The organism is Novosphingobium sp. Sphag1I (genome assembly GCF_056279125.1).
Genome location: NZ_JBWBQS010000004.1, coordinates 223,033 through 312,004 on the forward strand (window position 1 = coordinate 223,033; position 88,972 = coordinate 312,004).

80 protein-coding genes, 5 tRNA genes and 2 other RNA genes (1 of these 87 cut by a window edge) are annotated in these 88,972 nt (G+C 61.3%); 50 read left to right on the forward strand and 37 right to left on the reverse strand.

The window, feature by feature from the left end:
• A protein-coding gene (locus ACZ9HU_RS06250; RefSeq protein ID WP_476103514.1) for a DEAD/DEAH box helicase crosses the window boundary here: on the forward strand, nucleotides 1–664 show its final stretch. The gene continues 773 nt to the left of window position 1, outside the view; only the last 664 of its 1,437 coding nucleotides appear in the window; its start codon lies beyond the left edge, outside the window; the stop codon is at nucleotides 662–664.
• A 5-nt stretch (nucleotides 665–669) separates the two neighbouring features.
• On the opposite strand, the gene ACZ9HU_RS06255 is transcribed toward ACZ9HU_RS06250, so the two are convergent.
• From ACZ9HU_RS06255 to ACZ9HU_RS06265, 3 genes are all read right to left on the reverse strand, one after another.
• Nucleotides 670–981: a hypothetical protein gene (locus ACZ9HU_RS06255; protein ID WP_476103515.1), complete on the reverse strand. Its 312-nt coding sequence runs from the start codon at nucleotides 979–981 to the stop codon at nucleotides 670–672.
• On the reverse strand, nucleotides 978–2,078 hold the full coding sequence (locus ACZ9HU_RS06260) for a LacI family DNA-binding transcriptional regulator (protein ID WP_476103517.1): 1,101 nt from the start codon (nucleotides 2,076–2,078) through the stop codon (nucleotides 978–980). The genes ACZ9HU_RS06255 and ACZ9HU_RS06260 overlap by 4 nt, the downstream gene beginning before the upstream one ends.
• Before the next feature lie 74 nt (nucleotides 2,079–2,152).
• Nucleotides 2,153–2,713: an NUDIX hydrolase gene (locus ACZ9HU_RS06265; RefSeq protein WP_476103519.1), complete on the reverse strand. Its 561-nt coding sequence runs from the start codon at nucleotides 2,711–2,713 to the stop codon at nucleotides 2,153–2,155.
• Between the two features lie 130 nt (nucleotides 2,714–2,843).
• Here ACZ9HU_RS06265 and mscL point away from each other — a divergent pair, with 130 nt between their 5' ends.
• Nucleotides 2,844–3,281: a large conductance mechanosensitive channel protein MscL gene (gene mscL, locus ACZ9HU_RS06270; RefSeq protein WP_476103521.1), complete on the forward strand. Its 438-nt coding sequence runs from the start codon at nucleotides 2,844–2,846 to the stop codon at nucleotides 3,279–3,281.
• Nucleotides 3,282–3,335: 54 nt separating this feature from the next.
• Nucleotides 3,336–3,700: a transfer-messenger RNA gene (gene ssrA, locus ACZ9HU_RS06275) on the forward strand.
• A gap of 97 nt (nucleotides 3,701–3,797) precedes the next feature.
• Here ssrA and ACZ9HU_RS06280 read toward each other — a convergent pair.
• Nucleotides 3,798–4,564, reverse strand: a protein-coding gene (locus tag ACZ9HU_RS06280; protein WP_476103523.1) for an IS5 family transposase whose coding sequence is annotated in 2 segments (ribosomal slippage) — nucleotides 3,798–4,252 and nucleotides 4,252–4,564 — 768 coding nt in all. Because the reading frame shifts where the segments join, the coding sequence is not laid out codon by codon here.
• Nucleotides 4,565–4,607: 43 nt separating this feature from the next.
• Entirely contained in the window at nucleotides 4,608–4,868 is a 261-nt protein-coding gene (locus tag ACZ9HU_RS06285; protein ID WP_476103525.1) for a hypothetical protein, read from the reverse strand.
• Nucleotides 4,869–5,007: 139 nt separating this feature from the next.
• Here ACZ9HU_RS06285 and ACZ9HU_RS06290 point away from each other — a divergent pair, with 139 nt between their 5' ends.
• Both ACZ9HU_RS06290 and ACZ9HU_RS06295 read left to right on the forward strand, forming a co-directional pair.
• A complete protein-coding gene (locus tag ACZ9HU_RS06290) occupies nucleotides 5,008–6,144 on the forward strand; it encodes a JmjC domain-containing protein (RefSeq protein ID WP_476103690.1) in 1,137 nt (378 codons plus the stop codon).
• Nucleotides 6,144–6,683: a pseudouridine synthase gene (locus ACZ9HU_RS06295; protein WP_476103527.1), complete on the forward strand. Its 540-nt coding sequence runs from the start codon at nucleotides 6,144–6,146 to the stop codon at nucleotides 6,681–6,683. Before ACZ9HU_RS06290 ends, ACZ9HU_RS06295 begins: the two co-directional genes overlap by 1 nt.
• Before the next feature lies 1 nt (nucleotide 6,684).
• Here the strand turns inward: ACZ9HU_RS06295 and ACZ9HU_RS06300 are convergent, their stop codons facing one another.
• Nucleotides 6,685–6,939 (reverse strand): hypothetical protein, encoded by a 255-nt coding sequence (locus tag ACZ9HU_RS06300; protein WP_476103529.1) that lies wholly within the window; start codon nucleotides 6,937–6,939, stop codon nucleotides 6,685–6,687.
• 350 nt (nucleotides 6,940–7,289) lie between these two features.
• Between ACZ9HU_RS06300 and ACZ9HU_RS06305 the strand changes: the two genes are divergently transcribed.
• Nucleotides 7,290–9,443, forward strand: a complete 2,154-nt coding sequence (locus ACZ9HU_RS06305; RefSeq protein WP_476103693.1) for a malate synthase G — start codon at nucleotides 7,290–7,292, stop codon at nucleotides 9,441–9,443.
• A 48-nt stretch (nucleotides 9,444–9,491) separates the two neighbouring features.
• Here the strand turns inward: ACZ9HU_RS06305 and rsmA are convergent, their stop codons facing one another.
• The 4 genes from rsmA to ACZ9HU_RS06325 all read right to left on the reverse strand — a co-directional run bounded on the left by rsmA (nucleotide 9,492) and on the right by ACZ9HU_RS06325 (nucleotide 15,287).
• Nucleotides 9,492–10,316 (reverse strand): 16S rRNA (adenine(1518)-N(6)/adenine(1519)-N(6))-dimethyltransferase RsmA, encoded by an 825-nt coding sequence (rsmA, locus tag ACZ9HU_RS06310; RefSeq protein ID WP_476103695.1) that lies wholly within the window; start codon nucleotides 10,314–10,316, stop codon nucleotides 9,492–9,494.
• 5 nt (nucleotides 10,317–10,321) lie between these two features.
• A complete protein-coding gene (pdxA, locus tag ACZ9HU_RS06315; RefSeq protein ID WP_476103531.1) occupies nucleotides 10,322–11,341 on the reverse strand; it encodes a 4-hydroxythreonine-4-phosphate dehydrogenase PdxA in 1,020 nt (339 codons plus the stop codon).
• Nucleotides 11,342–11,352: 11 nt separating this feature from the next.
• Nucleotides 11,353–12,801: a peptidylprolyl isomerase gene (locus ACZ9HU_RS06320; RefSeq protein ID WP_476103533.1), complete on the reverse strand. Its 1,449-nt coding sequence runs from the start codon at nucleotides 12,799–12,801 to the stop codon at nucleotides 11,353–11,355.
• A gap of 182 nt (nucleotides 12,802–12,983) precedes the next feature.
• Nucleotides 12,984–15,287, reverse strand: a complete 2,304-nt coding sequence (locus tag ACZ9HU_RS06325; RefSeq protein ID WP_476103535.1) for an LPS-assembly protein LptD — start codon at nucleotides 15,285–15,287, stop codon at nucleotides 12,984–12,986.
• Nucleotides 15,288–15,413: 126 nt separating this feature from the next.
• Between ACZ9HU_RS06325 and ACZ9HU_RS06330 the strand changes: the two genes are divergently transcribed.
• The 4 genes from ACZ9HU_RS06330 (at nucleotide 15,414) to ACZ9HU_RS06345 (ending at nucleotide 18,412) form a co-directional block, all read left to right on the forward strand.
• Entirely contained in the window at nucleotides 15,414–16,865 is a 1,452-nt protein-coding gene (locus ACZ9HU_RS06330; RefSeq protein WP_476103537.1) for a leucyl aminopeptidase, read from the forward strand.
• Entirely contained in the window at nucleotides 16,866–17,306 is a 441-nt protein-coding gene (locus ACZ9HU_RS06335; protein WP_476103539.1) for a DNA polymerase III subunit chi, read from the forward strand.
• Nucleotides 17,307–17,393: 87 nt separating this feature from the next.
• Complete coding sequence (gene ndk, locus ACZ9HU_RS06340) at nucleotides 17,394–17,816, forward strand: nucleoside-diphosphate kinase (protein WP_168604587.1); 423 nt, start codon at nucleotides 17,394–17,396, stop codon at nucleotides 17,814–17,816.
• 125 nt (nucleotides 17,817–17,941) lie between these two features.
• Complete coding sequence (locus tag ACZ9HU_RS06345) at nucleotides 17,942–18,412, forward strand: hypothetical protein (RefSeq protein ID WP_476103542.1); 471 nt, start codon at nucleotides 17,942–17,944, stop codon at nucleotides 18,410–18,412.
• On the opposite strand, the gene purN is transcribed toward ACZ9HU_RS06345, so the two are convergent.
• Together purN and purM are read right to left on the reverse strand one after the other, a co-directional pair.
• Nucleotides 18,403–19,356, reverse strand: a complete 954-nt coding sequence (gene purN / locus ACZ9HU_RS06350) for a phosphoribosylglycinamide formyltransferase (RefSeq protein WP_476103544.1) — start codon at nucleotides 19,354–19,356, stop codon at nucleotides 18,403–18,405. The two genes, ACZ9HU_RS06345 and purN, sit on opposite strands and share 10 nt — an antisense overlap.
• Nucleotides 19,349–20,458, reverse strand: a complete 1,110-nt coding sequence (gene purM, locus ACZ9HU_RS06355) for a phosphoribosylformylglycinamidine cyclo-ligase (protein ID WP_476103546.1) — start codon at nucleotides 20,456–20,458, stop codon at nucleotides 19,349–19,351. Before purM ends, purN begins: the two co-directional genes overlap by 8 nt.
• A 110-nt stretch (nucleotides 20,459–20,568) precedes the next feature.
• On the opposite strand from purM, the gene ACZ9HU_RS06360 reads away from it, so the two are divergent.
• From ACZ9HU_RS06360 to ACZ9HU_RS06375, 4 genes are all read left to right on the forward strand, one after another.
• Entirely contained in the window at nucleotides 20,569–21,885 is a 1,317-nt protein-coding gene (locus ACZ9HU_RS06360; protein WP_476103548.1) for a heavy-metal-associated domain-containing protein, read from the forward strand.
• Nucleotides 21,886–21,891: 6 nt separating this feature from the next.
• A complete protein-coding gene (locus ACZ9HU_RS06365; RefSeq protein ID WP_476103550.1) occupies nucleotides 21,892–22,518 on the forward strand; it encodes a P-loop NTPase family protein in 627 nt (208 codons plus the stop codon).
• Nucleotides 22,519–22,591: 73 nt separating this feature from the next.
• Nucleotides 22,592–23,284 (forward strand): serine O-acetyltransferase EpsC, encoded by a 693-nt coding sequence (gene epsC, locus ACZ9HU_RS06370; RefSeq protein ID WP_476103553.1) that lies wholly within the window; start codon nucleotides 22,592–22,594, stop codon nucleotides 23,282–23,284.
• A gap of 9 nt (nucleotides 23,285–23,293) precedes the next feature.
• The gene (locus ACZ9HU_RS06375; RefSeq protein WP_476103555.1) at nucleotides 23,294–23,656 is read left to right on the forward strand and encodes a DUF2794 domain-containing protein; all 363 of its coding nucleotides are present in this window, start codon (nucleotides 23,294–23,296) and stop codon (nucleotides 23,654–23,656) included.
• On the opposite strand, the gene ACZ9HU_RS06380 is transcribed toward ACZ9HU_RS06375, so the two are convergent.
• Both ACZ9HU_RS06380 and ACZ9HU_RS06385 read right to left on the reverse strand, forming a co-directional pair.
• Entirely contained in the window at nucleotides 23,653–24,345 is a 693-nt protein-coding gene (locus tag ACZ9HU_RS06380; protein ID WP_476103557.1) for an aspartate/glutamate racemase family protein, read from the reverse strand. The genes ACZ9HU_RS06375 and ACZ9HU_RS06380 overlap by 4 nt on opposite strands.
• Complete coding sequence (locus ACZ9HU_RS06385; RefSeq protein ID WP_476103560.1) at nucleotides 24,342–25,028, reverse strand: HAD hydrolase-like protein; 687 nt, start codon at nucleotides 25,026–25,028, stop codon at nucleotides 24,342–24,344. Before ACZ9HU_RS06385 ends, ACZ9HU_RS06380 begins: the two co-directional genes overlap by 4 nt.
• 60 nt (nucleotides 25,029–25,088) lie before the next feature.
• Between ACZ9HU_RS06385 and glmU the strand changes: the two genes are divergently transcribed.
• The 3 genes from glmU (at nucleotide 25,089) to ACZ9HU_RS06400 (ending at nucleotide 30,908) form a co-directional block, all read left to right on the forward strand.
• Nucleotides 25,089–26,453, forward strand: coding sequence for a bifunctional UDP-N-acetylglucosamine diphosphorylase/glucosamine-1-phosphate N-acetyltransferase GlmU (gene glmU / locus ACZ9HU_RS06390; protein WP_476103562.1), 1,365 nt, complete (start codon nucleotides 25,089–25,091; stop codon nucleotides 26,451–26,453).
• Nucleotides 26,454–26,551: 98 nt separating this feature from the next.
• Nucleotides 26,552–28,375, forward strand: a complete 1,824-nt coding sequence (glmS, locus tag ACZ9HU_RS06395) for a glutamine--fructose-6-phosphate transaminase (isomerizing) (protein WP_476103564.1) — start codon at nucleotides 26,552–26,554, stop codon at nucleotides 28,373–28,375.
• Between the two features lie 142 nt (nucleotides 28,376–28,517).
• On the forward strand, nucleotides 28,518–30,908 hold the full coding sequence (locus ACZ9HU_RS06400; protein WP_476103566.1) for a putative bifunctional diguanylate cyclase/phosphodiesterase: 2,391 nt from the start codon (nucleotides 28,518–28,520) through the stop codon (nucleotides 30,906–30,908).
• A 49-nt stretch (nucleotides 30,909–30,957) separates the two neighbouring features.
• Here the strand turns inward: ACZ9HU_RS06400 and purQ are convergent, their stop codons facing one another.
• The 6 genes from purQ to ACZ9HU_RS06430 form a co-directional block, all read right to left on the reverse strand.
• A complete protein-coding gene (purQ, locus tag ACZ9HU_RS06405; RefSeq protein ID WP_476103568.1) occupies nucleotides 30,958–31,629 on the reverse strand; it encodes a phosphoribosylformylglycinamidine synthase subunit PurQ in 672 nt (223 codons plus the stop codon).
• A gap of 3 nt (nucleotides 31,630–31,632) precedes the next feature.
• On the reverse strand, nucleotides 31,633–31,863 hold the full coding sequence (purS, locus tag ACZ9HU_RS06410; protein WP_476103569.1) for a phosphoribosylformylglycinamidine synthase subunit PurS: 231 nt from the start codon (nucleotides 31,861–31,863) through the stop codon (nucleotides 31,633–31,635).
• Nucleotides 31,864–32,011: 148 nt separating this feature from the next.
• Nucleotides 32,012–33,436: an efflux transporter outer membrane subunit gene (locus ACZ9HU_RS06415; RefSeq protein ID WP_476103571.1), complete on the reverse strand. Its 1,425-nt coding sequence runs from the start codon at nucleotides 33,434–33,436 to the stop codon at nucleotides 32,012–32,014.
• Nucleotides 33,433–36,591, reverse strand: coding sequence for an efflux RND transporter permease subunit (locus tag ACZ9HU_RS06420; RefSeq protein WP_476103573.1), 3,159 nt, complete (start codon nucleotides 36,589–36,591; stop codon nucleotides 33,433–33,435). Before ACZ9HU_RS06420 ends, ACZ9HU_RS06415 begins: the two co-directional genes overlap by 4 nt.
• Before the next feature lie 18 nt (nucleotides 36,592–36,609).
• Nucleotides 36,610–37,797 carry an efflux RND transporter periplasmic adaptor subunit gene (locus tag ACZ9HU_RS06425; protein WP_476103575.1) on the reverse strand — a complete coding sequence of 396 codons (1,188 nt, stop codon included), beginning with the start codon at nucleotides 37,795–37,797 and terminating at the stop codon, nucleotides 36,610–36,612.
• 159 nt (nucleotides 37,798–37,956) lie between these two features.
• Nucleotides 37,957–40,914: a M16 family metallopeptidase gene (locus ACZ9HU_RS06430; RefSeq protein ID WP_476103577.1), complete on the reverse strand. Its 2,958-nt coding sequence runs from the start codon at nucleotides 40,912–40,914 to the stop codon at nucleotides 37,957–37,959.
• A 108-nt stretch (nucleotides 40,915–41,022) separates the two neighbouring features.
• Here ACZ9HU_RS06430 and ACZ9HU_RS06435 point away from each other — a divergent pair, with 108 nt between their 5' ends.
• On the forward strand, nucleotides 41,023–41,274 hold the full coding sequence (locus ACZ9HU_RS06435; RefSeq protein WP_476103579.1) for a hypothetical protein: 252 nt from the start codon (nucleotides 41,023–41,025) through the stop codon (nucleotides 41,272–41,274).
• Between the two features lie 63 nt (nucleotides 41,275–41,337).
• Here the strand turns inward: ACZ9HU_RS06435 and purC are convergent, their stop codons facing one another.
• Nucleotides 41,338–42,117 (reverse strand): phosphoribosylaminoimidazolesuccinocarboxamide synthase, encoded by a 780-nt coding sequence (gene purC, locus ACZ9HU_RS06440; protein WP_476103581.1) that lies wholly within the window; start codon nucleotides 42,115–42,117, stop codon nucleotides 41,338–41,340.
• A gap of 278 nt (nucleotides 42,118–42,395) precedes the next feature.
• Between purC and ACZ9HU_RS06445 the strand changes: the two genes are divergently transcribed.
• The 11 genes from ACZ9HU_RS06445 (at nucleotide 42,396) to ACZ9HU_RS06495 (ending at nucleotide 52,529) form a co-directional block, all read left to right on the forward strand.
• Entirely contained in the window at nucleotides 42,396–42,722 is a 327-nt protein-coding gene (locus ACZ9HU_RS06445; protein WP_476103583.1) for a TrbC/VirB2 family protein, read from the forward strand.
• Entirely contained in the window at nucleotides 42,719–43,027 is a 309-nt protein-coding gene (locus ACZ9HU_RS06450) for a VirB3 family type IV secretion system protein (protein WP_476103585.1), read from the forward strand. Before ACZ9HU_RS06445 ends, ACZ9HU_RS06450 begins: the two co-directional genes overlap by 4 nt.
• The gene (locus ACZ9HU_RS06455) at nucleotides 43,006–45,339 is read left to right on the forward strand and encodes a VirB4 family type IV secretion/conjugal transfer ATPase (RefSeq protein WP_476103588.1); all 2,334 of its coding nucleotides are present in this window, start codon (nucleotides 43,006–43,008) and stop codon (nucleotides 45,337–45,339) included. The genes ACZ9HU_RS06450 and ACZ9HU_RS06455 overlap by 22 nt, the downstream gene beginning before the upstream one ends.
• Nucleotides 45,339–46,457, forward strand: coding sequence for a type IV secretion system protein (locus tag ACZ9HU_RS06460; protein ID WP_476103590.1), 1,119 nt, complete (start codon nucleotides 45,339–45,341; stop codon nucleotides 46,455–46,457). The genes ACZ9HU_RS06455 and ACZ9HU_RS06460 overlap by 1 nt, the downstream gene beginning before the upstream one ends.
• On the forward strand, nucleotides 46,454–47,296 hold the full coding sequence (locus ACZ9HU_RS06465) for a VirB8 family type IV secretion system protein (protein WP_476103592.1): 843 nt from the start codon (nucleotides 46,454–46,456) through the stop codon (nucleotides 47,294–47,296). Before ACZ9HU_RS06460 ends, ACZ9HU_RS06465 begins: the two co-directional genes overlap by 4 nt.
• On the forward strand, nucleotides 47,293–47,952 hold the full coding sequence (locus ACZ9HU_RS06470) for a TrbG/VirB9 family P-type conjugative transfer protein (RefSeq protein WP_476103594.1): 660 nt from the start codon (nucleotides 47,293–47,295) through the stop codon (nucleotides 47,950–47,952). The genes ACZ9HU_RS06465 and ACZ9HU_RS06470 overlap by 4 nt, the downstream gene beginning before the upstream one ends.
• Nucleotides 47,949–48,965: a TraB/TrbI/VirB10 family type IV secretion system protein gene (locus ACZ9HU_RS06475; protein WP_476103597.1), complete on the forward strand. Its 1,017-nt coding sequence runs from the start codon at nucleotides 47,949–47,951 to the stop codon at nucleotides 48,963–48,965. The genes ACZ9HU_RS06470 and ACZ9HU_RS06475 overlap by 4 nt, the downstream gene beginning before the upstream one ends.
• On the forward strand, nucleotides 48,965–49,933 hold the full coding sequence (virB11, locus tag ACZ9HU_RS06480; protein ID WP_476103599.1) for a P-type DNA transfer ATPase VirB11: 969 nt from the start codon (nucleotides 48,965–48,967) through the stop codon (nucleotides 49,931–49,933). The genes ACZ9HU_RS06475 and virB11 overlap by 1 nt, the downstream gene beginning before the upstream one ends.
• Before the next feature lie 103 nt (nucleotides 49,934–50,036).
• Entirely contained in the window at nucleotides 50,037–50,795 is a 759-nt protein-coding gene (locus tag ACZ9HU_RS06485) for a sulfotransferase family protein (RefSeq protein ID WP_476103601.1), read from the forward strand.
• A 34-nt stretch (nucleotides 50,796–50,829) separates the two neighbouring features.
• Complete coding sequence (locus ACZ9HU_RS06490) at nucleotides 50,830–51,417, forward strand: TetR family transcriptional regulator (RefSeq protein WP_476103603.1); 588 nt, start codon at nucleotides 50,830–50,832, stop codon at nucleotides 51,415–51,417.
• On the forward strand, nucleotides 51,414–52,529 hold the full coding sequence (locus ACZ9HU_RS06495; protein ID WP_476103606.1) for an aminotransferase class I/II-fold pyridoxal phosphate-dependent enzyme: 1,116 nt from the start codon (nucleotides 51,414–51,416) through the stop codon (nucleotides 52,527–52,529). Before ACZ9HU_RS06490 ends, ACZ9HU_RS06495 begins: the two co-directional genes overlap by 4 nt.
• A 204-nt stretch (nucleotides 52,530–52,733) precedes the next feature.
• On the opposite strand, the gene ACZ9HU_RS06500 is transcribed toward ACZ9HU_RS06495, so the two are convergent.
• The gene (locus ACZ9HU_RS06500) at nucleotides 52,734–54,245 is read right to left on the reverse strand and encodes an acetyl-CoA hydrolase/transferase family protein (protein ID WP_476103608.1); all 1,512 of its coding nucleotides are present in this window, start codon (nucleotides 54,243–54,245) and stop codon (nucleotides 52,734–52,736) included.
• A gap of 522 nt (nucleotides 54,246–54,767) precedes the next feature.
• Between ACZ9HU_RS06500 and ACZ9HU_RS06505 the strand changes: the two genes are divergently transcribed.
• Nucleotides 54,768–55,616 (forward strand): GGDEF domain-containing protein, encoded by an 849-nt coding sequence (locus tag ACZ9HU_RS06505; RefSeq protein ID WP_476103610.1) that lies wholly within the window; start codon nucleotides 54,768–54,770, stop codon nucleotides 55,614–55,616.
• Between the two features lie 159 nt (nucleotides 55,617–55,775).
• Nucleotides 55,776–58,013, forward strand: coding sequence for a putative bifunctional diguanylate cyclase/phosphodiesterase (locus tag ACZ9HU_RS06510; RefSeq protein ID WP_476103612.1), 2,238 nt, complete (start codon nucleotides 55,776–55,778; stop codon nucleotides 58,011–58,013).
• Nucleotides 58,014–58,215: 202 nt separating this feature from the next.
• On the opposite strand, the gene ACZ9HU_RS06515 is transcribed toward ACZ9HU_RS06510, so the two are convergent.
• The 4 genes from ACZ9HU_RS06515 to ACZ9HU_RS06530 form a co-directional block, all read right to left on the reverse strand.
• Nucleotides 58,216–58,292, reverse strand: a tRNA-Pro gene (locus ACZ9HU_RS06515).
• Nucleotides 58,293–58,394: 102 nt separating this feature from the next.
• Nucleotides 58,395–58,470, reverse strand: a tRNA-Ile gene (locus tag ACZ9HU_RS06520).
• Between the two features lie 97 nt (nucleotides 58,471–58,567).
• Entirely contained in the window at nucleotides 58,568–59,572 is a 1,005-nt protein-coding gene (locus ACZ9HU_RS06525; protein WP_476103614.1) for a polysaccharide deacetylase family protein, read from the reverse strand.
• Nucleotides 59,573–59,598: 26 nt separating this feature from the next.
• Nucleotides 59,599–61,329 carry a histidine kinase dimerization/phospho-acceptor domain-containing protein gene (locus ACZ9HU_RS06530; RefSeq protein ID WP_476103616.1) on the reverse strand — a complete coding sequence of 577 codons (1,731 nt, stop codon included), beginning with the start codon at nucleotides 61,327–61,329 and terminating at the stop codon, nucleotides 59,599–59,601.
• 309 nt (nucleotides 61,330–61,638) lie between these two features.
• Here ACZ9HU_RS06530 and ACZ9HU_RS06535 point away from each other — a divergent pair, with 309 nt between their 5' ends.
• Nucleotides 61,639–62,106: an Lrp/AsnC family transcriptional regulator gene (locus ACZ9HU_RS06535; RefSeq protein WP_168602778.1), complete on the forward strand. Its 468-nt coding sequence runs from the start codon at nucleotides 61,639–61,641 to the stop codon at nucleotides 62,104–62,106.
• 316 nt (nucleotides 62,107–62,422) lie between these two features.
• Here the strand turns inward: ACZ9HU_RS06535 and accC are convergent, their stop codons facing one another.
• The 5 genes from accC to ACZ9HU_RS06560 all read right to left on the reverse strand — a co-directional run bounded on the left by accC (nucleotide 62,423) and on the right by ACZ9HU_RS06560 (nucleotide 65,418).
• Entirely contained in the window at nucleotides 62,423–63,766 is a 1,344-nt protein-coding gene (accC, locus tag ACZ9HU_RS06540) for an acetyl-CoA carboxylase biotin carboxylase subunit (RefSeq protein WP_476103618.1), read from the reverse strand.
• Nucleotides 63,767–63,773: 7 nt separating this feature from the next.
• Complete coding sequence (accB, locus tag ACZ9HU_RS06545) at nucleotides 63,774–64,289, reverse strand: acetyl-CoA carboxylase biotin carboxyl carrier protein (protein ID WP_476103620.1); 516 nt, start codon at nucleotides 64,287–64,289, stop codon at nucleotides 63,774–63,776.
• A gap of 120 nt (nucleotides 64,290–64,409) precedes the next feature.
• Nucleotides 64,410–64,844: a type II 3-dehydroquinate dehydratase gene (gene aroQ, locus ACZ9HU_RS06550; protein WP_476103623.1), complete on the reverse strand. Its 435-nt coding sequence runs from the start codon at nucleotides 64,842–64,844 to the stop codon at nucleotides 64,410–64,412.
• Between the two features lie 66 nt (nucleotides 64,845–64,910).
• The gene (locus tag ACZ9HU_RS06555; protein ID WP_476103626.1) at nucleotides 64,911–65,222 is read right to left on the reverse strand and encodes a 3TM-type holin; all 312 of its coding nucleotides are present in this window, start codon (nucleotides 65,220–65,222) and stop codon (nucleotides 64,911–64,913) included.
• Between the two features lie 119 nt (nucleotides 65,223–65,341).
• A tRNA-Pro gene (locus tag ACZ9HU_RS06560) sits at nucleotides 65,342–65,418 on the reverse strand.
• Nucleotides 65,419–65,706: 288 nt separating this feature from the next.
• Between ACZ9HU_RS06560 and yajC the strand changes: the two genes are divergently transcribed.
• The 3 genes from yajC to secF all read left to right on the forward strand — a co-directional run bounded on the left by yajC (nucleotide 65,707) and on the right by secF (nucleotide 68,698).
• Nucleotides 65,707–66,042: a preprotein translocase subunit YajC gene (gene yajC / locus ACZ9HU_RS06565; protein ID WP_476103628.1), complete on the forward strand. Its 336-nt coding sequence runs from the start codon at nucleotides 65,707–65,709 to the stop codon at nucleotides 66,040–66,042.
• 109 nt (nucleotides 66,043–66,151) lie between these two features.
• The gene (gene secD / locus ACZ9HU_RS06570) at nucleotides 66,152–67,726 is read left to right on the forward strand and encodes a protein translocase subunit SecD (protein ID WP_476103631.1); all 1,575 of its coding nucleotides are present in this window, start codon (nucleotides 66,152–66,154) and stop codon (nucleotides 67,724–67,726) included.
• Nucleotides 67,727–67,741: 15 nt separating this feature from the next.
• The gene (gene secF, locus ACZ9HU_RS06575) at nucleotides 67,742–68,698 is read left to right on the forward strand and encodes a protein translocase subunit SecF (protein ID WP_476103633.1); all 957 of its coding nucleotides are present in this window, start codon (nucleotides 67,742–67,744) and stop codon (nucleotides 68,696–68,698) included.
• Nucleotides 68,699–68,791: 93 nt separating this feature from the next.
• On the opposite strand, the gene ACZ9HU_RS06580 is transcribed toward secF, so the two are convergent.
• Nucleotides 68,792–69,970, reverse strand: coding sequence for a glycosyltransferase (locus ACZ9HU_RS06580; protein WP_476103635.1), 1,179 nt, complete (start codon nucleotides 69,968–69,970; stop codon nucleotides 68,792–68,794).
• A gap of 10 nt (nucleotides 69,971–69,980) precedes the next feature.
• Complete coding sequence (locus tag ACZ9HU_RS06585) at nucleotides 69,981–70,553, reverse strand: helix-turn-helix domain-containing protein (RefSeq protein ID WP_476103638.1); 573 nt, start codon at nucleotides 70,551–70,553, stop codon at nucleotides 69,981–69,983.
• A gap of 107 nt (nucleotides 70,554–70,660) precedes the next feature.
• Between ACZ9HU_RS06585 and ACZ9HU_RS06590 the strand changes: the two genes are divergently transcribed.
• A complete protein-coding gene (locus ACZ9HU_RS06590; RefSeq protein ID WP_476103640.1) occupies nucleotides 70,661–71,134 on the forward strand; it encodes a DUF6456 domain-containing protein in 474 nt (157 codons plus the stop codon).
• A gap of 42 nt (nucleotides 71,135–71,176) precedes the next feature.
• Here the strand turns inward: ACZ9HU_RS06590 and ACZ9HU_RS06595 are convergent, their stop codons facing one another.
• Together ACZ9HU_RS06595 and ACZ9HU_RS06600 are read right to left on the reverse strand one after the other, a co-directional pair.
• The gene (locus ACZ9HU_RS06595; protein WP_476103642.1) at nucleotides 71,177–72,970 is read right to left on the reverse strand and encodes an ABC-F family ATP-binding cassette domain-containing protein; all 1,794 of its coding nucleotides are present in this window, start codon (nucleotides 72,968–72,970) and stop codon (nucleotides 71,177–71,179) included.
• 43 nt (nucleotides 72,971–73,013) lie between these two features.
• On the reverse strand, nucleotides 73,014–73,742 hold the full coding sequence (locus ACZ9HU_RS06600) for an SIMPL domain-containing protein (RefSeq protein WP_476103644.1): 729 nt from the start codon (nucleotides 73,740–73,742) through the stop codon (nucleotides 73,014–73,016).
• Here ACZ9HU_RS06600 and ACZ9HU_RS06605 point away from each other — a divergent pair.
• From ACZ9HU_RS06605 to ACZ9HU_RS06615, 3 genes are all read left to right on the forward strand, one after another.
• Nucleotides 73,741–74,160, forward strand: coding sequence for a PepSY domain-containing protein (locus ACZ9HU_RS06605; protein ID WP_476103646.1), 420 nt, complete (start codon nucleotides 73,741–73,743; stop codon nucleotides 74,158–74,160). The genes ACZ9HU_RS06600 and ACZ9HU_RS06605 overlap by 2 nt on opposite strands.
• An 81-nt stretch (nucleotides 74,161–74,241) precedes the next feature.
• Nucleotides 74,242–74,910 (forward strand): response regulator transcription factor, encoded by a 669-nt coding sequence (locus tag ACZ9HU_RS06610; RefSeq protein ID WP_476103649.1) that lies wholly within the window; start codon nucleotides 74,242–74,244, stop codon nucleotides 74,908–74,910.
• 5 nt (nucleotides 74,911–74,915) lie between these two features.
• Entirely contained in the window at nucleotides 74,916–76,319 is a 1,404-nt protein-coding gene (locus ACZ9HU_RS06615; protein ID WP_476103651.1) for a sensor histidine kinase, read from the forward strand.
• Nucleotides 76,320–76,540: 221 nt separating this feature from the next.
• On the opposite strand, the gene ACZ9HU_RS06620 is transcribed toward ACZ9HU_RS06615, so the two are convergent.
• Nucleotides 76,541–76,861, reverse strand: a complete 321-nt coding sequence (locus ACZ9HU_RS06620; protein ID WP_476103653.1) for a chorismate mutase — start codon at nucleotides 76,859–76,861, stop codon at nucleotides 76,541–76,543.
• Between the two features lie 74 nt (nucleotides 76,862–76,935).
• Here ACZ9HU_RS06620 and ACZ9HU_RS06625 point away from each other — a divergent pair, with 74 nt between their 5' ends.
• The 8 genes from ACZ9HU_RS06625 to ACZ9HU_RS06660 all read left to right on the forward strand — a co-directional run bounded on the left by ACZ9HU_RS06625 (nucleotide 76,936) and on the right by ACZ9HU_RS06660 (nucleotide 86,739).
• Entirely contained in the window at nucleotides 76,936–77,967 is a 1,032-nt protein-coding gene (locus ACZ9HU_RS06625) for a polyprenyl synthetase family protein (protein ID WP_476103655.1), read from the forward strand.
• Nucleotides 77,968–78,241: 274 nt separating this feature from the next.
• On the forward strand, nucleotides 78,242–80,710 hold the full coding sequence (hrpB, locus tag ACZ9HU_RS06630) for an ATP-dependent helicase HrpB (RefSeq protein WP_476103657.1): 2,469 nt from the start codon (nucleotides 78,242–78,244) through the stop codon (nucleotides 80,708–80,710).
• A gap of 32 nt (nucleotides 80,711–80,742) precedes the next feature.
• The gene (locus tag ACZ9HU_RS06635; RefSeq protein ID WP_274173280.1) at nucleotides 80,743–81,021 is read left to right on the forward strand and encodes an ETC complex I subunit; all 279 of its coding nucleotides are present in this window, start codon (nucleotides 80,743–80,745) and stop codon (nucleotides 81,019–81,021) included.
• Between the two features lie 48 nt (nucleotides 81,022–81,069).
• Nucleotides 81,070–81,164, forward strand: an RNA gene (gene ffs, locus ACZ9HU_RS06640) — signal recognition particle sRNA small type.
• A gap of 294 nt (nucleotides 81,165–81,458) precedes the next feature.
• Nucleotides 81,459–83,261, forward strand: a complete 1,803-nt coding sequence (locus tag ACZ9HU_RS06645) for a DNA polymerase III subunit gamma/tau (RefSeq protein WP_476103660.1) — start codon at nucleotides 81,459–81,461, stop codon at nucleotides 83,259–83,261.
• Nucleotides 83,262–83,597 carry a YbaB/EbfC family nucleoid-associated protein gene (locus tag ACZ9HU_RS06650; protein ID WP_168604628.1) on the forward strand — a complete coding sequence of 112 codons (336 nt, stop codon included), beginning with the start codon at nucleotides 83,262–83,264 and terminating at the stop codon, nucleotides 83,595–83,597.
• A gap of 196 nt (nucleotides 83,598–83,793) precedes the next feature.
• Complete coding sequence (gene lon / locus ACZ9HU_RS06655) at nucleotides 83,794–86,235, forward strand: endopeptidase La (protein ID WP_476103663.1); 2,442 nt, start codon at nucleotides 83,794–83,796, stop codon at nucleotides 86,233–86,235.
• A 177-nt stretch (nucleotides 86,236–86,412) separates the two neighbouring features.
• Nucleotides 86,413–86,739, forward strand: a complete 327-nt coding sequence (locus ACZ9HU_RS06660; protein WP_476103697.1) for an HU family DNA-binding protein — start codon at nucleotides 86,413–86,415, stop codon at nucleotides 86,737–86,739.
• A 112-nt stretch (nucleotides 86,740–86,851) separates the two neighbouring features.
• Here the strand turns inward: ACZ9HU_RS06660 and rlmB are convergent, their stop codons facing one another.
• On the reverse strand, nucleotides 86,852–87,682 hold the full coding sequence (gene rlmB, locus ACZ9HU_RS06665) for a 23S rRNA (guanosine(2251)-2'-O)-methyltransferase RlmB (protein ID WP_476103665.1): 831 nt from the start codon (nucleotides 87,680–87,682) through the stop codon (nucleotides 86,852–86,854).
• A gap of 167 nt (nucleotides 87,683–87,849) precedes the next feature.
• On the opposite strand from rlmB, the gene ACZ9HU_RS06670 reads away from it, so the two are divergent.
• The 3 genes from ACZ9HU_RS06670 to ACZ9HU_RS06680 all read left to right on the forward strand — a co-directional run bounded on the left by ACZ9HU_RS06670 (nucleotide 87,850) and on the right by ACZ9HU_RS06680 (nucleotide 88,888).
• Nucleotides 87,850–87,935, forward strand: a tRNA-Tyr gene (locus tag ACZ9HU_RS06670).
• A 228-nt stretch (nucleotides 87,936–88,163) separates the two neighbouring features.
• A tRNA-Tyr gene (locus ACZ9HU_RS06675) sits at nucleotides 88,164–88,249 on the forward strand.
• A gap of 96 nt (nucleotides 88,250–88,345) precedes the next feature.
• Nucleotides 88,346–88,888, forward strand: a complete 543-nt coding sequence (locus ACZ9HU_RS06680) for a hypothetical protein (RefSeq protein WP_476103667.1) — start codon at nucleotides 88,346–88,348, stop codon at nucleotides 88,886–88,888.
• The last annotated feature ends 84 nt before the right edge of the window (nucleotides 88,889–88,972 follow it).

Genomic DNA, 88,972 nt, shown 5'->3' on the forward strand with positions numbered 1-88,972 from the left:
GGCCAAGAGCCTGAAGCGTCACGGCTTTTCCGCCGGCGAAATTCACGGCGACATGGATCAGTCGAGCCGTATTGCCGAATTGGACCGGTTCAAGGATGGCTCGATCAACATTCTTTGCGCATCCGACGTCGCCGCGCGCGGGTTGGATGTAAAGGGCGTCAGCCACGTCTTCAACTTCGACACGCCGTGGCATCCGGATGATTACGTCCACCGCATTGGCCGAACAGGTCGCGGCGGCGCGACGGGCCGGGCCTTTACGATCTATTGCGATGCTGATCTTGAAGCGATCCAGAATGTCGAGAAGCTGACCGGCGGGCCGATCCCGGAAATCAAGCTGGATATCGACCACAAGGTTGAAAAGGCCGAAGACAAGGCGGAGCGTAGCTCGCATAAGGTCGAAAAGCCGCGTGAACGCCAAGCTGAACGCAAGGTCGAACGTGCTCCCCGCGAGGAACGTGCACCGCGCGAAGAGCGCGCACCGCGTGAGGAACGTGCCCCTCGCGAAGAACGCTTTGCCCGTGATGAACGCCCGCGTCGCGATTCTCGCCATGACCATCGCAGCGAAGACCGCAGCCGTGGCCGTTGGCGCGACAATGATCCGCCGTCAAAGCCGGGCGAATGGAACGGTCCTATCCCCGAATTTCTGGGTGTATCGGCCCTCTGATAGGATTATCGCGCCACGGTGATGATACACTGTGGCGCGAAAAGGGATAGCCATACGAGATAAATCAGGGGCAGCGCGAAAGGCGTCGCTATCCAGTGCGCCTGAAATCGCGCGCTTGCCGCATAGGTGGCGCGCCAAAGCGCAAGGCAAGCGGTTTGAATCAGTGCTGACCCGCTCAGGATCAAGCCCATGGAAAGCGGAACGCCGCCGCATGTCGCCAGATCGTCGGTGACGATTTCATGGATAATAAGATTAAACGAGAAATAGACTGGGTAGGTGGCGAGAAGCGCAATCAGCCCTCGCCAAACCCAGATCAACGGCGGCTACTCCCCCTCGGCAACAGCCGCACCGGCACGCGCTTCTTGGCCCCCGGCGTGCCCGCAATCACCGACAGCAAGCGGTCCACCAGAACCTCGCCCGCCGTCTGGAAATCCGGTTCCACCGAGGAGAGTGGCGGGGCCGAATGCGCGCCCGCACGGATGCCGTCGAAACCGATCAGGCCGACCTGTTCAGGCACCGAAATCCCCTGTTCGCGCAAGACCCGAAGCGCGCCCAGCGCCATTTCGTCGCAGCACGCAAAGATAGCATCAAAAGGCACGCCCGAACGGATCAGTTCGACCGCGGCGCGGCGGCCCTGTTCGTCGCGGCTCATGCCTTCCTCGAATGTGATCAGGCGCGGCACCATGCCCTGTTCGCGCAGCAATTCGGCATAGCCTTCATAGCGCTCCTTGAACTGGCGCTGGGCCGAGGTTTCCGATGCGATGCAGACGATGTCGCGATAGCCCGAATCGATCAGATGCTGGGTCGCCATCCGCGCCCCGCCGATATTGTCCGAACGGACCCAATCGAGATCCTCATGCGGGCTGCCCCAACACACCAGATGCGCGCCCTCGGCGGCGATAGAGTGGAAATAGTCCCACGCATCCCAGTTCTCACTGGTGCCAATGACGATCAAGCCGTCGGCCTTGCGTTGTTCCTGATACAGGCCCCAGAGGTGGTCCGTCGCCCCCTGAAAAGAGACGATCGTTTCATGCCGCCGCCGCGAGGCCGCGGCGCAGACGCTGCCCAACAGGGCGAAGTGGAAGGGGTTGAAATTCTTGATATCTTCATCCGGGCGGCAAATCACCACCACGGCCAAAGTGCCGGTACGCCCGGTGCGCAGCCGCGCGGCATTTTCGTCCACGTGATAATTCAGCTTGGCCGCCGCCGCCGCGACGCGCGCGCGGGTTGCCTCGCTGACCACCGGATCTCCGGCCAAGGCGCGGCTGACCGTCGACTGGCTCACCCCAGCCTCGGCGGCCACGTCAAAGGATGTCACGCGATAGCGCTTTTTCACCTTGGAGGCGTCGATCAGCCCACCGACCTCTTGGGTCGAGTGGAGCTTGTCTGTGTCTTGGCGATCATCTTCCCCCATGGCGTGGGTCTTGGCCCTCTTTGCTATCACTTGTCCAGAGGCCATTGGGCCACTTTGCGCGCAATCGGTGGATTTCACCGACGCGCAATAATCTGAGGCGCCAGAAGCATCAACAGCTTTACGTCGATCGCCATGCCTTCGGCGCGGCGGGCGGCAACAAAAGCGTCAATTTCGGCCAGAGCCACGCGATGCGTGATGATATTTTCATCATCCACCCCGCCGCCGGGGCCGACCTTGGTCAACCCATGCGCTCGCAGCAGGGTAAAGCTTTCCGTCACCATGCCGGGGGATGAGTAGAATTCGCCCATGACCTCCATTCGGGCCGCGTCATAGCCGGTTTCCTCGATCAATTCGCGGCGGGCGGCGTCGGTTGCCACTTCGTCCTCATTGCCCGCCTGATCGCCCACAAGTCCTGCGGGCAGTTCGAGGCAGGTTTTGCGCAGCGGAACGCGATATTGCTCGACCAGAAGGACATGATCCTCCTCGTCAATGGCCAGAATGACGGCGGCGCGGATGTTGCGCGCGCGGCTGACATATTCCCAGTTGCCGCGCTGCTTGGTCGCGATAAAGCGCCCCTGCCAGACCACCTTTTCTTCGCTTTCACGCCAGGTCTGGACGATCTTTTCCTTGGTCATCAACGGCTCCGTATTCCTGTGCAGGGGTTAACCCCTGAGGCGCGCAAAGCGCAAGTGCGTAGCCTGATAGGTGGTTGTGGTTAACATCACCCTGTGGCACCCCTGTGTCAGCAAGAAGAGGGAAGGCATCATGCTTCAGGAATTCAAGACCTTTATCGCGCGTGGCAATGTACTGGACCTGGCGGTCGGTGTGATCATCGGCGGTGCGTTTGGCAAAATCGTGTCCTCGCTCACCGATGACGTTCTTATGCCGGTGATTGGCAAGATCACGGGCGGCATCGATTTTTCGTCCAAATTCATTCTGTTGGGCGAAATTCCCGAAAGCTATACGGGCGCGGTGACGGACTATGCTGCGCTGAAAAAGGCCGGGGTGGCGATGCTGGGTTATGGGTCGTTCGTGACGGCGGTGATCAATTTTCTGATCATGGCATTTGTCATCTTCCTGATCGTCAAGGGCGCCAACAAGGCAACCGCCAAGCCCGCAGAGCCTGCGGCTCCGGCAGCGCCTGCCGGTCCGACCGAGGTTGAACTGCTGGCCGAAATCCGCGACGCGCTCAAAGCTCGCTGAGGCCAGACGCATTGCATCGAAGGGAAGGGGGCACCTGCGGAAAAGCAGGTCGGCCCCCTTTTCTTTTTACGAATTGCGCCTATATCGACACTCGCCGGTTTCGACCGGCTATGGTGATAAAATGCGGCGTGCAATAGATGCAGCGGACCCGGGGGCGGTACCCGGCGGCTCCACCATCACTACTTGGCATTTATGCCAAGGCCCCGTTGTCGCGGGGGTGTTGATGGGGCCGAACTAGGATCGACGTGTGTTGAAAAGCGCTGTTTTTGCCCGGGCTGAGTAACCCGTATAAGGCTCAAAACTCATAAGTGCCAACGACAACGAAGCACTTGCTCTGGCTGCGTAATTCTAGGCCTTAACGGGCTGAAGTTACAAACCTAGAACACGGTTGAACCCACCGGGTAACAGAAGGGAATTCGGGGGCCTGAGGGGAGCCTAGCAACAGAATCTCCTCACCTTATTTATGATTTATGCAAGGGTCGCACGGCGCCCCGTTAAACGGTCAGACTCGCGGACCTAGGCTGTAGACTCATAAACGCGGAGCCAAAGTCGCAATGAGGCGAGTTGGACCATGGCGAGGAAGTTTTCGGCCAGCTTGTCGTAGCGGGTGGCGACCCGGCGGAAGTGCTTCAACTTGGAGAAGAAGCGCTCGATGAGGTTCCGCTCGCGGTAGAGCCAAGTGCTGAAGTACGGTTTTGCCCGGCGGTTGGACTTTGGCGGGATGTTGGCGAACGCCCCTTTCTCGCGGAGTGACGCCCGGATGTGATCTGCGTCATACGCCTTGTCCGCCAGCACGATTGTCCCAGCACCGACATGATCGAGCAGACCGTCGGCAGCTTGGCCATCATGGCTTTGCCCGGCGGTCAGGCTCAGCCGGATCGGGAGGCCTTGCCGGTCAACGACCGCGTGGATTTTGGTCGTGAGGCCACCCCGGGAGCGACCGAGACAATGATCTCGATCCCCCTTTTTGCCGTCGCTGCCTGTTGGTGCGCCCGGATGGAAGTGCTGTCGATCATCTGGATGTCGCCATCATGCGCGGCGGTTATGGCGTCCATCATCCGATCCCAGACACCGGCTTTGCGCCATCTCACGAAGCGATTGTAGCAGGTGGTTCGTGGGCCGTAGCGTTCGGGTAGATCGCGCCAAGGCGCGCCGGACCGCAAGACCCAGAAGATGCCGTTCAGTACCCGCCGATCATCAACGCGCGGCACGCCTCGGGGCTTATTGGGCAACAGCGGCTCGATCACGCGCCATTCGAAGTCGGTCAGATCATATCGGCTCATGCCGACGCTGAATCAGCATTCGCCGAAAAAAGAAAGCATCGCATCAAGGAACTTCAATCTCTTGCTCGGTTCCCGGCGGGTGCTCGGCCAATTCCAACGACCATCCGTCAACCTCGTGTGTCAGCGTTATCTCAAATGTTGGGCCATCACCGCCGCTGTTCAGGTACCAGCACCGAACCCGACTGCCTTCCACAGCCAGGAACTGCATGAAGTTCATATCCACGTATGAGCCGATCTCGGCACTGATAGCCTCAGCAATGTCAAGAGCGCCGATCCGCTGAAGCTTGAGCGAACTATCTGTCATGCCGTCTCAATGGCATTCCTGCCCGGGTCAGGCAACCGCCGAACCCGACCGCTTTATGAGTTCACGGCCTAGCAACAGAACCGCCCCACCCATTCCCGACATTTTGACAGATGGCCCCGGAAAGCGCATGAGCGCGTCCATGCAATTTGCCCATTTCGATGTCGCCGCTTTCCTTGCCTCCAATTGGCAAAAGCGCCCGCTTTTGATCCGCAATCCGTGGAAGGGCTGGGCCAATCCGCTAGAACCGGATGAACTGGCGGGGCTGGCGTGTGAAGAAGGCGTCGAATCGCGCCTTATCACCCATTCGGGCGGCAAATTGGCTCTGGAGCGCGGCCCGCTTGCCGAGGAACGCTTTGGCACGCTGGGCAAGGAGCCATGGACGCTGTTGGTGCAGGCCGTCGATCATTACGTACCCGATGTGGCCGCCTTGATTGAACCGTTCCGTTTCGTGCCCGATTGGCGCATCGATGATGTCATGGTTTCCTATGCCAATGACGGGGGCGGGGTGGGGCCGCATTACGACCAGTATGACGTCTTCCTCATTCAGGGTTTGGGAAAGCGGCGCTGGCGTGTAGGGCCGGTGTGCAATGTTCAAACGCCTTTGGTGCCCCATGATGACCTGCGCCTGATCGAGGATTTCGAGGCCGAGGGCGATTGGGTGCTGGAGCCGGGCGATATCCTCTATGTCCCGCCCGGATTTGCCCATGATGGCGTGGCTGTGGGCGATGATTGCATGACCTATTCGATCGGTTTCCGCGCGCCTTCACGCGCTGAACTGGCCGAAGCATGGACGGCGCATCAGGTGGACACCATGGCCGAGGACGACCGCTATGCCGACCCCGACCTGACGGTTCAGGCGCATCCCGGCGAGATCACAGCCGAAGCGCTCGACAAATTGCAGGCCATGGTTCTGTCGGCCCTGTCGGATCGCGATGCCTTTGCCCGCTGGTTTGGCCATTACAACAGCCTGTCCAAATATGCCGAAACCGATTGGCGGCCCGAAGAACAGATGGACGAGAATGCGGTTGCCGCCATGTTGGCCGATGGCAACGCCCTTCATCGCAATCCGGCGCAGCGTTTTGCGTTTATTCGTCGAGGGCAGGGGGTTTTGCTGTTTGTTGATGGCGTTTGCCATGAATGCGACGACAAGGTTGCGGAACTGGCTCAGGACCTTTGCGCTGGGGCTGAATGGCGGGGGGAGGCCCAAGGCGCCGCGCTCACTTTGCTGACAACATTGATCAATCAGGGCAGTCTGGGTTTTGAGGATGAGGATTGATGGCGCTCATCCTTTTCAACAAACCATTTGGCGTCCTGTGTCAGTTTACGCCCGAGCCCAACGGCCCGCCCAAGCCCACACTGGCCGATTTCATTCAGCGGCCCGGCGTCTATCCCGCCGGTCGGCTCGACCATGACAGCGAGGGGCTACTGCTGCTGACCGATGATGGAAGGTTGCAGGCGCGCATCGCCGATCCGCGTTACAAAGCGGCAAAGACCTATCTGGTGCAGGTTGAGGGCGAGCCGGATGATGCCGCGCTCGAAGCCCTGCGGCGCGGGGTGCGGTTAAAGGATGGGATGACTTTGCCCGCGGCCGTGAGGCGAATCGATACGCCCGATCTGTGGCCGCGCAATCCGCCGGTGCGTTTTCGTAAAACCGTGCCGGATTGCTGGATTGAATTGACCATCCGCGAAGGGCGCAACCGTCAGGTTCGGCGCATGACGGCGGCGGTCGGGCATCCGACGCTGCGTCTGGTGCGATGGCGCGTGGGGGATTGGTCGCTGGACGGTCTGGCGCAGGGAGAATGGAAAGAGGTTTGAATCAGGCCTTGGCCAGTTCAGGCGGCATTTCCGCCTGCTGCTTGGGCGCTTCATGCTTGATGCAATCCAGAATTTTGGCGCCCGCCATGAACACCGATCCCGTACAGGCCAGAAACAGCAGTTTGCCGCCAAAACCGGGATATTGGGTGAGGTAAACCTGTCCACGCTGAACCGCGCCATTGGCCAAGGCAAAGATGACCAGAAACGCTTCGGTGCGTGTCTTGATGACGAAGAGTCGGGCGATTTTTTGCCACATAAGCCATACCTCTGATGTGCCGTACCGGTGCGGGCGGATGTCCGTGTCGGCCTGAGACCTAATTGGGCAAAACGCGTATTCGGTGCAAGAGAGGTTAAGTGGCCATTAACCATGACTTGTCCGCCTTTGGGACAAATAGAGCGTGCCTTTCGTATAAAGGCGCGGGCGCGTGCGAAAATGACGCGGCCGCGATCAGCGCCGACACAAGGGCGTTGCCAAGATTGCCGGCATAAGGCATAAGTCCGTCTGTCTCTCCTCCCCGGAGTTCATATATGTCATGCGTTCGACACGCATGCCGTCCGTCGTTCAGGCTTTTCCCTGCGCGGCGTTTTGGATGAGGGTGAGTAATGATGAGCAAGTATCAGGACCGGGCCGGCCTCCAGGTTGATGGCGATCTGGCCCTCTTCGTCGAAAATCGGGTTTTGCCGCCTCTGGGGCTGGATGCGTCGCATTTCTGGTCGGGCTTTGCCGCATTGCTGGGTGAATTCGCCCCGCGCAATCGCGCGCTGCTGAACCGCCGTGATGAACTTCAGGCCGCGATTGACGGCTGGCACCGCGCGCGTGGCAAGGTTGCGGTGGATACGGCCGAGTATGAGGCCTTCCTGCGCGCCATTGGCTATATCGTCCCCGAACCGGCGCCCTTTGCCATCACCACGGGCAATGTCGACCCGGAAATTGCGACGATGGCCGGGCCGCAACTGGTCGTGCCTGTGCTCAACGCCCGCTTCCTGCTCAATGCCGCGAATGCGCGCTGGGGCAGCCTGTATGACGCCTATTACGGCACCGATGCTTTGGACGCTCCGGCGGCCAAGAAGGGTGGCTATGATGTCGAACGCGGCGCGGCGGTGATTGCGGCTGGGCGTGCTTTCCTCGATTCGGCGGTCCCCTTGGCCGAAGGTTCGTGGACCGAATGGGAAGGTATCAGCCCCGAACGCCCGCTGCCTTCGCTGGCTCGCCCGGAACAATTGGTTGCCCGTCGCGGCGATGGGCATAAGGGCGCGCTCTTGCTGGTCAACAACGGCCTGCATATCGAGATCGTGATCGACCACACCCATGTCATCGGCGCGACCGACAAGGCCGGGATCAGCGACATTATCCTCGAATCGGCGCTGACCACGATCTGCGACCTTGAGGATTCGATCGCTGCCGTCGATGCCGAGGACAAGATTGCCGCTTATACCAACTGGCTGGGCCTGATGCGCGGCGATCTGACCGAGAGCTTTGAAAAGGGCGGCAAGATCCTGCATCGAGAATTGGCGGCGGATCGGAAATGGACGGCGCTGGACGGTGGTGATCTGACGCTGGCCGGGCGCAGCTTGCTGTTCATCCGCAATGTCGGCCATCTGATGACCAATCCGGCGATCCTGTTGCCTGACGGGCATGAAATCCCCGAAGGCGTCATGGACGCCGTCATCACCAGCGCGATTGCCATGCAGGATTTGGCTGGTCTTGGCCGCCATCGCAACAGCCGCAAGGGTTCGATCTATATCGTCAAACCCAAGATGCATGGGCCGGAAGAAGTCGCCTTCACCAACGACCTGTTCAACGCCGTTGAGGATCTGCTGGGTCTGAAGCGTCACACGATCAAGGTCGGCGTGATGGATGAAGAACGCCGGACCAGCGCCAACCTTGCCGCCTGTATTGCGGCGGTGAAGGAGCGGATCGTTTTCATCAACACCGGCTTTCTTGATCGCACGGGTGACGAAATCCATACCTCGATGCAGGCCGGCCCGGTCATCGCCAAGAATGCCATCAAGGCTTCGGCATGGATCGCGGCCTATGAGGCGCGCAATGTTGGCATCGGTTTGGCCAGTGGCCTGTCGGGCAAGGCGCAGATTGGCAAAGGCATGTGGGCTGCGCCTGATCGGATGCGCGATATGCTGGAGCAGAAGATCGGCCATCCGATGGCAGGCGCCAACACCGCCTGGGTGCCTTCGCCAACGGCGGCGACGCTGCACGCGACGCATTACCACGGGCTCGACGTCTTTGCCCGTCAGCGTGACATTGCGCAGCAGCCTGTCCCCGGTCTCGAACCTTTGCTGACCATTCCCTTGGCACTGGGCACCAATTTTTCGGCGCAGGACGTGACCGAGGAACTGGACAATAATGCGCAAGGCTTGCTGGGCTATGTCGTGCGCTGGATCGATCAGGGCGTCGGTTGTTCCAAGGTTCCCGACATCAACGACGTCGGCCTGATGGAAGACCGCGCCACCCTGCGCATTTCCAGCCAGCATATGGCGAACTGGTTGCTGCATGGCGTGGCCACGGCCGAGCAGGTCATGGATTCGCTGAAACGCATGGCTGCCAAGGTCGATGCGCAGAATGCGGGCGATCCTCTCTATGAACCGATGGCCGGGCGTTGGGAGGAAAGCTATGCCTTCCGCGCCGCCTGCGATCTGGTGTTTAACGGTGTTGAACAGCCCAGCGGTTATACCGAGCCTCTGCTGCACGCATGGCGTTTGAAGAAGAAGGCCGCGATGCGCGTTCCCGAAGCGGTCGCGTAACGTTGGGTTGTAAAAAGAAACCCCCGGAGCCTATCCTCCGGGGGTTTCTTATGCGCTCAACACTTTGGCGATGCTGACGAACTCGGCCACGCTCAAGGTTTCGGCGCGGCGGGCCGGGTCAATGCCCAGCGTTTCAAGGGCATCGAGCGCACCGGGCAGCCCTTTAAGGCTTTGCCGCAGCATTTTGCGCCGCTGGCCAAAGGCGGCCTCGGTCACGCGTTCCAGCATCCGGGCCGACACGCCTTCGGGCATATCGCCGGGTTTGACATGGATGATCGCGCTCATCACCTTGGGCGGCGGGGTAAAGGCGCTGCGATGGACCTTCATCGCGATCTTGGGCGCGGCGCGCCATTGGCTCAGCACGGCCAGACGCCCGAAGGCATCGCTGGCCGATTGGGCTACGATACGTTCGGCCACTTCCAACTGGAACATCAGCGTCAGCGACGTCCAGCGCGGCGGCCATACCTCTCCCGATAGCCAACCCGTGAACAGCGCCGTCCCGACATTATAGGGCAGGTTGGCAAGGATCGCGTAAGGTTCGCCATCAAACAGGCTGGCGTGGTCGATCTTGAGCGCATCGCCCTCGATCACCGTCAATTGCCCCGGAAACGCCTCGGCCAATTCGCCCAGCGGCGCCATGCAGCGCTTGTCCATTTCGATGGCCGTCACCTTGGCCCCCGCACGCAACAGGGCGCGCGTCAGGCCACCGGGGCCGGGGCCAACCTCCAGAACATTCTGCCCCTTAAGGTTGCCGGGAATGGCGGCGATGCGGGACAGCAATTGTTCGTCGAACAGGAAGTTCTGACCCAGCGCCTTGCTGGCGAACAGGCCATGCGCGTTGATCACCTCACGCAGAGGCGGCAATTCAGGCAGGCTCATCAGGCGGGTACTTTAGCAGCGCGGCTGCGCGCACATTCGGCGGCAAGGCGCAGCGCTGAAACCGTCGCCCCGACATTAGCCTGCCCCTTGCCCGCGATGGGGAAGGCTGTGCCGTGATCGGGCGATGTGCGAATGATAGGCAAGCCCAGCGTGATATTGACGCCGTGGTCGAAATCCAGCGCCTTCAACGGGATAAGCGCTTGATCGTGATACATGCAGATGGCGACGTCGAAACCGGCCCGGCTGCGCGCGGCAAACATGCCATCGGAGGCATGAGGGCCAGAGGCATCGATGCCCTCGGCGCGCAATTGTTCGATGGCGGGGGCGACGATCCGCTGATCCTCGTCACCGAAACGCCCGTCCTCACCCGCATGGGGGTTAAGCGCGGCGATCGCGATGCGCGGCGATTTCAGACCGAAATCCTGCATCAACGCCCGAGCCACAATGCGCGAACGGCGCAGGATCAGATCCTGTGTAATCAGCCCCGGCACCGCCGAAAGCGCGACGTGAACCGTCAGCGGCACCGTGCGCAAATTCGGCCCGGCCAGCATCATCACCGCGTCCTCGGCCTCTACGCCCGATGCGGCGGCGACAAATTCGGTTTGCCCCGGATAGTTGAAGCCTACCTCGGCCAAACGCGATTTGGCAATCGGCCCGGTCATCAAGGCGCCCGCCTGGCCCGAAACGGCCAAAGCGGCGGCCTGCTTCAAGCTTTCAAAGGCCAACATTGCGCCTTCGCGATCGGGCGCACCGGGGCGATATTCGCCGTCAAAATCGCCCAGAACGGGCAGCGCGCTGTCATAGACTTGTGCGGCTTCATCCAGCGATTCGACGCGGCGGACCGGAACGTCCAACCCACGCGCCCGCGCCGCCGATGCCAGCAAACCGGCCCCGCCCACCGCGCAAAAGGCGGGCAGAGCATGGACGCGACGGGCAAACCATGCCGCCGCGATCAGTTCCGGCCCCACACCGGCCGGATCGCCCAGCGAAACGGCCAATGGAAGGATTGCTTGGGCCACGATATCTATCCTCAGTTATACTCGATGATCGCATCGCGGCGAAGGTCGCGCATGTACATTTGCGCGCGCTTGTTGACGCGGTCTTCTTCCATCTGCGACATCAATTCTTCGAACGAAGGACCGCTGGCCGCCTTGGGGTCGTCACGGCCGCACAGCATCAGCATACGGATGCCTTCCTGAACCGAACCAAACGGCGGCGTGGTTTCGCCCAGCGAGAGCGCCAGCAACGATTGTTGCAGCGGGGCGGGCAGATCACGGGCGCGGATCTGGTCATTGGCAACAACCTGTGCGCCCAGCTTGCCAGCCACCGCATCGACACCGCCGCAACCCTTCGACGCCTTGATCGCGGTCGAGAATTCGTCGATCTTTTTGTTCGCGTCGGCTTCCGTGATGCTGGCGGGCAAGGTCAGCGTGATCTGCTTGAGCGCAAGCACCGCATCGCGCGGATCGGCCGTCAGCACCTGACGCTTGTCGATCAGATACAGGATCGAAAAGCCGCCGCGCATTTCAATTGGGCCGACCAACTGGCCCGTCTGCATTTCACGCGCCGACGCCGCCAGTTCGGTGGGCAATTGCGCCAGACGGATCCATCCCAGATCGCCGCCCACCGCCTTGGTCGAGGCTTCGGAATATTGGCGGGCATAGGCGGCAAAGCTGCCGCCTTCCTTCAACTGGGTCATGATGCGCTGGGCATTTTCGGCCACGATCGAGCGGCTGTCGGGCGTGGCCGACAGATAGATTTCACCAAGGCGATATTCCTCGGTGCCCTTCGATGCCTTCATGCGCTCCAGCAGTTCCTTGACTTCCTGCTGGCTGACATTGACGAAAGGCTGAACATTGCGGCGCAGCACGCGGTTCCAAGCCATTTCGCCGCGGATCTGACGCTTGAGCGAATTGGGCGAGGAACCGATGCGGGCCAGATAGGCGTCAAGCGCGGCCGGTTCCTGCTTGAAATTTTCCTGTGCGACGCGGGCATAGGTGCCTTCGACTTCGCCTTCGTCGATCTTGATGTCGGCGTTCTTGGCTTCCTGAATTTGCAGCGTTTCGTCGATCAGGTTGCGCAAAACCTGCGCGCGAAGGCGTTCGACTTCCTCTGGCGCGACCTTGCCGCCATTGGCGGCCAGAATCAGGGCAAGGCGTTGATTGACGTCGGTGCCGGTAATGATGTCGCCGTTCACGATGGCCGTGGCGCGACGCATGTTCGGGTTGTCTTTGCCCAGCATCGTCACGTTCTGGCCAATGCCGAACGGGTCGGCGGCGGTCGGCGCTGCTGCTGGCTGGGCCGGGGTGGCGGGTTTGGGGGCGGCGGCGGGCCGCGGCGCGCGGGTGCGGGTCGGACTTTGCGCAAAACCCTGTGCCGCCAGCGCCAGAGACAGGCCGGCCAGCGCCCCGTAACGCGCCATGGAGCCGAGCGCCTTGGCGCCCATATTGCCCGATCCAGTTGCTGCCTTTTTCGTCACCACCATAACCTTGCGCTCGATCCTGTTCTTGTCGTCACATTTATGAACGACCCGGGCTGAACCCAGGCTGCATCAATGACGATATGGCCGCATATCGGGCCGCATTTCGGGGCCGTCGACCTTGCCATGGGCGCAGGCGATAGCGCCTTTGTCTGGCCCTGCCAACAGATGCTTGACGTCCTTTACCGGAAACCCAGATTGCGCAGCGAAAAGCGCAATTCAAAGCTGCTGCCGCGCACAGCGTCACCGATGGTGACATAGTCCCGGCGCCAGTTCAGATCGAATTGGAAACAGTCCGATTGGAACGACACACCAAACCTTGTGCGCAAGGGTTGGAACGAGGACGTGCTGGTGTTGGCCAGCAGGCTTTTGTCCGAAAGATCGAATACGCCCGAACCAAACACCGACCAGAAACGCGCAAAGGCGATTCGCCCGGCTGTGCGCAATTCGTTGCTGTCGACCAGATCTTCGGTGCCGGTCCTGATATTGCGGTTCAATCGGGCATAGCCGACCTCAAGATAGGTCGTGTCGCTGCCCAGCGCCGCGTCCACTTCGTTGCGGCGGAACACGAATGTATCGTGGTCCAGACGATAGCGATGGGTGATCTTGAAGAAATCGCGATAACGGATTTCGGTGCGCCCGACGACGTCCGACATGCGATCCGACAATCCTGTGCCGGGGGGCAGGAGCGTCGGCTCGCTGCTCAGACGATAGGATTGGCCTACATTGGCGTTGATGCGCCATTGCGGGCGTTCCAGCCGCCATTCCATGCCATAGGTGACGCGGTTGCCATCCTCGATCCGGTCGTAACCGGGAAAGCGGTTGAGGGCGAAGAGGTTGACGTCTTCAAGCTCGATGGCGCGCGCATCCTCGTTGGGGATGGCGAAATTGCGTGTCGGAGGCGCTGCCACCACCTGCACATGCGGGGTCAGAACCTGCGTGCCGCCAAAGGCCGGACCCACCAAGGGCCATGTGATGTCAATGGCCGCCGCGGCCGATGCGCGGCTCTGCCATCCGGAGTTACCGCGATAGATGGCCGTGCTGGTCAAATAATTGTCGCTGGAATGATAGACGTCGCCCCGGCCCACCGCGGTCAGCGTGATGACCTGACCCATCGGGGTCATTTTTCGCAGGTTCCATTCCACGCTGGTAAAGGCGCGCTGCATGTCCTGCCCCGCGCTGCGGGTGATGGCCAGAGAATTGGCCCGCACCTCGATCTTGCCGCCCAGCAGGTTTTCATTAAACCGGCGGCGATAATCGATCATCGGCAATGCGACCGGCACCGCGCCCTGTGTGCCTGTGGCGCGCAGGTTCTGGAACGCCCAACCCGAGATCGAGAAATAAGACTTTTCGCCGATCCTCTCGAGGTTGATGGTCGAACGCAGCGTATCGTCCGAGGAAATGTAGTAACGACGCAGGAACGTGCGGTCCGACGCGAACCGGCCCGAAAAATCCAGGCTCCAGTTGGTCGAAAGCTGGTATTTGCCATTGGCGTCGAAATATCCACGCCATTTTTGGCGCGTGTTGGTGCCCGAAACGTCGGTCGCCGCCGAGCGCGTGATATAGCCTGTGATCTGGAACGCGCCCTTGTCGTCCAATTCGCGGTAATGCACCTTGGCCATGGGGTTGGCCTTGGTAAACACCGTGCCCGTCACCGCCAGATCGCGGTTGTTGGCAAGGCGCGCGTAATAGGTGCTGGAAAATTCAACGCCGTTCGAGGCCGACGTGCGGAAATCAGGCACCAGAAAACCGGGCAGGGGCCGCCCGTCGGTGGCCACCTGAAGGCTGGGCAAAGGCACAATCGATGCGCCAAACAGCGAAAGCCGTGCCCCCTTGAACCGGACCAGCTGCTTGTCGGGATCATATTCGACGTGGCGCGCGGTTACCTTCCAGATCGGCTTTTTCTCGCACCCCTTGCTGTCCACCACGTCGCATCCGGTATAGGCCGCCTGGGTCAGGATATAATGGCCGTTGGGATCGCGCCGACCTTCATTGGCCGCCAGACGCCCGCCTTCGCGCATCAGCATCAGCATGTTATGCGTCAGCCCAACGCTCAGATCCTCGCTCAACTCCATCTGGTCGGTGAGCAATTCGTTGCCATTGGCATCAACGACGCGCAATTGGCCCTGCGCCATGATCTGGCCGGTCTTGCGGTTCCAGCGGACGGTGTTGGCGCGCACGGTTTGTTCGCCCCGGCGCAGAAAGACATTGCCCGATGCGACGACGATGTCGGTCTGATCGTTATATTCCACCTGATCGGCGGCAAAATCGATCTTGTTTTCGTCATATTGTTTGCGCGGGGGCAAATCATTGACCGGGCCGGACGCGGATGCATCCGGGCCATCGATAACATCGCGCATCGATGCGGCCCATGTCGGGTCCGCCGCCAATGCGACGCATAATGCCGCCCAGGGCGCCATATGACGCAGGACAATGGAAAGGTTCGGTTTGGTAAGGGGCGCAACAGGCCCAATAAGCGCAGGCATGGCTTGCCTATCGCAGAGGGGATGCCTAACTGCAATCCATGAAGGCGATGAGATTGACATCGATCCACCGCATCGCACCATGATATTTTTTTCGGGGCCGCCCGACCGGCCTGCAAGGAGTACCCCATGATCGTCACATTCCTCGCCAGCCCGCCCGCATCCGTCAAAGCACCGGTCGCCCGTGTCGTGTGCGTTGAAGGTTGGGAAGATGGCCAGCCCGCCGTCATCGTCGCTGGGGCGAAAGCTGCTCGCTTTGCCGGGCGTGCGGGGCAATTGTTCGAAGGTTTTGCCGAAATCGATGGTGTGGTCAGCCGTCTGGCGCTGGTCGGCGCAGGGGCCGCGGATGCCGATGACCGCCGCGCATCGCTGGAAAAGGCCGGGGGCGCCTTGGCCGCCAAATATCGTACGTCGGGCGCGACGCAATTGTTGATTGATGCCACCGGTCTTTCGGCGGACGATCTTGCCTCGGTCCTGCTCGCATTGCGTTTGCGCCTGTGGAAACAGGATTCGTATCGCACCACGTTGAAGGACGAGGAAAAGGCCAGCCTTGAGGAAGTGATCGTCGCCAACGCCGCCGAAGGCGCGCAGGCGGCATGGGACGCGGCCACGCTGATTGCCGAGGGTGTTGAATTCACCCGCGAACTGGTCACTGAACCGGCTAATGTGCTTTACCCCGAAAGCTTTGTTGAACGCGTGCGCCAGCGCTTTGCGGGCACCGGCGTGGACATCCGCGTTCTGGACGAAAAGGAAATGCGCGCGCTGGGCATGGGTTCCCTGCTGGGCGTCGCACAGGGGTCGGCGCGTCCGCCGCGTCTTGTCGTGCTGGATTGGCGCGGCGGAGAAGCGGGCGTGGCCCCGCTGGCCTTTGTGGGCAAGGGCGTGACCTTTGACACCGGCGGCATCAGCCTGAAGCCCGGCGCGGGCATGGAAGACATGAAGTGGGACATGGGCGGCGCAGGCGCGGTTTCGGGCGCCATGCTGACCATCGCCCGTCGCAAGGCGAAGCTGAATGTTGTCGGCATCCTTGGGTTGGTTGAAAACATGCCCGACGGCAATGCCCAGCGTCCCGGTGACGTCGTGACGTCGATGTCGGGTCAGACGATCGAGGTCATCAACACCGATGCCGAAGGCCGCCTTGTCCTGTGCGACGCTCTGACCTTTGTTCAGCGCGAATATAAGCCCGCCAAGATCATCGACCTTGCCACGCTGACCGGCGCAATCATCATGAGCCTTGCCCATGAATATGCGGGCCTGTTCTCGAATGACGACGCTCTGGCCGCTGATCTGACCAAGGTCGGTCTGGCCACGGGTGACAAGTTGTGGCGCATGCCGATGGGCGCGGTTTACGACAAGATGATCGACAGCCCGATTGCCGACATGAAGAATGTGGGCAGCCGTTTCGGCGGTTCGATCACCGCGGCCCAATTCCTTGCCCGGTATATCGACAAGGGCACGCCTTGGGCGCATCTCGACATCGCCGGTACGGTGTGGACCGACAAGGCGGGCGCGACCTGGGAAAAGGGCGCGACCGGCTTTGGCGTGCGCCTGCTCGACGCCTTGGTGCGTGAAGCGGAATAAATGCAGGCCGACTTCTACCTGCTGGAATCGGGCGGCCCGGAACTGGCCCTTGCCCCCTTGGCGGGCAAGGTGCTGGAGACGGGCGGCCGCCTGCTGGTGGTGGCCGGAGAGGCTGGGGCGCGGGAAAAACTCTCGGCGGCGCTATGGAGCGCGGGGGCGGAAAGCTTCCTTGCCAATGGCATTGCCGGGGGCGAGCATGATGCGCGCCAGCCTATCCTGATTGCCGATGATGTGGTCCCGGCCAATGGAGCGCGCTTTCTGGCGCTGGCCGATGGGGTGTGGCGTGAACCGGGCGAGGGGGATTTCGACCGCGTCCTCCTCGTCTTTGGCGAAGCGGAACGCATGGCCGCGCGCGACACATGGCGTCTTTTAAAAGGACGCGAAGGCTGGGCCTGCCGCTTCTTTCGCCGCGAAGGGCGAAAATGGACGCAAGCAGGCTAATGGTCACCCTTGCAGGAGCCCGCACGAACGGCTAGTGGGCCGCGCAACAGGGCGTAAAGCCCAGCAACCCTACGCAAGGAATTCACCATGGCGCTTACCCGCACCTTCTCGATCATCAAGCCCGACGCCACCCGCCGTAACCTGACCGGCGCCGTCACCAAGATGCTGGAAGAAGCCGGCCTGCGTGTCGTTGCGTCCAAGCGCATCCAGATGACCAAGGAACAGGCCGAAGGCTTCTATGCCGTTCACGCCGAGCGCCCCTTCTTCAACGACCTCGTCTCGTTCATGATCTCGGGCCCGGTCGTGGTTCAGGTTCTGGAAGGCGAAGACGCCGTGAAGCGCAACCGCGACATTATGGGCGCCACCAACCCCGCCAACGCTGACGCCGGCACCATCCGCAAGGAACTGGCCGAATCGATCGAAGCCAACTCGGTCCACGGTTCGGACAGCGAAGAAAACGCCGCGATCGAAATCGCCTACTTCTTCAAACCGGAAGAAATCGTCGGGTAATTCTGACTTTTTTTAGGCTGAAAAGACCGCTGGAGGGGTTTGGCTCTTCCGGCGGTTTTTTATTGACATCATCTGGCCGCCCGACGATGCCTTGAAAATTATACACTTATTGAGGGGGCGGATGAATGCGGCGGTTTTCTATGGTTCTGGCAAGCCTTGCCGCAATCTCGTCCTTTCAGGTCGAGACGCTCGCGGCAGAAACGGCGCCGGCAACCGGCACATTCTGTCAACGGATCGCCGCGCCTTTGAAGCTTGAAATTTCCACCGACCGATATGGCGCATCGGTCAAGGAACCGGTGTATATCCATACGCAATATTCATTTCAGGCATTCATGGTTGGAGACACTTTTACCACCTCCATGGGCGCTATTCCTTCGAATGATAGTGCGGTCAGCGAATTCAAGCGTGCCCAAGCCATGTGTGCCGCTGTGGGCAAGGGCGCTCGTTGCGATTTGGCGGGGCCGGTCATCTTTACAATCCGCACCCGCTATACCGATTTGAAGGAGCCTCTGGCCGTTGGAGAGAATGCCGTGGTCCGACTGGAGGGATCGAAGATCATCTGTCAGGATCGCCCCTCCACCCCCGTTCAGAACTGATCCGCCACATCCATCAGCTTGGTGAGCTTCTTAGGCGCCACCGACCGCCAGCTTCGCGCCAGCCACTCGCCCACCTGATCCCAATCGAGATCGGCGCGGTTGAGGATAAGGCCAGCCCATCCGCTCGCGCCATAATAGGCGGGGCGGAACCACGCATCGGGATCGGCATCGATCAGGGCGTTCATCTCATCCTGGCCGCTGGTTTTGACCAGCAGTGCGATGTGGGGTTCGCCGTGATGCTGATCATTGAAATAGGCGAAGAATTTGCCGCCCTTGATCGACCATGCGGGGGCGCCATGGCTCTCGCGCGCCTCCACTTCGGGCAGGGCGGCGGCCAGTTGCGACACCTGCGCCAGCAGCCAGTCCGCGCGATAGGGCCGGGTGACCAGTTCGGCGAGGCAACGGGCATAAAGCTGATGCTCGGCAAACAACACGCGTCCGGCCAGAGTATCAGCCGTATCACCGGGAATGATGGCCACGGGGGTTTGCCCCAAAATCGGCCCGTCATCCAGTTCGGGCGTCACCAGATGGACCGTCACACCGCCATGGCTGTCGCCCGCCTCGATGGCGCGCTCATGGGTGTGCAACCCTTTGTATTTGGGCAGCAACGAGGGGTGGATATTGAGCATCCGTCCCGCCCAGCCCGCGACGAATTCCGCCGTCAGGATGCGCATATAGCCCGCCAGCGCGACATATTCTGCGCCCGATGCGCGAATCGCCGCATCCATCGCCATGTCGTGATCGGCCCGCGCCATGCCCTTGTGCGGCAGGGCAAAGGTCGGCACGCCCTCGGCGGCGGCCAGTTTCAGGCCGCCTGCCTCTGGATTATTGCTGGCCACCAGCACGATTTCAAAAGGGCACTCAGGTGCGCGGCTCGCATAGAGCAGCGCGGCCATATTCGTGCCGCCCCCGGAAATCAGAACGGCGACCTTGGCTTTATGCATTGTGCGTCGCGGTCCATGCTTCGCGGGCGCTCCATGCCTCGGCGCTGCCTGAAACGGTGCAGCCGCGCGCGCCTTCGCGGATTTCGCCGATGCGCGAAACCGTTTCGCCTGCCGCCGTCAGATCGGCGGCCAGAGCTTCGGCTTCCTCCGGCTTGACCGCCAGAACCATGCCGATGCCGCAGTTGAACGTGCGCGCCATTTCGCCCGGCTCGATATTGCCCTGCGCCTGAAGGAAGGCCATCAACCGGCTCTGTTCCCAGCTATCGGCGTCGATAAAGGCATGCAGACCTTCGGGCAGCACGCGGGGTACGTTTTCCAGCAAACCGCCGCCCGTAATATGCGCCAGCGCATTGATGCGGCCCGAACGGATGAAGGGCAGCAGCGTCTTCACATAAATGCGAGTCGGCTCGATCAGATAGTCGATCAGCAGGCGGTCCGCATCAAACAGGGCAGGGCGCTCCAGCTTCCACCCCTTGTCGGCGGCCAGACGGCGCACCAGCGAATAGCCGTTGGAATGCACCCCCGACGAGGCCAGACCCAGCAGCACATCGCCCGCAGCCACGCGGTCGCCGGTCAGTTGTTCGCCGCGTTCCACTGCGCCGACGCAGAAACCGGCGAGGTCATAGTCACCGGCGGCATACATGCCCGGCATTTCGGCCGTTTCGCCCCCGATCAGCGCGCAGCCCGCGATGCGGCAACCTTCGGCAATCCCGGCGATCACGCGCTCGGCCACGCCGTTTTCCAGCTTGCCCGTGGCGAAATAGTCAAGGAAGAACAAAGGCTCGGCACCCTGAACGATCAGGTCGTTGACGCACATGGCAACAAGGTCGATGCCGATCTTGTCATGGCGGTCATGGTCGATGGCAAGTTTCACCTTGGTGCCCACGCCGTCATTGCCCGCCACCAGCAGCGGGTCCTTGTAGCCCGCAGCCTTCAGGTCAAAGAAACCGCCAAAGCCGCCCAGATCAGCGTCCGCGCCCGGACGGCGCGTGCTCTTGGCCAGAGGGCCGATCGCCTTGACCAGCGCATTGCCCGCGGCAATCGATACGCCCGCGTCTTCATAGGTGTAATTGGTGGGGCCAGAGGCGTTGGTGTCGGTCATGGGCCTTGCTCGCTATCGAAGAAATCACGGTTGGAAAATATGTTTCGCGGGCGCCTAGCGCTTTCCTGCTTGGATTTCCATGCCCGATTGGGCAATAGCGGCGCTTGAACATGACAAATCCGGCAAATCTTTTCGCACCGCGCAGGCTGAGCGCGCTTTTTCCCCGCCATTTCGTGGCGCGCGGCGCGTTGGCGGCGGCGGTTTTGCTGGCGGGCGGGTTGGCCTTTGTCGATCCGGCACGCCTGATCGCCCAGATCGAGGGCGATCGCGGCATTGCCCCTGTCGTGGCCACCAACGATATCGAAATCGGCAATATTGAGGTCGATGCCACCGGCAAGAATGCGCAGGACGCCAAGATGAATGGCTGGCGCGATGCCTATAAGAAGGCATGGGCCGCCGCGCATGGTCCGGCGCTGGACGTGGGCACGATTGAGAGCATCGTGGCCGGTGTTGTCGTGGAAAGCGAAGAAATCGGCCCGCATCGCTATCGGGCGAAATTGGTCATCGCCTTTGATCGCGGGCGCGCGGGCCAATATGGCGCGGGCAATGGCGGAGTCGCCATCCGTTCGGCCCCGATGCTGGTCATTCCGCTGCTCTATTCGGGCGGCGTGGGGCAAGTGTTTGAAGTGCGCAGCCCTTGGCAAAAGGTCTGGGCCGAATATCGCACCGGGGCCAGCGCGATTGATTATGTCCGCGCCAATGGCGGCGGTGCCGATTCGCTGATCATCAACGCGGGGCAACCGGGGCGGCGCAGCCGTGTCTGGTGGCGGGGCGTTCTGGATCAATTCGGTGCGTCGGATGTGTTGATCCCCGCCGCCCGGCTGGAACGGCAATGGCCCGGCGGCCCGGTGAAGGGCTTTTTTACCGCGCGTTATGGTCCCGACAATCTTGCGCTGGGTTCGTTTGAATTGACCGCGCCCGATGATGGCGGCGTGCCCGCCATGTTGGCTCAGGCTCTGGCGCGGATGGATCAGATTTATACCGACGCGCTTTCCAAAGGCTTGCTGCGGCCCGACCCGACGCTGTCGGTTGATCATCCCACGATGGAACCGGGTCTGGCCTCGCTCATCAACGCAGGTCGGGCCGCCGAGGCCGCCGCGCAGGCGCAGGCCGCCGCCGAACGCGCCGCCGATGATGCCGCTGCCGCCGAAATGGCCGCCGCCGCGCCCGTCGTCGCGCCAAAGCCGGGCGGAACGGCTCTGAGCATTCAATTCGCCTCGCCCGATGCCCGCGCCGTTGATCAGGCGCTGGCGGCGGTGCGCGGCGTGGCCGGCGTTGATAATGCGGCCACAACCTCGATTGCGATTGGCGGAACTTCGGTGATGCGCGCACAGTTTAACGGCAATGCCGACGCCCTGGCGGCGGCTTTGCGCAAGGCCGGGTGGCAGGTCAGCGTGGCAGGTGCCGCGCTGCGCATCCGCCGATAGAGATTTATGAGCAAAATTATGCAGAAAAACGCCCCCAGCCAGTTCGCACTGCCGCTGGCCCCGGACCAGTCGCCAAGCGCGGCGCGTATCGTCGTGGGGGAGGGCAATGCGTCGGCCATCGCTGCGCTGTCCGCGCCCGACAGTTGGCCGTTTCGCACCGCCATTCTTTCGGGGCCGCCGCGTTCGGGTAAGAGCCTTCTGGCGGCCTGGTTTGCCGAAAGCGGCGGCGTAGCGCTGGATGATGCCGATCAGATGGATGAGACCGCCGTGTTTCACCGCTGGAACCGTGCCCAAGAGGAAAAGACGCCTCTGCTGCTGACCACGACGGCGCGTGAGGGTGGGTGGAAGATCACTCTGCCCGATCTGGGATCGCGCATGGGTGCGGCGCTGTGGCTGGAAATCGAAGCGCCCGATGATGAGATGATGGCGGACCTTATTTCGGCCCATGCCGAAACGCGCCTGCTGCCTTTGACGGATGATCACGCCCGCTATCTTGCAAGCCGATGTGAGCGTACCCATATCGCAGCCGAACGTCTGGTGGCGACCATCGATCGGCTTTCTCTGGAGCGCAAGGCGCCCCCCGGACAGGCCATCTTGCGGGATGCTCTGGAGGAGTTGAATGGTCCGGCCTGAACGCGTATGTTGTAAGGCATAGCGATAAGGCCGGGGCGCAGGAACGCCTGCGGCGGGTAAGGGATTTTGAGGGATGGTTTCTGGACTGATCGCCTATCTGGATTCGATCGTCGCGCGCGACCCTGCGCCGCGTTCGCGTTGGGAAGTGTTGCTCTATCCCGGTCTGTGGGCGGTGGGTTTTCACCGCATGGCTCATGCTCTGTTCCGGGCGCGGCTGTTCTTTCTGGCGCGTGCGGTGAACCATCTTTCGCGGTTCTTTACATCGATCGACATTCATCCCGGCGCGACCATCGGCAAACATTTGTTCATCGATCATGGCTTTACCGTGATCGGTGAAACCGCCGAGATCGGCAACAATGTGACGATCTATCAATGTGTGACATTGGGCGGGACCAATCCGGCCAATGGCATTGGTGGCAAGCGCCACCCGACCCTGTCGGATGACAGCATCATCGGTTCGGGCGCGCAAATCCTTGGGCCGATCACGGTGGGGCGCCGTGCGCGCGTGGGCGCCAATGCGGTTGTGACCGATGACGTGCCCGAAGGCGCCACCATGGTGGGCGTCAAGGCACGCAGCACCGTTGTGGCCGCCGAAACATGGGTCAAGGATTTCATCCCCTATGGCACGCCCTGCAAGGAACCTTGCGCCGATGCCGAGCCTGCGGTGGGCCGCATTTGCACGTTGGAGGCCGAAGTGGCATCCTTGCGCAAGCAGGTGAACGATCTGCTGCGTGCCACCGAAATGCATGATGGAACCAAGGGGTAAAACGGCCTGATGGAGCCTGCGGGAAAGTCTGACCAACCGCCAGTGATTGTCGCTTTTCCGCGGCCTGTTTTGCAGGTGGCATTTGATCGGGCCGAATTGATGCGCATTCTCGACCTCTATGGCCGGATGGTCGCGGCGGGGCAGTGGCGCGATTACGCGATGGATTTCGGCAAGGATGCCGCCAGCTTTTCCGCCTTTAAGCGCAGCGCCGAAAGGCCGCAGGCGCGGATCGAAAAACGTCCCTCGCTGCGCGGGAAGCAGGGCATGTGGGCGCTCTATGGCGAAGCGGGTCAGGTGTTGAAGCGTGGCCATGAACTGGCAGGGGTTCTGAGCATTCTGGAGCGGCGTTTGGTCAAGATCGTCGAGGGTTAATCGGACAGCGCCCATTCCACCGCCGTCGCCGCGTGAAGCGTGGTCGTGTCGAGCAAGGGCACCGGGCTGTCGCTACCATCGACCAGCAGCATGATTTCGGTGCAGCCAAGGATGATAGTCTCGGCCCCTTTTTGCGCCAAACGGCGCAGGATGTCGCGATAAATGGCGCGCGAGGCGGGCGAGATGATGCCCGCGATCAGTTCGTCATAGATGATGCGGTGGATCTCGGCCCGGTCCTCGGTCTCTGGCACGATGACGTCCAGCCCGTGGCTGGCCAGCCTGTCGCGCAGGAAGGGTTGTTCCATTGTGAAAGCCGTGCCGATCAACCCCACCCGCCGCGCGCCCAGCGCCAAGGCCGCCCTTGCCGCCGGATCGGCGATGTGGAGCAGGGGCAGGGTGCAGGCTGCCTCTATATCGGGGGCCAGCAAATGCATCGTGTTGGTGCAGATCACCAACGCCTGCGCCCCGGCGCGTTCAAGCGCCTGCGCCGCATCGACCATACGCACCGATAGACCGGCCCAGTCCCCGGCATGTTGCAAGGCTGCGATTTCGGAAAAATCAAAAGACCACAGGATGCATTGCGCCGAGGCCGAGGAGCCACGCGCGGCGCGCACGCCTTCATTGATCAGGCGGTAATAGTGGGCCGAACTCTCCCAGCTCATCCCGCCGATCAGGCCAAGGACCTTCATCGCCCGCCCAGATCCAGCAACGCGGGCACCAGAGCGTCGAAATGATCAATCACCGCATCCGCGCCAAGGTGGTCGGTCTGTCCCTGATTGAAGCCAAAGCGGCAGATGACGCAGGGGATTTGGGCCGCCTGCGCCGCGCCCGTGTCGAAATGGGTGTCGCCGATATAGGCGGTGCGCGGCGCATCAAGGCCAGACCGCTCGACCATCAGATGCAAAAGGTCGGGCAAAGGCTTTTGCCGCCCCGGACCCAGCGTGTCGCCACCGATGATCGTATAGAACCGATCGGTCAGCCCCAGTTCGCCAAACAATTTACGCGCCAGATGCTCCATCTTGTTGGTGACGACGGCGATCTTGACCCCGCGCGCATCCAGATCGTCGAGCATGTCCGCCCCGCCCGGAAACAGGCGTGAATGGACGGCAATATTGTCCTCGTAATATCGCACCAGTTCGGCGGCCAGTGCCGTCAGCCCAACATCGTCCAGCGTCACATCCTGAACCGCCAGCGCCCGCTCCATCAGCACCCGCGTGCCCCCGCCCACAAGGCGGGGAATCAGGTCAAGGGGAACGGCCTGAAACCCGCCCTGTTCCAATGCGTGATTGAGAGCGATGCCAAGGTCGAGTTTGCTGTCGATCAGCGTGCCATCGAGGTCAAAGCCGACGATATCGAAAGGAAAATTGTGCATGATTGATGTCGTTGCCGTGTCCGTATGGAATCTGCAAGGATTTGCTGGCATGGGGGCGATATGACAAATATTCCGACACCGCTCGCCGTCGTTGTCCTTGCCGCGGGCAAGGGGACCCGCATGAAAAGCGACACCCACAAGGTGTTGCACCCCATCGCCGGGAGGCCGATGCTGGAGCATCTGCTGGCCAGCGCGGCGGATCTGTCGCCGGCGCGTCAGGTGGTGGTGGCGGGCCATGGGCGCGATCAACTGGAAAAGGCATTGGGCGCGCGGGCGACCATTGCGGTGCAGGACCCCCAGCATGGCACAGCCCATGCGGTGCAAATGGCGCAGGATGCGCTGGCCGATTTTGATGGCGATGTGTTGGTGCTGTACGGCGATGTGCCCTTTGTCACCGCCGAAACGATGCGCTCGATGATTGCGCGGCTGCACGCCGAAGATGCGCCCAAGGTGGTTGTGCTGGGCTTTGAGCCGGAAGATGCGCTGGCCTATGGGCGGGTGATTGCCGAGGGCGATGCCATTGTGAAGATGGTGGAGTTCAAGGACGCGACCGAGGCCGAGCGTGCGACGAAGCTGTGCAATTCCGGCCTGTTGGCGGCGCATTCGGGTGATCTGTTCGCGCTGCTGGCGCGGGTGGGCAATGATAATGCGCAGGGCGAATATTATCTGCCCGATATTGTGAACATAGCGCTGGCCGATGGGGATCGTGCGGCGGTCGTGGTGACGGCGGACCCGGACGAAGTGGCCGGGATCAACAGCCGCGCCGAACTGGCCGATGCCGAACGCCGGTGGCAGGATCGCCGCCGCGCCAAAGCGATGGCCGATGGCGCCACGCTGATCGCGCCCGAAACGGTGTGGTTCAGTTGGGACACGCAGGTTGGCCGCGATGTGTTGATCGAACCCAATGTCGTGTTTGGCCCCGGCGTCACCGTGGCCGATCACGTCACAATCCACGCTTTCAGCCATCTGGAAGGCGCCAGCGTTGGGGCCAAGGCCCAGCTTGGCCCCTATGCCCGTCTGCGCCCCGGAGCGGACATCCGCGCCAAGGCCAAGATCGGCAATTTCGTTGAAATCAAGAAAGCCGTTGTGGGCGAGGGGGCCAAGGTCAACCACCTTTCCTATGTCGGGGACGCTGAGGTCGGGGCGGGCGCCAATCTGGGCGCGGGCACGATCACTTGCAATTATGACGGCTATTTCAAATACAAGACCATCATTGGCGAGCGCGCCTTCATCGGTTCGAACAGCGCGTTGATCGCCCCGGTCAAGATCGGCAAGGACGCCATTGTTGCCGCCGGCAGCGCCGTTTCGCGCGACGTTGGTGATGGCGAATTGCGACTGGTGCGCGGGGAACAGATGGTCAAGCCCGGTTGGGCGGACCGTTTCCACGACGCGATGAAGAAGAAAAAGGCCGAAAAGCAGGGCTAATCCCGCTTAATCGGCTGGAAAGCGTTTCGCCCTTATAGGGTTATACGGATCGGACCGGGCTTGCCCCGGCATAACATGGATAAGGGGCGGCTGAACATATGTGCGGCATTATCGGCATTGTCGGCAAGGAAGAGGTGGCGGATCGTCTGGTCGATGGTCTGCGCCGCATGGAATATCGCGGTTATGACTCGGCGGGCGTTTGTACGGTGCATGATGGCGAATTGATCCGCCGTCGCGCGCCGGGCAAATTGATGAACCTTGTCAAGGAATTGGCAGTCAATCCTGCGCCGGGGCTGGTGGGCATCGCCCATACGCGCTGGGCCACGCATGGCGCGCCCACGGCCGCCAATGCGCATCCCCATGCCACGGAAAAGCTGGCGCTGGTCCACAATGGCATCATCGAAAATTTCCGCCCCTTGCGTGAGGCTTTGCAGGCCAAGGGGCGTGTGTTTGAATCGGAAACCGATACCGAGGTGGTGGCCCATCTGGTGTCAGATCTGGTCGAAGGCGGTCTGTCGCCGGTCGATGCGGTCAAGGCCGCGCTGCCGCAATTGCGCGGAGCCTTTGCTTTGGCCATCGCGTTCCGTGAACATCCCGAGATGCTGATTGGGGCGCGTCTGGGTTCGCCACTGGTGCTGGGCTATGGCGATGGTGAGACCTATCTGGGTTCCGACGCGCTGGCTCTGGCGCCTTTGACGCAGCGGATCACCTATCTGGAGGAAGGCGATTGGGTCGTCATCCGCCGTGAAGGGGTGGAGATTTACGACAAGGACAATAATCCCGTCACGCGCGCGATTGTGGCCTCGGGCGCTTCGGCCGCAGCGGTGGAAAAGGGTAATTTCCGCCACTTCATGCAGAAGGAAATCTACGATCAGCCCACCGTCGTGGCGCAGACGCTGCAAAGCTATGTGCGCCGTGATGATGAAAGCGTTGCCTTGCCGCAGATCGATTTCGACCTGTCGGCGATCAAGCGCGTGACGATCGTGGCTTGCGGCACGTCTTTCTACGCGGGGCTGGTGGCAAAGTATTGGTTCGAGCATTTCGCCCGTCTGCCGGTCGACATCGATGTGGCATCGGAATTCCGCTATCGCGATCCGGTGCTGGAGCCGGGCGGTCTGGCGATCTTTATCAGCCAGTCTGGCGAAACCGCCGACACGCTTGCGGCGCTGCGCCATTGCAAGGCCAATGGCCAGACGATTGCGGTCGTGGTTAACGTGCCCACCAGTTCGATGGCGCGTGAGGCGGATCTGTTGCTGCCCACCCATGCCGGGCCGGAAATCGGTGTGGCCTCGACCAAGGCGTTTACGTGCCAGCTTGCCGTTCTGGCCGCTTTGGCCGCGCATCTGGCGGTTAAGCGTGGGCGCATGACGCGCGATGAAGAGCGCCTTGTGGTGCGTCATCTGATTGAAACGCCCTCGGCTTTGAACGCGGCGCTGGCCTATGATGATGCGATTGCGGCAATGGCCCATCTTATCGCGCCTGCTCGCGACGTGCTCTATCTGGGCCGTGGCCAGGACTATCCGCTGGCGCTTGAAGGCGCGCTCAAGCTCAAGGAAATCAGCTATATCCACGCCGAAGGCTATGCCAGCGGTGAGATGAAGCATGGCCCTATCGCCCTGATCGACGAACATGTGCCGGTCATCGTGATCGCGCCGTCCGGTCCTCTGTTCGAAAAGACCGTTTCGAACATGCAGGAGGTCCGCGCACGCGGCGGCAAGATCGTCCTGATCTCGGATGCCGAAGGTCTGGCCGAGGCGGGCGAGGGCTGTATGGCCACGATCGAGATGCCCTCGGTCCACCCGCTGATCGCGCCTTTGGTTTACGCGGTGCCGGTTCAGCTTCTGGCCTATCACGTGGCCTGCGTTAAGGGTACCGATGTGGACCAGCCTCGCAATTTGGCAAAGTCGGTGACGGTCGAATAATCGGCAGAAATCGGGGAGAGAGGGCCGCAGGAATGCTGCGTGCCCTCTCTCCTTTTTATTTGCCTGTCGCCGATTGGTTTACGCGTCATTCACCATTTTCATTACACATGGTGATAGGCATTGAAGCGTAATCTTCCACGCGATGAACCAGTTGAATTCCTCCACCACAATTGGCGAACTTAGCATCTGGTCGGTGCTGGGCCTGTCCGGGCATGGCACCGAGGAATGGTCGCGGCTGCGCGGGCTGCAATATTCGCAACTGGCGCTGGTGGCGCGGGCGCGGATTTGGACACAGGCGCTGGCCGCTGTCGTCTCGGTGCTGCTGTTTTTTCCCTATGTCGGCCATCCGTTGATTGGCGGCTGGTTGGGGGCGCTGTGCGCGTCCTTAACCTATAGCATCCGTAACGAAGGGCAGTTGAGCGACGCCGACCGCCGCCGCATGACCAGCAGTGAGTTTCGCCGTCAGGCACTGGGCACGATCATCAACGCGCTGGTCTGGGCCGCGCCTTTGGTGTTTTTTGTGCCCTATTCGCCGATGCACCTGCGGTATGAATATTGGACCGTGCTGGCCATGTTGATGACGGTTTCGGCGGTGATTGTGCCGACGGTTCCGTTATCGACACTGTTGTTTTCGACCATTGTCGGCTGTGGTTCTGTCGTTGGTTTCTTCACGCTGTTGCAACCGGGCATGGCGGGGGTTGCGGCGCTGTTTGTTGCCTCGATTGCGCTGGGCACGATTGAGGCCTCGCGTCATTTTCTGTCCTCGCATCTGGCCGCTGCGGGCATGGCCGAACGCAATGAAGTGGTCAGCCTGCTCCTGCGCGAATTTGACGAGGATGAGGCTGACTGGCTGTGGCAGACCGATGCGCAGCGCCGGGTTCGTGCCGTCTCGGACCGTTTTGCCGAAGCGATGGGCATGGCGCGTGCCGATATTGATGGGGCCGGTTTCCTCTCGCTCTTGTCCGGGCCGGGCGGCGAAGGTCGCTCTGCCGAAGGGCGAGGCGTTGATCGCGCCGGTGCGCCGGGGATCAAGGAGCTGGAGGAAAAGCTCAAGGCGCGTGAGAGTTTCTCGAACCTTTTGGTCCGGGTGATGGTGCAGGGCACGCGGCGCTATTGGTCGCTTTCCGGCGCACCACGCCATGATGATCTGGGCAATTTCCTTGGTTTTCGCGGCGTTGCCTCCGATGTGACGGAACAGCAGGAAACCAGTGAGAAGATCGCCTATCTGGCACGTTATGATACGCTGACCGGATTGCCCAATCGCATGATGGTGATTGACGCGCTGGAAAATGCGTTGGTCGCGGTGCGCGACGGGGATGGGCAATGCGCGTTCCTCATGATCGACCTTGACCGGTTCAAGGCGGTCAATGACACGCTGGGCCATCCCGTCGGCGATCAATTGCTCAGCCAGGTTGCCGAGCGTCTGAAGGTCCTGATGACGCCCAATTCGTTGTGCGGGCGTCTGGGCGGCGATGAATTCTGCGTCGTGCTGCGTCAGGCCAACGAGCGTGCGCTGGTGGCGCGTCTGGCGCAGGCGATCATCGAGGATCTGTCCAAGCCCTATTATGTCGACGGTCACGAATTGTCGATCGGCGCATCGGTCGGTTCGGCCTTTGGCCCCGGCGACGGTGGCAGCGTGCCCGCGCTGATGCGCAACGCCGATTTTGCGCTCTATCGGGCCAAGCGCAACGGGCGGGGCATGCATTCGGCCTATGACGAGGCCTTGCGCGCCGAGGCCGAAGCCCGCGCATGGCTGGAGGAAGCCCTGCGTTCGGCCGTGGAGGAGCAGGAATTCGAACTCTTTTATCAGCCCGTCGTCGATGCGGGCAGCGAGCGATTGGTCGGTTTTGAATCGCTCCTGCGCTGGAACAGCCCCGAATTGGGCCGCGTATCGCCGGATCGATTTCTGTCGCTGGCCGAGGACACGCGATTGAGCCTGCCGATTGGGTCATGGGTGTTGAAAGAGGCCTGTCATCAGGTCGCCCAATGGCCCGGAAACCTGAACGTTTCGGTCAACGTTTCGGATCGTCAGGCCTTGGACCCGGCGTTTATCGACCATGTCGTGACGGCTCTGGCGGTTTCCGGCCTTGCCCCGCAACGGCTTGAATTGGAAGTGACCGAGAGTGTGTTCCAGCGCGACCCGGCACAGGCGCGTGCGACGCTGGAGCGTCTGACGGCACTGGGTTGTTCGGTGATTCTGGATGATTTCGGGGCGGGCCATGCCTCCATCTCGATCCTGTGCGAGATGCGTTTTGACGCCATCAAGCTGGACCGTGCGCTGATGAAGGGGGCCGCGTCCGGTAACGCGGAAAGCGTGGCGATGATCCGTGCCGCCGTCGCGATTGCCGACAGCCTTGAAATGATCACCATTGCCAAGGGCGTGGAAACGCCGGAGGAACTGCAAATCGCCTGCTCGTTGGGGTGCCGCCGTCTGCAAGGTATGGCCTATGGCGGCGCACGCAGCGTGGATGAGGTGCAGGACCTGTTCGGCACGCGCGCTGCGCCTCCTGCCCAAGAAGAAAGGGCGGGCTGACCTTTCGTCACCCCGCCCTGTCGGCATTTCAATCGGAACTCAAAGGGGATCAGGCGCTCAGCAGCGCCTTGGTCACACCTTCGAACAGCGCGCGGCCATCGATGCCGCCCTGCGCCGCTTCGATGAAGCGTTCGGGGTGCGGCATCATGCCCAGCACATTGCCGCCTTCGTTCAGGACGCCGGCGATGTTGCGGGCCGAACCGTTGACTTCCTCGGCATAGCGGAAGGCCACGCGGCCTTCGCCTTCCAGACGGTCCAGCGTGGCGTCATCGGCAAAGAAATTGCCGTCGTGATGCGCCACGGGGATCGTGATCGTCTGACCCTTGAAATAGCGGTGCGTGAAGGCGCTGGTGTTGTTTTCCACCGTCAGCTTCACTTCGCGGCAGACAAAGCGGATGCCCGCATTGCGCATCAGCGCGCCGGGCAGCAGGCCTGCCTCGGTCAGCACCTGAAAGCCGTTGCACACGCCCAGCACCTTGACGCCGCGCCCTGCCGCTTCGATCACGGCACGCATGATCGGGCTGCGGGCCGCCATCGCGCCGCTGCGCAGATAGTCGCCATAGGAGAAACCGCCGGGAAGGGCGATGAAGTCCAGACCTTCGGGCAGGGCGGCGTCGCCGTGCCACACGCGATGGACTTCGCCGCCGCAGACCTGTTCAACGGCAACCGCCATGTCGCGGTCGCAATTCGATCCGGGGAAGGTGATGACAGCCGAACGCATGGGTTACACCCTCTCGATGCGGTAATTCTCGATCACCTGATTGGCGAGCAGTTTTTGCGCCATTTCTTCAAGCGCAGCATCGGTGACCGTCTCGTCCACTTCCAGTTCGATCAAACGGCCGGCACGGACATCGGAAACGCCCGAAAAGCCAAGACCTTCGATGGCATGGTGGATCGCGCGGCCCTGCGGATCGAGCACCCCGTTCTTGAGGCTGACGTAAACGCGCACTTTCATCGCTGGGCGGCCTTTCTGTTATGGCACAGTTCTGGTGTGACGCATCATGGGATGCGCCATGGTGGAATCGGCCTCGCCTATGGCGCGCAATGGCGCAAAAGCCAAGGGGGAGAGGGCATTTTTGACTTCAAAAAGCCCTCATCCCCGATCAACGGCGTGCAATGGCCGCGCTGTCGCCGCCAAGAGCGCGGTAGAGACCGACCAGATTGCTGGCCCGCGTGAATTGCGCCGCGACCAGCGTCTTCTCGCTGGCATAGAGCGATTGCTGCGCCGTCAGCGCATCGAGCCATGTGCCGATCCCGCCCTCATAGCGGCGATTGACCAGACGGTAATTGTCCGATGCCGCATCGCGTCCGGCGCGTACCGCCTCGATCTGGGCCTCAATCGTGCCGCGACGGGCCAGGACATTGGCGACATCCTGAAACGCGGTCTGCACCGTTTTGCGATAGGTGGCCAGAGCAGCGTCGCGCTGGGCCTGGCTGACGCGATAGGTGGCCTTGGCCGCGCCGCCCTTGAAAATCGGCCACGAAGCAGCCGATGTCAGACCCCATGCGAAATTGGTGGGCGAAAACAGGCTGGAGAGCGCGGTGGTCGCAACCCCGGCCACGCCCGTCAGCGTGATTTTGGGATAAAGCGCGGCGCGGGCCGCATCCACATTGGCATAGGAGGCGCGCAGCGTGAATTCGGCCTGCGCCACATCGGGACGGCGCAGCAGGATCGTGGAATCCAGCCCCGCACCCACCGGGGCCAGATGCGCGGACGCGTCCTCAATCGAGGCGGGCAGCAAATCGGCCGCAACATCATCGCCCACCAACAGGCGCAGCGCATTGAGATCCTGCGCCACGGCATTGGTCTGGGCCGCGACATCGGCCTGCGCCGTGCGCAGCGTCAATTCCGCCTTGCGCAGATCGGCCAGCAGGCCAATCCCGCCATCAACGCGCCGCTTGGTCAGCGACACGCTCTTTTCCGCGCTGGCCGCCGTATCCTGCGCCAGTTTGAGCAGGCTCTTGTCCGCCGCATAGGTCAGCCAGCCATTGGCCACATTGGCGATCAACGTCAGGCGGGTGGCGCGCGAACCGGCCTCACTGGCCAGATAGGTCGCCTTGGCCGCCGCCGTCAGGCCGCGAATGCGTCCGAACAGGTCGATTTCATAGCTGGCCAGAGTGGCCGTCGCGCTGGCCGCATCACCCTTGGTCGTGGCGCCCGCAACGCGGGTGCCGTCACCTTCGGCATGGGTAAACCCACCATTGGCGTCGATTTCGGGAAAAAGAGCGCCGCGCTGCACCAGATACTGGTTCCGCGCCGCCTCGATATTGGCCAGCGCGACCGCCAAGTCCTGATTCTTGGCCAGCGCCAGTTCGATCACCTTGACCAGACGCGGGTCGGCCAAAACCTGCGCATAGCTGTAAGAAGGCAGCGCCGCGTCGGCGGGCAGGACATAGGCCTCGCCCTTGGGCCATGCCGAAGGGATGGGCAGCGGCGTGGGATCGGCGGGTTGATCGGCGCGCGGACGCGCCTCAATCCCACCGGGCAGGGCCAGAGCCAAGGCCGCAATCAGCGAGAGTTTCTTCATGCCACCGCTCCCTGATCATCGGCTTTCTTGCGGCGGAACTGGCGGAAACCGCCACGCACCAGAACGAAGAACATCGGGATGAAGAAAATGGCCAGACCCGTTGCCGTCAGCATGCCGCCGATCACCGAGGTGCCGATGGCGATACGTGCATTGGCGCCTGCGCCCGTGGCAATCGCCAAGGGCAGCACGCCAAAGATGAAGGCGCAGGAGGTCATCAGAATGGGCCGCAAACGCATACGCGCCGCATCCAGCACCGCCGTGATCGGATCCTTGCCCGCCTTTTCGCCCTGTTCGGCAAATTCGATCATCAGGATGGCGTTCTTCGCCGCCAGACCCATCGTCGTCGTCAAACCAATCTGGAGATAGACGTCATTCTGAAGCCCGCGCAGCGTGACCGCGGCCACGGCCCCCACCAGCCCCACCGGAATGACCAGCAGCACGGCAAAGGGAATGCTCCAGCTTTCATACAGAGCCGCAAGGCACAGGAACACCACGATCAGCGACACCGAATAGAGCAGCGGCGCCTGACCCGATGACAGTCGTTCCTGATAGGACGCGCCCGACCATGCGATCGAGACATCGGGATATTGCGCCACAAGCGCCTCGAACGCGTTCATGGCGTCGCCTGATGAATAACCCTGCGCGGCCTGACCTGACACTTCGAAATTGGGCGTGCCAGAGAAGCGATAGGTCGCGTTGGGCGCCTTGCTCCACGTAAAGCTGGCAAAGGCTGAGAAGGGCACCATCCTGCCGCTGCTGTTGCGCACCTGCCATTGCGAGAGGTCTTCGGGGCGCGAACGGAATTCGGCATCGCCCATGACAAAGACGCGCTTTACGCGGCCGCGGTCGACAAAGTCGTTGACGTAGCGCCCACCCCAAGCCGCGGCCAATGTCGTGTTCACATCCGAAGGCGCAACGCCAAGGGCCGCCAATTTGGCCGTATCGGTGGTGATTTTGAGCGTGGGCTGATCGGGCAGGCCCGTCAGGCGCACATTCGACAATTGCGGCAAGGTCCGCGCTTCGGCCAGAATTTCGTCGCGCAGCTTGGAGAAGGCTTCCTGATCCATGCCGCCGCTGTTCAGCACTTCGGCGGTAAAGCCGGTGGCCTGACCCAGACCGCGCACGATGGGCGGTTGCAGAGCATAGAATTCCAGATCGCGATAACCGCCGCTGATGGCGGCTGTCGCGCGGCGCGTAATCGCTTCGGCCGAATTTTCCGCGCCTTTGCGATCTTCCCAATCGGTCAACGATACGAAGCCGCGACCCGCATTCTGGCCGCTGCCGCCGCCTTGGGCGCCGCCGGCCACGACCAGAACCGTATCGATGTTCTTCTTGTCGTGATTGAGGAAATACTTCTCAATCGCCGCCTGTGCCTGCTGGGTGCGCTCCAACGTCGCGCCTGCGGGCAACTGGAAACTGATCTGGGCCATGCCCTGATCTTCCGAAGGCAGAAAGCCAGTGGGCATGCGCACGAACAGCACGACCAACGCCACCAGAACCACGATATAGGCCACAATCGGCCCCCGCTTGTGGGTCGCGGCCCATGTCGCCTTGGGGTGATACCAATTGAGCAGGCGGCCAAAATAGCGGTCAAAACGCACCCGCATCCAATGGCTCGCCCGACCGACAAGCGAGGTTTCATCCTCATCTTCGGGACGTTTCAGGATGGTGGTCGTCAAAGCGGGCGACAGGATCAGCGCCACCACCACCGACAGGGCCATGGCCGAAACAATGGTCAGCGAGAATTGGCGATAAATCACGCCCGTCGAACCGCCAAAGAAAGCCATCGGCATGAACACTGCCGACAGGACCAGCGCAATGGCGATCAGCGCGATCGAGATTTCCTTCATCGATTCGATGGTCGCTTCGCGCGGCGTCATGCCGGGGTTTTCGGCCATCAGACGTTCGACATTTTCGACCACCACAATCGCGTCGTCGACCAGCAGACCAATGGCCAGCACCAACCCGAACAGCGTCAGCGTGTTGATCGAATATCCCGCCACCGAAAAGATGGCGAATGTGCCCAACATCACCACCGGCACCGCAATCGCGGGAATCAACGTCGCGCGCCAGCTTTGCAGAAAGACGAACATGACGATGACGACCAGAATGATCGCTTCGAACAGCGTTTCGACCACGTCGGCCACCGACTTGGAAATAAAGCGCGTCGAGTCATTGGCAAAGCCATAGGTGTAGCCCGCCGGGAACGTCTTGGAGAGTTCGGCAAACTTGGCCTTGACCAGCTTGGCCGTGGCCAGAGCGTCCGCGCCCGGCGCCAGCGAAACCGCCAGAGCTGCGCCCGGATGTCCGTTCACGCGGCTGACCACGCCATAGGATTCAGAACCAAGTTCAATACGCGCGACATCCGAAAGCCGAACCGTTGCGCCGCTGGTCGCGCTTTTGACGACGATCTGGGCAAATTCGGCCGGGCTGGTCAGGCGCGATTGCGCCGTCACCGTCGCATCCAGCATCTGGCCCGCAGGCGAGGGGACCGCGCCGATTTCGCCTGCGGCCACTTCGGCGTTCTGGGCCGTAATCGCGGTGATGACATCCGAAGGCATTAACTGATTGGCGGCCAGCTTGTTGGGATCAAGCCAAATGCGCATCGCATATTGCGCGCCAAAACCGTTGGTTTGGCCCACGCCTTCGATGCGGCCGATCGGCTCCTGCAACCGGCTCGCCAAAAAGTCCGATACGTCGATATTGGTCGTGCGGTCATAGGTATCCGCGACAAAGGCCACCAACAGGAAGTCGGGGTTCGACTTCGTCACGCGCACGCCCTGCTGCTGCACCACCGAGGGCAGGCGCGAGAGGGCCTGCTGGACCTTGTTCTGGACCTGCACCTGGGCGATGTCGGGGTTGGTGCCCTTTTCGAACGTGGCCGAAATCGACACCTGACCCGACGAACTCGACGTCGAGGAGAAATAGAGCAACCCGTCAAGCCCGGTCAGCTGCTGTTCGATCACCTGCGTGACGCTGGTTTCCAGAATAGCCGCCGAGGCGCCCGGATAGGTGGTGTTGATGTTCACCTGGGGCGGGGCAATATCGGGAAACTGCTGTACCGGCAGGGTCGAAACCCCGGCGATACCGGCCAGCATGATGATGATCGCAATCACCCATGCAAAAATCGGACGGTCGATAAAGATGCGCGACATGACGCTGTTTCCCGTCCCTTACTTTGCCGAAGGGGCTGCGCCCGAAGGCTTCTTGCCGTTCTTGATCCCTTGCGGCGTGCTGTCCGGAACGGCCACGACCTGCTGGCCGGGGCGGACCTTGCCCAGACCCTGCGTGATCAGCCTGTCACCGGCCTTCAAACCGTCGGTGACGACCCATTGGTCGCCAATCGTCCGGTCGGCGGTCACCTTGCGAATTTCCACCTTGTTGCCGTTCAGCACCATCACCGTCGCCCCGCCACGCGGATCGCGGCTGAGCGCGCCCTGCGGAACCAGAACAACCTTGGTCTGCTTACCCTGCGAAACGCGGGTGCGCACAAACAGGCCGGGCAACAAAGTGCCATCCGGGTTGGCGAATTTCGCGCGCAGCGCAACCGTGCCGGTGGCCGTGTCCACGGTCACTTCGGAAAACTCTAGCGTGCCCTCGATCGGATACTGGCTGCCGTCTTCAAGGATCAGCTTGACCTTGCCGACTTCCTTGATGCCGCCATCGGCAAATTCCTTGCGCAGCTTCATCAGGCTGGCGCTGCTCTGCTGAATATCGACATAGATCGGGTCAAGCGTCGAGATCACCGAGAGCGGATCGGTCTGATTGGCGGTGACCAGCGCGCCTTCGGTATAGAGCGAGCGCCCGATGCGCCCCGTGATGGGCGCTGGAACCGTGGTGAAGCGCAAATTGACCTTGGCTGCGTTCAATGCTGCGCGAAATTGGGCGACAGAGGCCGCCGTCGTGCGCGCGGTGGCCGCGGCATCGGTGTAATCCTGCTGGGCCACGGCCTGATCGGCGGCCAGCGGCTTGTAGCGGTCGGCCTTGATCTTGGCGGCTTCTGCGCTGGCCTGTGCGCTCACCAGATTGGCGGCTGCCTGATCGGCGGCGGCGCGATAGACGCTGGGGTCGATCTGATACAGGGGCTGGCCCTGATGAACCAACTGGCCCTCGGTAAAGAGGCGGCGCATCAGAACGCCCGAAACCTGCGGGCGGACCTGTCCCTGACGGAACGGCGCGGTGCGGCCGGGCAATTCGATTTCCAGCGGAACTTCCGTCAGGCTGACCACGGCAAAGCCTACCTGCGGCGGTTTTTTGTCACGCTGTGGTTCCCCCGAACACGCCGACAGCGCCAGCGCAAGGCCGGCAGCCAGCACGACGGGCCGCCCCGTAAAGGGAGCAATGCGACGGGTATTAAACATGGAGAGCCCCCGGTATTCTGTAATCTATATTCAGCCTGCGCTTTGCCGGTCACAGGCTCCAATCGTCAAGGGCGGCACAGGGGCAGATTGTCGGAAAAAGGGTAATTATTTGTCGCAATTCGTACGCTTTTTGGCCCAGTCTGCGGCGTGTCATAATTATTATGAATGCGGTACATCATTGCGGGATACAAAACCGGTTTCATTCGTTGTGGCGGATTTTGTCGCCGTTGCGGCGGTGGGCGCAGGATCCGGCAAGACGGTGATGCGCACCGCATCGCCCGGCGCCAGATATCGGCGAGCAGCAGCCTGAACCGCTTGCGGTGTGACGGCGCGCAAACGTTCGGCGGCGTGCAATTGACGCTCCAACTGATCCGGTTCGCTTTGCGACAAAGCGACAATGCCCAGCCACCCGCCATTGGTGTTGAGTGTATTGGCGATGGTTTCCAGCAAGGGCGCACGGGCGCGCAGCATCAGATCGTCCGAAGGCGGCGTCTTGATCAGGTTGTTGACGGCTTCCTCAATGGCCTCTTTGGCCATGGCCACGCTGTCGGTGTTGATCGATGCGGCAATGGTGAATGTGCCGTAATTGCGCCATACCCGGCTCAGATCGCTGCTGGCGCTGGGGGAGTACGACCGGCCCAGTTTTTGGCGCAGGGTTTCGGTCAATTGGATGCGCAACACGCGTTGCAGCATGTTGAGCACCTGCTTTTCCTGCGGATCGCGGTCATCGCGGGTGGGCCATACTTCATAGATCAGCGCCTGATCGGCGGGGCCGGTGTGGGTGATGGTGCGATCACCGCGCCTGGCCGTAAAGGGGCGTTGGCGCTGGGTATCATATTGGCGGAACTCTGCCTCTCGTGTGGGCAGGGCGCCAAAGGTGCGCGCGACATCGGCAATCGCGGCTTCCTCGTCCAGATCCCCGACAAGGCCGATTTCAATCGCGCCATGTTGAAGCCGCTCGGTAATGTCGCGCTTCAGCTTGGCAAAGGTCAGGCCCCGATAGGCCGTGACGGGTTGCAGGGTAAATCGCGGATCATTGTCCGACAGGATGCCGCCGATGCTGCTCTGCAACGCGCTGCCCGGTGTTGATTTCAGGCGCAGGAACATGGTGTTGGCGTTCTGGTGAAAGATGTTCTCGCCTTCCTGACGATAGCCCGGATCGGTGATCAATGCGGTCATCATCTGAAGTTGCAGCAAGAGATCCTTGGGCCGTGTCCCCGCCGACGCGTTGAAACTGTCCCCTGTCGCGGTCAGGCCAAGGCTGACAAGATGCCCGGCGGTCAGCGACTGCATTTCATCGAGCGTATGTTTGCCAAGGCCCCCCGTGCCCATCATCGCGGTCATTTCCACGGCCAGCGGATTGTCGCTGGTGGCCAGCATTTGCCCGCCATCAATCGCCAGATGCACCAGCACCGATTGCCGCGACAGGTTGGTGTGTTTCAGGTTCAGCCGGACGCCATTGGCAAAGCGGATCTGGCGGATGCCGAAATGGGGTTCGCGTTTGTCCTCGACCACCACGCCGGGCTTGCCAAAATCGGTATAGGCAAAGGGGGCCGGCGGCGGCTCCATAATGGTGGGCAGGGGCGCGCTGGCGGCCTCGTTCCATGCGGTGCGGATGGCCGGGGCGCCGCCATCGGGGGCGTGCCGTCCGGTAAAGCGGATCAGCGGATTGTCGAGCGCCTGCATATCGGCCTTGACCTCGGCCAACACGCGTTGCGGCGTCAATTTGCCCGCCTCGGCCTTGATGAAGCCAAGGTTGACGGCCGGGTTGGATGGGATCGCCCCCCCGCGCAACATGCCCAAGGCCGCATTGGCCAGCGCCACGCTGCCCTGCGTTTCTTCACGCGCGGCGGCGGTTTCGGCAAGGCTGTTCAGCACCGCGACCTGTTCGTCGATCTCGCTCTGGGTAAAGCCCTGTTCCAGCGCGCGGCGCACTTCGGTCATCGCGGCGGTCAGCGCACGGCGCCAGCGGCCATCGATGGAATCAACGTTGATGGCCGTATCGCGCCCGGCATGAAAAATATCATTGGTGCCAAATTGCGCCGCGCGGAATGGCGGATCCAGCCTGCGCGAAAGCTTCTGCAATCGCCGGTTGATGATGCCATACCCCACCGTCGCGGCCAGACTTTTGCGCCGGTTCGCCCAAGTGTCCGGCTCGTCCCGCCACGGACTGCGACGGCTGATGGTGATATGTTCGGACAGGGATGGGTCGATATAGATTGAATTGCGCCCCGTGTCGGCGCCATCAATCGGCCCGGCAGAGGGTTGCTGGGCGATGGGCGATGCGGCCCAGTCGGTGAATTTGGCACGAATGTCGGCTTCGACCTTGGCCACGTCGAAATCGCCCACCATGACCAGAACGGCCTTTTCCGGCACATAATTGCGGCGCCAAAATGCGCGCAGAGCCTCGGCCGTGGCGCCGCCCAGCGTTTCGTCAGTGCCGATCGGGCTGCGTTGCACATAACGGGCATTGGGGTCGGTAAAGGCAAAGCGATCCTGCGCCTCGCGATATTGCCAACTGTTGCGGTCGCGCTTTTCGGACAGGATGACGCCGCGCTCGCTGCTCACGCTGTCGGGTGAAATGGTCAACTCGCTGGCCGTTTCGCGCATCAGCATCAGTGCCGTGTCGATCAGATCGGGCGTGTTACGCGGCAGATCGAGGTGATAGGTCGTGGTTTCATAGGTCGTGAACGCGTTGGTATGCGCGCCAAAGGCCAGCCCTTTTCGTTCCAGCAGGCGGACCATTTCGCCCTGTGCGACATGGGTGCTGCCCTGAAACGCCATATGTTCGACGAAATGGGCAAAACCGCGCTCCTTCTCGCCCTCGTCCAGCGAACCGACGTCAAAGCGCATGCGGACAATGACCTCGCCCTTGGGCGTTTCATTGTGGCGCAGGATATAGCGCATACCGTTGGGCAGGCGTCCAAAGCGATAGGCAGGATCGGGGGCAATATCGCTCTTTTGAAACGGCCATACGGCGGCCATGGCGCGGGGCGCGGCCGTCGTGCGATGGGCTGTTGCCAGCGAACCGCCCCGCGCGGGCGGGCGGGCGTGGACCGGCGCGGCGATCATGCCCAACAGGGCGGCAAGGACAAGCGGGTGCCAAGGCTGCTTCATTGCGCCAGACTAAGAGGGAAAATCGCGCAGGGGAAGCGGGCAATTGTCGCCGGATTTGCTTGATGCCGCGTCGATAGAGGCGTAATTTCCCCCAAACCGGAGGTGTTTATGGCACAGCAGGACAAGAGCTACTGGTTCCCCGCAAAGCGCTATGGCTGGGGTTGGGGTGTGCCGCTATGTTGGCAAGGATGGGCGGTTCTGGCGGCCTATCTGGCGGTGATCGTCGCGGCGGGCGCCGAACTGGCCGCCAAAGGTCATATGGCGGCGTTCAATGGCGCGGTTGTGATTGCGACCATCGCCCTCATCGCCATTTGCTGGATCAAGGGCGAGCCCCCGCGTTGGCGCTGGGGCAACGACTGATCCAACGAAAAGGGGCGCCCCGATATGGAGCGCCCCTTTCTGATTCGCGACTGCGTTTAAGGCTTACTTGCCGCGCAGCTTGCGATGGTGGTTGAGGTCGAGCACTTCGCTCGGCCCATCATTGTCGAGCAGGCCGAGACGGCGCGCGACTTCCTGATAGGCTTCTTCCTCACCGCCCAGATCCTGACGGAAGCGATCCTTGTCCAGCTTCTCACCCGAATTCATGTCCCACAGACGGCAACCGTCGGGGCTGATTTCGTCGGCCAGGATGACGCGGCTGTAATCGCCGTCCCAGATACGGCCGAATTCGAGTTTGAAGTCGATCAGACGGATGTTGATCGCCGCAAACATGCCGCACATGAAATCGTTGATGCGGATGGCCATGCTGGAAATGTCCTGCATTTCCTCGTTGCTGGCCCAACCGAAACAGGCAATGTGCTCTTCAGCGATCATCGGATCGCCCAACGCATCGTCCTTGTAATAATATTCGATCAGCGTGTGGGGCAGCGGTTCACCTTCGGCAATGCCAAGGCGCTTGGAAATCGAACCGGCGGCCACATTGCGCACCACGACCTCGATCGGCACGATCTCGCACTGGCGAACCAGCTGTTCGCGCATGTTGAGGCGGCGGATAAAGTGGGTCGGAATGCCGATGTGGTTCAGGCGCGTGAACACATATTCGCTGATGCGATTGTTAATTACGCCCTTGCCGTTGATCGTGCCCTTTTTAAGCGCGTTGAAAGCGGTGGCATCATCCTTGAAATACTGGATGATCGTGCCCGGCTCGGGACCTTCGTAAAGGATCTTGGCCTTGCCTTCATAGATCTGACGGCGACGCGACATGGGCTTTCCCCTAATTCCTGACTGGATCGGCGATTCATGCCTTTGGCGCCCAGCGCCGCCAAAAGGCAAGCCCGAAGATGCACGAACACACGGCAAAAATGCCGCCAACCCCGGGAAAGGGCGCGCCTATAGGCGAAGCGGGGCGTTGCATCAACCTTTGACCGACACGCTTTATCGAGTTTGAACGATATGATTGACCTGTTTAGGTAAAAAATCGGATTGGAAACCGATGCAATCCGCGTTGCGGGACGGTGGGGTCGTTTTTACCCCTATTCCCCATGAAACACGACATGTTGCAACACTATCGCCGGATGACCGCCATGTTGCTGGCGGTGTGGGGCGCGCCGATCTGGGCACAGGTTTACGGGGCCGCGGATCCGGCCGGGTCCGGGCCGATTGTCGGCGCGCTGCGCTGGGTTCAGGGGACGTTGATGGGCACGGTGGCCACGGTCGCCGCCGTGGTGGCCGTGGCGGTGGTGGGCATGATGATGCTGACCGGGCGGATCAACTGGCGATATGGGGCCAGTGTCATCCTTGGCTGCTTCGTCCTGTTCGGCGCGGCCAGTATTGTGGCCGGTATCCAAACCGCGGCGATGGGCCAATGAACGGGCGGGGGGCAACCGCATCAACGCCTCTGGCGCGCGACACTTTGTTTGTCGGCTTGACCCGGCCCCAGATGTTTGCGGGCGTAACGTGGTCTTTCTTCGTCATCAATCTGGTGATCTCGACCGAGGCATTTTTGCTGCTGCGTTCGGGCTGGGTCGTGTTGGTGGCGCTGATGGCTCACGCATTGGGCGCCTTGGCCTGTTTGCAGGAACCGCGCCGGTTTGACCTTTGGCTGACCCGCGCCATGCGCTGTCCGCGTGTGCGCCATTATCGGTTCTGGCGATGCAATTCCTATCGGCCTTGAAAAGCCCCGATTTCGCGGGGGAGGCCGCGGCGGGCCTTCATCTGCCCTACTCGCATATGGTGGATGATGTTACGCTTGCGCTGCGCGATGGCTCGCTATTGCAGGTTATCCGTATCGACGGATTGATGTTCGAAACCGCCGACAGCGAGACGCTGAACTATCGCAAAGATATGCGTGACGCGATGTTGCGGGCGATAGGATCGTCCCGCTTTGCGGTCTATCATCACATTCTTCGCCGTAGGGTTGAACCCGATCTGGCCGGAACCTTTCCTGATGCCTTCAGCAAGGGGCTGGACGAGGCGTGGCGTGAAAGACTGGCTGCGCGCAGGCTCTATGCCAATGACCTGTTCATTACGGTGGTCCGCCGTCCGGCGCAGGTAAAGGGCCTGCGTTGGTGGGGTCAGCCATCAGGCGCGGCAAGGCAACAGGATCTGCGCGCGCTGGACGCAGCGGTTGAGCAGGTTTTGGCCGCCTTGGCCGCTTGTGGAGCGCGCCGCCTCTGCGCCTATGACACAGCCCGTGGCCCCTGTTCCGAGGTGCTGGAATTCCTGTCCGCATTGTTCAACCGGGATATCGGGCCGGTGTTGTTGCCCCATGGCGATGTTGGTCACCATCTGCCCCGCCACCGGGTGTCCTTTGGTCAGGATACGTTGCAACTGGGCGCGCGTTTTGGCGCGATGGTTTCGATCAAGGATTATCCGGGGCAGACCACGGCGGGCATGCTGGATGACCTGCTGCGCCTGCCCTTTGCCATGAATATCAGCCAGAGTTTTGCCTTTGTTGACCGGGGGGAAAGCCTTGGGCGGATGAACCGGGCGCTGCGCCGGATGCGGGCCGCCGATGATGAAGCGATCAGCCTGCGCGAGGAATTGGCGCAGGCCAAGGATGATGTGGCCGCGGGTCGCGCCGGATTTGGGGAGCATCACCTGTCGGTTCACGTCATGGGCGATGATCAAGAGGAGGTTGACGCGGGCGTCGCCGAAGTTTTGGCCGCGTTGGGCGATCTGGGCATGGTGGCGGTGCGTGAGGATGTCGGATTGGAGCCGGGGTTCTGGGCGCAATTTCCGGGCAATTTTTCCTATATTGCGCGGCGGGCTTTGATCGGTTCCGCCAATTTCGCGTCTTTTGCCAGCGGACACGGCTTTCCCCTTGGCCGCGCGCGGGGGAATGTATGGGGCGATGCGGTGGCCCTGTTTGAAACTACGGCGGCGGGGCCGTATCATTTCAATTTCCACGCCAATGGTGGCGATCTGGGCAACTTCTCGGTCATCGGCCCCAGCGGCAGCGGCAAGACCGTCATCACCAATTTCCTGTTGGCACAGGCGCGCCGTTTCGACCCGCGCATCATCCTGTTCGACAAAGACCGCAGCGGGGAAATCTTCATCCGCGCCATGGGCGGAACCTATGAGGCCATGAGACCGGGGATGGCGTCGGGGCTGAACCCTTTGGCGCTGGACGATACGCCGGGCAATCGCGCTTTTCTGATCGAATGGCTGGCGCTGCTGGCCGGGGGCGTTCGCGATGCGGCGGAATTGGAGGCGGTGCGCGACGCGGTGGAGGCCAATTATCTGGCCCCGCCGGAATTGCGCCGGTTGCGCCATTTTGTGCCTTTGCTGCGCGGCGGGGCGCGGCCGATGCCCGATGATCTGGCCGCGCGGTTGCGGCCTTGGTGGGGGGACGGCGAACATGCCTGGCTATTCGATAATGAAGGGGGCGGCAGCCTTGACCTGACGCGTGACGTGGTGGGCGTTGATATGACGCTGGTGCTGGATCATCCGGCCTTGCGCACACCTTTGATGATGTTCCTGTTTCATCAGGTAGAGGCACGATTGGACGGGCGCCCCGCCATAATCGTGGTGGATGAAGGGTGGAAGGCTCTCGACGATGATCTGTTTGCGCGGCGCTTGCGCGACTGGCTGAAGACTTTGCGCAAGCGTGGGGGCATTTTGGGGTTCGTGACCCAGAATGCCGAGGACGCTTTGGCCAGCCGCATTGCCGGGGCGATTGTTGAACAGACCGCAACCCAAATCTTTACCGCCAACCCCAAGGCGCGGGCGCAGGATTATGTCGATGGGTTCGGCCTGACGCCGCATGAATTCGAACTTGTGCGCGCCATGCCCGATGCGGCGCGATGCTTTTTGGTGAAACAGGGCGGAGAGAGCGTGGTCTTGCGCCTGACGTTAAATGGCGGGGCGCGATGGTTGACGGTTTTGTCCGGACGGGAAAGCAACGTGCGCCGTTTGGACGCCATCCGGGCGCAGGTGGGTGATGATCCGGCCGATTGGTTGCCCGTCCTGCTGGGGGATGGGTAATGGCGGATTGCGGGGGTTTTGATCCGGCGGGGCCATTCGTTGGCGGCGTCTTGGCGGCGGTGGATTGCCGGGCGCTGGGCATGGCGCAGGACGGATGGCGCGTGTTTGGCGGCGGGCCATGGCTGACGGCGGCCTTGACCATTGCCGTTGCGTTGATGGGCTATCGTTTGCTGCTGGGTCACGCGCAGGCGCGTGACGGTATGATGCTGGCATTGCGCATGGCGGCGGTGCTGGCTTTGGTCACGCAATGGTCGGCGTGGGAGGCGGTGGCCTATCGTGTGGGGATTGAGGGGCCGGAGAGCATTGCGGTGACAATTCTGGGCGGGGATGGCGCGCGCGGCGGATTGGCGGCCCGTTATGACCGCATGGCAACGGATATAGACGCGGCGTTGCGCATCGACGGCATGCAGGTGGCCGAAAACAAGGTGCAGCCGGGCGGGAAGGTTCTATCGAGCGAGGCGAGGGAGCAATTGGCCCGGGCGCAACGATGGATGACGGGGGCGGCGCTGGGCGGGTTGTTGGCGCCGCGCCTTATGGTTGCGCTTTTGCTGGGGGTGGGGCCGCTGTTTGTGGGCGGATTACTGTTTAGCGGGGCGCAGGGGCTGTTCATCGGCTGGCTCAGGGTGCTTGTCGGGGCAATGGTGGCCGCTGTTGCGGCGTTGATGGTCCTTGGCTTTGAACTGGACGTGGCGGGGGCGCAGGTGGCGTTGCTGCTGCAAGATCCGGGGGGGAATGGGGCGGATGCCGTGGCGGCGCGGTTGGTTACGACGGCGGGCATGTTTGCGGCATTGATGGTGGCGGTCTCCTTGGCCGTGATGCGGGCGGCATGGTCGATCCGCATTCCCGTGGCGATGCAGGCATCGCAAAATATCCGACGCGCTACATCTTCGCGCGAAACTTTGGCCAGCCGCGTGAGCCATTCGAGCGCGTCGCGTGTGCAGCATTTTGCCCAATCCATGGCGCGCAGCATGAACCGTGAAGTGATGTTGAGCCGGTTGAATAGCGAGAAGACGGTGGAACGTATCGCGCCGACGCCTTTGGGTCAAAGCGGCGGCACGGCGGCGCGCAGGATGCAGCGTCAAACGGGCGCAGCACAAAAACGGGATGGCGCGGTATGACCGAGGGCAACAGGGCCGCCTATTATGATCGGGCGGAAAGCTGGGCGCAGCAACGCGATAATGCCCATGCGCGTTCGGCCCGGCGGGCGTGGATTGTTGCGGGCGTTGCGGTGGGCGTCGCGGGGCTGGAGGCTTTGGCGATGATCGCCATGGCGCCGCTCAAAACCGTGGTGCCCTATACGCTACTGGTCGACAGCCACACCGGCTTTACGCAAGTGCTGGAGGGGACGCATCCGCAAACCATTCGGCCTGATGCTGCGCTGACCCAATCGCTGTTGGCGCAATATGTCGTGGCCAGAGAAGGGTATGATATCGCCACGATTGAGGAGCAGTATCGCAAGGTCGCCCTGTGGTCGGCGGTTGGGGCGAGGCGCGACTATCTCGCCCTGATGCAACCGGGCAATCCGCAGGGGCCGATCGCCCGCTTTGGCCGAACCAAGGCGCAACGTGTTGGCGTGGAAAGCGTCAGTCCCATCGGGGCGGGCCGCGCCATGGTGCGTTTTTACGCCGACACGCCCGATGGCGGCGGGCGCGAATATTGGGTGGCCATGGTGGATTACTGCTTTTCCGGCGCGCCACAGCGGATGGAGGATCGGATGATCAATCCTCTGGGTTTTCAGGTGACCGCCTATCGCCGCGATCAGGAGGCCGCGCCCGTTCCGCCCGTGACGCCGGTGAAAGCTGGGCCTTTGGTGGCATATCGGGCGCCGGAAATGGCGTCGCAGCCCGAAGCGGTGGCCGCGCCATCGATGCCCGGTCCGCTGCCGCTTCGCCAAAGGCGGTTTGGACCACGCCCCTATCCATCGCAAATCATCCAGCCGGGGGGAGGTGAGCCATGAGGTGGATCTTGGCTCTCACCTTGTTCTGGGCGCCGCCGGTGTGTGCAGAGATCACGCCGCGTGCGGGTGGCGGCGATCCTCATTTGCAGACGGTGGCCTATGACCCGGATGAGGTTGTGGCGCTTCGGGTGGCCAATGGCTTTGCCCTGACGGTTCGATTTGGCGGGGATGAGCGGATCGAGACGGTCACTTTGGGCGATAGCGCGGGCTGGGTCGTACAGACCAACAAACGCGCCGACAGTTTGATCATCAAACCCGTGGGCTATGCGCCCACCACCAACCTGACCGTGATCAGCGATGCCAGAACCTATAATTTCACCCTTTACGGCGCATCCCCCGGCGAAGGGGTGCAGCCCTATCTCCTGAGCTTTACCTATCCTGCGCCGCCGGGTTCCGCGCCGACGATTGAGGGGCGCTATCGGTTGAGTGGCAGCAGCGCATTGTGGCCAAGTGAATTGGGCGATGATGGCGTGGTGACGCGGATGCGTTGGCCCGACGGCGTTTCGTTGCCTGCGGTATATGGGGTGAATGCGGCGGGGCGGGTTCTGGTCAATGGGGCGATGCGCGATGGGTTCTATGTGGTGGAAGGTGTGTTTGAACGCCTGACCTTTATTCAGGGCCGCGCGCGGGCCGAGGGGCGGAGGATAGAGCCATGAACCCGCGCGATATCCGCCCGATTGTTGCCCCGCCCCGCGATATGTTGCCTTTGCCGGTGATGCTGGGCGTTGCGGCGGCGTTGGGCGCGGGCCTGTTCCTATGGATGGAGGGGCAGCGCAAGGTGGTGCCTGAACCGCAGGCGCAGGCTATGCTTTCCGCGCCTCCTCCTCCCTTGGTTTTGCCGGAGGAGGCAAAAGCGCCGGTGCCGGTTGTCACTCCGTCCACCGGACCTAGGACCGTGGTGAAGGCCCCGCCTCCGATGGTCTATATGCCGCAAACTGTCAATTACCCGCCGCCGCCTGTGGCCCAACCCACGCCGCTTCGCCCTGCGGGCAATCATGAATCCGCGTTGGTCATCGACAATACCACTGGCCATGGTGCGGAGGTGCAGGGGGGCAAGGGCGACGGCAATGAAGGGGGGGAGGAAACAGCCCACGCAACGATCATTCGGGGCCGGTCCAGCACAATCCCGCAAGGAACGATTATCGCGGCCACCTTGGAAACACCGCTCAATTCCGACCGGCCCGGATTGGCCCGCGCCATGGTGGGACAGGACGTGCGCGGTTTTGACGGGACGCGCGTGCTGATACCACGGGGCAGCCGATTGATCGGTGAATTCAAGGCCGACAATAGCGCGGGAAAGCGGCGGGTGATGGTGACATGGAACCGCCTGATCCGGCCCGATGGTGTGGCGATACGGATTGCCTCGCCCGCGACAGACGCGATGGGGGGGGCGGGGATCGCCGGGCGCGTTGATACGCATGCGTTGGAAAAATTGGCGGGCGCGGTCCTGCAATCTGCGCTGACGCTGGGCGTCAATGTCGCGACGGCGGAGGTGAGCCGGGGAGGCACGGCGGTCTATCTGGGGCTGGGCGGCGCGGGGCAGAGTGTGGGACAGCAATTGGTTCCCGGCACCAACCGCCCGGCTACGGTTAAGGTAAAGGAAGGGGCGGCCATTGCCGTGCTGGTTGCGCGGGATCTGGATTTTGCCGGTATGCCGGGGCTGCGCTGATGCCTTTGGCGACGCTTGCGGCATGGTTGGCGCCATTTGCCTCCTTTTTGGCGCAGCGGGATGTCACCGATATATTCGTGAACCGCGCCGGTGAGGTGTGGGTCGAGCGTTTGGGTGGCGCGATGGAGTGCCACGCCATGCCCGAAGTGGACGAGGCGCGGTTGTGGCTGATCGCGCGCGGTTTGGCCGGGATCACGCATCAGGGGATCAGCCGCCAGCACCCTTTGATGGCGGCGACCCTGCCCGATGGTGCGCGGGTTCAGATTGTCGCGCCGCCCGCCGCGCGAGCGGGCATGGCCATGGCCATCCGCAAACATGTGGTGGCCGATATGGGGCTGGATGAGATGGGCGGGCAGGGTTTGTTCGACGGCACCCAGTTTCATCAGGGCATCGTTCCTGCTCGGCCGGTCCCGGCGCCGCAATTGGGGCAGGGGATGGGCGATTATCTGGCCCAGATGGTGCGGGAGCGGCGCAACATCCTGATTTCGGGCGGCACGTCGAGCGGCAAGACGACTTTCCTCAACGCCCTGATCCGCGAAATTTCGCGTGATGAAAGGTTGGTGACGATTGAGGATACGCCCGAATTGACCATCCCTCACAGCAATGCGGTCGGTCTGTTGGCCGTGCGCGGCGAATTGGGGGAGGCGCGCGTCGGGGTCGAGGATCTGTTGCAGGCATCGCTGCGGATGCGGCCGGACCGTATTTTGCTGGGCGAACTGCGCGGGCGGGAGGCGTATAGTTTCCTGCGCGCGGTGAATACCGGCCATCCCGGTTCGATGACCACCATCCATGCCGACAGTCCCGAAGGTGCGATGGAGCAATTGGCGATGATCACCTTGCAGGCGGGATTGGGGATGAGCCGGGGGGATATTGTCGAATATGCGCGATCGGTCATCGACATCGTCGTGCAACTGGAACGGCGGGATGGGACAAGGCGGGTGAGTCGGATCGTCACGACTCGTCCGTAATGGCAGAAAATGCGTGGCAAGCGCCTCGGAAATCGCGGCAGATGAGTGACAATTTTGGTGCGCCGTCCATTAAAGTTACATGATGGATCAAAGGATTACATCATTGGCGCGGGTTGGGCTGTTCGTGATCGGCGCGCAAAAGTGCGGGACGAGCAGCCTGTATGACTATCTGGCGCGGCACCCTCAATTGAATGGCGGCAGGGCCAAGGAACTGCATTTTTTTGATGACGAAGGGCGTGATTGGTCGCGCCCGGATTATCGCCCATTGGAAGACGGATTTGGCCCAGACGATGGGCGGATTTGTTTTGAGGCGACGCCAATCTATGGCTTTTTGCCAAAGGCGCTCGATCGGATTGTGGACTATAATCCGTCTGCGCGGTTGATATTCATGTTCCGTGACCCGGTGGAGCGGGCGTGGTCGCATTGGTGCATGGAATATGCGCGGGGGATTGAATCTTTGCCCTTCGCCCAGGCGATCCGCGAGGGGCGCAGGCGGATTGTGCGCGAAGGAGAGGTGGGTTTGCGCCACTTTTCCTATGTCGAGCGCGGGGCCTATGGGGTGCAGGTGGCGCGGGCCATGACGCGATTTGCGCGCCACCAATTGCTGTTTATTGAAAGCGGCGATTTGGCGCGTGACCACAGGGGCGTGTTGCAAAGGGTTGCCTCGTTTTTGAATATTGAGCCTTTTCCCGTTGTTGCCCCGATCAGGAGCAATGCGCGGCCAAGGATCGCGTATCCCGCATGGCCCGACGGCGACGACTGTCGGTATATTTTGGAAAAATTGTCTGCCGACAGACCTTTATTCGAAAGGTTGACCGGCATTTCGACCCGCACATGGGGGATGGGGTTAATGCGCGATTGAGCGCGAGCGATGGGTTTGATAGGGCAAGGTCAACATGCCCGATGACACCCCAGCCCAGACCCGCGCGCGCCTTTTGCTGGCGGCTGAAACACTTGTGGTGGGTGAAGGGGTTCATGCATTGTCGGTGCGACGCATTGCGGCGGCGGCCCATGCCAATTCGGCGCTGATCCGGTATCACTTTGGCGGGACGGATGGTTTGCTGCGCGAACTGGCGCTGCGCAATGGGGCGATGATTGCGGATGCGCGCGCCGAATGGCTGGCACGGGGCGATGGGTTTGAGGCAACGGTCGACGCCTTGATCCAGCCCCTGTGGGCGCAGGCGGCAATGAGCGGGGATTACCGGGCGATTGTCGTGCTGGATGAGATATTTTCGCGCGCGGAACCGGCCCTGCATGACGAGATATGGGCCATGTTTGCCGATGGCGTGGCGCAGGTCCGGGCGCGGTTGGCGGCGGCCTTGCCCGGCGTTGATGATGAAACATTGGGCTGGCGGATAAGGTTTGTGACGGCCGCGGCTTTGGATGTGCCGCCGCGTGACGCAAGGCGCGAAGGGCGCGAAAGCCGCGAGGAAAGGCTGGAACAATTCCGCCGCTTTGCCATGCATGCATTAGGTGACCTATGAGCCAGACGACGATTTTTGAAGTGATGTCGGGCCTTTGCCGCGATTTGGGCGCGATCAATCTGGGGCAGGGCTTTCCCGATATGGAAGAGCCGCAGGAGATCATCGCGGCGGCCCAGCGTGCCTTGGCAGAGCGCAGCAATCAATATCCGCCGATGCGCGGTTTGCCCGAATTACGCGCGGCGGTGGCGGGGCTTTACGGCGTTTCGGCCGCAGAGGTGATCGTCACATCCGGCGCGACCGAGGCTTTGGCCAGTGCGATTTTGGCGCTGGTAAAGCCGGGTGATGAGGTGATTTGCGTTCAGCCGCTTTATGATGCCTATCTGCCGCTGGTGGCGCGGGCGGGTGGCGTGGCGCGGTTGGTGAACCTGCGCCCTCCGGCGTGGAGCCTGGATCTGGATGATTTGGCCGCCGCTATTACCGACAGGACGCGGCTGATCATCCTGAACACGCCCAACAATCCGACCGGCACCGTTTTGGACCGCGCGACGTTGGAGGGCGTGGGCGCTTTGGCTCAGAAGCACGGGCTTTATGTCCTGGCCGATGAAGTGTGGGAGGCGACTATCCTTGATGGCTCCAAACCTTTGTCGGTGCTGGATATTCCGACTTTGCGGGATCGGTCGGTGAAGGTCGGGTCGGCGGGCAAAATCTTTTCGCTGACCGGGTGGAAGATCGGTTGGGCGGTGGCCGCGCCCGAATTGGCCGAGCGGGTCGCGGCCAGCCATCAGTTCATCACCTTTACCACGCCCACGCCTTTGCAATGGGCGGTGGCCGAAGGGCTGGCGTTGGGGGATGAATGGTTCGCCGCGCATCGCGCACGCTATGTGGCCAGCAAGGCGCGTTTGGTCGGCGGACTGACGCAGGCCGGTTTTTGCGTTTTGCCGTCGGCGGGAACGTGGTTTGTGACCATCCACCTGTCCGCGTCGGGCTTGCCAGCCGAGGATGAGGCTTTGGCGCAACGTCTGGTGCGCGAGGCGGGGGTGGGGTCGATCCCGGTGTCGGCCTTTTATGCCGATACGCCCGAAAGGAACTATCTGCGCCTGTGTCATGCCAAGCGGGACGAGACATTGGATCGGGCGGTGGAGAAGCTGGCCGCGTTCAAGGCGGCGCTGTAAGGGAAAAGGCCGGTTGGGCAAGGGGCCGAAACCCCTTGCAACCCCATCAATGTCAGCGGCGCTATTTGGGGGGAGAACCTTGGTTGCGCCGCCAGCCGTTACAGCGTGGTGGTCCGGCATTGCGAAGATCGCCAGTCCACCACTCAATAATGGGATTGCAAAGGGACGCATCCCTTTGCCCCTCCGTCGGCAAAGTCCCTTCTCTTACTTTGCCATCGAACCGGTTTCCATGAACCGCTGGTGCCAGCTCAATGCCTCGCTGGGCAAGGAGGGGGCGTGCAGGCCGTAGGAGCCCTTGAGCGCGCGATCGTAATAATCGGCCAGCATCGGGCGGTAATCGGGATGCGCGCAATTCTGGATGATCGCATGGGCGCGCTGTTTGGGGCTGAGACCGCGAAGATCGGCCAGACCCTGTTCGGTCACCATCACCTGAACGTCCTGGGCAATATGGTCCACATGGGCGACCTGCGGGACGATGGCGCTGATCTTGCCGCCCTTGGCGGTGCTGGGCGTCATAAAGATCGAGACATAGGCGTTGCGGGCAAAGTCGCCGCTGCCGCCGATGCCGTTCTGGATGCGGCTGCCCATGACATGCGTCGAATTGACGTTGCCATAGATGTCCGCCTCGATCAGCCCGTTCATCGCGATACAGCCAAGGCGGCGGATCAGTTCGGGGTGGTTGCTGATTTCCTGCGGGCGCAGGATCATCTTTTCCCGATAGGCCGACATATTGCTGTTCATGCGGTGCGCCGCATCGGGCGACAGCGAGAAGGACGTGGCCGAGGCCATGCGCAATTTGCCCGCGTCCAGCAGGTCGATCATACCGTCCTGAATGACTTCGGTATAAGATGTCAGGTTCTCAAACGGGCTGTCCACCAGACCCGACAGCACCGCATTGGCGATATTGCCCACGCCCGATTGCAGCGGCAGCAGGTTTTCCGGCATCCGCCCCTGCTTAACCTCATTGGCAAGGAAATCGAGCAGATGGCCCGCGATGCGCAGCGCCGTTTCGCCCGGTGCGTCAAAGGGCAGGTTGCGGTCAGGCTTGTCGGTTTCGACAATCGCGACAATCTTGTCGGGGTCGCATTGCAGCGTGGGCTGGCCGATACGATCATCGGGGCGAGTCAAAGGGATAGGCACGCGATGCGGGGGCAGGCGGGTGCCGTAATAGATGTCATGCATGCCTTCGAGTTCGGCCGCCTGCCAGCTGTTGACCTCAAGGATGATTCGATCCGCCCGGTCGAGCCAGGTTTTGTTATTTCCCACCGAAGAAGACGGCACCAGCGTCCCATCAGCGTTAATGGCGGTGACCTCGATCAGCGCCACATCCAGCGGGCCAAGAAAGCCCTGCCACGCCATCGGTGCCACCTGTGACAGGTGCATGTCGAAATAGTCCATCTGGCCCGTGTTGATCTTTTCGCGGGCGATGGGGTCCGAGTTATAGGGCAGGCGGAATTCGATGCCATTGGCCTTGGCCAGCGCCGCGTCCAGTTCCGGGCCGGTCGATGCGCCGGTCCATACTTTGACGCGGAACGGGTCGCCCTTGCCATGCGCTTCTTCAATCCGCGAGGCCAGCGCCATGGGCACGGCCTTGGGATATCCGGAGCCTGTGAAACCGCTCATGCCGACGGTATCGCCGTTTTTGATAAGGGCGGCGGCTTCTTCGGCGCTGGTGATACGGGACTTGAGCGTCTGATGGGCAATACGCGCAGACATGGCGAGGGCTTCTCCTGCGTTTGTGTTTTTCCGGCAATGACATAGCGAGAAAAGGAGCCATGCCGGGGGATCGCCGGGCGCCCCGCGAATGCGCCCGCGTTTGGCCGATGGCAAGCGAGTCGGAGGTCTTTACGACCAATGTCTTGGGTCTTTGGATCAAGCCGCGCGGGCCGGGCCGGGTATGGTTAAGATCGGGTTGGGGGCATTACGGGAATATCGTGGATGGTTTCGTTTCGCATTTGAAGGGGAGGCCGGATTAATCGGCATTCAGTGCAAACGTTACTCATAAAGGATTCAGCCTTGCGCTTGTTCAAGTTGGCTTTGGCCACATCCGCTGAATTTGATAAAATGTCGCAACACAATATCCCTGCGCACCTGAACGATTTGCGCAGGCATCAGATAATTGATCGTATTAGGGATTTCTTTCTTGAAAACAAAATCGAAGTAACATCAGAAAACCTTTTGACGGTCCATGCGGCCTATTCGGGAGAGTCGCCAAGACTGGCCCGAAAGTTCAGTGTGATGCGCGAAGAAAATCGCCCCATCACGCAGGCATGGCTGGATCATATTACACAAAACGACGAGGATATCGCCCAGCGCGATAATGCCCAGCAAATGCTCAACCGGTTAAGCAGTCGGCTGGAAGTCTTTACCTCGGCCGCTGCGCGTGCGCGTAACGACTCGGGCTCCTATCACGCCGCGCTTGAACATGTGGTCAGCGTTCTGCCCAAGAATGACCAAGGGGACTTTGTCTCCAGCCTGGCCGAATTAACGCGGGCCATGATCGAGCGTACCCAATTGCTCGAAGAAAGCATGCGCCGCAGCGAAGAGGAGGCAACCGCTCTGCGTCGCAGTCTGGACCGGGCACAGCGCGAGGCGCATATTGACCATCTGACCGGACTGCCCAATCGCCGGGCGTTCGAGATGGTGCTGGAACAGCAATATCGCGCGGCCCAGATCCGTTCGGAACCTTTGTGTCTGGCTTTTTGCGATATTGATGATTTCAAGCGCATCAACGACAGCCATGGCCACGAGGCCGGCGACAGGGTGATTCAGGCCATTGCCCAGATCCTGCAACGGATGTCGGGCGAAAAATGCCATGTCGCTCGCCATGGCGGCGAAGAATTTGTGTTGATCTTTCGCGACAAGACCCCGGTGCAGGTCCATGACCTGTTGGACGAAGCACGCGAAAGGCTGGCCCGGCGCAATTTCATCAATCGTCAAAGCGAGCGGGAAATTGGCCGCGTTACCTTTTCGGGCGGTGTGGCCAATGTCTTTGCCTATCCCGACACGCGATGCGCGATGGAGGCCGCCGATGAGGCGCTCTATCGCGCCAAACGAACTGGTCGCAACCAGATCTGCGTGGCCTGACAATCTGCTCCAATATCGCCCCTTTGCGATGGCCATTAGGTCCAATTGCGGAGGGGTTGATGTACCAAATTATCAAATACGTTTATTTATTTGCAGTAAGTAAATCTTTCTAACGACACTTCTTTTGGAAGAACCGGCAAGGGAAGGCTGCAAATAGTCATGATTGAATCCAAGACCCCTCGCGCCGAACGCACAGGCGCCGGTGTCTATGCGCCTGTTATTGCCTTGGCCGCCGGGGTTCTGGCGGTTTTGGCGCTGGTCGTAACCGTGATGGTCAACCAGTTCGACGATGTCGCCTTGACGATGCAGGTGCAGACGGCGGAACGCGGCTATCGCAACCGTTTGACCAGTTTTGCCGCAATGGTCCAACCCCGGCTGGAATCCGAAGATGCCGTCCGCCACATTGGGCAGGTCTTTGATCCGCATTGGGTGGAACAAAGCCTCGCTCGCTATTTCTACAACCGCAACAACATTTCACGCCTGTTGGTGATGGACGGTCGCGATCGCCTGATGTTTCTGGCCGTCAACGGTCGGCGGGTTGATCAATATCCGGCCATGACCGCCTATTCCAACGCGGTCAACGTCTTGTTGAAAAAGGTGCGAGAGGCCGAGCGCTCGATATCTGCAGAAAAACCCGGTGATCTTGGCCGCCCGATCCAGTTTACCAATATTGTCTATGCCGAAGATCAGCTTTTTGTCCTGACATCGACGCTGGTCCGCCCGGAAACGGCGGTGGGTGGCGAAACGGGCCGCCCGGCACCTGTCGTGGTGACGATGGCGCCGGTGGACGGATCGATCCTTTCGATGTTTGGCATTGGCAAAGTGGTCAGGAATTTCCGTGTCACGACCGATTTGCGCGATAATGACGAAGTGGCCATCCTGCCCTTGCAGGATTTGAGCGGCAAGGTGGTTGCCGGTCTGGCGTGGGATCGCCGCCGTCCGGGCAGCGACCTTTTGGTGCGGTTGATGTGGCCGATGGTGGCGATGATGGGCCTGCTGCTGCTGCTGGGCGCAAGTCTGGCGCGCCAGACGCATCGTTATGCGCGTGGCCTGATCCTGTCGGAGGCCAAGGCGCGTCATCTGGCCTTTCATGACACGCTGACGCAATTGCCCAATCGGGCGCTGATGTTTGAACGGCTCAATCAATTGCGAACGCTGGTGCGGCGTTCGGGTATGGATGTGGCCGTGCTGTGCCTTGACCTTGATCGGTTCAAGGAGGTCAATGACACGCTGGGGCATCCTGCGGGCGATACTTTGATCCGCGCAGCCGCACGCCGTTTGGCCAATCTTGTGCGGGAAACGGATACCGTGGCGCGGTTGGGCGGCGATGAGTTTGTCATCCTGCAACCGCATTCCGGCGCGGCGGGGGCGGCGCATCTGGCCGAACGGATCATCAACGCCTTTTCCAATCCTTTCGACATCGATGGCCAGATGGTCGAGATCGGCTGCTCCATCGGCATCACGATCATCAACGACCCCGATATTTCGGCCAGCGAAGTGCTGCGCCAGGCCGATCTGGCGCTTTATTGCTCAAAGGAAAGGGGGCGCAATCGGGCCACCTTCTTTGAACTGGAAATGGACGCGGCGTTGCGCATCCGACGCCAGCTTGAAATGGACCTGCGGGAAGCGCTGAATGAAGAGTTGCTGCACATGGTCTATCAACCGCAAGTGGACGCCGAAGGGCGCCTGCGCGGGGTGGAGGCGTTGGTGCGGTGGAATCACCCAGAAAAGGGCATGATCCCGCCCAACACTTTCGTCCTGCTGGCCGAGGAAAGCGGCCTGATCGGGCAATTGGGTTCCTTTACGGTCAACCGCGTCTTTGCCGAAACACGCGAATGGACGGGTGTTCCGGTGGCCATCAACGTTTCGGCGCTGCAATTGCGCTCGCCAGCCTTTATGGCCAATGTCAGCCGTCTGGCGGCCGAACATGCCATCAACCCCAGCCATTATGAATTCGAGATCACCGAGACCGTCCTGTTGGGCGATGATGCTGCCACGCGCGACAATATTGCGGTGTTGAAACAGGAAGGCTTTGCCATCGCCCTTGACGACTTTGGCACGGGTTATTCCAGCCTTTCCTCGTTGCAACGCTTTGCCGTGGATCGCATCAAGATTGACCGCTCCTTTGTCCGCAATCTGGATGAAGACGATCCCGATGCGGTCCGCCTGATCGAGGCGATCATCAATCTGGCGCGGGCGCTGGATCTTGAGGTGATTGCCGAAGGCGTCGAAACCGAAGGTCAGCGTGAACGCCTGCTGGAATGCGGTTGCGACCAATATCAGGGCTATCTCTTTTCACGCCCGGTCAGCGCGGATGCCTTGAAGGAAATGATCGATTCAAAAATGAAGCTGGGGCCCGCCCGCAATGGCGCGCTCAGCCTGGTAAAGCGCGCCTAATAGGAGAAGGGGGGCGGGGTCCGATGCGGACCTGTCATCGCAAGGCACGAGGTGATATGGGCCTAGCGGGCTTCAAAGGCATGGCTTAAGTCCAAAGCCGTCATCAGGTTCAGTATGAATTAGGCAGACCAGACCAAGGGCATAAAGAGCAAACGCGCGACGCGGGAAGCGCTCTTTGGGGGCCCGTTGAAAATCTGAAACATGGTCGGGGAGACAAGATTCGAACTTGCGACCCTCTGCTCCCAAAGCAGATGCGCTACCAGGCTGCGCTACTCCCCGACACGCCGATGCCCCTAGGATTGCACGGCATTTAGCGCAAGGGGAAAAAGCTGTTACACGCATATTGCCGTGAAACGATCCCCCGCCGATTTTGCAAAGGCATGGTGGGCCCGGCAGGACTCGAACCCGCAACCTAGCCGTTATGAGCGGCCAGCTCTAACCATTGAGCTACAGGCCCCAAGCCATGCTTTGCGCAACCTGCGTTGTGCCGCCCCGCGTTAGCCAAGCCTTTTGGTTCAGGCAAGAGGGCTTTACCAACAGCAACAGCGTCAGGTTCAATCGAAAAGTGTCGTTTCCATCACTTCACGCACGCTGGTTGGCTTGACCCCGCGTCCGATCAGCAATTCAAAGACTTGACGCCACCATTCATACATCTCGTCCAGATCCGTCTCGGTCCGCACATAGGGCGTATGGCCGGGGCACAGTGAAGGACTGTGAAAAGACAGCACGATCATCGGCAACCCTTCATCAATGGCAATATTGGTCGCACGCAATGCTTCGCTGACCGTCACGCCTTCGGGCGTCAGGGGAATGCGCTCCAGCAAGCCAAACCGCGCCATGGCCCCCCGCAGGCGGTCAACCTTTGACAGTTTGGGATAGAGCCATTGGCCATAATGCCGCAGCAAGCCGGAAAACACCGTGGTCAGCGGCATTTCCATCAAACGCCCCGGTTGCCCGACCCAATAGGGGCGCAGCGGCAGATCGCGGAAATTGGGGCCGCCCCAACCGCTGTAATCAAAACGCGACCGCACCGATGTGTCGATCGCAACCCCGGCCTCGTGCAAGACGTCGGCGGTATTTGGCCCGATGCCATAGCGTCCCGCGCGATAGATCATCGGCGCTGCGCCAAAATTTTCGGCAATCGTGGCATGCAGTTTCAGGAACTTTGCCCGTTCAAGAGCAAAGGGGAGGTTGCCTGAAAAGCTGTTATATTGGTTAACCTCTTCCTCATACGGAGGGTTAACCCAAGGGTGCAACTGGACCCCCACTTCGGCCCGTCCGGCCAGAACCGCATCGCGCAGCAGTTCCGCCGCCAGTTCCGATGTCGCCACCGGATAGTCGATCAGATAGATCGGGACGATGCCAAAGCCTTCGCAAAATTGCTGAAACTTGCGCAGGCGTGAAACCGTATCCACCCGATGCCGCGTGCGGGTCAACGGCTTGGTCCAGTCGAATTCCTCTTCGGTATCGATGGTTACGACAAAACGCTGCCCGACGCCTTCGCGGAAACGCACAAAGGCGTCCGGCGCGGGCTGATCGGTAATTCTATGAGAAGACAAATCGGCCCCCTTGCCGCACCATGCGTTCAAGCCATCGGCGTTTCAAACACTTCCTGCTCGCCCTCTGATACTTGGCTAAGGTTAACGGCCTGTACGGTCAAGCTTGGTAATGTAAGCAAAAGTTGCTGTCCATCACGCATCAGATGGCCGCCCGCGGCCCGCGCCTCGACCATGGCCAGCCGCAGGGCAAAGCCCGTTCCGAACATGCTGGCCACCATGGAATGCGAGCCGGGATGGGGCGCGGCCGATTGCGCGGCGGCGTGGAACAGCGCGTCATCGCTCATGCCGGCCAAAACCTTGGGCAAGGTGAAGCGGGCCTTCATCACCGTTCCGCCATGATGCACTGTGATCGGCAAAACTTCTCCGGCCGCACCATTGCCCGCCAACGTGGCCAGCAGACGCCAACAGAGCCGTTCTGCCTCCGTCCCATCCAGAGCGATGGGGCAGGGCTGATGATGGCCCTGCAAATGAAACACCGGCCCATTGGCGTCACCCGCCATGCGCGAAACCAACGCATCAAGCGCAGCGGCCAGATCGCACTCCCCACTGGCCAGCGACAAAGTGCCGCTGTCCAATCGGGCGTAGCGGTCCAATTCCTCAAACCCGGCCAGCATTACCGCGCTGTCGGCGGCGACCACCGCGGCAAGCGCCCGATATTCATGCGGGGTGGGGCCAAACAACTGTTGCTGTATAACCTCAGCAAAGCCCTGTATCGCATTGACGGGCGTGCGCAATTCATGAAGCAATTGGCGAAGGCGGTCCGTCTCGCTGTCCTTTACCGGCGGCGTTGCGGGCGCGGCAGCGGTGGGGGCGGGGCGGCGGAATCGGCCCAGATGACCGATATAGCGCCCACCCAACGGATCGAACCGGGGCACGGCGTCCACTTGCCAGTCACCGGCGATGGCGGGCGCCCCGGCCAAGGTGATCGGAACCGCGCGAAAGGGTTGATGCAGCCGTACGGCATTCGCGCCCGGCCCATTGCCGCCCAACCCATAGCCCACGACCATAGGCGCGACGCGCGCCTCGGCCCAGACAATGCGGCCTTCGCCATCGCTGGCAAAGTCGAAGGATTGGATGGCCTGGCTCGCGCTGGACTTCTTGGGGGCCGCGTGGCGGGCGATTTCGGGCGCGATATTGTTTTCGCGTGCCTGACGAAAGGCTTCGATTCGGCGGACCAATGCGCCGATTGTATCTTCGGCCATGGGCGAGGATGGCGATTGAAAACGGGGCGCGCGTGACGGCTTGGCCGGGGCTTCTGCCTGAATCGGTTCCTCAACCGGCGCAGGCGCTGCCCTAACCGTTTCCGCCGCCGGTTCATTACCCGGCAGCGCGCGGTCACCAATCCCCAAACGCGCCAACAGCGCCCGGACCGGCGCGCCCAAATCGCGTCGCGACCCCAACGCCCCGCGGGAGGCAATCGGAAGGGCAGGGATCAGGTCAAGCCACTGTTCATCACTTAACTGCGCGGCATTCAAGGCCGCATGGGCCACCACCGGTTCGGCCATCGCCAAGGCTGAGACAAGGCGCGGCGCGCGCAGGCGCACACCTGGCTGTCGAAGAATGGCAGCGCGATCCGCCGACGCGATACGACCGGACAATTCCCCCAGCCGCATATAGGCCAGATCGATCATCTCCCCCTGCTCCTCAACCGGCAGCGTGCCCAGCAGATCCAGCAATTGCCGGAACTGGATACGCGCAACGCCAGGCCCGACTGGCGTCAGGCGAAGGGCGGTTGCGAGGCGGTCGTCATAGCGCATGGGTTTTTATATCAGCGATTCCGGTGTTTCCGATGGGCTTTCAACGCCATTACGGGGTTAAATCCTAGCGAGTGGTTAGGAAGGCGTATGTAACCTGTGTACAACTTCAATTCTCATCCTATCACACCTGCGTCCGGGTGAAAGAGCGATGCGAGGTGGCGTTGCAATGTGGGACGATTGCGGCCATAGATAATAATATTAGCATGGTCCGCAACAGATGGGCTGATTCTTTCAACAAAGGTGATCCGTTCAATCGGATGGGTCGTTTCGCCGCACAACGCGGGCCGCAAATGGGGAAATTTCGGGCTTATGGCCAACCTTGATCAGATCGACCGGCGCTTGCTGGCCGAATTGCAGGACGAGGGCCGCGTTACCAATGTTGAATTGGCCCAGCGCGTCGGTTTGACGGCTCCCCCATGTTTGCGCCGTGTCCGTGCGTTGGAAGAAGAAGGCGTGATCCGCGGTTATCATGCCGAACTGGACGGTGCCAAGCTGGGCTTTTCGATCACGGTTTTTGCGATGGTGTCGTTGAAAAGCCAGGCCGAAGAAGCCCTGCGCGGCTTCGAGGATCACGTACGCGGGCTGCCCGAAGTGCGTGAATGTCATATGCTGAATGGCGAAATCGACTTCATTCTCAAGATCGTATCGCGCGATCTTCAAAGCTTTCAAGAATTCCTGACCAGCAAGCTGACCCCGGCGCCGAATGTGGCCAGCGTCAAGACTTCGCTGACGATCCGCACGTCGAAGCATTTGCCGGGTGTGCCGTTGGAGGATTGATTTTCAGGCGAGGGATGCCTCCGGCGGGCAAAGGGCGGCGGCCCTTTGCAATCCCGATATTGTCGATGTTGCGCCAAAGGGTCGGCAAAAGCTGAATAGCGCATCGTTTTAAATTGAAAGCCTGCGGCGCGGTTAGCTCGACCTAACCGCGCCGCAGGCTTTTCCAATATTGCCACCACCACAACGCCATTGTTTAAACACCACCCCATTAACGGGATTGCAAAGGGCCCCCGCCCTTTGCCCGCCGGAGGCACGAAAAAAGACCGGCAAGGGAATGTTCCCCCACCGGCCTCTTTTTCCGATAACGTGAAAAATATCAGCGGTTAGCTAACCATTCTTCAAGCCACTTGATCGTGTAATTGCCGGTCTTGAAATCATCCACGTCCAGCAAAGCCTGATGGAGCGGGATGTTCGTTTTCGGCCCCGTGATCGCCATTTCCTCCAGCGCGCGCTTAAGGCGCAGGATGGCGCCTTCGCGGGTGCGGCCATAGACGATCAGCTTGGCAATCATCGAATCGTAATAGGGCGGGATGCGATAACCGGCATAGAGTCCGCTATCGACGCGCACATGCAGGCCGCCCGCCGCGTGGAAATTCTCCACCAGCCCCGGCGAAGGAGCGAAGGTGAAGGGATCTTCGGCATTGATGCGGCATTCGATGGCATGGCCACGGAATTCCAGCTCATCCTGGCTGACCGACAAAGGCAGGCCATCGGCGATACGGATCTGTTCACGGACAAGATCGACACCGGTGATCGCTTCGGTAACGGGATGTTCCACCTGCAAACGGGTGTTCATCTCGATGAAGTAGAACTCACCGTTTTCCCAAAGGAATTCGATCGTGCCAGCCCCGCGATAGCCCATGTCGGCCATCGCCTTGGAGACGATACCGCCCATGCGCGCGCGTTCCTCGGGCGTAATGACCGGCGAGGGCGCTTCTTCCAGCACCTTCTGGTGGCGGCGTTGCAGCGAGCAGTCGCGTTCGCCCAGATGGATGGCATTGCCATTGCCGTCGCCAAACACCTGAAATTCGATGTGGCGCGGGTTGCCAAGGTACTTTTCGATATAGACCGTGGCGTCGCCAAAGGCAGCCTTGGCCTCGCTGCCAGCCTGCTGCATCAGCGTTTCGAGTTCATCCGGCCCGGTGCAGACCTTCATGCCGCGCCCGCCGCCGCCACTGGCCGCCTTGATGATGACCGGATAGCCAACTTTTTCGGCGATACGCTTGGCGTCTTCGATTTCCGAAACCGCGCCGTCCGAACCGGGCACCAGCGGCAGGCCGAGCGCACCAGCAGTACGCTTGGCTTCGACCTTGTCGCCCATGGTGCGGATATGTTCAGGCTTGGGCCCGATCCAGATCAGGCCATGCGCTTCGACGATTTCGGCAAAGCGGGCGTTTTCGGACAGGAAGCCATAGCCCGGGTGGATGGCATCAGCGCCGGTGATTTCCGCCGCGCTGATGATGGCCGCCACGTTGAGATAGCTGTCCTTGGCCGCGGGCGGGCCGATGCAAACCGCATGGTCGGCCAGCCGCACATGCATCGCATCGGCATCCGCCGTCGAATGCACAGCCACCGTTTCGATGCCCATTTCACGCGCCGCGCGATGAATGCGAAGCGCGATTTCGCCGCGATTGGCGATCAGGATGCGTTTGATGGCCATAAATCTATCAGCCGATCACAAACAGCGGCTGGTCAAATTCGACCGGCTGCCCGTTTTCGATGTTGATCGCCTTCACGGTGCCCGCGACGGGGGCCGTGATGGGGTTCATCACCTTCATGGCTTCGACGATCAACAGCGTTTCGCCCGCCTTGACGGCCTTGCCCACGGTGATGAAGTCCGCCGCGCCCGGTTCGGGGGCCAGATAGGCCGTGCCGACCATCGGCGATTTGACCTGCGTGCCTTCGACAACGGCAGGAGCCGCAGCAACCGGCGCAGCGGCGGGCGCCGCAGCAGGAGCCGCCGCAACAGGTGCCGCAGCAGGCAGCGGCATGGCCGGCGCATAGGCCGGTGCCGCAGGCGCGACGGCAATATTGCGCGCCACGCGGATTTTGCGGCCGCCATCGGCCACTTCGATTTCGGTCAGGCCCGTATCGCCCAGCAGAACCGCCAACTCGCGCACCAGCGCAGCATCAACGTTCATGCCGGATTGGATGTCGCGGCCCGTTTCAGTTTTGTCGCCCATGAAATCCCCTTGGCGATGGTTTATCAGGCATGGCCCCTATCCCTCTCGACCTTGGCAGGCAAGGGGAAAGCGGGCGTTAACCAGTGGCAAGCGCCCGCCAAGGCCAAATTCCGGGTGAAATTACAGGATCAAGGCCGCGTCGAGCGCGATCTGGTAGGATTTTGCGCCAAACCCGGCGATGGTGCCCTTGGCGGCCATGCCGATATAGCTTTTGTGGCGGAATTCCTCGCGCGTGTGGGGGTTGGACAGGTGGACTTCGATCACGGGCAACTGAATGGCCTTGATCGCGTCATGCAGCGCGACGGACGTATGCGTATACGCACCTGCATTCAGAAGCACCGCCTTGGCCCCGATTTCACGCGCTTCATGCAGCCAGTCGACCAGATCACCTTCATGGTTCGACTGGCGGCAATCCACGGTGACGCCCTTTTCTGCGCCATGCTTGATCAACGCGGCGTCGATGTCGGCCAGCGTATCATAGCCATAGATTTGCGGCTCACGCGTGCCCAGCAGATTGAGGTTGGGGCCGTTGAGAACGAAAATGGTCGTCGCCATGGTGTATTCTGCCTGAAACTGTTTGCGTTGCAGGCGTCATACAAGGCCAGAGGCGGCGGGCAAGGTTTAGCGGTCAGACCCGGCCACTTTGCCCCATTGGCGCGCGGCGGTATAACCCAGATAGCCAGTGCCAAACAAAGCATAGAGCCCGTCGGGCAGGCTGTTGAGCCATAATTTGACGCCGTTGGTGACGGCCGCCGCCAATGGCGCGCTTATGGCTGACAACAGGCCCATCGGCAGGCTGAGCAGGATCATGCCATACATAAGGTAGAGGAAGCTGGGCCGGGCGCGGCTGACATAACGGTCGGGGGATGTGATTTCCGCGACGATGGGGCCGGTTGAAGCGGGCGGGGTGTTGCGGTCTGGCGATTCGTTCATGCGGATCTCCTGAGTTAGGGATCGGCAATAACCAAAATGGTTATGGTAGGAAAATCTTGCGGAAATTACGCAACAAAAAAGGCGACCGCCACATGGGCAATCGCCTTTTTGAAACCAATTGGTCGGGACGAGAGGATTCGAACCTCCGACCCCCACACCCCCAGTGTGATGCGCTACCAGGCTGCGCTACGTCCCGACCTTGGTTGTTTCCGGTAGGGCCGTCGCCCTGCCGGAGGCGCGCCTATAGGAGGGCTTTTTCGGCGTGGCAATCACCTTTTTGCATTTTTCTGGCAATTTTTTTGCCTTGAGGATCAGAACCCAAGCATTTCGGGGCTTCGCGCGCGTGGCGCCCGTTGCGTTGATATGATCCGGATAAGCTGCTAGGCGCTCATGCACTTCGGGGGAGGCTGGAGAAGGCAGGATATTTTCGGCCTTTTCGGGCCTTGGTCCGGTTCCTGTTATTCCTGCGCAAGGGTGTTTTCCCGTGTCGATCCAAACGCTTTCCATTCTTTCCGCCGCCGCCGCCGGTGGCCAGCCGCCCGCTTGGCTGCAATTCCTGCCGCTGGTGCTGATGGGCATTGTCATGTGGTTCCTGTTCCTGCGTCCCCAGATGCAGCAGCAAAAAAGCCACAAGTCGAAGCTGGAAAGCATCAAGAAGAACGACATGGTCGTCACTGCCGGTGGCCTTCTGGCCAAGGTTGTGAAGGTAGAGGATGATTACCTCGATCTGGAAATCGCTCCCAACACCCGCGTCCGTGCGGTCAAGGCGACGATTTCGGATGTGGTTTCGCCCAACGCGGGCAAGCCTGCCAACGATTAAGGCCATATACGCCCCGCGCTTGAACAGGCTGCGGGGCGTTCTTATGTGCGCCCACAGGGTCCGTCGATCACGATGGGCCGCTTTTCATTTCTAGAGCCGGATAGAACCCATGCTCGATTTTCCCCGCTGGAAACAGCTTTGGTACTGGGCGCTCACGCTGATCTGCGTGGCGGCGGCCGTGCCTTCTATGGTGTCATGGGGCGGGGGCAACTGGCCCGCGTCCTTGCCCAATCCCAAGATCAACCTTGGCCTTGACCTTGCAGGCGGTAGCCATCTTCTGCTCGAAGCCAACGCCGATCAGGTCGTTTCGCAGCGCCTTGAAGGCAAGGAAGAAGAAGTGCGCGCCGCCCTGAAAAAGGCGGGCAACGTGCATTATGGCGATATTTCGACCAAGGGCGGCGTGCTGTCCTTTATGGTGGCCAGCGCCGCCGAGGTTGACGCCGCGCGCGAAGTACTGGTGCCGCTGACCAATGGCGCGGGGCTTTCGGGTGCGCGGGATTGGGATATTCAGGTGGTTGACACCACCCGCTTTGTCCTGACCCCGACCAAGGAAGGCATTGCCGACGCCATCGACAAGGCGATGGAAACCGCCACCGAAGTCGTGCGCAAGCGTATCGACGCCATGGGCACGCGTGAACCGACCATCATCCGTCAGGGCGCGGACCGTATCGTGGTGCAGGTGCCCGGCCTGTCTGATCCGGCGGCCTTGAAGGCATTGCTCGGCCAGACGGCAAAGCTCGAATTCAAACTGGTCGATGAAAACGGCATGTCCGGCGGCGTTGTCGCTCCGGGCGATGAAATCGTGCCTTTTGCCAACGGACAGGGCGCCATTGCGGTCAAGCGTCTGGGCGGCATCAAGGGCGATCGCCTGACCAATGCCACGCAGAGCTTCAGCCAGAACAATGAGCCTGTCGTTTCGATCACCTTTGACAATCAGGGCGGTGAACAATTCGCTCGCCTGACCAGCCAGAATGTCGGCAAGCCTTTCGCCATCATTCTGGACGGCAAGGTTTTGTCGGCCCCCAACATCAATGAACCGATCATGGGCGGCAGCGCCCAGATTTCGGGTAGCTTCACGATCCAGAGCGCGAACCAACTGGCCATCGCCCTGCGTTCGGGTGCGTTGCCGGTGGATCTGAAGGTCGTCGAGGAACGCACCGTTGGGCCTGACCTTGGCGCCGATTCGATCCACAAGGGCATGATCGCCATGGTGGTCGGCACGACGCTGGTCGTGCTGTTTATGGCCGTCACCTATGGTCGTTTCGGCATTTACGCCAATCTGGCGGTCATCATCAACGTGCTGATGATTCTGGGCATCATGGCGGTGTTCAACACCACGCTGACGTTGCCCGGTATTGCCGGTTTCGTTTTGACCATCGGTGCGGCGGTCGATGCCAACGTGCTGATCAATGAACGTATCCGCGAAGAGCGTCGCCGTGGCCGCAAGGTCGTTCAATCGGTCGAATTGGGTTATACCGAGGCGAGTCGCACGATCTTTGACGCCAACATCACCCATATCATCGCCGCCGTGCTGATGTTTGAATTCGGGTCTGGCCCGATCAAGGGTTTTGCCGTGGTGCTGATGATCGGTATCGCGACCTCGGTGTTCACCGCGGTTTTCCTCACCCGCATGTGGGTGGCGGGCTGGCTGCGCCGCAAGCGCCCGTCCGACCTGCTGATCTGATAGGGGTGAATTTCCATGCGTTTGCTTAAACTCGTCCCTGACAACACCAACCTCCACTTTTTGAAGTGGCAGTGGCCCACCACGATCATCTCCGTGCTGCTGATGGTGGCAAGCTGGGGTTTGATGTTCACCCATGGACTGAACATGGGCGTGGACTTTGTCGGCGGTCAGATGATCCGCGTGACCTTTACGCAAAGCCCGGTGGCCCCGGTCGCGCAATTGCGCGGCGAGGTCGAGGCGCTGGGATATGGTGAACCGATCATCCAGACCTTTGGCAAGCCCAACGAGATCTCGATCCGCCTGCGTCTGCCCGAAGGGTCGGACAAGGATGCGGCTCTGGCCGATGCCATGGCCAAGAAGATCACCGCCAACATCAAGCAGAACCATGCCGATGCGCGCGTCGATGGCGTCGATTCGGTGTCGGGCAAGGTGTCGAAGGAGCTGGGCTGGACCGCGTTCAAGGCTTTGGGTTTTGCCAGCCTCGCGATCTCGATCTTCATCTGGTACCGCTTTGAATGGCAATTCGGCGTCGGCGCACTGGTCAGCCTTGTGCATGACGTGTCGCTGGTGCTGGGCCTGTTTGCGGTGACGCAGATGGAGTTCGACCTGACCATCGTGGCGGCGATCCTGACGGTGATCGGCTATTCGCTTAACGATACGATCGTGGTCTATGACCGTATCCGCGAAAACCTGAAGAAGTATCGCAAGATGCCGCTGGAGGAATTGCTCGACCTGTCGGTGAACGAAACGCTGGCGCGTACGGTGGTGACTTCGGGCACGATGCTGATCACGCTGATTGCGCTGATGCTGCTTGGTCCCAAGGTGATCTTCGGTTTCTCGGCCGCGCTGATTCTCGGCATTTTTGTCTGCACCTATTCGTCGATTTATGCGGCGGCGCCGATGCTGATCTGGTTGAAAGTCAACCCGACCAGCTTTGTGCCGGGAGAGGGCGGCAAGAACGAAGCGCCCTGATCCAAAGGATCTCGTTCCGACCATAAAAAACCCCGCTCAGGCTTGCGCTTGGGCGGGTTTTTTTATGGTCGTTCCCAATATCGAAATTCGCCACTAACTGGCTTCGGCCCAGATCTGGCGCAGTGCTTTGGCATTGGCTTCCCAACTAAATCGATCGGCGTGGGCGGCCACGTCCTTTTGTGGGATGGCGCTGTTCAGGATTTCGGCAATAGCTTGTGCGATGGCGGCGGGCCTGCGTTCCACCAATCGGCCTGCGTTGGGGGTGGTGACGACTTCGCGCGCGCCGCCAATGTCGGGGATGACCAAGGGCGCGCCGCAAGCCATCGCCTCGACCCAGACATTGGCAAGGCCCTCACGCTCAGAAGGCAGAACGACGGCGTCGGCCGCGCTCATCAATATAGGCAGGATGTCATGGCTGACCTGACCAAGGAAATGCACTCTGCCGGGATAGGCTTGCGCTTGTTGGCGCAGGGCGGCTTCGTCGGCACCTGTCCCCGCCAGGGCCAGATGAGCGCCGGGCAGATCGGCCAGCGCGTCGATCGCCAAGGACTGCCCCTTGATCGCGATGAGCGCGCCCGGACATACCAACAGCGGAGCGTCGGCGGGCAGGGCGAGGTTCAGCTTGTCGAGGGCATCACGTCGCGCCTCGATTCTGGTGCGCGGATAAAAGCGCGCGCGATCCAGTCCAGTGTAATGAATGCGCAATTTCGCCTCATCCATGCCCAAGGTGACCATATCCCACCCCAATGCGCCCGAAACCGTCAGCAAGGCCGACGCGTAGCCGGCCGCATCCAGCATTTGCGAGAGCGCCTTGGGCCGACCGCTCCAGTAATGGATGTCGCTGCCCCGCGCCTTGATGGTCAGGGGCACGCCCAATTCACGCGCAATGATGGCGGCAGCCGGTCCGTCGGGAAAAAAGAATTGGGCATCGACGATGTCGAACGGTTCTTCCGCGTGAAGGCGCCGGACCATGGGCATGATCGCCCGCGCGATACGCGCCGGGTTGCTGTCGCCACCCACCATAGGGATCAGGGTGAAACGGGGATGATGCACCGTCAACCCGCCCAGTTCTGACTGCGGCGGACATGCGGACCAATCCCGATAGGGTTGACGCATACGTAAAGGAAATGGCGGAAGGCCGATGGGGTTGATCATCACCAGATCTACCCCGCCCAGACCATGTAATGCCGCCATTTGGTTGGCGACAAATTTACCGAAACCCGCGCGAACGGGTGACGGAAACAGCGTGGAAATGGAAAGAACGCGCATCATGCGCGGGTGATTACAGCTTTCGTACTAACATTTCGGCAACAGCAAGCCACGGCGGACTGTCGATCACCAACTGGCGATGGCCGATTCCGGGGGGCAGCAGTGCAATACGGTGTTCATCACGGTCGATCAGGCGCCCGAAAACGAATCGGCCACCGGGGCGCGGCGCGAGCACATCCCTGTTAACCAATTTGGAGAAGTGTTCAGGCTGCATCTGACGTAACCAGATCTGATCACCGCTACGGTAATCGCCCGCGCCGGTTTCGACCGACATGGCCATCTGTGTACCTTCACCAACCAGTTCGGTCGGCAGAATGGCATCACGCGGCGTGGTCAAAGCCTCGGCCCCGACATCGGTGAGGCGAGCGACCATTTTGGCCTGTTCAGAAGCGTCTCCGCGCACCAGCAATTCCGGGTCAACCTCAAGCGCCAGTGCGATTCGGTTCATCCAGATGAGCGAGAGATTGCGCGTGCCGGTTTCCAGCCTGCCAATCGTCTGCGCCGTGGTGGGCGGTGAACAACGCGCGGCCACATCGGCCAGCGTCATCCCTTTTTGTCTGCGAATATCACGTATGCGGTTAATCATGACTAGTCGACCCCTCGAACCAATCCGGTTTTTTCCTTTCCTACAACTCGCCGTTGTTGGCAAACTTGACGCAGGAAATGCCGGAATAAACCTAGGGAGATACTACAATGAATCGGCAACTTGTCGAACGGGAATTAACCTCTGAAGGCCCGGGAAAATCAAAGCCGCGCAAGGGAGGGCGCAGCGTGACCGTAAACCTTTGCGAATCGCCGCTGACATGGCTGCATGCGCGGGGGCATTTAACCGATCGCGAACTGGACGCCGGTGAACGGCTGCGCCACGATTGGGAGGCGGCCCAAATGGCCCCGAACATGTCGATGCGTTGGGAACCGGTGGTAATCCGTGGCAGCCGCCATGATCGCGACCTCAACCCGACAGAGCGCCAGATTGCGGCCAAGGCCCGCTTTGACGGGGCGATCAGCACGGCGGGCAAAGGGCTTTCCGACATTTTGTGGCGCGTGGTTTGCGCTGGCGACAGCTTGCCGGTGGCGGAAAAGGCGCTGGATTGGCCCACGCGTTCGGGAAAGCTGGTGTTGAAACTGGCGCTGGACCGGGTGGCGGAATTTTATCGTATCGCGTGATGGGGGCGCCTCCGGCGGCGGGCGCCCACCGGAGGCGTGAAATCACCCCTCGACCATTTCGGCCAGTTCGAGCCAGCGCTCTTCGGCGGCATCTTTTTCGGCGCGGGCCTTATCAAGCGCCGCGGTCAATTGCGCAAACCGCGCCGGATTTTTGGTGTAAAGGTCGCCATCGGCCAGAGCTTCCTCCAGCTTGCCGATCTCTCCATCCAACGCCTCAATCCGCGCGGGCAGGAGGTCATAGTCGCGCTGATCCTTATAGCTCAGCTTGACCTTGCTGCGCGTGGGCATGACGACGGGCGCGGCTTCGGCCTTGTCGACGGCATTGGCCTTCTTGGCCGCAGGCGCATTGCGCTGTTGGCGCTGCTTTTCCCAATCGGCATAGCCACCCGCGACAATGTCCACGCGCCCCGAACCGTCCAGCCCCAGCGTCACCGTACAGGTCCGGTCGAGGAAGTCGCGGTCGTGGCTGACGATCATCACCGTGCCGTCATAATCGGCGATCACTTCCTGAAGCAGGTCGAGCGTTTCCAGGTCAAGATCGTTGGTCGGTTCGTCCAGCACCAGCAGGTTGGACGTGCGGGCAAATTCCCGCGCCAGCAAAAGGCGCGAACGTTCGCCGCCCGAAAGAGTGCCCACCCGCGCCTCGATCAGACCGGGGTCGAACAGGAAGTCCTTGAGATAGCCCTGAACGTGCTTTTTCTCGCCGCGCACATCGACCCAGTCGCCGCCCTCGGCCAGAACGTCGCGGATGCGCTTTTCCGGGCTTAACAGGCTGCGCTGCTGATCAATCATCACGCCCGACAATGTCTGGGCCAGTTTGACCGTGCCGGTGTCCGGCTCCAATTCGCCGGTCAGCAACTTGAGCAGGGTTGTCTTGCCCGCGCCATTGCTGCCCACCAGACCGATACGGTCGCCGCGCTGAATTCGCAGCGAGAAATCGCGAATGATGGTGCGATCGCCGAACTTTTTGGACACGTTTTCGGCAACGATCACCGATTTGGTTTTTACATCATCGCTGGCCAGCTTCATCTTGGCCGCGCCCTGCGGATTGAGCATCGAGGCGCGCTGCGCACGCAGGGCATAAAGCTTTTCCAGCCGTCCCTGATTACGCTTTCGTCGGGCCGTTACCCCGCGTGAAAGCCAGTGGTTTTCCAGCTTCAGCTTTGCGTCCAGCTTTTCCGCTGCGCGGGCGTCATTGGCGTAAACTTCTTCTTCCCACGCCTCATAGCCGCCAAAGCCGACCTCACGCCGGCGCAAAGATCCGCGATCCAGCCACAGCGTCGCACGGGTCAGGCGGGTCAGGAAGGTGCGGTCGTGGCTGATAACCACAAACGCGCCATTGAACCGTTGCAACCAGCTTTCCAGCCAGTCAATCGCGGCCAGATCCATATGGTTGGTCGGTTCGTCCAGCAGCAGCAGGTCCGGCTCGCTGGCCAAGGCGCGGCAGACGGCGGCGCGGCGGCGTTCGCCGCCCGATGCGCTGGCCGCTTCGCGCGTCAGGTCGATGCCAAGCTGACTGGCGATGGATTCCACCTCATGCTGGGGCGGGGCGTCTGCGCCCTTGAGGCAATAGTCGAGCAGGCGAGGGCAGTCGCTGAAATCAGGGTCCTGTTCCAGCACGACAACCTTGGTGCCCGGCTGGATCGAGCGATTGCCCTTATCCGCGTCCAGCGTCCCCGCGATCAGGCGCAGCAAGGTCGTTTTGCCCGCCCCGTTGCGCCCGATCAGCGCAAGCCGGTCACGCGGGCCGATGAAAATGTCGAGATCACGGAAAAGCCAGCCCGATCCCTGGATCAGGCTCAGTCCTTCCCAGCTGAGAATAGGTGCAACTGCCATGGGCGCGCGTTACGGCGCATCATCGCCCATGGCAAGCAGTCCATCAGTTGGTCAGTTCAAAGGCCATGGCCAGCGATACCGAAATGGTCACCGGGCGAGGGGTGATGTCGGGAGACAGGTCTGTACTGGGCGCCCGCTCCTCGAAAGCGGCAAGTTTTCGGGCCTGAAAGCTCGAACGCCCGTCGCTGTCGGTGACACTTAACAGCTTTGCGCCGGAATAGCTGTTGATCCTTGCGTGGATCATGGCCTTGGCGCGCGCTTTGGCGGTTGCTTCGGCCATGAGCTTTTCAAGAATGGGTTCCTTGTTTTCAACATCGAATTCCGGATTGCCAACACTGGTTGCCCCTGCACCAATCGCGGCGCCCATGGCATCGCCCAGCAGGGCCAGCTTATGTAATTTCAACGCAAGATTGGATTCCACGACAAAGCCTTTTCGCCGACGGATAGTGCCATCCATGTCAAATTCCTCACGCGCGGAAAAATAGCCTGGCGTGATGTCGGCCGCAGCTACGCCCTTGGCGATCAGGTCGGCTTTGATCCGCGCAATGGCTGCGTTGCTGGCCCCTATGGCGGCGGCCCGATCGCGGTTGCGGGTGACAAGTCCGATATCGACATTGGCTATATCGGGCGCCTGTTCGACGCTGGCGTTCTGAACCAGTGATACGACCGGCCCTTTGGGCACAATGGTCACCAAAGGAGGGATGGTCGATTGCGCCAAAGCCGATTGCGGCAATGCCCAAGCGGCAAGTGCAAAGAAAAATGCTCTTTTCATGGGGCGTCTGACCTTCCATTCCTCGCTGAACAATCGCTATGTTATCTATTCACATCGCGTTCAATCGCAAACGGATAACCCATACGGCATGTTCACAAGGCTCACCTCTTTGCTGATGATGGCTCCGCTGGCGCTCTGGGCGATGGTCTCGGTGCTGGCGTTGCCGCCGGTCCCCGCCGCCCATGCCGGTCCGGGCGAGGCGCAGGGCGAAGTGCGGCGCGAGATGCGCGCCGGCAACGTCCGTTCCTTGCGCGAGATCGAAGGGCGCGTGTTGCCCACTATGGCGGGCGCACAATATCTGGGGCCTGAATATGACCCGTTGGCCATGGCCTATCGCCTGAAATTCGTGAAGGACGGGCGCGTGGTGTTTGTCGATGTTGATGCACGTTCCGGGGAAATACTGCGCCAACGGCGCTGATCTTTCGGCTCCTGCGCTTGACGCGGCCTATGCCCGCCCCCATTTCCCCTGTTAATCCGACCTAATAATAAGGAAGTGCCGATGCGGATCCTGATCGTTGAGGATGAACCCACGCTGGGCCGCCAGCTGAAAACCACGCTGGAACAGAACGGCTATGCCGTCGATCTGTCGGTGGACGGCGAGGACGGCCATTTTCTGGGCAGTACCGAAGATTATGACGCGGTGATCCTTGACCTGGGCCTGCCGGAAATCGACGGTCTGACCGTGTTGTCCATGTGGCGCAAGGAGGGGCGCAAGTTCCCCGTTCTGGTGCTGACGGCGCGCGATTCGTGGTCGGACAAGGTGGCTGGGCTGGATGGCGGCGCCGACGACTATCTGGCCAAGCCATTCCAGACCGAGGAATTGATCGCCCGCCTGCGCGCGCTGATCCGCCGTGCTTCGGGCAATTCCAGCAGCGAACTGATCGCGGGCGATGTGCGCCTCGATACGCGTTCGGGCCGCGTTACGCTGGCCGGGGAGCCGGTCAAGCTGACGGCACAGGAATATAAGCTGCTGTCCTATCTGCTCCACCACAAGGGCAAGGTGGTGTCGCGCACGGAATTGATCGAGCATATTTATGATCAGGATTTCGACCGCGATTCAAACACTATCGAGGTGTTTGTAACCCGTATTCGCAAGAAGCTGGGCGCCGATGTGATCACCACGATCCGCGGTCTGGGTTACAGCCTTGACGAGCCGGCCCGCGGCTAAGCACGATGGCCAGCGCCCAAGGGCATGAGGCATCAGATACCGAAACGCGCAAGGTTGACCGGGTGAAATACACCGGCAGCCTCGCGCGGCGTATGATGCTGATTGCGGTGGGCTGGATTTTGGTGCTGCTGCTGGCCGGGGGGCTGGCGCTGGACCGGGCGATGACCGCGATGGTCACGCGCAATTTCGACGAACAATTGGGCTATATGCTGACCGGCATGATCGGCAGCGCGGAAATCGGCCCGGATGGTGAAGTCTTCTTCAACCGTCCCCTTGGCGATCAACGCTTTCTGGAACCCAACAGCGGCCTTTATTGGCAGATCACCGGCAAGGGGCACGAGGATTTTCCCAGCCGTTCGCTTTGGGATCGCACGCTGAAAGTTGATGCGAATCACAATGATACGCAGGCGCATATCTACGATTCGAATCAGTTTTCGGGCGAGCCTTTGCGCATCATGGAACGCTCGATCATCCTGCCGGGCAGCAATACGACGTGGTGGTTCGTGGTGGCGGAAAGCCGGCACGAATTGGACGCGCAGATCCACCGCATTCGCTCGATCCTGATCGACAGCTTTCTGGTGCTGGGGCTTGGCCTTGTGCTGATGGCGGCGATTCAAAGCTGGTACGGGCTTTCGCCGCTGCGCCGGGTTCGGCTGGCCATTGCCCATATGCGCAACACGGGGGCCAACCGGGTCAATGATCCCTTGCCGGTTGAGGTTCAGCCTTTGGTACAGGAACTCAATGACTTGCTCTCGCATAATGAGAGGCAGGCTGAAGAAGCTCGGACCCATGCGGGCAATCTGGCCCATGCGCTCAAGACGCCTTTGACGGTGCTACTCAATGCGGCGCAGGCGAAGGAGGATGACCTGGCCGAATCGGTGGTGCGTGAAACAGCGGTGATGCGGCGTCAGGTCGAACACCACCTCGCCCGCGCGCGCGCGGTTGGCCGACGCGGCGCAGGGCAGGCGCGCACGCCTGTATGGGATGCCGCCAAATCCGTCATGCGCGCGGTGGAGCGACTCTATCCCGAAACCCGCTTTGACCTCGACGGGTCGCATGACGCACAGGTTGCCATCGAGCGGCAGGATCTGGATGATCTGCTCGGCAATCTGATTGAAAATGCGGCCAAATATGGCGGGGGCAGCGTTTTCGTTACGCTGGACGTTGGCGCGAAGGGCGAATTGGTCGAGATCTGGGTCGAGGATGACGGGATGGGTATTCCAGAGGCCGAACGCACCCGTATTTTCGACCGTGGCGCGCGTCTGGATACGGGCAAGCCGGGGACGGGTCTTGGGCTGGCTATCGTGCGCGATGTTGCCGAAATCTATGGCGGCAATGTTGAATTGGCCGAGAGTGAGGATTTGGGCGGGCTGTTGGTGAAGTTGCGGTTGCCCAGAGCGCGGGGGTAAAACGCAAGTTTTCCTCCGGCGGGCAAAGGGCGGGGGCCCTTTGCAATCCCGATACTGTCATCGGCGTGCGTCGGATCATCCTCGCGCAAGGTCGCCGTGCCGCAGGCTTGATAAACGGCTTCGCGGATTGGCGAATCCCGGCGATCCAAACGCCACCCCATAACGGGATTGCAAAGGGCACCCGCCCTTTGCCCGCCGGAGGCAAAACTCCTTAAAACCCCTTACTCGCCCAATTTGGCTTTCTCATGATGCCGGATCACTTCATCAATGATGAAGCGTAGGAATTTCTCGCCAAAATCGGGATCAAGCTGCGCATCCTCGGCCAGTTTGCGCAGGCGGGCAATCTGGCGCTCTTCGCGCCCCGGATCGCTGGCGGGCAGGGTGTGGGTGGCTTTATATTCGCCAACGGCCTTGGTGATGCGGAAACGTTCGGCCAGAATGTGAATCAGCGCGGCATCGATATTGTCGATGCTCGACCGGAAAGAGGCCAGAACCGGATCGGTGGTGGCAACGATGCTGCCCTGATGTGACGTTTCAACCATAAAGCGCCGCTAGCATGAGACAATGGTCGATTCCAGCCTTGCCTTTATGCGGGATGCGGCGCAATGCGGGCCCGATGACTGCCCAACCCGTTTCCATGACTGAACGCGCGGCGCCTATGGATGCGCCTCAGCCCTCGATCGACCCTTTGCTGGCACTGACCGCCAAGGGGATGGACGAGGTCAATGCTGTGATTCTCAGCCGGATGGAAAGCGAGATCCCGTTGATCCCGCAACTTGCCGGCCATTTGATTTCGAGCGGAGGCAAGCGCCTGCGCCCGATGTTGACCGTCGCGGCGGCGGATCTGGTCGGCTACACTGGCGGCGCGCAATATGCTCTGGCCGCGGCGGTGGAGTTCATTCACACCGCGACTCTGCTGCATGATGACGTGGTCGATGGTTCCGACCTGCGTCGGGGCAAGGCGGCGGCCAATATTATCTATGGCAATCCCGCCACGGTGCTGGTGGGCGACTATCTGTTCAGCCGTTCGTTTGAATTGATGGTTGAGGCCGGTTCACTGCGGGTGCTGGATATTCTGTCGCGCGCCTCTTCGATCATTGCCGAGGGTGAGGTCGATCAGTTGACCGCCCAGCGCAAGATCGAGACGAGCGAAGAACATTACCTCTCGATCATCGCCGCCAAGACCGCCGCGCTGTTTGCCGCTGCCTGCCGCATCTCGGCGGTTGTTGCTGGGCGCAGCGATGCCGAAGAGCAGGCGCTCGACGATTATGGCCGCTACCTTGGCGTGGCGTTCCAGTTGGTGGACGATGCCATCGACTATGATTCCGAAGCCGCCGAAATGGGCAAGGGCAAGGGCGATGATTTCCGCGATGGCAAGATGACCTTGCCGGTGATCCTGGCCTATGCCGCCGGGACCGAGGAAGAAAAGCAGTTCTGGCGCGACGCCATCGCCGGTTTCCGCGCCGAGGACGAGGATCTGGCCGAAGCCATCGCCATCATCGCCCGCCACGGTACGGTCGAGGCCACCCGTCAGCGCGCCGCCGATTATGCGCAAAAGGCGATTGATGCTTTGAGCATCTTCCCGGCTGGCGAAATGCGTTCGGCGTTGGAAGAAGCGGCGCTGTTTTCGGTGGCGCGGCGGTATTAAGAGGTAGGTTGGCCTCCGGCGGGCAAAGGGACTCGGTCCCTTTGCAATCCCGATACTGTCATTGTTGTGCGCCCGACCATCCTTGCGCAACCTTGTCGCGCAGCACGCAGGCTTTATAAACCGCTTCGCCGACTAGAGCGCTTCACTGCAAACTTGGCGCAACCCCATAACTGGATTGCAAAGGGCCCCCGCTCTTTGCCCGCCGGAGGCAATTAAAACCCCCCCGCTGGCGCCCCACTTCCCTTTTCCTGCAAAATCCATAAGACGCAAACCTGTGTCAGACCTGCCCATCCATGCCGTCCTTCCCGACTTGCTCGCCGTCCTGCGCCATCGGCCCAACGCGGTTTTGATCGCGCCGCCCGGTGCGGGCAAGACGACAAGCGTGGCGCCCGCCTTGATCCGCGAGGCGTGGTGCGATGGCAAGATTATCCTGCTGTCCCCTCGACGTGTCGCCGCCCGCGCTGCGGCTGAGCGTATGGCCGAAATGATGGGCGAGAAGGCGGGGGAGACGGTGGGCTACCTGACCCGTCTGGACAGCAAGCAATCGGCCAGAACGCGCATTCTGGTGGTGACCGAGGCGATTTTTGTCGCGACCATTCTGGCCGATCCTGAACTGTCCGGCATTTCCGCCGTTTTGTTCGACGAGGCGCATGAGCGCAATCTTGACAGTGACTTAGGCTTGGCTCTTGCTGTCGAGTGTCAGCAAGTTTTGCGCGACGACCTGCGCATCATCCCGATGTCGGCCACCATCGACGGTGAACGGTTTGCCGCCTTGCTCGGCCCCGATACGCCGGTGATTGAGAGCGAGGGGCGCGCATGGCCGCTTACCATCCGCTGGCTTGGCGCGCGGGCAGAGGCGCGTATGGATGAGCAGATGGTCAGCGCCATCCTGACGGCTTGGCGCGAGGAGAGCGGTGACATTCTGGCCTTTCTGCCCGGCGTCGGGGAAATTACCCGCGTCGGGGAAAAGCTGGAGGAGCGGTTGAAAGCCACGCCGATCCTGCCCCTGCACGGCCAATGTGAACCCCAGGCACAGCGCGCCGCCATTCGCCGCGATCCGGATGGACGCCGTCGTATCGTGCTGGCCACCAGCATTGCGGAAACCTCGCTGACGCTGGATGGCGTGTCGGTGGTGGTTGATTGCGGCCTGTCGCGCCGCCCGGAATATGACAAGGCCGCAGGCGTAACCCGCCTTATCACCACGCGCTCGTCTCAGGCCGCCGCCGCCCAGCGGGCGGGCCGCGCCGCGCGTCAGGGGCCGGGCGTTGCCTATCGCTTATGGGAAGAGGCCGCCCATGCGGGCCGCCCCGCCTTTGATCCGCCCGAAATGCTGACCAGCGATCTGGCGCCTTTTACTCTGGCTTTGGCGCAGTGGGGGGCGCTTGATCCGGGGGCGATGGCGTGGATTGATCCTCCTCCGGCGGCGGCGATGGCGGCGGCGCGGGCGAAACTTTCCAGCCTTGGCGCGTTGGACGGCGATCGCATAACCGATCATGGCCGCGCGATGGCCAGTCTGCCGATGGGGCCGGAACAGGCGCATATGTTGCTCTATGGCGCGGCGCGCGGGGCGGGGGAAACGGCGGCGATGCTGGCCTTTCTGTTGCAGGAGCGGGGCCTTGGCGGGCGCGGCGAGGATTTGCTGGCACGGCTGGATCGTTGGCGCACGGATCGCTCGCCAAAGGCCGAGGCCGCGCGTCAGATGGCAAGGCAATGGGGCAAACGCGCCGAAAAACTGGTGCCTCGGCTGGCCGGTGAGGCACCGCCTGCGGGCGTTTTGCTGGCCGAAGGTTTTCCCGACAATCTGGCCAAAAGGCGGGATGCCAGCGGCGAGGAATGGCTTGCCGCCGGGGGCAGGGGGCTGGTTCTTGACCAGCTCTCATCCTTGGCACGCAGCGAATATCTTGCCGTGGGTGAAGCGCAGGGGTCGGCCAAGGGCGCGCGGATTACCGGCGCCATCGCCCTGACCGAGGCCGAGGTGGTGGAGCATCTGGCGCACCGGATCGAGCGGCGGTCGACCTTGCGATGGGTGGCTGACGAACGCCGGGTCGAGGCTTTGCTGGAACGCCGCCTTGGCGCATTCGTTTTTGCGCGGGGCAGCGATCCCAAGCCGGACCCGGCGGCGATGACGGCCTTTCTGTGCGATCGAATCAGGGCTGAAGGATTGGGGATTTTGCCATTGGGCAAGGCCAGCCTGAACCTGTTGAAGCGCGCGCGCTTTGCCGGATTCGAAGCCTTGGGCGAGGACGCCTTGCTGGCCGAGCTTGAGGAATGGGCGGGGCCGCATCTTAAACGCCGCCTCGATTCGGTGGAGGCGGGCGCCCTGCATCAGGCCTTGCTGGACCGATTTGGTTGGGATGGAAAACAGACGCTCGACCGTTTGGTCCCCTCGGAATTCCGCAGTCCGGCGGGCAGCAGCCATCCCATCGATTATGACGATGCAGGCGGCCCCAGCATCGAGGTGCGCGTCCAGGCGCTATTCGGGCTGGAGCGGCACCCGACCTTTGGCAAACCACCCCAGCCGCTGCGTTTGCTGCTGACTTCGCCGGGCGGAAAGCCGATCCAGACGACGCTGGATTTGCCGGGATTCTGGCGGGGAAGTTGGCGCGATGTGGTCAAGGATATGAAGGGGCGATACCCCAAACACCGCTGGCCCGACGAGCCATGGGCCGAAGACCCCAGTCTGAAGACGAAAAACGCATTCGAAGCGAGCAAAAACCGCAGCGAAGGCAAAGGTCGCACTTGATTTATGGCGCGATTCGCTGGCATGGCAATCGCATGACCGCACGTATCTTTCAGCGCCCGAAGAACGCCATGCAGTCCGGCAAGGCCCTGCTGGACCAGTGGATCCTCGAATTCGCCCCGAACGAAGCCCGTCGTCCCGACCCCCTGATGGGTTGGCCCGGCAGCGCCGACACGCAAAATCAGGTGAGCCTGAAATTTGCCTCGCTGGACGAAGCCAAGGCCTATGCCGACAAGCATGGCATCGTGGCCACCATCCACGCCACCCCGCCGCGTCGTCTCAAGCTGCAGGCTTACGCGGATAATTTCCGTTAAGTGACAAAGGGGGCTTGCCAAGTTTGGCAAGCCTCGCCATAGGCCGCTCCGGGAGTCGGTCGGACGTTGCGTCCGCCAACCTGGTCAGGTCCGGAAGGAAGCAGCCACAACGGAATTGCCGCGGGTCGGCCGGCTCCTACGTTACAAAGAACCAGCTTTCGGGCTGGTTTTTTTGTGTTTGCGGTTGGGGTTTATGCCTCCGGCGGGCAAAGGGTCTGGACCCTTTGCAATCCCGTTATTGGGGTTGTGTTTTTTGGCCAGTCTTCCGCGAAGCGGCATATTTACAGCCTCTGGCGGTGAGGCGTCGCGCTTTGGGCGATGCAGAGCGCAACGCAGACAGTAATGGGAGCGCGAGGGTCTAGACCCTCGCATTTATCCCTTCTTCTTTCCCTGTAACCCATTCGACAAACCTTTCCCCAAGCCCTAGTTAGACAGACATGATGACTGATTCCTCGGACATGTTTGGCGGCGACGATGACGGCGATGATCTGCCGTGGGATGATGACGCGCCCGAAGAGCAGCCCAGCGCCGCGGAGTTGGAGGAAGCCGGACAGGAAAGCATGTTCGGCGCGCCCGAACCGGCCCCAACATCCGCGCCGGTCGTTTCGGCTCAACCTTATCGCGTTCTGGCGCGTAAATATCGTTCGCAGACCTTTGCCGAGTTGATCGGTCAGGATGCGATGGTCCAGACGCTGGCCAATGCGATCAAGCGTGACCGGTTGGCCCATGCATTTTTGATGACCGGCATTCGCGGGGTGGGCAAAACCTCCACCGCGCGCCTGATTGCCAAGGCGCTCAATTGTGTGGGGGCGGATGGCAAGAGCGGTCCGACAATTTCGCCCTGTGGCGTGTGTGAGCCTTGCGTGGCGATTGCCGAGGGCCGCCATATTGACGTGATCGAAATGGACGCCGCCAGCCATACCGGCGTGGACGACGTGCGGGAGATCATCGAGGCGGTGCGCTATGCGGCGGTTTCGGCGCGTTACAAGATCTATATTATCGACGAAGTTCACATGCTGTCGCGCAATGCTTTCAATGCGTTGCTCAAGACTCTTGAGGAGCCGCCTGCACATGTGAAGTTCCTTTTTGCCACCACCGAAGTCGACAAGTTGCCAATTACGGTGCTGTCCCGGTGCCAACGATTTGATCTGAAACGTATTCCCGCCAAATTGCTGGCGGAACATTTCGGCTCGATCTGTGAAAAGGAAGGCGTGGCCATCGAGGCCGAGGCGTTGAGCATGATTGCCGAGGCCGCCGAAGGTTCGGCGCGCGATGGTCTGTCGATCCTTGATCAGGCGATTGCCCATGCCGATCTGGCCAGCGATTCCGAACACACCAACGTCACCGCCGAGAGCGTGCGTGAAATGCTGGGCCTTGCCGACAAGAGTGTGCAGCGCAAATTGTTTGCGGCCTTGCTGGGCGGGGACGGGGCCGGGTTGCTCGATCTGGTGGCGGCGCAATTTGCGCTGGGGGTCGAACCGATCAACCTGATGCGCAGCGCGATGGACATTACCCATCGCATCACCGTGGCGCAGGTCGGGCGCGGCGAAGTCAAAGCCGTGTCAGAGGACGAGCGCAAGACTATCGAGGATTGGGCCCAGCGTCTGCAACCGGGCCAATTGCACCGCCTTTGGCAATTGCTGATCAAGGGGCATGACGAGGTGAAGACCGCGCCTGCGCCTTTGGTGGCGGCGGAAATGGCGTTGCTGCGATGCCTGCATGCGGCCGATATGCCCGATCCGGGGCAATTGGTGAAAAAGCTGGAAGGTCTGGCGGCGCAGGCTGTCGCCATGCCCGCACAGGCCGCATCTTCTGCGCCCGGTCAGGACGCTCCGCAATCCGCAGCCCCCGCGATGGATTGGAAGCAGTTGGTCGAACATGTCGAACATTACTCTATCCCGATGGGGGCGATGATGCGCGGACAGGTTCGGGTGATTGAACTGGCGCCTGCGCGACTGGTGTTTGAACAGGCGCCGGGCTTTGCCATGAATATCGTCGATGACTTGCGCAAGATTTTGCGTGAGGTGACGGGCGATCTGTGGGAAGTTGAGCAGCGCAGCGAAGGCGGCGCGCCGACTTTGATGGAGGTTGACGCCAAGGCCCGCGATGCGCAGGTGGCGCAGCGACAGGAATCGCCCTTGATGCAGGCGGCATTGGCCGCTTTTCCCGGGGCGCAGGACATTACCGATGAAGGACAATCTGGCGGTTTTCAGCGCCGCCAGTCCTATGGGAGCCGATAGATGAAGTCGATGGAAGAAATGATCAAGGCCGCCCAGCAGGCCGCCGAAACGATCCAGAAGCAGATGAACGAAACCCAGTCCAAGCTGGATTCGCTTGAAGTCGAAGGCAGCGCGGGTGGCGGTCTGGTCAAGATCCGCGCCAGCGCCAAGGGTCGGGTGATCGGCGTTTCGGTGGATGACAGCCTGTTGGTGCCCGCCGACAAGGGCATTCTGGAAGACTTGATCGCGGCCGCCTTCAACGATGCACGCGCCAAGGCGGACGAAGTCGCCGGGGCCGAACTGGCCAAGGCGCAGAGCGGCATGGGCCTGCCGCCGGGCTTCAAGCTGCCGTTCTGATCCCTGCAGAAAAATCCGCCGAAAGGCCCTGCATCCTGACCCGGTTTTGCCGCCGGGGCCGTGATGCGGGGCCTTTGATTTTGAAGGCTGGGTATAAGTTGGCTCTTTTTCCCCATTGCGCCGCGCGCATCTGCTCCCCATATCCTCAAAAACAACGCAGGGCCGCCGTTCTTGGGCGCAACCCGAATGGAAGATTATGACCGACGAGAACACTCCCTCGAATGAGATCCAGTCGCTGCCTTCGCTGCTGCCCATGCTGCCGCTGCGCGATATTGTGGTATTTCCCGGCATGGTTGTGCCGCTGTTTGTGGGCCGCGAAAAATCGGTGGCCGCGCTTGAAGCCGCAATGGCGGGCGACAAGGATATCTTTCTGCTGGCCCAGCTTGATCCGGGTTGCGATGATCCGCATGCCGATGATCTCTATGATGTCGGCGTGGTGGCGACGGTCCTGCAATTGCTGAAACTGCCCGATGGGACGGTGCGCGTTCTGGTCGAAGGGACGCGCCGCGCCCGCATGGTCGCCCTGACCGAGGAAGACGAGATGCTGCGCGCCGAACTGGCGCCGGTGGAAAGCGCCGAGGCCGAAGGGCCGGAAGTGGCCGCCATGATGCGCAGCGTGGTTGATCAGTTCGGCGAATATGCCAAGCTGAACAAGAAGCTCTCGCAGGATGCGGGCGATCAGCTTTCCGAGATCGAGGATGCCTCGGCTCTGGCCGATCAGATCGCCAGCCATATCAGCGCCAAGGTGGCCGACAAGCAGGCCCTGCTGTCGGAAACCGATCCGTTGAAGCGGCTGGAAATGGTCTATGGCTTCATGGAAGGCGAACTGGGCGTGCTTCAGGTGGAGCGCCGTATCCGTGGCCGCGTCAAGCGCCAGATGGAAAAGACCCAGCGCGAATATTACCTCAACGAACAGTTGAAGGCGATCCAGAGCGAGTTGGGCGGCGGCGATGAAAGCGGGGCGAACGAAATCGCCGAGCTTCAGGAGCGCATCAACAAGCTCAAGCTGAGCAAGGAAGCGCGGACCAAGGCCGAGACGGAACTCAAGAAGCTGAAGACCATGCAGCCGATGAGCGCCGAGGCGACCGTCGTGCGCAATTATCTCGATGTGCTGCTGGGCCTGCCCTGGGGCAAGAAGAGTAAGCTGAAGAAGGACATTGGCGCGGCGCAGGCTGTGCTCGATGCCGATCACTATGCTCTGGACAAGGTCAAGGACCGCATCATCGAATATCTGGCGGTGCAGGCGCGGACTAACAAACTGAAGGGGCCGATCCTGTGCCTCGTCGGCCCGCCGGGCGTGGGCAAGACCTCGCTGGGCAAGAGCATCGCCAAGGCTTGCGGGCGCGAATTTATCCGGCAATCGCTGGGCGGCGTGCGTGATGAGGCCGAAATCCGCGGCCACCGCCGGACCTATATCGGCTCTATGCCGGGCAAGATCGTGTCCAATCTGAAAAAGGCGGGGACGAGCAATCCGCTGTTCCTGCTCGACGAGATCGACAAGCTGGGTCAGGATTTCCGCGGCGATCCGGCCTCGGCGCTGCTCGAAGTGCTGGACCCGGAACAGAATGCCAAGTTCCAGGATCACTATCTGGAACTGGACATTGATCTGTCGGACATCATGTTCGTCTGCACGGCCAACAGCCTGAACCTGCCCCAGCCGCTGCTGGACCGTATGGAGATCATCCGTCTGGAAGGTTACACCGAGGACGAAAAGGTCGAGATTGCCGAGCGCCATCTGGTGCGCAAGCAGGTTGAGGCCCACGGGTTGAAGAAGGGCGAGTTCACGCTGACCGAAGGTGGTTTGCGCGATCTGATCCGCTATTACACCCGTGAGGCGGGCGTCCGCACGTTGGAGCGCGAAGTTGCACGTCTGGCCCGCAAGAGCCTGCGCAAGATACTGGAAGGCAAGGAAAAGAGCGTGGTAATCACGCCCGAAAACCTGGCTGATTTTGCCGGTGTCCGCAAATTCCGCCATGGCGTTTCGGACGAGGAAAACCAGATTGGCGCGGTGACGGGTCTGGCATGGACCGAGGTGGGCGGCGAATTGCTGACCATCGAAAGCGTGACTGTGCCGGGCAAGGGCGCGGTCAAGACCACCGGCAAGCTGGGCGAGGTCATGAGCGAGAGCGTCCAGATGGCGTTCTCCTTCGTAAAGGCCCGCGCGCCTGCTTATGGGATCAAGCCTTCGATCTTCAACCGCAAGGATCTGCACATCCACTTGCCCGAAGGCGCGGTGCCCAAGGACGGACCGTCGGCGGGCATTGGCATGGTCACGGCCATGGTTTCCACGCTGACGGGCATTCCGGTGCGCGCCGATGTGGCGATGACGGGCGAAGTCACGTTGCGCGGTCGCGTTCTGGCGATTGGCGGCCTCAAGGAAAAGCTGCTTGCCGCCCTTCGCGGCGGCATCAAGACCGTGTTGATCCCGGAAGAGAACGCCAAGGATCTGGCCGAGATCCCGGCCAATATCCGCGAAGGTCTGGAGATCGTGCCGGTCAGCCATGTCGATCAGGTTCTGGCCCGCGCGTTGGCCGAAGTGCCGCAGGCGATCGAATGGACCGAAGCCGACGACCTGGCCAGCCAGCCCGGCGCGGCCCCGGCGGGTGGCTCGGCGCCTTCTACTGCGACTGCACACTGATAATTGCTGCAACGCCGCGACTCGGATGTGTCATCCGGGTCGCGGAATGCGCGTGATGTGCGATGGGATGATTTCTATCTCGCTTCGTCGAAAATCCCCGTATTCTCGGGGATAATTGCGGGTTTTTAACCGCATTTCGCTTTGACAGGGCGTTCAAAAATCGCTCAATTCCGCCCGCTGTCGAGGCGACTCAAACAGACATTTTTCAACGTCCTTTCTGGGGGTACCCAAATGAATAAGAACGAACTGATCGGCGCTGTTGCCGAAGCCAGCGGCCTTACCCGCAACGATGCGACCAAGGCCGTCGAAGGCGTGTTCGATGCTATCACTGCTGCTCTGAAGTCGGGCGACGAAGTTCGCCTCGTGGGCTTTGGCACTTTTTCGGTGGCCAAGCGCAAGGCTTCGACCGGCCGCAACCCCCGCACCGGTGAGCCTCTGGCAATTTCGGCCTCGGCCCAGCCCAAGTTCAAGGCTGGCAAGGGCCTGAAGGACGCGGTGAACTGATCACCGGCGCCTGACTGCTGAATGGCTGAAACGCCTCGCAGCCATAAGCAGAAAGAAAAACGCCGCCTCGGATTGCTCCGGGCGGCGTTTTTGTTGGTCGGGTAAAGGGGGCTTATTCCTCACCCTCACGCGTGGCCACGGCGTAAAGCGCGATGGCGGCGGCGTTGGACACGTTGAGCGATTCCATCGCTTCGCTGATCGGCAGGCGGGCCAGCGCGTCGCAATGCTGTGCAATGTTCTGGCGCATGCCTTCGCCTTCGGCGCCCAGCACCAATGCGACGGGGCCGGCGGTCATGGCCTGCGACAAGGTGGCATCGGCCTCACCGGCAAGGCCGATGCGCCAATAACCGGCCTCGGCGATTTCTTCGAGCGCGCGGGCCAGATTGACCACGCGGACCCATGGCACGATTTCCAGAGCGCCGCTGGCCGACTTGGCAAGCGTGCCCGATTCGGGTGGCGCGTGGCGGTCCTGGGTGACGATACAGGCCGCATTGAAGGCGGCGGCGGAACGCAGGATGGCCCCGACATTGTGCGGATCGGTCACCTGATCCAGCACGATGACCGGACGCGAGGGATCGCCATCCAGCACGTCATCGAGATAGATATCCTCCAACCCGTCGCATTCCAGAACCAGCCCCTGATGCGGCGCATCGCGTGCAACAAGGCGACCCAGATCGGCGGCCTGCGCATATTCGACCGTGAAATCAGCGGGCAACTCGCCATCCAGATTCGCGATGGCTTCGCGCGTGGCCCACAATTTACGGTGGCGACGGTCGGGATTCTTCAGCGCGGCTTCGACGGCATGATGGCCCCACAGGCGCACCGCGCCCGCGCTGGCGCGGCCAGAACCGCGGCCGCCCTTGTTCCGCCCCGCGCGGCCACGCAGCGCCTTGCCTTTTCCACGCCCGCTTTGGGGAGTGTCGTCGTCGCTGTGGCGGCTCATGAAATTGTCCTTTCTCGTAAAAATTTCCCCGCCTTTGCCAATTCGAGTGTTGACAGGCAAGGGCAAGATCCGCATAGGCGCGGTCCTCGGCTGAACGGCCCCACAAAAAGGGGCCTTTCGGGGGGAAACCCCCAGGCTTGATTGCCTCGTAAGAGGTTTGACGGTGTGGACAGGTGGCCGAGTGGTTAATGGCAGCAGACTGTAAATCTGCCCGCGAGAGCGTACGCTAGTTCGAATCTAGCCCTGTCCACCACCGTTACAAACTTCCCATGAAAATCATGCGCTTTTTAACGGATGGTCCTGCGTGTCCGTCACAGAGGTATTTTTCAACAGCCTATTTCCGACACGCAATTTTGGCATGTTGACAGACGCATTCAACATGCCCATAGGCGCGGACCTCGGCTGAACGGCTCTGTGCAAACAGAGCCATTCTGGGGGGAGACCCCCAAGCTTGATTGCCTTGAAAGAGGTTTGACGGTGTGGACAGGTGGCCGAGTGGTTAAAGGCAGCAGACTGTAAATCTGCCCGCGCAAGCGTACGCTAGTTCGAATCTAGCCCTGTCCACCACCGAACCCTTAAGGCATTGAAGCCTAAGGGAATGGCTGTAAATCAAAGCTTTCAGAACCGCTCAGGTCCAAAAGAGCGGTCCAAATGGCATTGAGAATGGCTAAGCTGTATCGCACCAAATCAGGCCGCTGGGCCTCCCGTCAAGTCATCCCGGCAGACGTAAGAGCGGCCTACGGCAAGGGCGAGGAAAAGCCCACTTGGGATGCTTCGCTCACTGAGGAACAGGCCAGCGCTGCCTACCATGCTTGGCTTGCCGGAGTGAAAAGCCGCATTGCCTCCCTGCGCTCTGCTGCCAAGCCAGCCGACACTCTCCCCGCCCTTGATCTGTCGCAGCGTGAATGCCGCGCCTTGGCTGGGCTGTGGTATGACGACCTCAAGGCCCGCTATGAGGCGAACCCCGGCGATGCCGAGGGGTGGAGGATTGCTCAGGAGGAGGTCATTCCTGAGGAGACCGAAGCAACCTACCACCTGACCGCTGAGGAGGCCGAGGCGTTGCCCTTGCGTGTCTCCCCGTGGATCAAGCGTGAGGCTGCCTCTTTGTTGGCCAGCAAGGGCCTGCGATTGACCGATGGGGCCACCGACAGGCTGCACCAAGACATGGCCGCTCTGTGGCTGCGCTTTGCCGACCTGGACTTGTAACGGATTTGTGCCGGTCACCTATCTCACTATGCCACCTTGGCCTCGAATGCGAGGGGGCTGATGCCGCCCAGATATGAATGGCGC

Excerpts from the sequence above, each read along its gene's own strand:
- ACZ9HU_RS06555 (WP_476103626.1), bottom strand. The coding sequence starts at position 65,222 with ATGAACGAATCGCCAGACCGCAACACCCCGCCCGCTTCAACCGGCCCC.
- ACZ9HU_RS06295 (WP_476103527.1), top strand. The coding sequence starts at position 6,144 with ATGGCGCTCATCCTTTTCAACAAACCATTTGGCGTCCTGTGTCAGTTT.
- rlmB (WP_476103665.1), bottom strand. The coding sequence starts at position 87,682 with ATGAGCCGCCACAGCGACGACGACACTCCCCAAAGCGGGCGTGGAAAA.
- purQ (WP_476103568.1), bottom strand. The coding sequence starts at position 31,629 with ATGCGTTCGGCTGTCATCACCTTCCCCGGATCGAATTGCGACCGCGAC.
- ACZ9HU_RS06505 (WP_476103610.1), top strand. The coding sequence starts at position 54,768 with ATGCGCGAAGAAAATCGCCCCATCACGCAGGCATGGCTGGATCATATT.
- ACZ9HU_RS06635 (WP_274173280.1), top strand. The coding sequence starts at position 80,743 with ATGACCGCACGTATCTTTCAGCGCCCGAAGAACGCCATGCAGTCCGGC.
- ACZ9HU_RS06455 (WP_476103588.1), top strand. The coding sequence starts at position 43,006 with ATGCAATTCCTATCGGCCTTGAAAAGCCCCGATTTCGCGGGGGAGGCC.
- purS (WP_476103569.1), bottom strand. The coding sequence starts at position 31,863 with ATGAAAGTGCGCGTTTACGTCAGCCTCAAGAACGGGGTGCTCGATCCG.
- epsC (WP_476103553.1), top strand. The coding sequence starts at position 22,592 with ATGGTTTCTGGACTGATCGCCTATCTGGATTCGATCGTCGCGCGCGAC.
- purM (WP_476103546.1), bottom strand. The coding sequence starts at position 20,458 with ATGACCGACACCAACGCCTCTGGCCCCACCAATTACACCTATGAAGAC.
- ACZ9HU_RS06325 (WP_476103535.1), bottom strand. The coding sequence starts at position 15,287 with ATGCCTGCGCTTATTGGGCCTGTTGCGCCCCTTACCAAACCGAACCTT.
- ACZ9HU_RS06590 (WP_476103640.1), top strand. The coding sequence starts at position 70,661 with ATGAATCGGCAACTTGTCGAACGGGAATTAACCTCTGAAGGCCCGGGA.
- ACZ9HU_RS06400 (WP_476103566.1), top strand. The coding sequence starts at position 28,518 with ATGAACCAGTTGAATTCCTCCACCACAATTGGCGAACTTAGCATCTGG.
- ACZ9HU_RS06430 (WP_476103577.1), bottom strand. The coding sequence starts at position 40,914 with ATGAAGCAGCCTTGGCACCCGCTTGTCCTTGCCGCCCTGTTGGGCATG.
- ACZ9HU_RS06290 (WP_476103690.1), top strand. The coding sequence starts at position 5,008 with ATGCAATTTGCCCATTTCGATGTCGCCGCTTTCCTTGCCTCCAATTGG.
- ACZ9HU_RS06375 (WP_476103555.1), top strand. The coding sequence starts at position 23,294 with ATGGAGCCTGCGGGAAAGTCTGACCAACCGCCAGTGATTGTCGCTTTT.
- mscL (WP_476103521.1), top strand. The coding sequence starts at position 2,844 with ATGCTTCAGGAATTCAAGACCTTTATCGCGCGTGGCAATGTACTGGAC.
- ACZ9HU_RS06585 (WP_476103638.1), bottom strand. The coding sequence starts at position 70,553 with ATGATTAACCGCATACGTGATATTCGCAGACAAAAAGGGATGACGCTG.
- ACZ9HU_RS06620 (WP_476103653.1), bottom strand. The coding sequence starts at position 76,861 with ATGGTTGAAACGTCACATCAGGGCAGCATCGTTGCCACCACCGATCCG.
- ACZ9HU_RS06615 (WP_476103651.1), top strand. The coding sequence starts at position 74,916 with ATGGCCAGCGCCCAAGGGCATGAGGCATCAGATACCGAAACGCGCAAG.
- ndk (WP_168604587.1), top strand. The coding sequence starts at position 17,394 with ATGGCGCTTACCCGCACCTTCTCGATCATCAAGCCCGACGCCACCCGC.
- accB (WP_476103620.1), bottom strand. The coding sequence starts at position 64,289 with ATGGGCGACAAAACTGAAACGGGCCGCGACATCCAATCCGGCATGAAC.
- secF (WP_476103633.1), top strand. The coding sequence starts at position 67,742 with ATGCGTTTGCTTAAACTCGTCCCTGACAACACCAACCTCCACTTTTTG.
- ACZ9HU_RS06265 (WP_476103519.1), bottom strand. The coding sequence starts at position 2,713 with ATGACCAAGGAAAAGATCGTCCAGACCTGGCGTGAAAGCGAAGAAAAG.
- ACZ9HU_RS06345 (WP_476103542.1), top strand. The coding sequence starts at position 17,942 with ATGCGGCGGTTTTCTATGGTTCTGGCAAGCCTTGCCGCAATCTCGTCC.
- ACZ9HU_RS06360 (WP_476103548.1), top strand. The coding sequence starts at position 20,569 with ATGACAAATCCGGCAAATCTTTTCGCACCGCGCAGGCTGAGCGCGCTT.
- ACZ9HU_RS06385 (WP_476103560.1), bottom strand. The coding sequence starts at position 25,028 with ATGCACAATTTTCCTTTCGATATCGTCGGCTTTGACCTCGATGGCACG.
- ACZ9HU_RS06435 (WP_476103579.1), top strand. The coding sequence starts at position 41,023 with ATGGCACAGCAGGACAAGAGCTACTGGTTCCCCGCAAAGCGCTATGGC.
- ACZ9HU_RS06645 (WP_476103660.1), top strand. The coding sequence starts at position 81,459 with ATGATGACTGATTCCTCGGACATGTTTGGCGGCGACGATGACGGCGAT.
- ACZ9HU_RS06380 (WP_476103557.1), bottom strand. The coding sequence starts at position 24,345 with ATGAAGGTCCTTGGCCTGATCGGCGGGATGAGCTGGGAGAGTTCGGCC.
- ACZ9HU_RS06625 (WP_476103655.1), top strand. The coding sequence starts at position 76,936 with ATGACTGCCCAACCCGTTTCCATGACTGAACGCGCGGCGCCTATGGAT.
- ACZ9HU_RS06500 (WP_476103608.1), bottom strand. The coding sequence starts at position 54,245 with ATGTCTGCGCGTATTGCCCATCAGACGCTCAAGTCCCGTATCACCAGC.
- ACZ9HU_RS06650 (WP_168604628.1), top strand. The coding sequence starts at position 83,262 with ATGAAGTCGATGGAAGAAATGATCAAGGCCGCCCAGCAGGCCGCCGAA.
- ACZ9HU_RS06605 (WP_476103646.1), top strand. The coding sequence starts at position 73,741 with ATGGGGCGTCTGACCTTCCATTCCTCGCTGAACAATCGCTATGTTATC.
- ACZ9HU_RS06425 (WP_476103575.1), bottom strand. The coding sequence starts at position 37,797 with ATGTTTAATACCCGTCGCATTGCTCCCTTTACGGGGCGGCCCGTCGTG.
- ACZ9HU_RS06510 (WP_476103612.1), top strand. The coding sequence starts at position 55,776 with ATGATTGAATCCAAGACCCCTCGCGCCGAACGCACAGGCGCCGGTGTC.
- ACZ9HU_RS06300 (WP_476103529.1), bottom strand. The coding sequence starts at position 6,939 with ATGTGGCAAAAAATCGCCCGACTCTTCGTCATCAAGACACGCACCGAA.
- ACZ9HU_RS06460 (WP_476103590.1), top strand. The coding sequence starts at position 45,339 with ATGGCGGATTGCGGGGGTTTTGATCCGGCGGGGCCATTCGTTGGCGGC.
- ACZ9HU_RS06415 (WP_476103571.1), bottom strand. The coding sequence starts at position 33,436 with ATGAAGAAACTCTCGCTGATTGCGGCCTTGGCTCTGGCCCTGCCCGGT.
- ACZ9HU_RS06330 (WP_476103537.1), top strand. The coding sequence starts at position 15,414 with ATGATCGTCACATTCCTCGCCAGCCCGCCCGCATCCGTCAAAGCACCG.
- glmS (WP_476103564.1), top strand. The coding sequence starts at position 26,552 with ATGTGCGGCATTATCGGCATTGTCGGCAAGGAAGAGGTGGCGGATCGT.
- ACZ9HU_RS06470 (WP_476103594.1), top strand. The coding sequence starts at position 47,293 with ATGAGGTGGATCTTGGCTCTCACCTTGTTCTGGGCGCCGCCGGTGTGT.
- secD (WP_476103631.1), top strand. The coding sequence starts at position 66,152 with ATGCTCGATTTTCCCCGCTGGAAACAGCTTTGGTACTGGGCGCTCACG.
- ACZ9HU_RS06610 (WP_476103649.1), top strand. The coding sequence starts at position 74,242 with ATGCGGATCCTGATCGTTGAGGATGAACCCACGCTGGGCCGCCAGCTG.
- ACZ9HU_RS06530 (WP_476103616.1), bottom strand. The coding sequence starts at position 61,329 with ATGCGCTATGACGACCGCCTCGCAACCGCCCTTCGCCTGACGCCAGTC.
- purN (WP_476103544.1), bottom strand. The coding sequence starts at position 19,356 with ATGCATAAAGCCAAGGTCGCCGTTCTGATTTCCGGGGGCGGCACGAAT.
- lon (WP_476103663.1), top strand. The coding sequence starts at position 83,794 with ATGACCGACGAGAACACTCCCTCGAATGAGATCCAGTCGCTGCCTTCG.
- ACZ9HU_RS06535 (WP_168602778.1), top strand. The coding sequence starts at position 61,639 with ATGGCCAACCTTGATCAGATCGACCGGCGCTTGCTGGCCGAATTGCAG.
- glmU (WP_476103562.1), top strand. The coding sequence starts at position 25,089 with ATGACAAATATTCCGACACCGCTCGCCGTCGTTGTCCTTGCCGCGGGC.
- ACZ9HU_RS06475 (WP_476103597.1), top strand. The coding sequence starts at position 47,949 with ATGAACCCGCGCGATATCCGCCCGATTGTTGCCCCGCCCCGCGATATG.
- ACZ9HU_RS06365 (WP_476103550.1), top strand. The coding sequence starts at position 21,892 with ATGAGCAAAATTATGCAGAAAAACGCCCCCAGCCAGTTCGCACTGCCG.
- ACZ9HU_RS06305 (WP_476103693.1), top strand. The coding sequence starts at position 7,290 with ATGAGCAAGTATCAGGACCGGGCCGGCCTCCAGGTTGATGGCGATCTG.
- ACZ9HU_RS06595 (WP_476103642.1), bottom strand. The coding sequence starts at position 72,970 with ATGGCAGTTGCACCTATTCTCAGCTGGGAAGGACTGAGCCTGATCCAG.
- ACZ9HU_RS06680 (WP_476103667.1), top strand. The coding sequence starts at position 88,346 with ATGGCTAAGCTGTATCGCACCAAATCAGGCCGCTGGGCCTCCCGTCAA.
- virB11 (WP_476103599.1), top strand. The coding sequence starts at position 48,965 with ATGCCTTTGGCGACGCTTGCGGCATGGTTGGCGCCATTTGCCTCCTTT.
- purC (WP_476103581.1), bottom strand. The coding sequence starts at position 42,117 with ATGTCGCGTCGCCGTCAGATCTATGAAGGCAAGGCCAAGATCCTTTAC.
- ACZ9HU_RS06335 (WP_476103539.1), top strand. The coding sequence starts at position 16,866 with ATGCAGGCCGACTTCTACCTGCTGGAATCGGGCGGCCCGGAACTGGCC.
- ACZ9HU_RS06580 (WP_476103635.1), bottom strand. The coding sequence starts at position 69,970 with ATGATGCGCGTTCTTTCCATTTCCACGCTGTTTCCGTCACCCGTTCGC.
- ACZ9HU_RS06490 (WP_476103603.1), top strand. The coding sequence starts at position 50,830 with ATGCCCGATGACACCCCAGCCCAGACCCGCGCGCGCCTTTTGCTGGCG.
- ACZ9HU_RS06445 (WP_476103583.1), top strand. The coding sequence starts at position 42,396 with ATGAAACACGACATGTTGCAACACTATCGCCGGATGACCGCCATGTTG.
- ACZ9HU_RS06420 (WP_476103573.1), bottom strand. The coding sequence starts at position 36,591 with ATGTCGCGCATCTTTATCGACCGTCCGATTTTTGCATGGGTGATTGCG.
- accC (WP_476103618.1), bottom strand. The coding sequence starts at position 63,766 with ATGGCCATCAAACGCATCCTGATCGCCAATCGCGGCGAAATCGCGCTT.
- ACZ9HU_RS06260 (WP_476103517.1), bottom strand. The coding sequence starts at position 2,078 with ATGGGGGAAGATGATCGCCAAGACACAGACAAGCTCCACTCGACCCAA.
- aroQ (WP_476103623.1), bottom strand. The coding sequence starts at position 64,844 with ATGGCGACGACCATTTTCGTTCTCAACGGCCCCAACCTCAATCTGCTG.
- ACZ9HU_RS06495 (WP_476103606.1), top strand. The coding sequence starts at position 51,414 with ATGAGCCAGACGACGATTTTTGAAGTGATGTCGGGCCTTTGCCGCGAT.
- ACZ9HU_RS06450 (WP_476103585.1), top strand. The coding sequence starts at position 42,719 with ATGAACGGGCGGGGGGCAACCGCATCAACGCCTCTGGCGCGCGACACT.
- ACZ9HU_RS06600 (WP_476103644.1), bottom strand. The coding sequence starts at position 73,742 with ATGAAAAGAGCATTTTTCTTTGCACTTGCCGCTTGGGCATTGCCGCAA.
- ACZ9HU_RS06285 (WP_476103525.1), bottom strand. The coding sequence starts at position 4,868 with ATGACAGATAGTTCGCTCAAGCTTCAGCGGATCGGCGCTCTTGACATT.
- ACZ9HU_RS06465 (WP_476103592.1), top strand. The coding sequence starts at position 46,454 with ATGACCGAGGGCAACAGGGCCGCCTATTATGATCGGGCGGAAAGCTGG.